The sequence below is a fragment of the Streptomyces sp. G-G2 genome (assembly GCF_030063135.1).
In the GTDB taxonomy this organism is placed as follows: domain Bacteria; phylum Actinomycetota; class Actinomycetes; order Streptomycetales; family Streptomycetaceae; genus Streptomyces.
Genome location: NZ_JASISO010000004.1, coordinates 115344 through 230686 on the forward strand (window position 1 = coordinate 115344; position 115343 = coordinate 230686).

The 115343-nt window shown below is 72.5% G+C and carries 92 protein-coding genes and 1 pseudogene (2 of these 93 cut by a window edge); 58 read left to right on the forward strand and 35 right to left on the reverse strand.

Translation table 11 applies throughout. From position 1 onward, the window contains the following. From scpA to QMF80_RS04910, 4 genes are all read right to left on the reverse strand, one after another. Nucleotides 1-1275, reverse strand: the 5' portion of a protein-coding gene (scpA, locus tag QMF80_RS04900) for a methylmalonyl-CoA mutase (protein WP_283449790.1). It extends 924 nt beyond the left edge of the window; only the first 1275 of its 2199 coding nucleotides appear in the window; the start codon lies at nt 1273-1275; its stop codon lies off the left edge, out of view. After that, nucleotides 1272-3146, reverse strand: coding sequence for a methylmalonyl-CoA mutase subunit beta (locus QMF80_RS04905; protein ID WP_283449792.1), 1875 nt, complete (start codon nt 3144-3146; stop codon nt 1272-1274). Before QMF80_RS04905 ends, scpA begins: the two co-directional genes overlap by 4 nt. A gap of 95 nt (nt 3147-3241) precedes the next feature. After that, a complete protein-coding gene (locus QMF80_RS37995; RefSeq protein WP_349372176.1) occupies nt 3242-3439 on the reverse strand; it encodes a hypothetical protein in 198 nt (65 codons plus the stop codon). Next, entirely contained in the window at nt 3390-4457 is a 1068-nt protein-coding gene (locus tag QMF80_RS04910) for an ROK family protein (RefSeq protein WP_349372177.1), read from the reverse strand. The genes QMF80_RS37995 and QMF80_RS04910 overlap by 50 nt, the downstream gene beginning before the upstream one ends. A 757-nt stretch (nt 4458-5214) precedes the next feature. Here QMF80_RS04910 and QMF80_RS04915 point away from each other — a divergent pair. Then, nucleotides 5215-5652: a TauD/TfdA dioxygenase family protein gene (locus tag QMF80_RS04915; RefSeq protein WP_283449794.1), complete on the forward strand. Its 438-nt coding sequence runs from the start codon at nt 5215-5217 to the stop codon at nt 5650-5652. Nucleotides 5653-5828: 176 nt separating this feature from the next. Here the strand turns inward: QMF80_RS04915 and QMF80_RS04920 are convergent, their stop codons facing one another. The 3 genes from QMF80_RS04920 to QMF80_RS04930 all read right to left on the reverse strand — a co-directional run bounded on the left by QMF80_RS04920 (nt 5829) and on the right by QMF80_RS04930 (nt 7768). After that, nucleotides 5829-6257 carry a zinc-binding dehydrogenase gene (locus QMF80_RS04920; RefSeq protein WP_349372182.1) on the reverse strand — a complete coding sequence of 143 codons (429 nt, stop codon included), beginning with the start codon at nt 6255-6257 and terminating at the stop codon, nt 5829-5831. A 63-nt stretch (nt 6258-6320) separates the two neighbouring features. Next, nucleotides 6321-7091 carry a DUF2470 domain-containing protein gene (locus QMF80_RS04925; RefSeq protein WP_283449796.1) on the reverse strand — a complete coding sequence of 257 codons (771 nt, stop codon included), beginning with the start codon at nt 7089-7091 and terminating at the stop codon, nt 6321-6323. Between the two features lie 41 nt (nt 7092-7132). After that, nucleotides 7133-7768: a TetR/AcrR family transcriptional regulator gene (locus QMF80_RS04930; RefSeq protein ID WP_283449797.1), complete on the reverse strand. Its 636-nt coding sequence runs from the start codon at nt 7766-7768 to the stop codon at nt 7133-7135. Nucleotides 7769-7866: 98 nt separating this feature from the next. Here QMF80_RS04930 and QMF80_RS04935 point away from each other — a divergent pair, with 98 nt between their 5' ends. The 4 genes from QMF80_RS04935 (at nt 7867) to QMF80_RS04950 (ending at nt 10660) form a co-directional block, all read left to right on the forward strand. Then, a complete protein-coding gene (locus QMF80_RS04935; RefSeq protein WP_283449799.1) occupies nt 7867-8259 on the forward strand; it encodes a cell division protein SepF in 393 nt (130 codons plus the stop codon). Between the two features lie 66 nt (nt 8260-8325). After that, a complete protein-coding gene (locus QMF80_RS04940) occupies nt 8326-9624 on the forward strand; it encodes an AAA family ATPase (RefSeq protein WP_283449800.1) in 1299 nt (432 codons plus the stop codon). Next, nucleotides 9621-10052 (forward strand): nucleotide pyrophosphohydrolase, encoded by a 432-nt coding sequence (locus QMF80_RS04945; protein WP_283449802.1) that lies wholly within the window; start codon nt 9621-9623, stop codon nt 10050-10052. The genes QMF80_RS04940 and QMF80_RS04945 overlap by 4 nt, the downstream gene beginning before the upstream one ends. 122 nt (nt 10053-10174) lie before the next feature. Next, nucleotides 10175-10660 (forward strand): DUF6099 family protein, encoded by a 486-nt coding sequence (locus QMF80_RS04950; protein ID WP_283449804.1) that lies wholly within the window; start codon nt 10175-10177, stop codon nt 10658-10660. A gap of 95 nt (nt 10661-10755) precedes the next feature. On the opposite strand, the gene QMF80_RS04955 is transcribed toward QMF80_RS04950, so the two are convergent. Continuing rightward, nucleotides 10756-10896 carry a hypothetical protein gene (locus QMF80_RS04955; RefSeq protein ID WP_283450061.1) on the reverse strand — a complete coding sequence of 47 codons (141 nt, stop codon included), beginning with the start codon at nt 10894-10896 and terminating at the stop codon, nt 10756-10758. 325 nt (nt 10897-11221) lie between these two features. Here QMF80_RS04955 and QMF80_RS04960 point away from each other — a divergent pair, with 325 nt between their 5' ends. The 7 genes from QMF80_RS04960 (at nt 11222) to argF (ending at nt 20303) form a co-directional block, all read left to right on the forward strand. Continuing rightward, nucleotides 11222-12145 (forward strand): LLM class F420-dependent oxidoreductase, encoded by a 924-nt coding sequence (locus QMF80_RS04960; RefSeq protein WP_283449806.1) that lies wholly within the window; start codon nt 11222-11224, stop codon nt 12143-12145. A 10-nt stretch (nt 12146-12155) separates the two neighbouring features. Next, entirely contained in the window at nt 12156-13025 is an 870-nt protein-coding gene (gene mmuM, locus QMF80_RS04965) for a homocysteine S-methyltransferase (RefSeq protein WP_283449808.1), read from the forward strand. Nucleotides 13026-13068: 43 nt separating this feature from the next. Continuing rightward, entirely contained in the window at nt 13069-14613 is a 1545-nt protein-coding gene (locus QMF80_RS04970) for a 3' terminal RNA ribose 2'-O-methyltransferase Hen1 (protein ID WP_283449810.1), read from the forward strand. Continuing rightward, nucleotides 14610-17228, forward strand: coding sequence for a polynucleotide kinase-phosphatase (locus tag QMF80_RS04975; RefSeq protein ID WP_283449812.1), 2619 nt, complete (start codon nt 14610-14612; stop codon nt 17226-17228). The genes QMF80_RS04970 and QMF80_RS04975 overlap by 4 nt, the downstream gene beginning before the upstream one ends. Before the next feature lie 150 nt (nt 17229-17378). Then, complete coding sequence (locus tag QMF80_RS04980; RefSeq protein ID WP_283449813.1) at nt 17379-17876, forward strand: hypothetical protein; 498 nt, start codon at nt 17379-17381, stop codon at nt 17874-17876. 46 nt (nt 17877-17922) lie between these two features. Continuing rightward, nucleotides 17923-19149: an arginine deiminase gene (locus tag QMF80_RS04985; RefSeq protein ID WP_283449814.1), complete on the forward strand. Its 1227-nt coding sequence runs from the start codon at nt 17923-17925 to the stop codon at nt 19147-19149. 149 nt (nt 19150-19298) lie between these two features. Continuing rightward, the gene (argF, locus tag QMF80_RS04990) at nt 19299-20303 is read left to right on the forward strand and encodes an ornithine carbamoyltransferase (protein ID WP_283449816.1); all 1005 of its coding nucleotides are present in this window, start codon (nt 19299-19301) and stop codon (nt 20301-20303) included. Between the two features lie 45 nt (nt 20304-20348). Here the strand turns inward: argF and QMF80_RS04995 are convergent, their stop codons facing one another. Next, entirely contained in the window at nt 20349-20792 is a 444-nt protein-coding gene (locus tag QMF80_RS04995) for an ATP-binding protein (RefSeq protein WP_283450034.1), read from the reverse strand. Between the two features lie 350 nt (nt 20793-21142). Here QMF80_RS04995 and QMF80_RS05000 point away from each other — a divergent pair, with 350 nt between their 5' ends. The 4 genes from QMF80_RS05000 to QMF80_RS38240 are packed head-to-tail and all read left to right on the forward strand — an operon-like array spanning nt 21143 to nt 24609. Continuing rightward, nucleotides 21143-21970: an enoyl-CoA hydratase family protein gene (locus tag QMF80_RS05000; protein WP_283449817.1), complete on the forward strand. Its 828-nt coding sequence runs from the start codon at nt 21143-21145 to the stop codon at nt 21968-21970. 4 nt (nt 21971-21974) lie between these two features. Then, nucleotides 21975-24218 carry a bifunctional salicylyl-CoA 5-hydroxylase/oxidoreductase gene (locus tag QMF80_RS05005; protein ID WP_349372178.1) on the forward strand — a complete coding sequence of 748 codons (2244 nt, stop codon included), beginning with the start codon at nt 21975-21977 and terminating at the stop codon, nt 24216-24218. A 17-nt stretch (nt 24219-24235) separates the two neighbouring features. Then, entirely contained in the window at nt 24236-24514 is a 279-nt protein-coding gene (locus tag QMF80_RS38235; RefSeq protein WP_502962770.1) for a hypothetical protein, read from the forward strand. Next, nucleotides 24448-24609, forward strand: coding sequence for a YdeI/OmpD-associated family protein (locus tag QMF80_RS38240; protein WP_502962776.1), 162 nt, complete (start codon nt 24448-24450; stop codon nt 24607-24609). The genes QMF80_RS38235 and QMF80_RS38240 overlap by 67 nt, the downstream gene beginning before the upstream one ends. Nucleotides 24610-24703: 94 nt before the next feature. Here QMF80_RS38240 and QMF80_RS05015 read toward each other — a convergent pair whose 3' ends face one another. From QMF80_RS05015 to QMF80_RS05025, 3 genes are read right to left on the reverse strand one after another with little or no spacing between them, the layout of a single operon-like run. Then, nucleotides 24704-25549: a GNAT family N-acetyltransferase gene (locus tag QMF80_RS05015; RefSeq protein WP_283449823.1), complete on the reverse strand. Its 846-nt coding sequence runs from the start codon at nt 25547-25549 to the stop codon at nt 24704-24706. Beyond that, the gene (locus QMF80_RS05020) at nt 25546-26436 is read right to left on the reverse strand and encodes a PaaX family transcriptional regulator (RefSeq protein WP_283449825.1); all 891 of its coding nucleotides are present in this window, start codon (nt 26434-26436) and stop codon (nt 25546-25548) included. Before QMF80_RS05020 ends, QMF80_RS05015 begins: the two co-directional genes overlap by 4 nt. 4 nt (nt 26437-26440) lie before the next feature. Further along, nucleotides 26441-28039, reverse strand: a complete 1599-nt coding sequence (locus QMF80_RS05025) for an AMP-binding protein (protein ID WP_283450036.1) — start codon at nt 28037-28039, stop codon at nt 26441-26443. Nucleotides 28040-28224: 185 nt separating this feature from the next. Here QMF80_RS05025 and QMF80_RS05030 point away from each other — a divergent pair, with 185 nt between their 5' ends. The 3 genes from QMF80_RS05030 to QMF80_RS05040 all read left to right on the forward strand — a co-directional run bounded on the left by QMF80_RS05030 (nt 28225) and on the right by QMF80_RS05040 (nt 30365). After that, the gene (locus QMF80_RS05030) at nt 28225-29382 is read left to right on the forward strand and encodes an acyl-CoA dehydrogenase family protein (protein ID WP_283449827.1); all 1158 of its coding nucleotides are present in this window, start codon (nt 28225-28227) and stop codon (nt 29380-29382) included. Beyond that, a complete protein-coding gene (locus QMF80_RS05035; protein ID WP_283449828.1) occupies nt 29379-29792 on the forward strand; it encodes a RidA family protein in 414 nt (137 codons plus the stop codon). Before QMF80_RS05030 ends, QMF80_RS05035 begins: the two co-directional genes overlap by 4 nt. A gap of 150 nt (nt 29793-29942) precedes the next feature. Further along, nucleotides 29943-30365 (forward strand): hypothetical protein, encoded by a 423-nt coding sequence (locus tag QMF80_RS05040; protein WP_283449830.1) that lies wholly within the window; start codon nt 29943-29945, stop codon nt 30363-30365. A gap of 39 nt (nt 30366-30404) precedes the next feature. Here QMF80_RS05040 and QMF80_RS05045 read toward each other — a convergent pair whose 3' ends face one another. Then, nucleotides 30405-31775, reverse strand: a complete 1371-nt coding sequence (locus QMF80_RS05045) for an aminopeptidase P family protein (protein ID WP_283449832.1) — start codon at nt 31773-31775, stop codon at nt 30405-30407. A 171-nt stretch (nt 31776-31946) separates the two neighbouring features. Here QMF80_RS05045 and QMF80_RS05050 point away from each other — a divergent pair, with 171 nt between their 5' ends. The 9 genes from QMF80_RS05050 to QMF80_RS05090 all read left to right on the forward strand — a co-directional run bounded on the left by QMF80_RS05050 (nt 31947) and on the right by QMF80_RS05090 (nt 42336). Then, a complete protein-coding gene (locus QMF80_RS05050; RefSeq protein WP_283449834.1) occupies nt 31947-34367 on the forward strand; it encodes a collagenase in 2421 nt (806 codons plus the stop codon). A 157-nt stretch (nt 34368-34524) separates the two neighbouring features. Beyond that, nucleotides 34525-35658, forward strand: a complete 1134-nt coding sequence (locus QMF80_RS05055; protein WP_283450038.1) for an NAD(P)/FAD-dependent oxidoreductase — start codon at nt 34525-34527, stop codon at nt 35656-35658. Continuing rightward, nucleotides 35655-36011: a (2Fe-2S)-binding protein gene (locus QMF80_RS05060; protein ID WP_283449835.1), complete on the forward strand. Its 357-nt coding sequence runs from the start codon at nt 35655-35657 to the stop codon at nt 36009-36011. The genes QMF80_RS05055 and QMF80_RS05060 overlap by 4 nt, the downstream gene beginning before the upstream one ends. Then, on the forward strand, nt 35992-37485 hold the full coding sequence (locus QMF80_RS05065; RefSeq protein ID WP_502962771.1) for an FAD/NAD(P)-dependent oxidoreductase: 1494 nt from the start codon (nt 35992-35994) through the stop codon (nt 37483-37485). The genes QMF80_RS05060 and QMF80_RS05065 overlap by 20 nt, the downstream gene beginning before the upstream one ends. A gap of 108 nt (nt 37486-37593) precedes the next feature. Then, the gene (locus tag QMF80_RS05070; RefSeq protein ID WP_283449837.1) at nt 37594-38505 is read left to right on the forward strand and encodes a dihydrodipicolinate synthase family protein; all 912 of its coding nucleotides are present in this window, start codon (nt 37594-37596) and stop codon (nt 38503-38505) included. 49 nt (nt 38506-38554) lie between these two features. Beyond that, nucleotides 38555-39559 (forward strand): proline racemase family protein, encoded by a 1005-nt coding sequence (locus QMF80_RS05075; RefSeq protein ID WP_283449840.1) that lies wholly within the window; start codon nt 38555-38557, stop codon nt 39557-39559. Next, nucleotides 39556-40593, forward strand: a complete 1038-nt coding sequence (locus tag QMF80_RS05080) for a proline racemase family protein (RefSeq protein ID WP_283449842.1) — start codon at nt 39556-39558, stop codon at nt 40591-40593. Before QMF80_RS05075 ends, QMF80_RS05080 begins: the two co-directional genes overlap by 4 nt. A 59-nt stretch (nt 40594-40652) precedes the next feature. Beyond that, nucleotides 40653-41576: an ornithine cyclodeaminase family protein gene (locus QMF80_RS05085; RefSeq protein WP_283450041.1), complete on the forward strand. Its 924-nt coding sequence runs from the start codon at nt 40653-40655 to the stop codon at nt 41574-41576. 43 nt (nt 41577-41619) lie between these two features. Beyond that, the gene (locus QMF80_RS05090) at nt 41620-42336 is read left to right on the forward strand and encodes a GntR family transcriptional regulator (RefSeq protein ID WP_283449844.1); all 717 of its coding nucleotides are present in this window, start codon (nt 41620-41622) and stop codon (nt 42334-42336) included. Between the two features lie 117 nt (nt 42337-42453). On the opposite strand, the gene QMF80_RS05095 is transcribed toward QMF80_RS05090, so the two are convergent. Beyond that, the gene (locus tag QMF80_RS05095; RefSeq protein ID WP_502962772.1) at nt 42454-44223 is read right to left on the reverse strand and encodes an FAD-dependent monooxygenase; all 1770 of its coding nucleotides are present in this window, start codon (nt 44221-44223) and stop codon (nt 42454-42456) included. 209 nt (nt 44224-44432) lie between these two features. Here QMF80_RS05095 and QMF80_RS05100 point away from each other — a divergent pair, with 209 nt between their 5' ends. The 5 genes from QMF80_RS05100 to QMF80_RS05120 are packed head-to-tail and all read left to right on the forward strand — an operon-like array spanning nt 44433 to nt 50164. Then, the gene (locus QMF80_RS05100; RefSeq protein ID WP_283449847.1) at nt 44433-46175 is read left to right on the forward strand and encodes an ABC transporter substrate-binding protein; all 1743 of its coding nucleotides are present in this window, start codon (nt 44433-44435) and stop codon (nt 46173-46175) included. Nucleotides 46176-46177: 2 nt separating this feature from the next. After that, the gene (locus tag QMF80_RS05105) at nt 46178-47173 is read left to right on the forward strand and encodes an ABC transporter permease (protein WP_283449849.1); all 996 of its coding nucleotides are present in this window, start codon (nt 46178-46180) and stop codon (nt 47171-47173) included. Further along, nucleotides 47170-48156: an ABC transporter permease gene (locus tag QMF80_RS05110; RefSeq protein WP_283449851.1), complete on the forward strand. Its 987-nt coding sequence runs from the start codon at nt 47170-47172 to the stop codon at nt 48154-48156. Before QMF80_RS05105 ends, QMF80_RS05110 begins: the two co-directional genes overlap by 4 nt. Continuing rightward, entirely contained in the window at nt 48156-49184 is a 1029-nt protein-coding gene (locus QMF80_RS05115) for an ABC transporter ATP-binding protein (RefSeq protein ID WP_283449853.1), read from the forward strand. The genes QMF80_RS05110 and QMF80_RS05115 overlap by 1 nt, the downstream gene beginning before the upstream one ends. Continuing rightward, the gene (locus tag QMF80_RS05120; protein ID WP_283449855.1) at nt 49181-50164 is read left to right on the forward strand and encodes an ABC transporter ATP-binding protein; all 984 of its coding nucleotides are present in this window, start codon (nt 49181-49183) and stop codon (nt 50162-50164) included. Before QMF80_RS05115 ends, QMF80_RS05120 begins: the two co-directional genes overlap by 4 nt. Nucleotides 50165-50233: 69 nt before the next feature. On the opposite strand, the gene QMF80_RS05125 is transcribed toward QMF80_RS05120, so the two are convergent. Continuing rightward, on the reverse strand, nt 50234-52300 hold the full coding sequence (locus QMF80_RS05125; protein ID WP_283449857.1) for a S9 family peptidase: 2067 nt from the start codon (nt 52298-52300) through the stop codon (nt 50234-50236). A gap of 82 nt (nt 52301-52382) precedes the next feature. Between QMF80_RS05125 and QMF80_RS05130 the strand changes: the two genes are divergently transcribed. Next, nucleotides 52383-53930: an MFS transporter gene (locus tag QMF80_RS05130; protein WP_283449859.1), complete on the forward strand. Its 1548-nt coding sequence runs from the start codon at nt 52383-52385 to the stop codon at nt 53928-53930. Between the two features lie 9 nt (nt 53931-53939). On the opposite strand, the gene QMF80_RS05135 is transcribed toward QMF80_RS05130, so the two are convergent. Further along, nucleotides 53940-55376, reverse strand: coding sequence for a cytochrome P450 (locus QMF80_RS05135; protein ID WP_283449860.1), 1437 nt, complete (start codon nt 55374-55376; stop codon nt 53940-53942). A gap of 109 nt (nt 55377-55485) precedes the next feature. Further along, nucleotides 55486-55998 carry an excalibur calcium-binding domain-containing protein gene (locus QMF80_RS05140; RefSeq protein ID WP_283449862.1) on the reverse strand — a complete coding sequence of 171 codons (513 nt, stop codon included), beginning with the start codon at nt 55996-55998 and terminating at the stop codon, nt 55486-55488. 842 nt (nt 55999-56840) lie between these two features. Between QMF80_RS05140 and QMF80_RS05145 the strand changes: the two genes are divergently transcribed. The 3 genes from QMF80_RS05145 (at nt 56841) to QMF80_RS05155 (ending at nt 59667) form a co-directional block, all read left to right on the forward strand. Then, nucleotides 56841-57065, forward strand: coding sequence for a hypothetical protein (locus QMF80_RS05145; RefSeq protein WP_283449864.1), 225 nt, complete (start codon nt 56841-56843; stop codon nt 57063-57065). Nucleotides 57066-57247: 182 nt separating this feature from the next. After that, nucleotides 57248-57604, forward strand: a complete 357-nt coding sequence (locus QMF80_RS05150) for a hypothetical protein (RefSeq protein ID WP_283449866.1) — start codon at nt 57248-57250, stop codon at nt 57602-57604. After that, nucleotides 57601-59667 (forward strand): DUF4011 domain-containing protein, encoded by a 2067-nt coding sequence (locus QMF80_RS05155; protein WP_283449868.1) that lies wholly within the window; start codon nt 57601-57603, stop codon nt 59665-59667. Before QMF80_RS05150 ends, QMF80_RS05155 begins: the two co-directional genes overlap by 4 nt. Here the strand turns inward: QMF80_RS05155 and QMF80_RS05160 are convergent. The 5 genes from QMF80_RS05160 to QMF80_RS05180 form a co-directional block, all read right to left on the reverse strand. Beyond that, complete coding sequence (locus QMF80_RS05160; protein WP_283450042.1) at nt 59579-60247, reverse strand: nucleotidyl transferase AbiEii/AbiGii toxin family protein; 669 nt, start codon at nt 60245-60247, stop codon at nt 59579-59581. The genes QMF80_RS05155 and QMF80_RS05160 overlap by 89 nt on opposite strands. A 5-nt stretch (nt 60248-60252) precedes the next feature. After that, the gene (locus tag QMF80_RS05165; protein WP_283449869.1) at nt 60253-60645 is read right to left on the reverse strand and encodes a hypothetical protein; all 393 of its coding nucleotides are present in this window, start codon (nt 60643-60645) and stop codon (nt 60253-60255) included. A gap of 255 nt (nt 60646-60900) precedes the next feature. Then, on the reverse strand, nt 60901-62430 hold the full coding sequence (locus tag QMF80_RS05170) for a helix-turn-helix domain-containing protein (protein ID WP_283449871.1): 1530 nt from the start codon (nt 62428-62430) through the stop codon (nt 60901-60903). A 57-nt stretch (nt 62431-62487) separates the two neighbouring features. Continuing rightward, a complete protein-coding gene (locus QMF80_RS05175; RefSeq protein ID WP_349372180.1) occupies nt 62488-62838 on the reverse strand; it encodes a MarR family winged helix-turn-helix transcriptional regulator in 351 nt (116 codons plus the stop codon). 310 nt (nt 62839-63148) lie between these two features. Next, nucleotides 63149-65080, reverse strand: coding sequence for an amidohydrolase (locus QMF80_RS05180; protein ID WP_283449873.1), 1932 nt, complete (start codon nt 65078-65080; stop codon nt 63149-63151). A gap of 86 nt (nt 65081-65166) precedes the next feature. Here QMF80_RS05180 and QMF80_RS05185 point away from each other — a divergent pair, with 86 nt between their 5' ends. The 5 genes from QMF80_RS05185 to QMF80_RS05205 all read left to right on the forward strand — a co-directional run bounded on the left by QMF80_RS05185 (nt 65167) and on the right by QMF80_RS05205 (nt 72819). Continuing rightward, complete coding sequence (locus QMF80_RS05185) at nt 65167-66228, forward strand: LacI family DNA-binding transcriptional regulator (protein WP_502962773.1); 1062 nt, start codon at nt 65167-65169, stop codon at nt 66226-66228. Nucleotides 66229-66382: 154 nt separating this feature from the next. Further along, a complete protein-coding gene (acnA, locus tag QMF80_RS05190; RefSeq protein WP_283449877.1) occupies nt 66383-69097 on the forward strand; it encodes an aconitate hydratase AcnA in 2715 nt (904 codons plus the stop codon). 309 nt (nt 69098-69406) lie between these two features. After that, nucleotides 69407-70858, forward strand: coding sequence for an N-acetylglucosamine/diacetylchitobiose ABC transporter substrate-binding protein (gene ngcE, locus QMF80_RS05195; protein ID WP_283450044.1), 1452 nt, complete (start codon nt 69407-69409; stop codon nt 70856-70858). 77 nt (nt 70859-70935) lie between these two features. Beyond that, nucleotides 70936-71880, forward strand: a complete 945-nt coding sequence (locus QMF80_RS05200; protein ID WP_283449879.1) for a carbohydrate ABC transporter permease — start codon at nt 70936-70938, stop codon at nt 71878-71880. Between the two features lie 12 nt (nt 71881-71892). Continuing rightward, nucleotides 71893-72819: a carbohydrate ABC transporter permease gene (locus tag QMF80_RS05205; protein WP_283449881.1), complete on the forward strand. Its 927-nt coding sequence runs from the start codon at nt 71893-71895 to the stop codon at nt 72817-72819. A 69-nt stretch (nt 72820-72888) separates the two neighbouring features. On the opposite strand, the gene QMF80_RS05210 is transcribed toward QMF80_RS05205, so the two are convergent. Both QMF80_RS05210 and mgtA read right to left on the reverse strand, forming a co-directional pair. Further along, complete coding sequence (locus QMF80_RS05210) at nt 72889-73542, reverse strand: MgtC/SapB family protein (protein ID WP_283449883.1); 654 nt, start codon at nt 73540-73542, stop codon at nt 72889-72891. A 29-nt stretch (nt 73543-73571) separates the two neighbouring features. Beyond that, complete coding sequence (gene mgtA, locus QMF80_RS05215; protein ID WP_283449885.1) at nt 73572-76292, reverse strand: magnesium-translocating P-type ATPase; 2721 nt, start codon at nt 76290-76292, stop codon at nt 73572-73574. 560 nt (nt 76293-76852) lie between these two features. Here mgtA and QMF80_RS05220 point away from each other — a divergent pair. From QMF80_RS05220 to QMF80_RS05245, 6 genes are all read left to right on the forward strand, one after another. After that, nucleotides 76853-78055, forward strand: a complete 1203-nt coding sequence (locus QMF80_RS05220) for an ROK family transcriptional regulator (protein WP_283449886.1) — start codon at nt 76853-76855, stop codon at nt 78053-78055. A 118-nt stretch (nt 78056-78173) separates the two neighbouring features. Then, nucleotides 78174-79283: a sugar ABC transporter substrate-binding protein gene (locus QMF80_RS05225; protein ID WP_283449887.1), complete on the forward strand. Its 1110-nt coding sequence runs from the start codon at nt 78174-78176 to the stop codon at nt 79281-79283. Between the two features lie 158 nt (nt 79284-79441). Beyond that, nucleotides 79442-80230 carry an ATP-binding cassette domain-containing protein gene (locus QMF80_RS05230; protein WP_283449889.1) on the forward strand — a complete coding sequence of 263 codons (789 nt, stop codon included), beginning with the start codon at nt 79442-79444 and terminating at the stop codon, nt 80228-80230. A gap of 26 nt (nt 80231-80256) precedes the next feature. Continuing rightward, the gene (locus QMF80_RS05235; RefSeq protein ID WP_502962777.1) at nt 80257-81546 is read left to right on the forward strand and encodes a sugar ABC transporter permease; all 1290 of its coding nucleotides are present in this window, start codon (nt 80257-80259) and stop codon (nt 81544-81546) included. Between the two features lie 269 nt (nt 81547-81815). After that, nucleotides 81816-83732, forward strand: a complete 1917-nt coding sequence (gene dxs / locus QMF80_RS05240; RefSeq protein WP_283449891.1) for a 1-deoxy-D-xylulose-5-phosphate synthase — start codon at nt 81816-81818, stop codon at nt 83730-83732. A gap of 92 nt (nt 83733-83824) precedes the next feature. Then, nucleotides 83825-85321 carry an amino acid permease gene (locus QMF80_RS05245; RefSeq protein ID WP_502962774.1) on the forward strand — a complete coding sequence of 499 codons (1497 nt, stop codon included), beginning with the start codon at nt 83825-83827 and terminating at the stop codon, nt 85319-85321. Between the two features lie 36 nt (nt 85322-85357). Here the strand turns inward: QMF80_RS05245 and QMF80_RS05250 are convergent, their stop codons facing one another. Further along, nucleotides 85358-86467, reverse strand: a complete 1110-nt coding sequence (locus tag QMF80_RS05250; protein ID WP_283449895.1) for an LCP family protein — start codon at nt 86465-86467, stop codon at nt 85358-85360. Between the two features lie 282 nt (nt 86468-86749). Here QMF80_RS05250 and QMF80_RS05255 point away from each other — a divergent pair, with 282 nt between their 5' ends. The 7 genes from QMF80_RS05255 to QMF80_RS05285 all read left to right on the forward strand — a co-directional run bounded on the left by QMF80_RS05255 (nt 86750) and on the right by QMF80_RS05285 (nt 98665). Next, complete coding sequence (locus QMF80_RS05255) at nt 86750-88369, forward strand: hypothetical protein (RefSeq protein WP_283449897.1); 1620 nt, start codon at nt 86750-86752, stop codon at nt 88367-88369. Nucleotides 88370-88496: 127 nt separating this feature from the next. Then, nucleotides 88497-90092 carry a stealth family protein gene (locus QMF80_RS05260; RefSeq protein ID WP_283449899.1) on the forward strand — a complete coding sequence of 532 codons (1596 nt, stop codon included), beginning with the start codon at nt 88497-88499 and terminating at the stop codon, nt 90090-90092. A gap of 15 nt (nt 90093-90107) precedes the next feature. Then, entirely contained in the window at nt 90108-91841 is a 1734-nt protein-coding gene (locus tag QMF80_RS05265; protein ID WP_283449901.1) for a sugar phosphotransferase, read from the forward strand. Further along, complete coding sequence (locus QMF80_RS05270) at nt 91838-93613, forward strand: stealth family protein (RefSeq protein WP_283449903.1); 1776 nt, start codon at nt 91838-91840, stop codon at nt 93611-93613. The genes QMF80_RS05265 and QMF80_RS05270 overlap by 4 nt, the downstream gene beginning before the upstream one ends. Then, nucleotides 93610-95715, forward strand: a complete 2106-nt coding sequence (locus QMF80_RS05275; protein ID WP_283449904.1) for a glycosyltransferase family 4 protein — start codon at nt 93610-93612, stop codon at nt 95713-95715. The genes QMF80_RS05270 and QMF80_RS05275 overlap by 4 nt, the downstream gene beginning before the upstream one ends. Continuing rightward, nucleotides 95712-97679, forward strand: coding sequence for a PIG-L family deacetylase (locus QMF80_RS05280; RefSeq protein ID WP_283449906.1), 1968 nt, complete (start codon nt 95712-95714; stop codon nt 97677-97679). The genes QMF80_RS05275 and QMF80_RS05280 overlap by 4 nt, the downstream gene beginning before the upstream one ends. Continuing rightward, the gene (locus QMF80_RS05285) at nt 97676-98665 is read left to right on the forward strand and encodes an endonuclease/exonuclease/phosphatase family protein (RefSeq protein ID WP_283449908.1); all 990 of its coding nucleotides are present in this window, start codon (nt 97676-97678) and stop codon (nt 98663-98665) included. Before QMF80_RS05280 ends, QMF80_RS05285 begins: the two co-directional genes overlap by 4 nt. A 68-nt stretch (nt 98666-98733) precedes the next feature. On the opposite strand, the gene QMF80_RS05290 is transcribed toward QMF80_RS05285, so the two are convergent. The 5 genes from QMF80_RS05290 to QMF80_RS05310 form a co-directional block, all read right to left on the reverse strand. Beyond that, nucleotides 98734-100866 carry a 3-hydroxyacyl-CoA dehydrogenase NAD-binding domain-containing protein gene (locus QMF80_RS05290; RefSeq protein ID WP_283449910.1) on the reverse strand — a complete coding sequence of 711 codons (2133 nt, stop codon included), beginning with the start codon at nt 100864-100866 and terminating at the stop codon, nt 98734-98736. Continuing rightward, nucleotides 100863-102083: a thiolase family protein gene (locus tag QMF80_RS05295; RefSeq protein WP_283449912.1), complete on the reverse strand. Its 1221-nt coding sequence runs from the start codon at nt 102081-102083 to the stop codon at nt 100863-100865. The genes QMF80_RS05290 and QMF80_RS05295 overlap by 4 nt, the downstream gene beginning before the upstream one ends. Nucleotides 102084-102399: 316 nt before the next feature. Next, on the reverse strand, nt 102400-103680 hold the full coding sequence (locus QMF80_RS05300) for a ribonuclease D (RefSeq protein WP_283449914.1): 1281 nt from the start codon (nt 103678-103680) through the stop codon (nt 102400-102402). 122 nt (nt 103681-103802) lie between these two features. Continuing rightward, nucleotides 103803-104465 (reverse strand): response regulator transcription factor, encoded by a 663-nt coding sequence (locus tag QMF80_RS05305; protein ID WP_283449916.1) that lies wholly within the window; start codon nt 104463-104465, stop codon nt 103803-103805. 287 nt (nt 104466-104752) lie between these two features. After that, nucleotides 104753-105403 (reverse strand): DUF3000 domain-containing protein, encoded by a 651-nt coding sequence (locus QMF80_RS05310; RefSeq protein ID WP_283449918.1) that lies wholly within the window; start codon nt 105401-105403, stop codon nt 104753-104755. Nucleotides 105404-105494: 91 nt separating this feature from the next. Here QMF80_RS05310 and hemE point away from each other — a divergent pair, with 91 nt between their 5' ends. Further along, the gene (hemE, locus tag QMF80_RS05315; protein ID WP_283449944.1) at nt 105495-106559 is read left to right on the forward strand and encodes a uroporphyrinogen decarboxylase; all 1065 of its coding nucleotides are present in this window, start codon (nt 105495-105497) and stop codon (nt 106557-106559) included. A gap of 76 nt (nt 106560-106635) precedes the next feature. Here hemE and QMF80_RS05320 read toward each other — a convergent pair whose 3' ends face one another. Continuing rightward, nucleotides 106636-108021: an FAD-dependent oxidoreductase gene (locus tag QMF80_RS05320; protein WP_283449946.1), complete on the reverse strand. Its 1386-nt coding sequence runs from the start codon at nt 108019-108021 to the stop codon at nt 106636-106638. A 108-nt stretch (nt 108022-108129) separates the two neighbouring features. Between QMF80_RS05320 and hemG the strand changes: the two genes are divergently transcribed. Beyond that, on the forward strand, nt 108130-109632 hold the full coding sequence (gene hemG, locus QMF80_RS05325; protein WP_283449948.1) for a protoporphyrinogen oxidase: 1503 nt from the start codon (nt 108130-108132) through the stop codon (nt 109630-109632). A 23-nt stretch (nt 109633-109655) separates the two neighbouring features. Further along, entirely contained in the window at nt 109656-110369 is a 714-nt protein-coding gene (gene hemQ / locus QMF80_RS05330; protein ID WP_283449950.1) for a hydrogen peroxide-dependent heme synthase, read from the forward strand. Nucleotides 110370-110482: 113 nt separating this feature from the next. Here hemQ and QMF80_RS05335 read toward each other — a convergent pair whose 3' ends face one another. The 4 genes and pseudogenes from QMF80_RS05335 to QMF80_RS05350 form a co-directional block, all read right to left on the reverse strand. Beyond that, the gene (locus QMF80_RS05335) at nt 110483-112180 is read right to left on the reverse strand and encodes an alpha/beta fold hydrolase (RefSeq protein WP_283449952.1); all 1698 of its coding nucleotides are present in this window, start codon (nt 112178-112180) and stop codon (nt 110483-110485) included. A gap of 81 nt (nt 112181-112261) precedes the next feature. Then, a pseudogene (locus QMF80_RS05340) lies at nt 112262-113046 on the reverse strand (TIGR04222 domain-containing membrane protein). Nucleotides 113047-113130: 84 nt separating this feature from the next. Next, nucleotides 113131-114210, reverse strand: a complete 1080-nt coding sequence (locus QMF80_RS05345; protein WP_283449954.1) for a TIGR04222 domain-containing membrane protein — start codon at nt 114208-114210, stop codon at nt 113131-113133. Beyond that, nucleotides 114207-115343: the 3' portion of an MbnB/TglH/ChrH family RiPP precursor modification enzyme gene (locus tag QMF80_RS05350; RefSeq protein ID WP_283450048.1), read on the reverse strand. It continues 312 nt past the right edge of the window; only the last 1137 of its 1449 coding nucleotides appear in the window; its start codon lies off the right edge, out of view; the stop codon is at nt 114207-114209. Before QMF80_RS05350 ends, QMF80_RS05345 begins: the two co-directional genes overlap by 4 nt.

Here is a 115343-nt window from a genome sequence, read left to right on the forward strand (position 1 = left end):
GTGCTGCCACGCCCGGCGCGCCAGGTCGTAGGTCAGCTTCTCGACGTACGCGCTGCCGCCCCACGGGTCGATCACCCGGCAGGTCCCCGACTCCTGCTGGAGCAGCAGCTGGGTGTTGCGCGCGATGCGGGCCGAGAAGTCGGTCGGCAGCGCGAGCGCCTCGTCGAGGGCGTTGGTGTGCAGCGACTGGGTGTGCCCCTGGGTCGCCGCCATCGCCTCCACGCAGGTACGCGTCACGTTGTTGAAGACGTCCTGCGCCGTCAGCGACCAGCCCGAGGTCTGCGAATGGGTGCGCAGCGAAAGGGACTTGGCGTTCTTCGGGTCGAACTGCTTGACCAGGCGCGCCCACAGCAGCCGGGCGGCCCGCAGCTTGGCGACCTCCATGAAGAAGTTCATGCCGATCGCCCAGAAGAAGGACAGCCGCGGCGCGAAGGCGTCCACGTCCATCCCGGCGCCCAGCCCGGCCCGCAGGTACTCCACCCCGTCGGCCAGGGTGTACGCCAGCTCCAGGTCGGCGGTCGCCCCCGCCTCCTGGATGTGGTAGCCGGAGATCGAGATCGAGTTGTACCGCGGCATCTTCTGCGAGGTGAAGGAGAAGATGTCGGAGATGATCCGCATCGACGGCTTCGGCGGATAGATATAGGTGTTGCGGACCATGAACTCTTTGAGGATGTCGTTCTGGATGGTCCCCGCGAGCTTGTCGGGGGAGACCCCCTGCTCCTCCGCCGCCACGATGTACAGCGCCAGCACGGGCAGCACCGCGCCGTTCATCGTCATCGACACCGACATCTTGTCCAGCGGGATCCCGTCGAACAGCTGGCGCATGTCGTAGATCGAGTCGATCGCCACGCCCGCCATGCCGACGTCGCCCGTCACCCGGGGGTGGTCGCTGTCGTAACCGCGGTGCGTCGGCAGGTCGAAGGCCACCGACAGGCCCTTCTGGCCGGCCGCCAGATTGCGCCGGTAGAAGGCGTTCGACTCCTCGGCCGTGGAGAACCCCGCGTACTGCCGGATCGTCCAGGGCTGGTTCACGTACATCGTCGGGTAGGGGCCGCGCAGGTACGGGGCCACGCCCGGGTACGTCGCCAGGAAGTCCAGACCCTCCAGGTCCCGCCCGGTGTACAGCGGCTTGACGCCGATGCCCTCCGGGGTCTCCCACAGCAGGTCGTCGGTGGCGGAGCCGGTGGACTCCTTCACCGCCGCCCGCCACTGCTCCTCGGACCCGGCGGGAGCGGTCCCGCCGAGCGCCAGCTCGGAGAAATCGGGGATGCTCACGAGGTCACTCCCATCCGGTCGAGTACGGAGGACAGCACGGCGACCGCGTCGCAGCCGGCGAAGACGTACTCGTCCACGGCGCCCTCGCAGGTGCCCGGGCGGCCCGCGAGGAACACGGTCCGGGCGCCCGCGGCGCGCAGCTCGGCCGCCACCGCCCCGGCCCGCTCCTCGTACAGCGTGTCACTGGAGCACAGCACGGCCATGCCGTCCGCGCCGCTCGCCGTGTAGGCGGCGGCCGCCGACGACTCGTCCACGGACACCGGATCGTGGACCGCCTCGATGCCGCCCGCCTGGAACAGGTTGGCCGCGAAGGAGGCCCGCGCGGTGTGCGCCGCGGCCGGACCCAGCGCCGCCAGGAAGATCCGCGGCCGGGTCCCGGTCGCCGCGAGGTGCGCGTCGGAGCGGGCGCGCAGCGCCTCGAAGGCCTCGTCGCGCCGGACCCGGGGCAGGCCGCCGGCGGGCGCGGCGGGCGCGCTCTCGCGGACCACCGGCTTCTCGGACAGCAGCGGGAACTCGCTGACCCCGGTGATCGGTTCGCGGCGCGTGGCCAGCCTCTCGGACCGCGCGGACCAGGTGGCGGCCAGCCGCTCGGCGACCAGGCCGGAGCGCAGGGCGGCGGCCTGGCCGCCCGCCTTCTCGATGACCTGGAAGAACTCCCAGGCCGCCTGGGCGAGTTCCTCGGTGAGCCGCTCCACGTACCAGGAGCCGCCCGCCGGGTCGATCACCCGGGCGAGGTGCGATTCCTCCAGCAGGATGGTGGAGGTGTTGCGGGCGATCCGGCGCGCGAAGGCGTCCGGCAGTCCGAGGTCGTGGTCGAAGGGGAGCACGGTGACCGCGTCCGCCCCGCCCACCCCGGCGCCCAGGCAGGCCACCGTGGTGCGCAGCATGTTCACCCACGGGTCGCGCCGGGTCATCATCACCGGCGAGGTCACCGCGTGCTGGCGCTGGGCGCCCGCTCCGGGCACCCCGCAGGCCTCGGCGACCCTGGCCCACAGGCGGCGCGCGGCGCGCAGCTTGGCGATGCCGAGGAACTGGTCGGCGGTGGCGGCGTAACGGAACTCCAGCTGCCCGAAGGCCGCTTCGGCGCTGAGGCCCGCCCCGGTCAGTGCCCGCAGGTAGGCCACGCCGGTGGCCAGGGACAGCCCCAGCTCCTGCCCGGCCGAGCCGCCCGCCTCGTGGTAGGGCAGGGCGTCCACGGTCAGGGCGCGCAGCCCGGGCCAGTCCGCCGAGGCCTCCCGGGCCAGTTCCACCGCGCCGGCGACGTCCACCGCCTCACCGGTACGGGCCTCGTGGCCCAGGGGATCGGCGCCGAGGGTGCCGCGCGCCTCCAGCGGGGACACCCCGCGCTCGGCGTAGAGCCGCAGCAACTCCCGCGCCGCGGCGCCGAATTCGGCGCCGGCGTCCAGGGTGATCGGGGCGAGGTCCAGATAGACCCCGTCCAGCGCGCGGGCCAGTCCCGACACCGGTACGCCGCCCCGGCCGACGGTCAGCCACAGCGAGGTGACCCCGTTCTCCAGGTCGGCGAGCACGGCCTCGTTGAGGAGCGCCGGGTCGGTGTGGGTGAGCCGCTGGCGTACGTCCCAACCGGCGGCGGCGGTCCCCTCGGCCCGGCCCCCGCGCAGGAAGGGCGCGAACCCGGGCAGGCCGATGGCATCGGCGTCCGCGGAGCCCCCGGAAGCGGGCGCGGTGTAGAGCGGGCGCGTACTGAGCCCGTCCTCGAGCGTGGTGGACAACGCGTTCTCAGCTGCCTCGCCGGATACTTCCTTGCCCGACTTGCGCAGCACGCCCTCTACCAGGCGCTGCCACTGCTCATGCGTCGCGTCAGGGAATTCGGCGGCCAGGGAAAGCCCGTCATCAGGCAGGACCGTCATGGCTCGAATGCTAGGGGGGCCGCTCAATCGAGACCATAACCACCGTGTGTGATCTCCCCCTCTCGGAACCGGGCCGGACCGCTCCCCGGCGACGCTCAGGACAGACCGGCGGGATCCCGGAACAGCGGGCCGAGCAGCACCGTCGCCGCGGCCTGGGGGAGTACGGCGGGACCCGCGTGCGGGGCCACGAGCCGCCCGGGCCCCGCGCAGCCCGGGGACAGCTCCGCCGCCGCGTCGCGGATTTCATCCAGATAGCCCTCGTGCAGGACGCTCGCCAGCTCGGTGATCACCATGACGGCCGGGTTGAACACGTCGAAGAGCAGCGCGGCCGCCCTCCCGACCGCCCGGGCCCGCTCCCGCAGCAGCCGGTCCGCGCGCGGATCGCCGGTGGCGGCCGCGTCCACCAGCAGCGGCACGGACGGCTCCGGCACGATCCCCCGGCGCACGGCCTCGGCGCCGAGCGCCGTGTCGGAGGCGGCGGCCTTGCAGGCAGCCGGTCCGGCCGCACGGGCAGCGCACGGCCGACCCCGGTACCGGGAGGTGGGCCACGTCCCCGGCCGCCGCCCCCGGGCCCTGGTGGACGGCGCCCACGATGGCGAAGGCCGCGTCCACGACATTGCCGATGAAGAGGTGCACCAGGCTGCGCCGGGCCCCGGGGTGGCCGAAGAGGATCTCGGCGTGGCCGACGGCCCGCGCGTGGTTGTCCACCCGGACCGGCACCCCCAGCGCCTCGTGCAGCGCGGCCCCGAGCGCCACGTCCCGCCAGCCGAGCGCCTCGTGCCGTACGACGAGCCCCGCGTCCGGGCGGACCCAGCCGCCCAGCGCCGCGCCCACCCCGAGCAGCGGCCGCCCGGCGGTGGAGTCGGCCAGGAACCGGCTCAGCTCGGCGGCGATCCGGGCGGTGAGCCGGTCCGGGGCCAGGCCCTCCTCGTGCGGCCAGGTGCGTCGGGCCAGCACCCGGCCGCGCAGGTCGACCAGCCCGAGGATGGAGGCCCGTACCCCGATCTGCAGGGCCCCGGCCACCGGCCCGCCCGCGGCCCCGGTGTGCAGGTCCAGCGGGATGCGCGGGCGGCCCGCGGCGGTGGTGGGCCCGGCCGGGGGAGCGGGGACCTCGCGCAGCAGCCCGCGCCGCAGCAGCCCGGTGGTCTGCCGGGACACGGCGGCCGGGCTCAGCCCGCACAGACCGGAGACGGCGCTGCGCGCGACCGGCCCGTGGTCGAGGACGGTCCGGAGCACGGCCGCCGCGTTGGCGGCCGCCCGGCTGTCGCCCGCCCTGCGCGGCGCGGTCGGCGCGGGCGGCACGGGGGGCACGCGGTCTCCTCGGGGGCGGGGGTGTGCCACCGATCATGCCGGAGGCGCGCGCCGCCGGGTGCGGGCGCCCGGGAACGGGGGAGCCGCGGTGCGTACGAGGGGGAGCAGCGGTGCGTGCGAGGGGGAGCTGTGGCGCGTAGGCGTGGCGGCCACGTTGCGGGGCTATGAAAATCCAGCAGGGTCGATCATGCGCCACGGGTCGGCCCCAAGGCCGTCCGGTGACCGGGGAAAGTACAGGTCAGACCGTGCGCGCTGGGCGGCGTACCGAGGGCGTGATGGCTGGTTTCGGGTGCTGCGCCGGGGGGTTGACCGGCGGCGGGGGCGCTGACAGGCTCCGAGCCATGACCGCGACTGTTCGATTCCGTCCGCGGCTCCACACCCCCGGCGCGTGTACCGCGCCGGGCGGGTGTCCGGCCCGCTGTCCGGCCCCTTCCCGGGGCTGACCACCCCCTCCGCGTCCGCGTTCCGCGGTGCCCGTGCGTTGCCCGCACCGGCCCGCGCACCGCGCCCGTCGTGGTCCGTACGGCCCGGCGCCCCGCTCGTCCGTCCCCCGTACCCCCGTGCCCCCGTGCCCGTACGGCGTCCCCCCGGCTCCGCGCCGGGCCGGCGCCGTACCCCTCCCGCAGCCGCGTCGCTTCCGTGCGCCTTCCGCGCCGGCCGGATCCAGCGCCGCGCCTCCTCGCCCGTCCGTTCGCCCGTCCCGCCCCGCTCGACGCCTCTATTTCTTCCGCTGCGGAAAGAATCCCAGGAGACTCCCATGGCCACCGCCACCCGCACCGACATCACGGTCACCAGGATCGGCGGCCGGATCGGCGGCCGGATCGGCGCCGAGATCGGCGCCGTCCGCCTCGGCGGCGACCTCTCCGCCGAGACCGTCGCCCAGATCCGCGCCGCGCTCCTCACCCACAAGGTGGTCTTCTTCCGCGGCCAGGACCACCTCGACGAAGCCGCCCACGAGGCCTTCGCCCAGCTGCTCGGCACCCCCGTCGCCCATCCCACCGTCCCCTCGGCGGACGGCTTCAACATCATGGCCCCGGTCCTGCCCACCGGACTGGCCGACTTCGTCGACCACGTCGTCCCGATCCTCCAGCGCCGCGGCCTCTTCCGCACCGAGTACACCGGCCGCACCCTGCGCGAGCACTACGGCCTGCCGCGCCCGGTCAGCCGCTACGCCGCCGCCCGGGAGAGCGTGTGACCGGAGCAACGGGAGTGACCGAAGCGACGGGAGCGACGGGAGTGACCGAGGCGACGGGAGTGATCAAAGCGACGGGAGCGGTCTAGGGGGCCATGGCGTGTCTTCTCACACAGGCCCCGGGTCCCGCCCGGGTGGTGTCCGCCGGACGCCACCCGGGCGCAGTCGCGTGCTCCGGCTCAGACGGTCAGGACGATCTCGCCGCGGGTGCGGCCCGTCGCGCTGAGCTCCCAGGCCTTCGCCGCTTCGGCGAGCGGGAGGGCGTGCTCCACGTTCACGACGAGCTTCCCGCTGTCCGCCAGTTCGGCCAGCGCGGTCAGGTCGGCGGTGTCGGGACGCGCCCCCAGCTGGTGCGCGCCCTTGGCCGCGGCCTCGTAGTCCGCGATGGAGACCACCCGGTCGTGCTGCTTGACCAGGCCCTGGAGCAGTTCGACCGCCCCGTCCCCGTAGAAGTCGAGCCCGGCGTCGATGCCTTCGGGCGCCAGCTCGCGGATCCGCTCGGCCAGTCCTTCGCCGTACGGCACCGGTTCGGCGCCCAGCGAGCGCGGGTAGTCGTGGTGGTGCGCCCCGGCGGTGCCGATGACCCGCGCCCCGACCGCGACCGCGATCTGCTCATCCCAACTGCCCCCGGACGAAGGCTGTTCCGGGCCGGGCGGGGCAGATCAAGCCATTCAGGCGGGCAGGCTGTTGCGGTGGGAGAGCCTGCGCGCGGTGCTGAGCAGGGCCTGGATCTGGGCCCCGGACTGCTCCACGTCGTCCAGTGGCGAGGGGAAGGGCAGGCGTACGTCGCGGTGCGCGCCGCGCTCTTCGAGGCGCAGGGTGATGCCGTACCGGTCCATGGCGAGCGGTAGCGCGCGCACCACCCCGGCGGTGGGCAGCGGGTGGACCAGGCGCAGGAGCAGGGTGACCAGTTCCGTGTGCTCGTCCAGGAGGTGGGTGAGCATGCCCGCCTCGTACGGGGCGAGCGGGTCGGGGGAGGCCTCGTCGAGCTCCCGGAGGCCGATGTACGAGCGTCCCTCGTCCGTTTCCAGGACCGCCCGGCCGAATTCCACACAGGTGCTCGCGCCGTCGGCGCCGTCGGCGTAGGGGGTGAGCAGCCGGCCGAGCACGGTGACCCGGGCCCGTACCCGGTCGCGCACCGGGGTCGGCGCGACGTCGGTGAACTCCAGCCGGATCGCGGGGCGGCCGTCGTCCAGCGGGGACCGGCCGTCCAGGGGGTAGCCGGCGGCGGGATCGGCCGGGTGGAGGTGCAGCCGGCCCAGTACGTCGGCGCCGTCCAGGTGGCGGACCTCGGTGCGCACCCCGTCGGCGACCACCGTCATGGAGTGGGCGGCGGCCAGGATCGACCGGACCCGCTCGGCGTCACCGGGCCGGGCGTGCGGCGCGGACGGCGCGGGGGTGTCGGACGCGGCTGGATTCGCGGGGTCTCCGGACATGCGCATGCGGGTGCTCTCCATCGCCGAGGTGGTTAGGTATGCCTAACCTAATGTATCTCGGTGTCGCTGAGTACCCGGCGCGCCAGCCGGTCCAGGGTGCGCGCGATGCGCTCGGGTCCGAGCCCCAGCGTGTGCCGCTGGTGCTGGTACACCTCGGGCGCCAGCGGGCTGAGCAGGATGTCCACACTGCTCTCCGGGTCCTCCATCCCCGCGTCCGCGAGCAGGGTCCGTACGTGCGCGCGCCAGTGGCTGTACGCGGCTCCGGTGAACCGGGCCGGGCCGTGCTCGGCGCCCAGTGCGAGCGGAAGGTGACGCTCCAGGAGATCGACGGCGGCGGCGTAGAAGGCGGACAGCCGCTCCGCCGCGGGCGCGCCCGGCCCGAGCGGCGGGGGGCCGTAGGCCAGCTTTCCCCGCAGGATGCGCTCGTGTTCGTCCAACAGGGCGACGGCGATCGACCGCGGATCGGGGAAGCGCCGGTAGAGCGTGGCGCGGCCGACCCCGGCCGCTTTGGCGATCCGGTCCATCGTCACCGCACGCGGATCGTGCTCGGCGAACAGCTGCTCGGCCGCGGCCAGTATCTGCTCGTGGTTGCGTAACGCGTCGGCGCGCCTGCCGAGCTGGGGCGCGGAGCCCGTCCCGACCGGTAGCTCACAGACCGCGGGGGCCTCGTCGCGATGCGTCATGGCGGCGACCTTACGTGCTTCGTGTCGCTGTTGGGCTGAACGGGTGAAACGCGAGAGGATGGGGAGATGCACAAGAAGCGTCTGGCCAAGGCGGCCTGGTGAGCAGGTACGACGTCACCGATGAACAGTGGGAGGGTCTCGCGCAGGTGGTACCCCTGCGCAGCCGCAACGAGTGGCCGTCCAGAGTGGACCACCGCACCATCCCCACGGCCCCCGGAGCCGCGGCGGCGCAGCGCCGGTTCGTGGTGATCCGGGTGCAGATCTTCGCGGACGCGCGAGAGGTGGCCGAGTACCTCATCGCCCAGATTCCGGTGCTGCTCGACCTCACGGGCGCCGACAGCGAAGTGGCCAAGCGGATCCTGGACTTCAGCAGCGGTGTGGTCTTCGGTCTGGGCAGCGGCATGCACCGGGTCGACCGCAACGTCTTCCTGCTGGCACCGGTGGGCACCGAGGTGGAGGGGATCGCGGCGGCGGCCGTCCCCCGATCGTAGGAAGGTCGGCCTGAGGTAACGGTTCAGCGGAGCCGGGGGTGCCCGGGTGGCCCGTAGCGTCCGGGCATGGACGCCACGTTGGACACCGCCCGCAGCGGCCCCGCCGCCGCTTTACCCCTGCCTGCCCAGATGTCGCGCGCCGGACACGGGGCCGCGGCCGGGACCCGCGCCGCAGCCCCGGCGGGAGCCCGCTCGGCCGCAGCCGCAGCCGCAGTCGCAGCCGTGGCGGCCGGGGCCGCCCGGCACGCCCGGCCCGTCGTCACCGAACTGCGGCTCTCCGCCTTCGCCTCGCACCGCGGGGCGGTCTTCCCGATGACCACCGCGGTGACCCTCTTCGCGGGGCCCAGCGGCAGCGGCAAGTCGCACGCCCTGGGCGCGTACGAGGCACTGGCCCGGCTCGGTTCCGGTGCCACCCTCGACGAGGTCTTCCCGGATCCCGTGGGCCTCGTACCGGAAGGGGCGCTCCCCGATCCGGAGCGGCGCCGCGGATTCCGGATCGGCTGCACGGTCGACGGGCCCGTCGGCCCGGTCCGCCTCGACCTCGCCGTGCAGGCCGAACCCGCCCTGCGGGTCGTCGGTGAGCGGCTCACCGCGGGGGACCAGATCCTCCTCAGCACCGCGCTGCGCGACCCCGGGCGGCGCTCGGTCCAGGCCGCCTGGCTGACCGGCGGTTCCACGGGCGTCACGCGGGCCCCCTTCCCCGACGACCGGCTCGGCACGGCGCTGCTGCCGCTGCGGGTCGCGGGCAGCACGGAGGGGCAGCGCAGGGTGCTCGCCGCCGCCGAACAGGTCGTGGTCGCGCTGCGTTCGGTGTTCCCCTGCGACCCCGAACCCGCCGCGATGCGCGGCCCCGTACCGCCCGGCCCGGGCCGGTTGCTCGGCGACTGCGGCAACCTGGCCGACGTACTGCGCCGGACCCGCCAGGAATGCGGCACCCGGCACGCGCTGCTGGTCGCGGCGGCGCGGGCCGGGTGCGCGGGCCCGGTCGAGGGGTTCGGGGAGCGTACGGAGGCCGACGGGCGGGTGCTGGCCGCCCTGGACCGGGGCGGCCGTCCGGCCACCGAACTGGGCAGGCTCGGCGCGGGGGAACTGCGCTTCCTCGCCCTGGCGCTGGTCCTGCTGACCGGCCCCGGCGTACTGGCCATGGACCCGGCCGCCGAACTGCTGCCCGCGCAGCAGGCGCTGACCGTCCTCGCCGACGGTTTCGACCGGGGCCTGGACCGCCGCCAGCGCGCCGAACTCATGCGGCTGGCACTGCTCGCGTGCGGCCGGGGCCACATCCGGCTGGTGGCGGCGGTCGGCGAGGAGGGCGCCGCGGCCGCCCGGGAGCTGCCGGGGGTGTCGGTGGTAGACCTGACCCCATGAACGAGACCCCGTCCCGTCCCTCGGAGCCGACCGCGCGGCCGACCGCCGAACCGACCGCCGAACCGGACCCGGCGACGGACGCGCGGCTGGCGCTGCTCCAGCGGCGGCTGGCCGCGTTCGCGGCGGCGCGCGACTGGCAGCCCTTCCACACACCGAAGAACCTCGCGGTGGCGCTCAGCGTGGAGGCGTCCGAACTGGTCGAGATCTTCCAGTGGCTGACGCCGGAACAGTCGGCGCGCGTCATGGAAGAGCCGAAGACCGCACACCGTGTGACCGATGAGGTCGCCGATGTACTGGCGTACCTGCTGCAGTTCTGTGAGGTTCTCGGGGTGGATGTGCTCGATGCGCTGGCCGCGAAGATCGACCGGAACGAACTCCGCTTCCCCGTGAAGTCCGGTTCGGACGCAGAATGTCACTCTTCGGAGTGATGGCGCTGTCCACAACCATGTTTGTGTCCACAGATTTCCGAATACCCCTGGCTTTACTGGCCCGTTGCCCTCACGCTGGGTAGTGGTGAAGAACAGAGTGTCGTGCGGACGGGGGACGGCATATGGATGCGGTACGGCTCATCGCGGCCGGCCGACACGCTCTGGCGCAGAGCGGGGCGGCGATGGACATCGTGGGCGAGGCCTGGCAGGCCCAGGCGCTCGCGCAGGGGATGGGCGGCTGGCTGGCGGTCACGGGGCCGCCGGAGCTGAGGGCGGAGGCACGGGGACTGGGGGAGGCGGGGACCAGAGGCTGCGGGGTGATCGACCGGGCCGCGGTGCGCGGCGAGGGCCGGATGCCCGACTATCCGCCACGGGCGGCCCAGCTGACCGAAGTGGCGGACGTCCGCCAGGGGTTACTGGGGTTGCAGGCGCTGCTGGGTGACGTGGGCATAGCCCTGGTCGGCGTGGCCTGTGCCACGGACGACGAAGGTCTGTACTGGCAGTGCATGGAGTCGATCGACGCGGCGGACGAGACGAGCGACCGGGTGCGGGCGATCCTGCGCCGGATGACGGTGCGCGAGCGGGGTTCCGCCTCTGGCGTCGTCTGAGCCGGGCAAGGTCCCGCCGGACAGGGGCGGCGGGACCGGCGTGATGGGTGGCGCCGAGGGGGACCCGCGCGGCGGGCCCTGTTCAGCGGCCCCGTTCAGCGGGCCCCGAAAAGGTGTTCGCTCCCGGGGGCGCGGCCTGGAGTCGTGGTGGCGCCGGTGGAGCGGCCCGCGGAGGACTGGAGGTCGGCGTCGAGGTCGCAGAGGTCGGCGTTCAGCGCCGCCATCAGCTCTTCCATCTGCTGCAGAAGACCCTTCGGCGCGCCGCCGCTCCGAGGCGGAACCGCGGGTTCCCGGCACGTCCGGCGCTCTGGCGACTGTCCGGTATGTCCGGGGTGCTCGGGCGCGGACTCGTGGGACATGGCGGCCTCCTCGGCCCTGGCCCCTCCGCGACGGAAGGGGGCGGTGCGCACGTCGGCGACGGCCGCCGACACGCGGGCCGGGCGGTCCGGCTCCGTCCGAGCAAACGATCCCCCTCCGCGCTGGTCACTGGCGGGGGCGGGGCGCGGGCGTCCGGTGGCGGCGGATTCACCCGGCCGGAGTGGGGAGGGCAGGATGGGAGGCATGGATCTCCGTATTTTCACCGAGCCGCAGCAGGGTGCGAACTACGACACCCTCCTGAAGGTCGCCAAGGCCACCGAGGAACTCCGGTTCAGCGCGTTCTTCCGCTCCGACCACTACCTGAGCATGGGATCGGGCGACGGGCTGCCCGGGCCCACCGACGCGTGGATCACCCTCGCCGGGCTCGCCCGGGAAACCAAGCGCATCCGGCTGGGCACCCTGATGACGGCGGGCACCTTCCGGTTCCCCGGCGTCCTCGCCATCCAGGTGGCGCAGGTGGACCAGATGTCCGGCGGCCGGGTCGAACTCGGCCTGGGCGCCGCCTGGTTCGAGGAGGAACACAAGGCGTACGGCATCCCGTTCCCGGCGGAGCGGGGAGCGCGCCTGGAGGAGCAGCTCGCGATCGTCACCGGCCTGTGGAACACGAAGCCGGGCCAGACCTTCGACCACCGGGGCGAGTACTACCAGCTGGAGAACTCGCCCGCGCTGCCGAAGCCGCTCCAGGACCGGGTGCCCGTCCTGATCGGCGGCCAGGGCGCCAAGCGGACCCCGCGGCTGGCGGCGACGTACGCGGACGAGTTCAACATGGCCTTCGCGTCGGTCGCCGACACCGAGGCGCAGTTCGGCCGGGTCCGGGCGGCGGCCGTGACGGCGGGACGCTCGCCCGACGACCTCGTCTACTCCAACGCCCTGGTCGCGTGCGTGGGCCGCGACGACGCCGAGGTGGCCCGCCGGGCCGCCGTCATCGGCCGCGACGTGGACGAGCTGAAGGCCAACGGCCTGGCGGGCACCCCCGCCGAGGTGGTGGAGCGGATCGCCGCCTTCGAGGCCGTCGGCAGCTCGCGGATCTACCTCCAGATGCTCGACCTCGACGACCTGGACCACCTGGAGCTGATCTCCTCCCAGGTGCTGCCCCAGCTCGGATGACGGCGACGCGATGACCCGCGCGACCGCCGCTCTGGCCGAGGTCCTGGCCCGGCGCACGGTGATCCTGGACGGCGGGCTGGGCGACCAGCTCGCCGCCCAGGGCTGCGACCTGTCCGGCGGACTGTGGTCGGGCCGCGTGCTGGCCGAGGATCCGGCGGGGATCGAGGCCGCCCACACGGCGTTCGCGCGGGCCGGGGCGCAGGTGCTGATCACCGCGAGCTACCAGGTGGGGTACGAGGCCTTCGCCCGCCACGGGTACGACCGGGCGCGGACCACCGCCCTGTTGCGCGATTGCGTCGCCCTCGCCGACCGGGCGGCGCGGGCGGTGGACCACGAGGTGTGGGTGGCCGCGTCCGTCGGGCCGTACGGCGCGACGCTGGCGGACCGCTCCGAGTACCGCGGCCGTTACGGACTCGGCGTGCGGGAGCTGGCCGCCTTCCACCGGCCCCGGATCGAGGCCCTGCTGGGCGCGGGGGCCGACGTACTGGCCCTGGAGACGATCCCGGACACGGACGAGGCGGAGGCACTGCTGTCGGTGCTGGCCGGTACGGGGGCCCGGGCCTGGCTCTCGTACACGGTGGCGGCGGGCCGCACCCGGGCCGGGCAGCCGCTCGCCGAGGCCTTCGCGCTGGCCGCCGCGGCGCCGGAGGTGATCGCCGTGGGCGTCAACTGCTGCGCGGCCAAGGACGTCCTGCCCGCCCTGGAGGCGGCGGCCGCGGCGACGGCGAAACCGCTGCTGGCCTACCCGAACGACAGCTCGGGCACCGCCGACTGGCCCCTCCCGGCCTGGCGCCGCGCGGGAGCCCGCCTGATCGGGGGCTGCTGCGGCGTGGGCCCGCCCCGGATCGCCGCCCTTCGGGCCGGGCTTCGGGGCCCCTAAAACGCGTTGTCCGGGGTCGGACCGTCTGCCCATACTCAAGCGCATGTTCATGACGATCTCGACCACCGGCACCGCCGAGAAACCAGCCACTGACCTGGGCTTCCTGCTGCACAAGCACCCTCAGAGGGCCCAGGCGTTCAGCACCTCCCACGGCACCGCGCACGTCCTCTACCCCGAGGCCACGCCCGAGCGCTGCACCGCGGCGCTGCTGCTGGAGGTGGACCCCGTCGCCCTGGTGCGCCGCGGTCAGGGCCGGGGTCGGGGCGGGGCGCCCGACGCCGCGCTCGCGCAGTACGTCAACGACCGTCCGTACGCCGCCTCCTCGCTCTTCGCCGTAGCCCTCGGCACCGTCTTCCGCAGCGCCCTCAACGCGCGCTGCGCCGCCCGCCCGGAACTGCCGGACCGGCCGCGACCGCTGCGGATCGAGGTTCCGGTGCTGCCCGCGCGCGGCGGACCGGAGCTCGTGCGCGGGCTGTTCGGCCCCCTCGGCTGGAGCGCGGTCGAGGTGACGCCCGTACCGCTCGACACCCGTTTCCCGGAGTGGGGCGACTCCCGGTACGTACGCCTCGTGCTCGAAGGGGAGCTGCGGCTCGCCGACGCCCTGCGCCACCTCTACGTCCTGCTGCCGGTCCTCGACGGCTCCAAGCACTACTGGGTGGCTCCGGACGAGGTCGACAAGCTGCTGCGGGCCGGGGACGGCTGGCTCGCCGCCCACCCCGAGCACGGCCTGATCACCAGCCGCTACCTCGCGCGCTCGAAGCGGCTCACCCAGGACGCGATGGAGCGTCTGGAGCTGGTCCGTCTCGCCGAGTCCGACGGCAGCGAGGTCGAGGAGATCGACAACGCGACCACGGACGACGCGGACACCACCGGCGCCGACGGGGCGGACGGAGCCGACGGGCGTCGCGTGCCCCTCGCCCGGCAGCGGCGCGAGGCGGTCCTCGGGGCCCTGCGTGCCGCGGGCGCCCACCGGGTCCTCGATCTGGGCTGCGGGCAGGGCCAGTTGCTCCACGACCTCCTCAAGGACGTGTCCTTCACCGAGATCGTCGGCGTGGACGTGTCCGTGCGGGCGCTGACCACCGCGTCCCGCAGGCTGCGGCTGGAGCAGCTGGGCGAGCGGCAGAGCGGGCGCGTCCGCCTGCTCCAGGGTTCCCTGGCCTACACCGACAAGCGCCTGGCCGGCTACGACGCGGCGGTGCTCAGCGAGGTCATCGAGCACCTGGACCTGCCGCGGCTGCCCGCGCTGGAGTACGCCGTCTTCGGCGCGGCCCGGCCCCGGACGGTCCTGGTCACCACCCCCAACGTCGAATACAACGTCCGCTGGGAGACGCTGCCCGCCGGAGAGGTCCGGCACAGCGACCACCGCTTCGAGTGGACTCGAGCGGAGTTCCGCGACTGGGCCCGCCGGACCGCCGAACGCCACGGGTACCGGGTCGAGTTCGCCCCGGTCGGTCCCCAGGATCCCGAGGTGGGCCCGCCCACCCAGATGGCCGTGTTCACCCTCGCCGACCCGAGCACCGGTCCCACCACCGGTCCCACCACCGGTTCCCACCTCGATTCCGTTCCGAAGGAGGACGCCGCCGCATGAGCGACACCGACACCGGCACCGCCACCAGTACCGACACCGCCACGCACGCCGACAGCCGCACCGCCCCGCGCGTCCTGCCCGTCACCGACCTCGCCCTCGTCGTCCTGATCGGCGCCACCGGATCGGGCAAGTCCACCTTCGCCCGACGGCACTTCAAGCCCACCGAGGTGCTCTCTTCCGACTACTGCCGGGGCCTGGTCGCCGACGACGAGAACGACCAGAGCGCCAGCAAGGAGGCCTTCGATGTCCTGCACTACATCGCGGGCAAGCGCCTCGCCGCCGGGCGGCTGACCGTGGTCGACGCGACCAGCGTCCAGCAGGAGGCCCGCAGCCAGCTGGTCCGGCTGGCCCGCGAGCACGACGTGCTGCCCATCGCCATCGTGCTCGACCTGCCCGAGGAGGTGTGCGCCGCGCGCAACGCCGAGCGCCCCGACCGGGCCGGACTGCCCCGCCAGGTCATCCAGCGCCACCGCCGCGACCTGCGGCGTTCGATGCGCGGGCTGGAACGCGAGGGCTTCCGCAAGGTGCACGTCCTGCGCTCCGTCGACGAGGTCGAGGCCGCCGAAGTCGTCCTGGAGAAGCGGTTCAACGACCTCACCCACCTCACCGGCCCCTTCGACATCATCGGTGACGTCCACGGCTGCGCCTCCGAGCTGGAGACCCTGCTCGCCGAGCTCGGTTACGACGACGGGATCCACCCCGACGGCCGCACCGCCGTCTTCGTCGGCGACCTCGTCGACCGCGGCCCGGACAGCCCGGGCGTGCTGCGCCGCGTCATGGGCATGGTCGCGGGCGGACACGCGCTCTGCGTGCCGGGGAACCACGAGAACAAGCTCGGCCGCTACCTCAAGGGGTCCGCGGTCCAGCTCACCCACGGGCTCGCCGAGACGGTCGAGCAGCTCGCCGGGGAGGACGAGGAGTTCGTCAAGGAGGTCCGGCAGTTCATCGCGGGCCTGGTCAGCCACTACGTCCTCGACGGCGGCAAGCTGGTGGTCTGCCACGCCGGGCTGCCCGAGAAATACCACGGCCGTACCTCCGGCCGGGTCCGTTCGCACGCCCTGTACGGCGAGACGACCGGCGAGACCGACGAGTTCGGGCTGCCCGTGCGCTACCCGTGGGCCGAGGACTACCGCGGCAAGGCCGCCGTGGTCTACGGCCACACCCCGGTCCCGGACACCACCTGGATCAACAACACCATCTGCCTCGACACCGGGGCGGTCTTCGGCGGCCGGATGACCGCGCTGCGCTGGCCCGAGCGCGAGCTGGTCGACGTACCGGCCGAGAAGGTCTGGTACGAGCCCACGCGTCCCCTCGCGGCCGAGGCGCCGGGCGGCCACGACGGCCGCCCGCTGGACCTGGCCGACGTACAGGGGCGCCGGGTGGTGGAGACCCGGCACCTGGGCCGGGTCACCGTGCGCGAGGAGAACGCGGCGGCCGCCCTGGAGGTGATGAGCCGGTTCGCGGTGGACCCGCGGCTGGTCCCGTACCTCCCGCCGACCATGGCGCCCACCGCGGCCGCCGCCGACGGGACCCACCTGGAGCACCCCGCCGAGGCCTTCGCCCAGTACCGCAAGGACGGCGTCGGCCGGGTCGTGTGCGAGGAGAAGCACATGGGCTCCCGGGCCACGGTGCTGCTCTGCCGGGACGGGGAGACGGCGCGGGCGCGCTTCGGGGCCGGCGACGGGGTCACCGGATCCGTGTACACGCGTACCGGACGGTCCTTCTTCACCGATCCCGCCGTCACCGAGGACGTGCTCGACCGGCTCCGCTCGGCGGTGACCGGCGCGGGCCTGTGGGAGGAGCTGGCCACCGACTGGCTGCTGCTCGACGGCGAACTGCTGCCCTGGTCGCTGAAGTCCGCCGGACTGCTGCGCCACCAGTACGCCGCCGTGGGCGCCGCGTCCGGGGCGGTCTTCCCGGACGCCCTGGCCGCCCTGGACGCGGCCGCGGCCCGGGGCGTGGACGTGGCCGAACTGGCGGACCGCCAGCGCCGCCGCGCCGCCGACGCCACCGCCTTCACCGAGGCGTACCGGCGCTACTGCTGGCCCACCGAGGGGCTGGACGGGGTGCGGCTCGCGCCCTTCCAGCTGCTCGCGGTGGCCGGGCGCTCCCTCGCGGCCGTACCCCACGACGAGCAGCTCGGCTGGCTGGACCGGTTCGTCGAGGCCGACGGGCGGCGGGCGCGGGAGAGCGGCGGCGGTCCGCTGCTGCGCCGTACCGAGCGGATCCTGGTGGACACCGGGGACGAGGAGTCCGTACGGGCGGGCACCGACTGGTGGCTGCGGCTGACCGGGGAGGGCGGCGAGGGCATGGTCGTCAAACCCCTCCAGGCGTACGTGCGAACCAGCCGCGAGCGGCTGGTCCAGCCGGGGCTGAAGGTGCGCGGGCGCGAGTACCTGCGGATCGTCTACGGTCCCGAGTACATGCGCCCGGAGAACCTGGAACGGCTGCGCTCCCGCTTCCTCGGGCACAAGCGCTCGCTGGCCCTGCGGGAGTACGCGCTCGGGCTGGAGGCGCTGGACCGGCTGGCGGACGGGGAGCCGCTGTGGCGGGTGCACGAGGCGGTCTTCGCGGTGCTCGCGCTGGAATCGGAACCGGTCGATCCACGCCTGTGACCGGTCGCGGCCGCGTGAACCTACGTGCTCCCGGTTAGGTCGTATGGGGGAACTTTGCCGTGGAACTCCCTGGAAACACCGGGCGGGATCGTTCTTCCAGGGCAGCGGAAATGTCCGCGACCCTGGAAGGACGGAACGTCAGATATGAAGATGACCGCGCGCGGAAGCATTGCGGCCCTCATGACCTGCATGGCCGTGGCGGGTGCGGCGACCCCGGCCATGGCGAGTTCGGTGCCGGTGGGAGTCCCCCTCGGCGCCGTCGAGACCTCGCTCGGGGTGCCCACCCCCGAGGTGGCCACCGGGGTCCCCGTGCCGGTCGTGGGTGCGCCGGACGTGCCCCGTCACCACACCGGGGACCTGCTCCCCACCCCGCTCGTCCCGGTCATCCCGATCGGTACCGAGCTGGGCCGCACCGGGGTCACCTCCCCGGTGCCGAACCTGCTCGGCAGGCCGGAGACGGACGGTGAGGGCTCGCTGGACTCGCCCGCCACCACCCTGCTCGCCCGCAGTGCCGGGGTCGTCGTCGGCGCCCCCATCGGGATGCCCGACGGCAGCAACTACGGGCTGCCGAACCTGGTGGCCCCCAAGCTGGGTGTGATCGCCCCGGAACTGACGGGTGCTCCTTCGGCGCTGCTCGGCCTGCGCTGAGCCAACGGCACGTCGAAACGCCGCTCGGTCTGCGAACGTGTACGCCATGGGATTCCATGTCGACTCCGAGACCGGGCGGCTTCGCCGCGTCATCCTCCACCGGCCCGATCTGGAACTGAAGAGGCTGACGCCCGGCAACAAGGACGCGTTGCTCTTCGACGACGTGCTGTGGGTGCGCCGGGCCCGCCAGGAGCACGACGGTTTCGCCGACGTGCTGCGCGACAGGGGGGTGGAGGTGCACCTGTTCGGTGATCTGCTGGGGGAGTCGATGGACATCCCGGAGGCGCGGCGGCTCGTACTGGACCGGGTCTTCGACGAGAAGGAGTACGGTCCCCTCGCCACCGACCACCTGCGGTCCGCCTTCGACGGGCTGCCCTCCGCCGAGCTGGTGGAGGCGCTGGTCGGCGGGATGACGAAGCGGGAGTTCCTGGAGCGGCACAGCGAGCCGGTCTCGGTGCCCTTCCACGCGATGGAGCTGGACGACTTCCTGCTCGGGCCGCTGCCGAACCACCTGTTCACCCGCGACACCTCGGCCTGGATCTATGACGGGGTGTCCATCAACGCGATGCGCTGGCCCGCCCGGCAGCGCGAGACGGTGCACTTCGAGGCGATCTACAAGCACCACCCCCTCTTCACCGGGTCGGGCGCCTTCCACTACTGGACCCAGGGCCAGGCCGACTACCCCTCGACCATCGAGGGCGGGGACGTCCTGGTCATCGGCAACGGCGCGGTGCTCATCGGAATAAGCGAACGGACCACCGGGCAAGCGGTGGAGATGCTGGCGCGCGGTCTGTTCGCCGCCGGTTCGGCCACGCGCATCGTGGCGCTCGACATGCCCAAGCGGCGGGCGTTCATGCACCTCGACACGGTGATGACGATGGTCGACGGGGACACCTTCACCCAGTACGCGGGTCTGGGCATGCTCCGCTCCTACACGATCGAACCGGGCAACGGGGAGCAGGAGCTGAAGGTCACCGACCATCCGCCGGAGCACATGCACCGGGCGATCGCGGCGGCGCTGGGGCTCGATTCGATCCGGGTGCTGACGGCGACGCAGGACGTGCACTCGGCGCAGCGGGAGCAGTGGGACGACGGCTGCAACGTCCTGGCGGTGGAGCCGGGGGTGGTGGTCGCCTACGAGCGGAACGTCACCACCAACACCCACCTGCGCAAGGAGGGCATCGAGGTGATCGAGATCCCGGGCAGCGAACTGGGCCGGGGCCGGGGCGGCCCGCGCTGCATGAGCTGCCCGGTCGAACGCGACGCCGTGTGACGGGGCCGGCGGGCGACGCGGTGTGACGACGGCGCGGTGTGACGGGAAGGCGGGTGAGGGAGGATCTGTGTGATCGAGCAGACTGTATATCAATGCAGAGGATCGTATAGACTTCCATTCCCCTGTCACCGTGACTCTGGAGTGTCCCCATGGCCACCGATCTCGTCGGCCGCAGTTTCCTCAAGGAGCTCGACTTCACCGCCGCCGAGTTCCGCGGCCTGGTCGAGCTGGCCGCGGAACTCAAGGCGGCCAAGCGGGCGGGCGTCGAAGTGCGCAGGCTCCAGGGCCGCAACATCGCGCTGATCTTCGAGAAGACCTCCACGCGGACCCGGTGCGCGTTCGAGGTGGCCGCCGCCGACCAGGGCGCCCACACGACGTACCTCGACCCCTCCGGCTCGCAGATGGGCCACAAGGAGTCGGTCAAGGACACCGCGCGGGTGCTGGGCCGGATGTTCGACGGCATCGAGTACCGGGGCGACAGCCAGGACGCGGTCGAGGAGCTGGCCGCCCATGCCGGGGTCCCCGTCTTCAACGGACTCACCGACGACTGGCACCCCACCCAGATGCTCGCCGACGTGCTCACGATGACCGAGCACTGCCCGGCCAAGCCCCTGGAGCAGCTCTCCTTCGCCTACCTCGGCGACGCCCGCTTCAACATGGGCAACTCCTACCTGATCACCGGCGCGCTGCTCGGCATGGACGTACGGATCGTCGCGCCGCGCGCGTACTGGCCCGCCGGGCCGGTGGTGGCCGCGGCCGAGGAGCTGGCGGCCGCGAGCGGGGCCCGGATCACCCTGACCGACCAGGTCGCCGAGGGCGTGGCCCAGGCGGACTTCGTCATCACCGACATCTGGGTGTCGATGGGGGAGCCCAAGGAGGTCTGGGACGAGCGGATCGCGGCGCTCTCCCCGTACGCCGTCACCATGGACGTCCTGCGCGCCACCGGCAACCCGGACGTCAAGTTCATGCACTGCCTGCCCGCCTTCCACGACCTGGGCACCAAGGTGGCCCGGGAGATCCACGAGCGGCACGGGCTGGAGTCGCTGGAGGTGACGGACGAGGTCTTCGAGTCCGCGCACTCCGTGGTCTTCGACGAGGCGGAGAACCGGCTGCACACCATCAAGGCGGTCCTCGTCGCGACGCTCGCGACGTAGCGGCGGCGGCCCGGCGCGGGGCGGGGCGCCGCGGGGACGCAGTCCTCATCCCGCGCCGGCGGACGGCCGCGCGGGCAGGGTGAACCACACCGCCTTGCCGTGCGGGGTCGGCCGGGCTCCGCAGGAGGAACTGAGGGCGCGGATCAGCAGCAGCCCGCGGCCGTGCTCCTGCCAGGGGTCCGGCATCCGCGGGCACAGCTCGGCCGGCGGCCGGGGATCCCGGTCGTGCACCTCGACCTGGCAGCCGTTCGCGAGCAGTTCCACGACCAGCTCGATGGGGGCGTCGCCGGGGGTGTGCTCGACGGCGTTGGCGACCAGCTCCGCCGTGAGCAGCTCGGCGGTGTCGCTGTCGGCCGGTGCCTCGATCTCGGCGAGGGCCGTCCGGATCAGGGCGCGCGCGATCGGCACGGCCGCGGCGGTGTGCGGGAGGGCGATCCGCCACGCGGAGGCGTCAGTCAAGGGGGGACCGTCCGTTCCGTCGGTGGACATCGGCTGGGACATGGGACGAGGCGTCGGCGGGGGCTTCCGCGAGGGCTTCGGCGGCGACTTCGGCCGGGACGTGCGAGGGGACGGGCGGGCGGATGCCCGAAGGGAGGCCGATGCGGAGGCCGGCCGCGAGATCCAGCCCGCGCGGGCCCGGCCGGGGGAGATCCCGCTGTCCACGATACGAAGCCGAACCGCGCTCGTGCAGGGCACCCCGACGCAACCGTCAGGGGCCACAGGTGGGCTACCGGCGGGACCTTCGGCGTGTGTGCGCGCCGCCCGCCTCGCCAGGACCGCCGTTCGTGTCATGTCGCGCTTCCCTGACGACAGTCACATTCCAGTGATACGTTCGTCACGTGAGCCCCTTCTCCGGTTCCGCAGCCCCCACCGAACGGTGGCGCCACTTCAGGCTGACCCGCCAGGACGGCGTGGCCACCGTCACCCTCGACCGTCCCGACAAGCTGAACGCGCTGACCTTCGGCGCCTACGCCGACCTGCGCGACCTGCTCGCCGAACTCTCCCGCGAACGGTCCGTGCGCGCCCTCGTCCTCGGCGGCGAGGGGCGCGGATTCTGCTCCGGTGGTGACGTCGACGAGATCATCGGCGCCACCCTCGCCATGGACACCGCGCAGCTCCTCGACTTCAACCGGATGACCGGACAGGTCGTCCGGGCCATCCGGGAGTGCCCCTTCCCCGTCATCGCCGCCGTACACGGCGTGGCCGCCGGGGCCGGGGCGGTCATCGCCCTCGCCGCGGACTTCCGGATCGCCGACCCCACCGCCCGCTTCGCCTTCCTCTTCACCCGGGTCGGCCTCTCCGGCGGGGACATGGGGGCGGCGTACCTGCTGCCCCGGGTCGTCGGCCTCGGCCACGCCACCCGGCTGCTGATGCTCGGCGAGCCCGTCCGGGCCGCCGAGGCCGAACGCATCGGTCTGCTCAGCGAACTCACCGACGAGGGCAAGGCCCACGAGCGCGCCGTCGAACTCGCCGAACGCCTCGCGGCCGGCCCCGCCCTGGCCCTCGCCCAGACCAAGGCACTGCTCACGGCCGAGTTGGACATGCCGCTCGCCGCCTCCGTGGAACTGGACGCGAACACGCAGGCCCTGCTGATGAACGGCGAGGACTACGCCGAATTCCATGCCGCCTTCACCGAGAAGCGGCCACCCCAGTGGAGGGGAAGGTAGCGCCATGAGGGCAGCCGTCGTCGGCGGGGGACCGGGGGGACTGTACGCCGCCGCCCTGCTGGCGCGGCAGGGCCACGAGGTCGAGGTGTGGGAGGCCAACGCCGCCGACGACACCTTCGGTTTCGGCGTGGTCCTCTCCGACGAGACCCTCGGCGGGATCGAACGCGCCGACACCGAGGTCTACGCCGCCCTGTCCGCCGAGTTCGTCCGCTGGGACGACATCGACATCGTCCATCGCGGCCGGGCGCTGACCTCCGGCGGACACGGGTTCGCCGCCCTCGGCCGCCGCAGGCTCCTGGAGATCCTGCACGCGCGCTGCGCCGAACTGGGCGTCCGGCTCCACTTCCGCACCCGGGCGCCCGCGGCCCGGGTGCTGGCCGCGACATACGACCTGGTGGTCGCGGCCGACGGGGTGCACAGCCCCACCCGGGAGGCCGGGGCCGAGGTCTTCCGCCCGCGCCTGGACACCGGCCGCAGCCGGTACATCTGGCTCGCCGCCGACTTCGCCTTCGAGGCCTTCCGCTTCGAGATCGCCGAAACCGAGCACGGGGTCGTGCAGCTGCACGGCTACCCCTACTCCGCCGACTCCTCCACGGTCATCGTCGAGATGCGCGAGGAAGTGTGGCGGGCCGCCGGGCTCGACCTGTGCGACGAGGCCGAATCGGCCTCCCGCTGCGCCAAGACCTTCAGCGAGGCGCTGCGCGGACGCTCCCTGCGCGGCAACCGCTCCCACTGGACCGCGTTCCGCACGGTCGTCAACGCGCGCTGGTCGGACGGCAACACCGCGCTCCTCGGGGACGCCGCCCACACCGCCCACTTCTCCATCGGCTCGGGCACCAAACTCGCCGTCGAGGACGCCCTCGCGCTCGCCGAGGCCTTCCGCGAGCACCCGGACCCGGCCGGGGTCCCCGCCGCCCTCGCCGCGTACGAGGCCGCGCGCCGCCCCGCCGTGGCCAGCACGCAGCGCGCGGCGGCGGCCAGCATGCGCTGGTTCGAGGAAATCGCGGGCCACGTCGACCAGCCGCCCCGGCAGTTCGCCTTCAACCTGCTCACCCGCAGCCGCCGGGTCACCCACGACAACCTGCGGTTGCGCGACGCGCGCTTCACCCGCGCCGTCGAGCGCGACTTCGGCTGCCCGGACGAGGCGACCCCGCCGATGTTCACCCCGTACCGGCTGCGCGGACTGACCCTGCGCAACCGCGTGGTCGTCTCCCCGATGGACATGTACTCCGCCGAGGACGGCGTCCCCGGCGACCTCCACCTCGTCCACCTCGGCGCGCGCGCCCTCGGCGGAGCGGGACTGGTCATGACCGAGATGGTGTGCGTCAGCCCCGAGGGGCGGATCACCCCCGGCTGCGCGGGCCTGTACACCGACGAACAGGCCGCCGCCTGGACCCGGATCGCGGACTTCGTGCACACCTCGGCGCCCGGCACCGCGCTCGGTGTCCAGCTCGGCCACTCGGGCCGCAAGGGATCCACCCGCCGCATGTGGGAGGGCATGGACGAGCCCCTCGGCAGCGGGAACTGGCCGCTCGTCGCCGCCTCCCCGCTCCCGTACCGCCCGGGGGTCTCGCAGATCCCGCACGCACTGGGCGCCGACGAATTCACCGGCATCCGGAGCCTGTTCACGGCCGCCGCGGTCCGCGCCGTCGCCTGCGGCTTCGACCTCCTCGAACTGCACTGCGCCCACGGCTACCTGCTGTCCGGGTTCCTCTCACCGCTGACCAACCACCGCACCGACGCCTACGGAGGATCGACCGCCGCCCGGCTGCGCTTCCCGCTGGAGGTCTTCGACGCGGTCCGCGAGGTCTGGCCCGCCGACCGGCCCATGACCGTCCGGATCTCCGCCACCGACTGGGCGCCCGGCGGCACTTCGGGCGAGGAGGCGGTGGAGATCGCCGCCGCCTTCGCCGCCCACGGCGCCGACGCCATCGACGTCTCCACGGGCCAGGTCGTCGCCGACGAGGAACCCGAGTACGGCCGCTCCTACCAGACCCCCTACGCCGACCGGATCCGCGGCGCCCTGGGCGTCCCGGTCATCGCGGTCGGGGCCATCTCCTCCTGGGACGACGTCAACTCCCTGCTGCTCGCGGGCCGCGCCGACCTGTGCGCCGTGGGCCGCCCGCACCTCTACGACCCCCACTGGACCCTGCACGCGGCGGCCGACCAGGGCTACGCGGGACCGGCCGCGCCCTGGCCCGCCCCCTACCGCGCGGGCAGCCGCACACCGCCGACCGGGCGCGGCTGAGCCGTACGCTTCGCCGCATGGATGAGCTGGACGGAGTGGAGATCGTCGCCCGGCGCCCCCGCAGCCTGTGGTCGCAGGTCAATGTCGACAAGGTCGCGGCGCTGACCGCGGCGGGCCGGATGCGGGCGGCGGCCCTCGCGGAGGTGCGCAAGGCCCGGAGGACGGCCGCTGGGCCGCCGCCTACGCCTCGCGGAGCACGGCGACCGTCCCGCCCGCCCTCGCGGCGGCCCTGTCGGAGCGCCCCACGGCCGCGGCGGCCTTCGAGTCCCTGGCCAGGTCGGAGCGCTACCAGCTGATCCTCCCCCTGCTCCAGGCCCTCACACCCCGCGCCCGCCACACCCGCCTCGAAGCGATCCTCACCCGCCTCGCACCGGAAGCGGACCGGCCGTAGGCCGTCTCTTTGGGAACCCGCCGGTCGAGCCCGCGCCGCCAGATCCGACAGATCCGACAGATCCGACAGGTCCGCCAGGTCCGCCAGGGACGGCCTACGCCCCGGCGCGGGCGGTGATCACCGAGCGGTCCCAGAGGGGGGCGTAGCCGAGCCTGGGGTAGAGGCGGTTGCTGGTGGGATTCGCGAGGTCGGTGAAGAGCAGCACCTCCGCCGCGCCCGCCGCGCGGGCGGCCAGGGTGGCGGCGTGGGTCGCGCCCGCCGCGTAGCCGTGGCCGCGCTCCCCGGGCGGGGTGTACACGGGGCCGACGCGGGCGGTGGACGCCTGGGGGCGGGAGAAGCTCGCCAGCGAGACGGGCGTCCCGGCCGCGTCCCGCCACAGGAGGATCCCGCCGTACGAGATCCGGTCGCGCGCCCAGGCTTCGGCGGCGGCGGGGGTGCCCGCCTCCGCGGCGAAGGCGGCGAGCCACTCCAGCAACAGCGGAACGTCCTCCTCCGCGGCGGGCCGGGAGGAACCTGCGGGGGCGGGCGCGGGGGCGACGGGCGCGTCCAGCCGGAACAGCCGCTCCTGATGGGCCTCCACCGGGCGGCCCCAGGCCGCCGCCAGCACCTCGGCGTCCTCGCTGCGCGCGTTGAACCCGCTCACCTCGGCGAGCAGCGGCTCGGTGTGCAGTACGGCCGCCAGCGCGTCCAGTGCCTCGGCGGGCAGCGCCCCGACCAGGAGGGGGTTCGGCGGGGTGCACACCAGGACCGCCGAGACCGCGCCGTCCGCGCCCGCCCATCCGGCGAAGTACGGGGGGCACGGGCCGAAGGCGTTCGGGCCGCGCCTGCGCAGGCTGTCGACGGTGGTCAGCAGCAGGGTGTTGGCCAGCGGGTCGGCGGTCAGCGCGGGGCCCGCCGCGTCCAGGAACGCCGCCAGGTCTTCAGTGAAAGTCCAGGTCATGGGCCATTGTGTCCGTCCGGGCCGGGCCCGGGCACCTCAATTTCCGGGCGCGGCGGGGGAAGCGGCCGGGCGAAGGCCGCGCCCCGCTCCCACAGCAGGGTGTGCAGCGCGCCGAACACCGCCGCCGCTCGCTCGCCCGGCCAGTCGGCGGGCAGCAGTCCGGGGGGCAGCCCCGGGTCGGCGTACGGCAGCCGCCGCCAGGAGTCCAGCGCGAGGAGGTAGTCGCGGTAGGCCTGCTCCGGGGTCGGGTCGGGGCCCGACTGCCAGCCGCGGAGCACCGGTTCGTGCTGGTCGAGGAACTCCTCGTGCTGCTTGGCCAGGGCCGCCAGGTCCCACCAGCGCGCCATCGTCTCCGCCGTGGCGGCGAAGCCGAGGTGCGCGCCGCGGAAGAGGTCGACGTACGGGGTGAGCTGGAGCCGTTCCAGGGTGTGCCGGGTCTCGTCGTACAGATGGGCCGGGGCGATCCAGACCCCCGGCGCGGCGGTGCCGAAGCCGAGGCGGGCGAGCCGGGAGCGCAGCAGGTGGCGCTTGTGGCGTTCCTCCTCGGGCACGGAGAAGACGGCGAGCAGCCACTCCCCGGCCGTCGGGGCGGGCGGCACGGCGGAAGGGGACGCGGGCGCGGCGTAGATCCGGTGGTCGCCGTCCGCCAGCAGCTGCCGGGCCTCCTCCGAGAGGCCGTACGCCGCCGCGCCGTCCGCTCCCCGCGCCGGGAGGAGGAACCCGCGCCGCTTGAGCCGGGACACCGAGGAGCGGACCGCCGGGGCGTCCACCCCGGCCGCGCCCAGGAGGCGGACCAGGGCGGACACCGGGACGGGTCCGTCGAAGGAGCGCCCGTAGGCGCCGTAGAACGTGACGATCAAGGATCGTGGGGTGTGCTGCTCGGCCACGGGGTCACTCTAGATCGCGCAGCCGGTAGCGCTGGAGTTTCCCGGTCGCGGTCCGGGGGAGCGCGGGCAGGAAGACGAAGGAGCGCGGGCACTTGTGCGGGGCCAGCTCCGCCCGCAGGAAGGCCCGCAGGTCCTCCTCGGTGGGCGCGGCGCCCTCCCGGGCCACGGTGTAGGCGACCACGATCTGCCCGCGTCGCTCGTCCGGGCGGCCGATCACCGCGGCCTCCACCACGTCCGGGTGGCGCAGGAGCGCGTCCTCGACCTCGGGGCCCGCGATGTTGTAACCCGCCGAGATGATCATGTCATCGGCGCGGGCCACGTAACGGAAGTAGCCGTCCCGGTCCCGGACGTAGGTGTCACCGGTGACGTTCCAGCCGTCCCGTACATACTCCGCCTGACGCGGATCGGCCAGGTAACGGCAGCCCACCGGACCGCGCACCGCCAGCAGCCCCGGTTCCTCGTCGGCCACCTCGCGGCCCTCGTGGTCGACCACCCGGGCCTGCCAGCCCGGGACCACCCGGCCGGTCGTACCGGGGCGGATGTCCGCGTCGGCCGCCGAGATGAAGATGTGCAGCAGTTCGGTGGCGCCGATGCCGTTGATGATGCGCAGGCCCGTGCGCTCGTACCAGTCCTGCCAGGTGGCGGCGGGCAGGTTCTCGCCCGCCGAGACGCAGCGCCGCAGCGCCGAGAGGTCGTGGCCCGCCGCCTCGTCCAGCATCGAGCGGTAGGCGGTGGGCGCGGTGAACAGCACCGTGACCCGGTGCTCGGCCAGGGCGGGCAGCAGTACGCGCGGCCCCGCCTGTTCGAGCAGCAGCGCCGAGGCCCCGGCCCGCAGCGGGAACACCACCAGGCCGCCCAGGCCGAAGGTGAAGCCGAGCGGCGGACTGCCCGCGAACACGTCGTCGGGGCGCGGGCGCAGGATCTGCCGGGAGAAGGTGTCGGCGACGGCCAGCAGGTCCCGGTGGAAGTGCATGCAGCCTTTGGGGCGCCCGGTGGTGCCCGAGGTGAAGGCGATCAGCGCCACGTCGTCGGCGGAGGTGTCGACGGCGCGGTAGGGGGCGGCGGGGCCGCGCTCCGCCAGCCGCAGCAGGTCCCCCGGGTCCTCGCCGCCGTACGGGGTGATGCGCAGGCCGGGGACCTCGGCGGCGGCCAGGTCGGCCACCACGCTCGTGTGGCACAGGGCGTGCCCGACCCGGGCCATCTCGCACACCGTGGCGAGTTCCCGGCTCCGCTGCTGGGCCAGCACGGTGACGGCCACCCCGCCCGCCTTCATGACCGCCAGCCAGCAGGCCGCGAGCCAGGGACCGGTGGGCCCGCGCAGCAGCACCCGGTTGCCCGGGACCACGCCGAGGTCGGCGGTGAGCACATGGGCGAGGCGGTCCACGCGCTCCAGCAGGTCGCCGTACGACCAGACCTCACCGGAGCCGGTACGGAAGGCGGGGCGGTCCGCGCCGAACCGGGCGACGGTGGTGTCCAGCAGCTCCGCCCCGCAGTTGAGCCGGTCCGGGTAGGCCAGCTCCGGCAGCTGGAACAGGAGCTCCGGCCACTCGTGGGCGGGCGGCAGATGATCGCGGGCGAAGGTGTCGGCGTGGGCGGAAGGCATGAGCTTCAAGGCGGGTGCGCCCCCTCGCGACGGGCCGGGATGGTGGTGGTGCCTGCCGTGCGGTCGCGTGACGAGCGTATCGTGATGGTGACGACAGTCAACCTCGCGCGATAAGACTGGTACGCGACACGACGGGTACGTAGGGCAGGACTCACTTGGCTCCCGCGGAGAACTGAGGCATTCGGATGGCCGGATTCGCGCTCGACCCCGAACAAGAGCAATGGTGCGAGCAACTGCGCGCGCTGGCCGCGGAGCGGCTGCGGCCACTCGCCGAAAAGGGTGAACCGGGGTGCGTCAACCGGCCGCTGCTGGCCGCCCTCGGCGAACAGGGGCTGCTGGAGCGGGTTTTCGGCGCGGGCGCGCTGGAGCTGTGCCTGCTGCGGGAATCCCTCGCCTACGGCTGCACCGAGGCCGAGACCGCGCTCGCCCTCCAGGGGCTCGGGGCGCACCCCGTCCTGAGCGCCGGGAGCGCGGCGCAGCGCGAGCGCTGGCTGCCCGGCGTACGCGAGGGGCGCACGGTCGCCGCCTTCGCGCTCAGCGAGCCGGGCGCGGGCTCGGACGCGGCTGCGCTGGCCCTGGCGGCGGACCGGGACGGCCGGGGGGGCGGCGGGGCCGGCTGGCGGCTCACGGGGGAGAAACGCTGGATCTCCAACGCCCCCGAAGCCGACTTCTACACCGTCTTCGCCCGGACGGGCGAGGGGCCGGGGGCCAAGGGTGTGAGCGCCTTCCTGGTCCCGGCGGACCGGCCCGGGCTCACCGGAGAGGCCCTCGACATGCTCTCCCCGCACCCCATCGGGTCCCTCGCCTTCGACGGGGTGCCGGTCGGCCCCGCGGACCTGCTGGGCGAGCCGGGCCGGGGCTTTCGCGTCGCCATGGACACCCTGAACCGCTTCCGGCCCAGCGTCGGCGCCTTCGCCGTCGGCATGGCCCGGGCGGCTCTGGACGCGACCCTCGCGCACACCGCGCGGCGGCAGGCCTTCGGCGGGGTGCTCGGCGACCTCCAGGCGGTGGCCCACCGGGTCGCCGAGATGGCCACCCGCACGGAGGCCGCCCGGCTGCTGGTCTACGCGGCGGCCGGGGCGTACGACCGGGACAGCGGCGCGCCCGAGGTGCCCCGGCGCGCGGCGATGGCGAAACTGCTGGCCACGGAGACGGCGCAGTACGTCGTCGACCACGCGGTCCAGCTGCACGGCGCGGTGGCCCTCCAGCGTGGCCACCTGCTGGAGCACCTGTACCGGGAGGTACGGGCACCGAGGATCTACGAGGGAGCGAGCGAGGTGCAGCGCACGATCATCGCGAAGTCGTTGTACGGGCAGACGGGGGCGGGGGCGGCCGGACGATGAGCATCGAGCGGATCAACCCGGCCGGGCTCTCACCGGCCACGGGATTCTCCCACGCGGTGGTCGCCACCGGGTCCCGCCTGGTCCTGCTGGCGGGCCAGACCGCCCTCGACCCGACGGGCACGGTGGTGGGGGAGACCCTGCCGGAACAGTTCGAGCGGGCGCTCGCCAACCTCCTCTCCGCCCTGGCGGCGGCGGGCGGCAACCCGGCGGAGCTGGCCCGGGTGACGGTGTACGCCGTGGACGTGGCGGCGTACCGCGCCTGCGCCCCGGAACTGGGCCGGATCTGGCACCGCCTGGCGGGCCGCGACTACCCCGCGATGGCGGTCATCGGCACGACCCGGCTGTGGGACGAACAGGCGCTGGTCGAACTGGACGGCATCGCGGTGCTCGGATCCGCTGACCAGGGCTGATGGGCAGAGGATGAGGGGCCGCCGGTCCGCGATCTTTTGACGGCGGGCCGGGAGGGGAGGAGGGTGGATATCGGGCCGTGTGCACCTTTTTGCGGCACTTGGCCCACTTGCTCCGCTCGCTCCATCGTCGAACTTCGGAGGTGCATGGACATGCGCCGTGCGATCGCTACGGCCGTAGTCGCCGGGGCCGCCGGAATCATGCTGGGCCTGGCGCCCATGGGCAGCGCCGTGGCCGCGGGCCTCCCCGCGACCCTCCCGCAGACGGGCTGGTGTGCCGGTGACTGGCACGGCCAGGACTGGTACACCTGCTGCGACCCCTCGCGCGGGGACGCCCGGCCCTCCTGGTGCTGGGACAGCAGCAACTGGAACCACGATTCCAACTGGGACCACAACTGGAACCACGGTTCCAGCTGGGACGACAACAGCTGGAACCACGACAACAACAGCTGGAACCACGACGACAGCTGGAACCACGACAGCAACTGGAACGACGGCAACTGGAACAGCAGCCACGACAGCAGCTGGAGCAGCAGCCACGACAGCAGTTGGAACAGCGACCACCACTGGCGCTGACCGGCGCGAGGCCCGACCGGCACTCCGGCAACGCCGCGGTCACCCGCCCAGCAGGGTGCCCATCCACTCCTCGATGCCCGCCACCGTGCGCGGCAGGGCGCCCGACATCAGGCGTGCCCCCTGGGCCGTGATCACCAGATCGTCCTCGATCCGGACCCCGATCCCCCGCAGCTCCGCGGGGAGGGTCTCGTCGTCCGGCTGGAGGTAGAGACCCGGCTCCACCGTCAGGACCTGGCCTTCCTCGAGCACGCCGTCCAAGTAGGTCTCGGCCCGCGCCTTCGCGCAGTCGTGGACGTCCAGGCCCAGCATGTGGCCGCTGCTGCACAGGGTGTAGCGCCGGTGCAGGTCCCCCTCCGCGTTCTTCAGGACGCCCCAGTCCGCCAGGCCCTCGGCGATCACCCGCATCCCGGCCCGGTGGAAGTCGCGGAAGCTCGCCCCGGGGCGCAGCGCGGCGATGCCCGCCTCCTGGGCGGCCAGTACCAGTTCGTACACCTGCCGCTGGACCGGTGAGAAGCGCCCGGACAGCGGCAGCGTGCGGGTGATGTCGGCGGTGTAGAGGGTGTCGGTCTCCACCCCCGCGTCCAGGAGCAGGAGTTCGTCCCGGCGCAGCTGCCCGTCGTTGCGGATCCAGTGCAGGACGCAGGCGTGCGCGCCGGAGGCCGCGATGGTCTCGTACCCGGTGCCGTTGCCCTCGGCGCGGGCGCGCAGGCCGAAGACCCCCTCGATCCAGCGTTCGCCGCGCGGGTGGGCGAGGGCGCGCGGCAACGCCCGTACGACGTCCTCGAATCCGGCGGTCGTGTGGTCGACGGCGAGCTGGAGCTGGGCGACCTCCCACGCGTCCTTGACCAGGCGCAGCTCGGAGAGCGCGGTGGCGAGCGCCTGGTCGTGCGCGGCGTCGCGGCCCTCGGGCGCCCCCAGGTCCGCCAGGTGCGCGCAGCGGAGGCCGGTGAGCCGCTCGGCCTCGGTCAGGTCGGGGCGGCGCCCGACCCAGAACTCGCCGTAGCGGCGGTCCCGGTAGAACTCCTCGCTGCCGTCTGCGCGCGCGGAGCGCGGCCGCAGGTACAGGACGGCCTCGTGCCCGTGCGGCCCGGCCGGTTCCATCACCAGGACGTGCCCCGCCTGGTCCTCGCCGGCGAGCCCGGTCAGCCAGGCGTACGCGCTGTGCGGGCGGAAGCGGTGGTCGCAGTCGTTGGTGCGGACCGTCAGTTCGCCCGCCGCGATGATCAGCCGCTCGCCCGGGAACCGGGCCGAGAGCCGTGCGCGGCGGGCCGGGGTGACGGCGTGGGCGGCGACGCGGGAGTCGGCCGGCAGGGGCGAGGCGGACCAGTCTCCGGACATGAAGGCGGACAACTCGACCGATACGGGCAGATCATGGCTGCCCGTATTGAGCGGGTAGGGGCGAATGGTCACGAAGACTCCCTGAGGTGACGTGAACTGATGGGCGCACAGGGCTTGTCAGTGCAATTTCACATTACTATGTTACAGCTCACACGACGGCACGTTAATCCCCGTCAAATGCCGTGTGAAGCAGGGCAGTTGCACGCGAACCCCCACCTCCCTTTTCGCCACCAGGAGTTCTCGGTGTCCCAGCACAGAGCTGTGCGTACGTCCCTCCTCGCCGCCGCCGTCACGGTGACCCTCCTCGCCGCCGCGGGCCAGGCCGTGACCCAGGCGGCCGAGACCGGACCGTCCCCGGTCCCCTCGACGTTCGCCCCGGCCGCGGCCGCGGCCGCGCCCGCCGCCCCGGCCGCGGCCCCCGGTCAGAACCCGTTCGACGAGGTCGACCGACTCGCCACCGCCCCGGCGCCCACCCCCGCCCCGGCTCCCGCCCCCGGTACGGGCCAGGGCGCCGCCCAGTCCGCCGGGAAGATCGCCGGTCCCGCCCCGGCCACCGCCCCGAGCGCCACCCGGCTCGCCGACCGGGGGGCGGAGAAGGCCGGCGGTCAGGGCGCGGCGAACCGGCTGCTCGCCGCAGGCGTCCCCTGCACCCTCGACGGCATCACCGGCCTCAGCCCCGAGCGCCTCGCCGACTTCCTCGCCGACCCGGACGTCACCGCCGACGGCTGCCTGCGCGGGCTCATCTGGACCTGGGACGCGCGTCTCGCCCCGGTGATGTCGGATGCCCACGTCCAGGCCGTCTCGCGCCGGATATCCAGCCTGGCCGCCGCCCACGACGGCCGTAACTCCTCGCACCTGGAGGAGATGTTCACGTACCTGCACGCCGTCGCCTACCACGACTACTCGCGCACCGAGATCGACATCACCGACGCCCCGACGGTCGACGCGATGCGCCGCGCGATCGCCGACTTCGGCGGCGCCGCCCGCACCTTCGACGTCAGCGCCTCCAACGCCCGCACCCTGCGCGAGGCCCTCTACGCGGCCAGCGCCCCGGGCCTGCGCCAGCACCAGCTGGGCCTGATCAAGAACGTCCTGCCCACCCTGGACGCGGCCCATCCGCAGACCAACCAGGACGCCTCCTGGGCCGGCGCGGTGCTCGCCGCGCTGTCCGTCAACTACCTGGGTGTGTACCCGGGCAACAACGACGCGGCCTTCCACACCGCGGTCGCCGCCGACCCGGCCTACCGGGCCGCCTTCAAGGCCTACGCCTCCTACGGCCACCTCAAGGGCACCGGCAACGCGTGGGCGGCGCGCGACGCGCTCGGCGAGTACGGCCGGTTCGGCCAGGTCGAGGGGCTGCAGCAGCCGATCGCGGCGGACCTCGGGGCCCTGCTCGGCCCGGTCAAGGCGACCTTCGGCAACGGCAGCGAGCAGTGGGCCAAGCTGGTGTCCTGGCTCAACGTCTACGACGCGTGCAAGCCGTACGGGGTGTGCAAGGACGACATCGAGAAGCAGCTCTTCCCCTACACCTACTCCTACGACAACGGCGGCATCAAGGTCCGCACCGCCCTCGACCGGGCCACCGTCGACCAGCTCTACTACGCGAGCAAGCAGGTCAAGACCCAGTTCCACCGGGTGCTCGGCACCGACCAGCCGCTCGCCGGGGACCCCAACACCACGCTGAACATCGTGCTGTACGCCTCCCGCGCCGACTACGAGAACTACCACCCCATCCTCACCGGCATGGGCACCAACAACGGCGGCGTCTACATCGAGAACGGCGCCACCTTCTACACCTACCAGCGCCGGGTGCCGCAGGACTCCTCCCTCACTCTGGAGGAGCTGTTCCGCCACGAGTACACCCACTACCTCAACGGCCGTTTCGCGGTACCGGGGTTCTTCGGCCAGGGCCCCTGGTACGAGGGGGACCGGACGACCGCGATGGACGAGGGCACCGCGGAGTTCTTCGACGGCGCGACCCGCGACAACGGCATCGCGGTGCGAAAGTCCCTGGTCAAGGGCATCATGAGCGACACCTCGGGCGGGGGCCCGCGGATGAGCGTGGAGCAGCTGCTGAACGCCACCTACGACGGCGACGGCTTCCGCTTCTACAACTACGCGGGCACCTTCTTCGAGTTCCTGTGGACCGAGAAGCCCTCGCTGCTGCGCGAGATGTACGCCGACCTGCGCGCGAACGATGTCGCCGCCTACGACGCCTGGCGCCACCGCATGGGGGCGGACACCTACCTCCAGCGCGACTACGACCGCTTCCTCGACGCGCAGATCGCCAAGGTGAACGGCCTGTACGTGCCGAACACCGTCTTCACCCCCAACGACCAGCTGCGCGACTCCGCGCTCGCGTCGGTGAAGTCGGCCTTCGCCACCGCCACCTACAACACCCCGGACTGCGTGGAGAACGGGGACCCGGGCAAGCGCCGGTTCACCTGCACCGGGCGGATCACCGCGACCCTGAAGAACTGGCGCAGCGACGACCAGAACTTCAAGGACATGTCCGAGACGGTCGACTACTTCATTCTCGACCGGGCGGGGTCGGTCTCCAACAACCTGGCCGACATGAACTGTTCCTTCGGCGCGCTGGAGATCTGGTCGAACAAGGTAGCCGGTACCTCGCCGTACACCTGCGAGGGCCCGCTGCGCAGCTGATCCGGTCCGGGCCGGTCCTTGCCCGACGGGGGGACGGGCCGGCCCGGATCACACCCTGGATGACCACTAAAGAATGTGACATATTACTGCCGTGCCCAAGAGACCACCCACGGACGCACCCCCGGCCACCGCCCGGGCCACGCGCCGGCCCGCACACCTGGACGCCGTCATCATCGGCGCCGGAGTCGTCGGAGCCGCCTGCGCGTACTACGCCACCCGAGCCGGACTCTCCGTAGCCGTCGTCGACCGGGGCCCCGTCGCGGGCGGCACGACCGGCGCCGGAGAAGGCAACCTGCTCGTCTCCGACAAGGGGCCGGGCCCCGAACTCGACCTCGCGCTGCTCTCCACCCGGCTGTGGCGCGAGCTGGCCGCCACCCTCGCGGAACAGACCGAGTACGAGGCCAAGGGCGGCCTGGTCGTCGCCCCCGACGAAGCCACCCTCAAGGCCCTGCGGGTCTTCGCCGACGGCCAGCGCGCCGCCGGGGTGACGGCCGCCGAGGTTGCGGGGGCGGACCTCCACACCCTGGAGCCGCACCTCGCCCCAGGCCTCGCGGGCGGCTTCCACTACCCCCAGGACGCCCAGGTCCAGCCAGCCCAGGCGGCGGCCCGGCTGCTCGCCGCCTCCGGCGCCCGGGTCCACCTCGGCGAGGAGGTCACCGCCGTGGTCCTGGACGGCGCGGGCGCGGTACGGGGCGTACGCACCCCGCGCCGCGTACTGCACGCCCCGGCCGTGGTGAACGCGGCGGGCACCTGGGGCGGCGCCGTCGCCGCGCTCGCGGGCACCACCCTGCCCGTCCTGCCCCGCCGGGGCTTCGTCCTGGTCACCGAACCGCTGCCGCGCGTCGTGCGCCACAAGGTGTACGCCGCCGACTACATCGCCGACGTGGCCAGCGGCTCCGCCGCCCTCCAGTCCTCCGCCGTGGTCGAGGGCACCCCGGCCGGACCGGTGCTCATCGGGGCCACCCGGGAGCGCGTCGGCTTCGACCGCGCCCTGTCGACCGAGGCCCTGCGCCGCCTCGCCGCACAGGCGGTCGCCCTCTTCCCGGTCCTCGCGGATGTCCGGGTGCTGCGCGCCTACCACGGCTTCCGCCCCTACCTGCCGGACCACCTCCCGGCGATCGGCCCCGACCCCCGGGTTCCCGGACTGCTGCACGCCGTCGGGCACGAGGGCGCGGGCATCGGCCTCGCGCCCGGCACCGGGCTGATGATCGCCGCCGCCCTCGCGGGGCGTGAACTCCCGCTGGATCCCGGCCCCTTCCGCCCCGACCGCTTCCCGGAGGACGTCCGATGACCGGCTCGCCCCGCCCGCGCCGCATCCCCGGCATCCGCCGCCCCGGTGGGCCGCGCGACCTCGTCGGCGGCGCGCCCGAGGCCGTGCACACCGTGGAGTTCGACGGCCGTACGCTCCCCGCGCAGGCCGGACAGAGCATCGCCGCCGTCCTGTGGGCCGCGGGCATCCTCGCCTGGCGCACCACCCGCGAAGGGGGCGCCCCGCGCGGCGCGTTCTGCGGGATCGGCAGCTGCTACGACTGCCTCGTCACCGTCAACGGCCGCCCCAACCAGCGCGCCTGCCTGGTCCCGGTCCGCCCCGGCGACACCGTCACCACCCAGGAGGGAACCGGCCGTGCCGACCTCGCCGTCTGAACCCGCCCGCCCCGGCAGCGCCGCGAGCGCCCGCAGTGCCGAGGGCCCCGCCGGGCAGGTCGCCCTCGCCGTGGTCGGGGCGGGTCCGGCCGGGCTCGCCGCCGCCGTCACCGCCGCCGACCTCGGCCTGCGGGTCACCCTCGTCGACGCGGGGGAGCGGCCCGGCGGCCAGTACTACCGCCACCCCGCCCCCGCCCTCGGCGCCGCCCGCCCCGAGGCCCTGCACCACGGCTGGGCCGCCTTCCGCGGCCTCGAACGGCGCCTGCGCGCCCACGAGTCGGCGGGCCGGATCACCTGGCTGCCCGCGCACCACGTCTGGGCGGTGGTCCCGGATCCCGGCGCCGCGGCGGCCGGGTGGCTGCTGCACGCCGTCGCGGGACTCCGCGGGGAGGACGAGCGCCCCGCGACCCTGCGGGCCCGCGCCCTGCTGCTGGCCACCGGAGCCCACGAGCGTCACCTGCCCTTCCCCGGCTGGACCCTGCCCGGGGTCGTGGGGGCCGGGGGAGCGCAGGCCATGCTCAAGGGCGGCCTGGTGCTGCCCGGCCGCCGGATCGTGGTCGCGGGCAGCGGCCCGCTGCTGCTCGCCGTCGCCGGATCCCTGGCCGCCGCCGGGGCCCGGGTGCCCGTGGTGGCGGAGGCCGCCTCCTACACGGCCTATGCGAGCCGGGTGCCCGACCTGCTGCGCAACCCCGGCAAGCTCGCCGAAGGCGCGCTGTACGGGGGGTTGTTGGCCCGGCACCGGGTGCGGCTGCTGACCCGGCACGCCGTCGTCGAGGCGCTGGGCGCCGACCGGGTGGAGGCCGTGGTGGTCGCCCGGCTCGACCGGGAGTGGCGGCCCGTGCCCGGCAGCGGACGCCGGATCCCCTGCGACGCGCTCGCCGTCGGCCACGGCCTGGTGCCCCAGCTGGAGCTGGCCACGGGCCTCGGCTGCGCCACGGTCCGGGCGGCGGACGGCGCCGTCGCGCTCGACCTCGACGGGGACCAGCGCACCTCGGTTCCCGGTGTCTGGTCGGCGGGCGAGACCGGCGGCGTCGGCGGAGCCGAACTCGCGCTGGCCGAGGGTGAATTGGCGGCGCACTCGATCGCGGGCAGGCCCGCCCCGGCCGGGGCTGCGCGCCGCCGGGACCGGTTGCGGGGCTTCGCCGACGCGATGGGCGCGGCCCACCGCCCGGGCCCCGGGTGGACCGGATGGCTGCGGGAGGACACCGATGTCTGCCGCTGCGAGGAGGTTCCGGCCGGGCGGATCCGGGAGGCGGTCACCGACCTCGGCGCGCGGGACGCCCGTACCGTCAAACTGCTCACCCGGGCCGGGATGGGCTGGTGCCAGGGCCGGATGTGCGGCGCGGCCGTGGCCGCGCTGGCGGGCGGCGAAGTGAGCGCCGACCGGCGGCCGTTGTCCTGCCCGGTGCCGCTGGGGCAGCTCGCCGCGCTGGCCGCCGTGCCGCCCGTCGGCGAAGCCCCCGCGGACCGCTGACCGGGGGGACCACCGACCGGGCACGGGTGGCCGACCGGGGGGCCGCGCCTCTTGTGGCCGCCCTGCCAGAACTAGTAAAATGTCACACATCACATAAGGAGCCTTGCCATGAACCACGCGCACACCCCGCCCCGATCGCAGCCCTGGCACGGAATCATGGTCGCCACCGCGCTGCCGCTGCGCGAGGACCACTCCGTCGACTACGACGCCTACGCCGACCACGTGGCCTGGCTCATCGCCAACGGCTGCGACGGGGTCGTCCCCAACGGCTCGCTCGGCGAGTACCAGACGCTCACCGACGAGGAGCGGGCGCGCGTCGTGCGCACCGCCGTCGAGGCGGCGGGCGACGGCGACCGCGTGATGCCCGGCGTCGCCGCCTACGGCAGCGCCGAGGCCCGCCGGTGGGCCGACCAGGCCGCCGAGGCGGGCGCGGGCTCCGTCCTGCTGCTCCCGCCGAACGCCTACCGCGCCGACCACGACGCCGTACGCGCCCACTACGCCGAGGTCGCCAAGGCCGGGGTCCCCGTCGTCGCGTACAACAACCCGATCGACACCAAGGTGGACCTCACCCCGCCGCTGCTCGCCCGGCTGCACTCCGACGCCAGCATCGTCGCGGTCAAGGAGTTCACCGGGGACGTCCGCCGTGCCTACGAGATCGCCGAACTCGCCCCGGGCCTGGATCTGTTGATCGGATCGGACGACGTGCTGCTCGAACTGGCCCTGGCCGGAGCCGTCGGCTGGATCGCCGGGTACCCCAACGCCCTGCCGAACTCCTGCGCGGCCCTCTACCGGGCCGCCGTCGCAGGGGACCTGGACACCGCGCTGCCCCTCTACCGGTCCCTGCACCCCCTGCTGCGCTGGGACTCCAAGACCGAATTCGTCCAGGCCATCAAGCTCTCCATGGACCTGGCCGGCCGCCCCGGCGGAGCCACCCGGCCGCCGCGCTTCCCGCTGACCGGCGACACCGAGGCCGCCGTCCGCGCCGCCACCGAGAAGGCCCTCGCCGAAGGCCTCAACTAGGCCGTCCGCTGCCGCACGGTCCGTTCAGCCGAGATCCCAGGGGGACTCCATGCGTACCCGTCACGTCTACCACGCCGTGGACTCGCACACCGAAGGCATGCCCACCCGGGTGATCACCGGCGGAGTCGGGGTGATCCCCGGCGCCACCATGGCCGACAAACGGCTCCACTTCATCGCGCACATGGACCACATCCGCACCCTGCTGATGAACGAACCGCGCGGGCACGCCGCCATGAGCGGCGCGATCCTCCAGCCGCCGACCCGCCCCGACGCCGACTTCGGCGTCCTCTACATCGAGGTGTCCGGCCTGCTGCCGATGTGCGGGCACGGCACTATCGGGGTGGCCACGGTCCTGGTCGAGACCGGCATGGTGCCCGTCGTCGAACCGGTCACCACCGTCCGGCTCGACACCCCGGCGGGCCTGGTCAGCGTGGACGTCCAGGTCGCGGACGGGGTCGCCGAGCACGTTACTTTCACCAACGTGCCCTCCTTCTGCGTCGGCCTCGACCTCAAGGCCGAGGTCCCCGGATACGGCGTCGTCACCTACGACCTCGCCTACGGCGGCAACTTCTACGCCTTCGTCGAGCTCGACTCCCTGGGGCTGCCCTTCGACCGGGCCCGGGGCGACGACCTGCTCACCGCCGGACTCGCGATCATGGGCGCCGTCAACGCGGGCGAGAACCGGCCCGTCCACCCCGAGGACCCCGCCATCAGCGGGCTCAAGCACGTCTACCTCACCGCCCCCGGCTCCGACGCCGAACGCTCCCGGCACGCCATGGCCATCCACCCCGGCTGGTTCGACCGCTCGCCCTGCGGTACGGGCACCTCCGGGCGGATGGCCCAGCTGCACGCCCGTCACCTCCTGCCGATCGGCCGGGACTTCGTCAACGAGTCCTTCATCGGAACCGAGTTCACCGGCAGGCTCGTCGCCGAGACCACCGTCGGCGGCCTGCCCGCCGTCGTCCCCACCGTCACGGGCCGCGCCTGGATCACCGGCACGGCCCAGTACTTCCTCGACCCCCGCGACCCCTTCCCCACGGGGTTCCAGCTGTGAGCGCCGCGCACCCGCCCGTCCGCACCACCGATTACCACACGGCCGGTGAACCCTTCCGGATCGTCGCCGGGGGGCTCCCGCCGGTCCCCGGCGACACGGTCGCCGAGCGCTGCGCCACCGCCATCGGCCCCGGCGGTTCCGGCACGGCGCCGCGCCGGGGCGCGCTGGACGACGTACGCCGCCTGCTCGTCCAGGAGCCGCGCGGGCACTCCGGGATGTACGGAGGGTTCGTGGTGCCCCCCGACGACGACGGCGCCCACTTCGGGGTGCTGTTCTGGCACAAGGACGGCTACTCCACCGCCTGCGGGCACGGCACGATGGCACTCGGGGTCTGGGCGGTGGACACCGGCCTCGTCACCGCCCCGCACGACGGTGACGCCCAGGTGCGCATCGACGTACCGTCCGGGCGGGTCACCGCCACCGTGCACCGCGCGGAGGGCCGCACCACCGGGGTCACCTTCCGCAACGTCCCGGCCCGGGTCACTGCCCGCAAGGTGCCCGTGGCCACCACCTTCGGGCTCGCCGAGGTGGACCTCGCGCACGCCGGGGCCTGCTACGCCTCGGTCGCCGCACGGGACCTCGGCCTGGACGTGAGCCGGGCCGCGCTGCCCGAGCTGGTGCGGGCCGGGAAGGAGATCCGGGCGGCGCTGGCCACCCACCCCGGCACCTGGCACCCGGGGAGTCCGCTGCTGTCGGGGGTGTACGGAGTGATCCTGTACGAGGAGCTGCCCGACACCCCCTTCGGACCGCACCAGCGCAACGTCACCGTGTTCGGGGACGGCCAGATCGACCGCTCGCCCTGCGGTTCGGGCACCTCCGCCCGCCTCGCCCTGCTCGCCGGGGACGGCCGGCTCGGCCCGGGCGAGGACCTGCTCCACGAATCGGTCACCGGCACCCTCTTCACCGGCCGGGCCGTGCTGCCGGCGGGCCCGGACGGGCTGGTCACCGAGGTCCACGGCGCCGCCCACCGCACGGGGGAACACACCTTCACGGTGGACCCGCACGACGTGCTCGGCACCGGATTCGCCCTGTGAACGGCCCGGGTCCCGCGGACGGCCGCCTCGACGCGCCGCTGCGGCTGGACGCCGCGTCGATGGCCGGGCTGCTCACCCCGGTCGGGGCCGCCGACGCCCTGGCCGACGCCCTGCGCGGCGGGCTCGACCCCGAGGCCTGCCCGCCGCGCACCGGGCTGGCCGTCCCCGGCGGCGAACTCCTCCTGATGCCCGCCGCGTCCGGCGCGTACGCCGGGGTGAAGATCGCGGGGGTGGCCCCCGGCAACCCGGCGCGCGGGCTTCCCCGGATCACCGGGTGCTACCTGCTGCTGGACGGCCCCACCCTGAGCCCGCTGGCCCTGCTCGACGGCGCGGCGCTCACCGCCCTGCGCACCCCGGCGGTCTCCGCCCTCGCGCTGCGCCACCTGGCCCCGGCCGGGCCCCCCCTGCGGCTGGTGCTGTTCGGGTCGGGTCCGCAGGCGTACGGGCACCTCGAAGCGCTGCTCGCGGTACGGGAGCTGGCCGGGGCGGTGGTCGTGACGCGCACACCCGAGGGTGCGCAGAAGCTGGCCCGGTACGCCCGCACCCTCGGGGTCCCGGCCCGGACCGGCGGCCCCGGTGACGTGGCGGGGGCCGACCTGGTCGTGTGCTGCACCACCTCCCGCGAACCCCTCTTCGACGGGCGGCTCGTGGCCCCCGGGGCCACCGTCATCGCGGTCGGCTCGCACGAGCCGGACGCCCGGGAGACGGACACGGCCCTGGTCCGGCGGTCTGTCGTGTACGTCGAGTCCCGCGCGGCCGCGCTGCGGGAGGCCGGGGACCTGCTGGTGCCGGAGGCGGAAGGGGCCGTGGGGCCCGGTCATATCAACGGCACCCTCGCTGACCTGGTCACGGGCCGGATGGGCGGCGGGGGAGCGGCGGGTTGTCCACAGCTCTTCAAGAGTGTCGGGATGGCCTGGGAGGATCTTGTCGTGGCGCAGGCGCTGTATACGGCAGCGCTGGCGGGAGGCCACAGCGAAACGTGACATTGTACGCTGTGCCTCTGCGATTCTCGGAGGAACGACAGCTATGGGTGACCTGAAGCAGCACAGTCTCATCAAGGCGCAGGAGCGGCTCCGCGACCAGGTCGGACACGCCCTCCGGGCCGCCCTGATAGCGGGTGAACTCCGTCCCGGGAACGTCTACTCGGCCCCGGGCCTGGCCGCCGAACTGGGGGTCTCCGCCACCCCCGTGCGCGAGGCGATGCTGGACCTGGCCCGCGAAGGCCTGGTGGAGCCCGTACGCAACAAGGGCTTCCGGATCACCGAGGTCAGCGAGCGGGACCTGGACCAGTACACCGAACTGCGCACCATGATCGAGGTGCCGACCATCGGCCGGATCACCGAGATCGCCACCGCCGAACAGCTGGAAGCGCTGCGGCCGGTCGCCCAGGAGATCGTCACCAGCGCCCGCGAGCACAACCTGATCGGCTACCTGGAGGCGGACCGCCGCTTCCACCTGTCCCTGCTGGCCCTCGCGGGCAACGACCGGCTGGTCGAGACCGTCGGCGACCTGCGCAAGCGCTCCCGGCTGTACGGGCTGACCGGCCTCGACGAGGCGGGCAAGCTGGTCTCCTCCGCCGAGGAACACGTCGAGCTGCTCGATCTGATGATCGCCGGGGACGCGGCGGCGGCCCAGGCGTGCATGACGCGCCACCTGGGCCACGTCCGCTCCCTGTGGGCCCAGGGCCGCGACGAACCGGTGGGCCGCACCCCGGGCGGCCTCGGCTCGGGCGTCCAGGCCTAGTGCCGCGTCAGGCAATGTTTGCCCGTTGAGGAGCGTCGCGACGGGGCGAACGTTGCCTGACGCGGCACTAGGTCGTCCCGTCTCCCTGGGGCGTGTCGTCCGCCCAGGGCCGTCGCCTCACGGCTCCGGTACGGACAGGGCCGTCAGGTAGCCGGACACGGCCGCCGCCGTGTCGGCGAGCGGGAAGCGGCTGCCGAGGTAGCCGTCCGGCCGGACGATGAAACCGGTCGGGCCGTCGGCGCCGTAGAGGCGCGCGAACTCCCCGGCGCCGTCCCGGTAGCAGGGCACGTCGGGAACACCGGGCGCGCCGTCGGTTCCCGGTTCGCCCGGTGTGCTGTCGCGGGCCAGTACCGCGATGGCCTCCAGGGCGGGCCCGCCCGCGGAGCCCCCGGCGAACAGGGGCGCCCCCGCCTCCCGGACCGCCCCCGCGGCCCCGGCCAGGGCCGTCGCGTCCGCCCCGTACAGCAGCACCACGTGCCCGGTGCGCCCGCGCAGGACGTCCAGCAGGCGCAGCGGGTAGGCGGTCAGGGGCAGGCGAAGGCCCGCGCAGTCGGGGGCCCGGTCGCCGGGCCGCGGCGCGCCGTGAGGTCCGTACGGGCTCCCGGCGAGCGGTCCGTCCCGGTAGTCGAGCAGGAGCTGCGCCTCGCGAAGCAGCCGGGTCCGCGGGTCGTCCGGGTCGCTGTCCCTGCCCTGCCGGGCGTGCCGCACGGTCCGGCCGACGACCTCCTCGCCGACGGGGCGGCGCTCGGCGTCGTAACTGGCGAGCAGGGCGGGCCCGGCCGCCTCCCGCAGGACGAGGGCCAGTTTCCAGGCCAGGTTGCAGGCGTCCTGGACGCCGGTGTTCATGCCCTGGGCGCCGGTGGGCGGGTGGATGTGGGCGGCGTCCCCCGCGACGAAGACCCGCCCGCCGCGATACCGGTCGACGATCCGGTGGCTGATGCGGAACACGGACGACCAGCGCATCCGGGAGAGGGTGGCGGGCCGCGGGGCCAGGCGGTCCACGACGGCCTGGATGTGGGCCAGCGTCGGGACGCGGCCGCCCTCCAGGCCACCCTCCAGCCCGTGCTCCACGCCGTCGCCCGCACCCGGACCCGCCGCCGTCGCCGCTGCCCGCGTGGAGAGTTCGGGCGGCACCAGCATCGACATGCGGTAGCGCCCGGTGCCGGGGAGCGGGATGCAGACGAGCAGGTCGTCGGTGGAGCCGTCGTCGGCGAGGCGGATGGACCGCAGGCCGTACCCGTGCGGCAGGTCCCAGTCGGCCTCGACGTCGGCCAGCATGTACTCCTCCGGAAACGCCCCGCCCTCGAACGCGAGGCCCAGGCCCTTGCGCACGGCGCTGTGCGCTCCGTCGCAGCCGATCAGATAGCGGACCCGCAGCTCCTCCTCGGCCCCGGAGGCGCTCCGCAGCCGGGTGCTGACCCCGTCCTCGTCCTGGGTGAACGAGAGCAGTTCGGTGCCGCGTTCGATGGCGGCGCCCAGCGAGGCGAGGTGTTCTTCGAGGAGGCGCTCGGTCTCGTTCTGCGGCAACGCCGCGAACCCGTACGGGATGTCGGGCGGCAGCTCCAGCTCGATCCGGGCCTGCTCCCGGCCGTCGACGTAGATCAGTTGACCACACAGCGGGACGGCGGCCTCCACCACGGCGCGCGCCAGGCCGGTCCGGTCCCAGATCTCCAGTGTGCGCGGCTGGATGCCGACCGCCTTCGCGTACGGCAGGCGCGCGGGAAGCCGGTCGACGAGTCGGCAGCCCACGCCGAGCCGGGTCAGCTCGACGGCCGCGCTCAGTCCGACCGGGCCCGCGCCCACGATCAGTACGTCTGGTGTCGTGCGGGTGTGCGCCACCCTGCCTCCCAGCGCCTGGCCCCGGAACGGAGCGATCCCCTTCCTCATGGTCGCCCGGCCGCGTGAGCGGGGCGAGCCGGGCCGGACCGCGGGGCGAGCCGGATCGCGACGCGAGGTGAGGCGGACCCCGAACGCCCGGCGCGCCCCCGCTTTTGGACACGGCTGGATAACGGCGACGCAGACCCCTTGTCAGTACAATTTCACATTACTATGTTACCGGTCACATCGCAGAGTGCTGTTCCTTCCCTGGAGTGACCATGACCAAGCGCCATCAACTCGCCCTCGCCACCGCCCTGGTGGCGGCTCTCGCGCTCGGCGCCTCGGGCTGCTCCGACCCCGCCGCCAAGAAGGGCGAGGCGGGCGGGGCCAACCCGGCCGCCGCCAACGACGGCAAGGCGATCGGCGGCGCCCCGGTCAAGGGCGGCACCCTCACGGTCCTCTCCAACCAGGACTTCGCCCACCTGGACCCGGCCCGCAACTGGGTCATGCCGACCATGGACTTCGGTACCCGGCTCCTCTACCGCACCCTGGTCACCTTCAAGGCCGAGCCGGGCAAGGCGGGCAGTGAGCTCGTCCCCGACCTCGCCACCGACCTCGGCACCCCCACCAACGGCGGCCGCACCTGGACCTTCACCCTCAAAGAGGGCCTGAAGTACGAGGACGGCTCGCCCATCAAGGCCGCCGACATCAAGTACAACGTCGAGCGCTCCTTCGCCCCGGACCTCACCGGCGGCCCCGACTACGCCGCCCAGTACCTGGCCGGTACGGAGGGCTACAAGGGCCCCCTCCAGGGCAAGCACCTGGACTCGGTCAAGGCCCCCGACGACCGCACGATCGTCTTCGAACTGAAGAGACCCGTCGCCGAGTTCTCCGCCACCGCGACGCTGCCCACCTTCGCGCCCGTCCCGCAGTCCCAGGAGAAGGGCACCCAGTACGACGCCCGCCCCTTCTCCTCGGGCCCGTACAAGATCGAGTCCTACGACCGGGACAAGAAGCTCGTCCTGGTCCGCAACGAGCACTGGGATCCCAAGACGGACAGCGTCCGCAAGGCCTACCCCGACAAGTTCGTGGTCGTCATGGGCCTCAAGGGCGGCCAGATCGACGACCGGATCATCGCGGGCGAGGGCGTCGACGCCTCCAGTGTGGAATGGTCCAACATGCGGCCCGAGAGCGCCCCCAAGGTGCTGCCCAAGCCGGACGTCAAGCAGCGGCTGCTCGCCGAGTCCCAGGGCTGCACCGAGATGCTCTCGCTCAACAACTCCCGCGCCCCCTTCGACGACCCCAAGGTCCGCGAGGCCATGCAGTACGCGGTCGACAAGGAGGCCGTGATCACGGCGGGCGGCGGTCCGGCCCTCAACGAGGTCGCCACCGCCTACCTGCCGCCCGCGCTCTCCGGCGGCAAGCAGGCCGACACCCTGAAGATCCCCCCGGCGGGCGACCCGGCCAAGGCCAAGGACATCCTCAAGGGCGCGGGCAAGGAGACCCTGAAGGTCACCCTCGCCGTCTCCACCGGTGACAAGGGCAAGGCCGAAGCCGTCCAGCAGGGCCTGGCCCGCGCGGGCGTCGAGGTGGTCATCGACACCGTCGACCCGGGCGCCTACTACGACGTCATCGGTGACCTGTCCACCGCCCCCGACATGACGCTGAGCGGCTGGTGCCCGGACTACCCCTCCGGCTCCACCTGGATCCCCTTCGTCTTCGACGGACGCACCATCAAGCCCAAGGGCAACCAGGGCAACAACAGCCAGTTCCGCGACGAGGCGACCATGAAGCGGATCGACGAGATCAACGCCATGCCCGACGCCGCCACCGCCAACCGGGCCTGGATCGACCTCGACGCGGCCATCATGGCCAAGTCCCCGGCCGTACCGGTGTTCCTGGAGCGCAAGCCGCTGCTCGTCGGCCCCAACATCGCGGGCGCCTTCGGCCACCCGGTCTGGGTCGGCCAGATCGACTACGCGACCGTCGGGCTCAAGGACCCGGCGAAGAGCCAGGGCTGAGCATGACCGACACCGCCCCCGCCCCCGACACGGCCGGCCCCGGCCCCGGTACGGCCGCGACCGGCCCGGACCCGGTGGCGGCGGCGGTACGGGTCCCCCCGGGCAGCAGCCCCTGGCAGCTCGCCCGGCGGGAACTCCGCCGCCGCCCCGCCGTCCGCGTCAGCCTCGCCGTCGTCGCCCTCTTCGTGCTGATGGCCGTCACCGCCCCCTGGCTGGGCGCGCTCGGCGGCTGGTCCCCGGACACCTACGACAAGAGCGCCGTCGACGCCTACCTCGGCGGCCTCCCGCTCGGTTCCCTCGGCGGGATCAGCCCCCGGCACTGGCTCGGCGTCGAACCCGTCACCGGCCGCGACCTGTTCGCCCGCGTGGTCCACGGCGCCCAGGTCTCCCTCCTCATCGCCTTCGCCGCCACCGCGATCGTCGTCCTCACGGGCACCGCCGCGGGGATCGCCGCCGGATACTTCGGCGGCCGCACCGACGCCGTCCTGTCCCGGCTGATGGACCTGACCATGTCCTTCCCCTCCCTGATCTTCATGATCGCGGTCCTGTCGGTCGCCAAGGACGTCAACCGGATCCTCCTGATGACCGCCGTCATCGGCCTCTTCGGCTGGCCCGGCATCGCCCGCGTGGTCCGCGGCCAGACCCTCTCCCTCAAACACCGCGAGTACGTCGACGCGGCCCGGGTCGGCGGCGCCAGTTCCTGGCGGATCCTGACCCGCGACATCCTCCCCGGGGTCGCCGGCCCCGTCATCGCCTACACCACCCTGCTCATCCCCGGCATGATCAGCACCGAGGCCGCCCTGAGCTACCTGGGCGTCGGCGTCCGCCCGCCCACCCCGTCCTGGGGCCAGATGATCGCCGAGAGCGTCGCCTTCTACGAGACCGATCCCATGTACTTCGTCATCCCCAGCCTCTTCCTCTTCCTGGCCGTGCTCGCCTTCACCCTGCTCGGCGACGCGCTGCGCGACATCCTCGACCCCCGGGGCGGCCGCACGTGATCCTCTACCTCCTGCGCCGCCTGCTCGCCCTGGCCGGGGTGCTGCTCGCCATCGCCGCCGTCACCTTCCTCATCTTCTACGTCCTGCCCTCCGACCCGGCCGCGGCCGCCTGCGGCAAGAGCTGCAGCGAGGAACGCGTCGCCGTGGTCCGCGCGTACCTCGGTCTCGACCAGCCCCTGTGGCACCAGTTCTACGACTTCCTCAGCGGCATCTTCACCGGGCGCACCCTGGGCACCGGCCAGTACGCCGTGCGGTGCGACTTCCCGTGCCTGGGCTACTCGTACGAGAACTCCCTGCCCGTCTGGGACCTGCTCATGGACCGGCTCCCGGTCTCCGCCTCCCTCGCCGTCGGCGCCGCCGCGCTGTGGCTGCTGCTCGGCCTGGGCGCCGGGGTCACCGCCGCCCTGCGCAAGGACACCGCCACCGACAAGGTGCTGATGGTCGGCGCCGTCGCGGCCGCCTCGCTGCCGGTCTACTTCACCTCCGTGATGCTGATCTACGGGGTGATCCGCGTCGCCGGCCTGCTGCCCTACCCCACCTACCAGGCCTTCACCGACGACCCGCTCGGCTGGGCCACCAACCTGCTGCTGCCCTGGACCGCGCTCGCGCTGCTCTACGCCGCCATGTACGCCCGCCAGAGCCGCGGTTCGATGATCGAGGCCATGGCCGAGCCGTACATCCGTACCGCCCGTGCCAAGGGAATGCCCGAGCGCACCGTCGTCGTCAAACACGGCCTGCGCTCCGCGATGACCCCGATCCTCACCCTCTTCGGCATGGACCTCGGCGGACTCCTCGCCGGAGCCGTCATCACCGAGTCCATCTTCGGACTCCCCGGCATCGGACGCCTCTTCTACGGCGCCCTGGTCAGCTCCGACCAGCCCGTGGTCCTCGGGGTCACCCTGCTCGCCGCCTTCTTCATCGTCGTCGCCAACCTGGCCGTCGACCTCCTGTACGCCGTCATCGACCCGAGGGTGAGGTACTGATGGCCGCTCTCCTTGAAGTGCGCGACCTGCGCGTCACGTTCAGCACCCCGCGCGGCACCGTACGGGCCGTGGACTCGCTCGGCTTCACCGTCGAGGCGGGCCGCACCCTCGGCATCGTCGGCGAATCCGGCTCCGGCAAGTCCGTCACCTCCCTGGCCGTCATGGGACTGCACCGCGGCGCCGCGATCGAGGGCTCCATCGCCCTGGACGGCCGCGAACTCACCGGTCTTCCCGAGAAGGAACTCTCCCGGCTGCGCGGCCGCAGAATGGCCATGATCTTCCAGGACCCGCTCTCCAGCCTGCACCCCTACTACACCGTCGGCGAGCAGATCGCCGAGCACGTCCGGGTGCACTTCAAGGCGGGCCGGGCCGCCGCCCGCAAACGCGCCGTGGACATGCTCGGCGAGGTCGGCATCCCCGAACCGGCCCGCCGCGCGGGGGAGTACCCGCACCAGTACTCCGGCGGCATGCGCCAGCGCGCGATGATCGCCATGGCCCTCGCCTGCGAACCCGACCTGCTGATCGCGGACGAGCCCACCACCGCCCTCGACGTCACCGTCCAGGCCCAGATCCTCGAACTGATCGCCCGGCTCCAGCAGGACCGCGGCCTGGGCGTGCTCATGATCACCCACGACCTGGGAGTGGTCGCCCGGGTCGCCCACGAGGTCCTCGTCATGTACGGCGGTCGGGCCGCCGAACAGGCCCCGGTCGACGAGTTGTTCGCCGACCCCGCCCACCCCTACACCCGGGGCCTGCTCGACTCGCTGCCCCGGCTCGACGACGCCGACGACCAGCCGCTGCGCGCCATCCCCGGCGCACCGCCCTCACTGAGCGAACCCGCCCCCGGCTGCGCCTTCGCCCCGCGCTGCGCCCGCTCGGCCGCGGGCACCGACGCGCAGCGGCTTCGCTGTACGACGCTCCGCCCCGCCCTCGACCCGTACCCGGGCCCCGCGCGCCGGGTGGCCTGCCACTTCGCGGGCCCGGACCCGGCTCCCGCCACCCCCGCCGCCCAGGAGGTCTCCCGATGAGCGGTGAGCCGGCCCCGCCGCTGCTGTCCGTACGCGACCTGACCATGACCTTTCCCGGGAGGCGCACCGCCACCGGCCGCCGGGGCGCGCCCGTCCGGGCGGTGGACGGGGTCTCCTTCGAGCTGGCCGCCGGGGAAACCCTGGGCCTGGTCGGCGAGTCGGGCTGCGGGAAGTCGACCACCGGCCGGATGCTGGTCCGTCTGCTGGAGCCCACTTCGGGGCGCATCGCCTTCGAGGGCCGGGAGATCGGCAGGCTCTCCCAGGGCGCCCTGCGACCGCTGCGCCGCCACCTCCAGATGGTCTTCCAGGACCCGCACTCCTCCCTCAACCCCCGCCAGACCGTGGCCCGGATCATCTCCGACCCCCTCCTCGTGCAGGGCTGGAGCGCGGCCGACGCCCGCCGTCGGGCCGCCGAACTGATGGAGCTGACGGGGCTGATCCCCGAGCACATCGACCGCTACCCGCACGAGTTCTCCGGCGGCCAGGCCCAGCGCGTCGGCATCGCCCGTTCCCTCGCGACCAGCCCCCGCCTGATCATCGCCGACGAGCCGGTCTCCGCGCTCGACGTCTCCGTGCAGGCGCAGATCGTCAACCTGATGGAACGGCTGCGCCGCGAACTGGGCCTGGCCTACGTGTTCATCGCGCACGACCTGTCGGTGGTCAAACGGGTCAGCGACCGGGTCGCGGTCATGTACCTCGGCCGGATCGTGGAGATCGGCGACAAGCGCGAGCTGTACGCCGACCCCCAGCACCCCTACACCCGGGCCCTGTTGTCGGCGGTACCGCTGCCGGATCCGGCGGCCGAGCGGCGGCGGGAACGGATCGTGCTGCTCGGCGATCCGCCCAGCCCGGCCGCGCCGCCGCCCGGCTGCTCCTTCCACCCGCGCTGCCCCAAGGCGGTGGAGGTCTGCCGCACCGAGCGGCCGGTGCTCCGGCCCGTCGCGGGCCGCGAGGTGGCCTGTCACTTCCCGGGGAACTGACGGGACCCGGGGAAGAGGGCGGGGCCCCGCAGCCGGATCGCCGGCCGCGGGGCCCCGTGCCGCGTCGGCTCAGCGCAGTCCCAACGCCTCCTGGAAGAAGGCGAGTTCCTGGGCCATGACCTTCTCCCGCACCCCGCCCACCGCCATGTGGGTCACCCCGGGCAGCGCCAGCAGACGGTGCGGGCGTCCGGCGTCGGTCAGCGCCCGCGAGAGCCGCAGCGAGTGCGAGGGGTGCACATTGTCGTCGGCCAGCCCGTGGATCAGCAGCAGCGGCCGGGTCAGTGCCGGGGCGTCCCCGATCAGGCTGTCCCGCTCGTACACATCCGGCTCCTCGCCGGGCAGCCCCAGGTAGCGCTCGGTGTACGCCGTGTCGTAGTGCCGGAAGTCGGTCGGCGCGGCCCCCGCCGAGGCCGCGTGGAAGACCTCGGGGTGGCGCAGCACGCCCATCGCGGCCAGATAGCCGCCGTACGACCAGCCGCGCACCCCGACCCGGTCCATGTCGAGGTCCGGGTGCCGTTCGCCGAGCGCGCGCAGCGCCGCCACCTGGTCCGCCATCGTCACCTCCGAGAAGCCCCGGTACATCGCGTGGGTGAAGGCGGGGGAGACGTACGGCGTGCCCCGGTTGTCCGCCGTGACCACCGCGAAGCCCTGGTCGGCCCACCACTGACGGGCCTGCCAGCGCCGGGGCTCCACGCGGACGTCCTGGAAGCCCGGGCCGCCGTAGGTGTCCAGCAGGACCGGGAGCCGCCGCCCCGGGACGTGCCCGCGGGGCAGCACCAGGGCCGTGGGGATCCCGTGCTCGGTGACCCGCTCGAACAGCGGCTCCACCCGGTACGGCAGCGGCTCGGAGAGGTCGGCGGGGCTCGACTCCCGCCCGTCCGCGGTCCGTACGGTCCGCCGCACCCCGTCGTGGTCGGCCGAGGTCAGCAGCAGCGCTCCGGCGGACGCCAGGACGGTGTGCGTCCCGGGCCCGTCCGCGAGCGGGGTCAGCTCCCCGGTGACGGTGTCGAGGAGCAGCACCTGCTGTTCGGCGGGGTCGCGCAGCCCCGCCTCGATGAGCAGGCGCCCCGCGTGGAATCCCGCCACGCTCCGCACCTGTACGCCGTCCCCCGTGACCAGGACCCCGTCCACGGCCAGGGCCCGCGCGGCCTGGCCCGGGGTGTCGGCGGCGGTCAGCATCCGCCCGTCGGGCAGCCGCGCGGGGGTGCCGGGCAGCGGGTCCACCCACTGGGGATGCGTGGTGCGCGACAGCTCCCGGGTCCGCCCCGTGGCCGGGTCGGCGGACAGGAGCAGCGCCGTGCGCTGGAGCCGGTCCTGGACGGTCAGCAGGATCTCCCCGGCCGACTCCCAGCCCGCCTCGCAGACGTACGGATAGGTGTCCGCGTCCCAGTCGAGCCGGACCCCCGGCCCGCCGTCGGGGCCGAGCACCCACAGCTGGACGTCGGCGTTGGGCCCGCCCGCCTCCGGGTAGGCGAAGTCCTCGGCCGGGCGCTCCGGGTGTTCCGGATCGGCGAACCACCGGCGCTGGAGGGCCCCTTCGGCGACCCGGGCGGCGAGCAGTGCCGCTCCGTCGGGCGACCACCAGTGGCCGCGGGGCCGGTCCAGTTCCTCGGCGGCGGCGAACTCGGCCACGCCCCAGCGCGCTCCGTCGGCGGGGCTGACCCGCCCGCCCGGGGCGACGTACAGGGCGTCGGCGCTGACGTAGGCGGTGCGCGAGCCGTCGGGGGCGGGGCGCGGGTCGAAGGCGGCCGAGGCGGCCGGGATCTCCTTGGGCGTCCCGGCGCCGTCGGCCGAGACCCCGTAGAGCCGCCCGTACAGGGAGAAGACGGCGCGGCGGCCGTCGCCGGAGAGGGCGTACGAGCCGATCCCGGCGGCGTACAGCCGGATCCGCTCGCGCAGTCGCCTTTCGGCGACGGGGAGTTCGCCGGGGCCGTCTGGCAACAGCTCGCGCGGGTCGGCGAGCCGGGTCTCGGCGCCGGTCGCGGTGTCGAGCACCCAGAGGCTGTCGAAGGCGTCGGTGGGGCCGGTGGAGCGCAGGAACCAGAGCAGCCCGCCGTCGTCCCCGAAGGAGAACGCGCGGGGCGCGCCGTGGGTGAACCGGTGGGTGTCCGCGGAGAGGCGGAGGAAGTCATCCATAGTTAAAGTGTGACATGTGAAATACCACATGTTCTAGACCGTTCGAGTGGTGGCCGCGGGGGAGCGGGTTTAGCGTCGAACGGTGGACCCGAACACATCGCCGAGCATCAACGGGACCGATGGCAAGGTCCGAGGGGGCGGGAGCGGGCTCGCACTGCTCGTCATCGCCTCCTGCCAACTCATGGTCGTTCTCGACATCACCATCGTGAACATCGCGCTGCCGCACATCCAGACCGCCCTCGGGTTCTCCACCGAGAGCCTCTCCTGGGTCGTCAGCGCCTACACGCTCACCTTCGGCGGACTGCTGCTCCTCGGCGGCCGCACCGGTGACATCCTCGGCAGGCGGCGCGTCTTCATCTTCGGCGTCCTGCTCTTCGGCCTGGCCTCGCTGCTCGGCGGATTCTCCCAGAACGCGGGCCAGTTGCTCGCGGCCCGCGCCCTCCAGGGCGTCGGCGGCGCGATCGCGTCCCCCACCGCCCTCGCCCTGATCACCACCACCTTCCGTGAAGGACCCGAACGCAACCGCGCCTTCGGTGTGTTCGCGGGCGTCTCCGCGGGCGGCGGCGCCATCGGCCTGCTGGCGGGCGGCGCACTCGTCGAATGGCTCAACTGGCGCTGGGTGCTCTTCGTGAACGTCCCCATCGCCCTGCTGATCGCGCTCGCCACCCCGAGGGTGATCCGGGAGTCCGAACGCCACCCCGGACACTTCGACTTCGTCGGTGCCTTGACCGCGACCTTGGGCATGGTGTCCCTGGTCTACGGATTCATCCGGGCCTCGCAGGAGGGCTGGAGCAACACCCTCACCCTGGTGTCCTTCGCCGCGGCCGTCATCCTGCTCACCGCGTTCATCCTGGTCGAGCGCCGCTCCCCACAGCCGATCACCCCGCTCCACATGTTCGCCGACCGCAACCGCGCGGGCACGTACGGGATCATGCTCTTCCTCGCCTGCGCCATGTTCGGGATGTTCTTCTTCCTGACCCTCTTCGTGCAGAACGTGCTCGGGTTCAGTCCCATCCGCGCGGGGCTCGCCTTCCTGCCCGTGAGCGCCGTGATCGCGGTCGGCGCGGGCGTCACCTCCCAACTGCTGCCGAAGTTCGGCCCCAAACCGTTCATGGTGGGGGGCGCCCTGTGCGCGGCGGCCGGCCTCGGCTGGCTGACGCTCACCGATGTGCACTCCACCTACCTGGGCAGCATCCTGGGCCCGATGCTCCTGTTCAGCCTCGGCATGGGCATGCAGTTCGTGTCGCTGACGCTGATGGCCCTCTCCAACGTCCCCGACCGCGAGTCGGGAGCCGCGTCCGGGCTCCTCAACTCCATGCAGCAGGTGGGCGGTTCACTGGGCCTGTCCATCCTGGTGACCCTCTTCGGCACGGCGAGCCACAACGAGGCGGCCAAACAGGTCCCGTCCTTCCTCGCCAACGCGACCCCCGAGCAGAAGGCCGCCTTCCGGCAGACGGGCCAGCTGCCCGGGCCGTACGGCGCCCAGGTACTCACCTCCGGCGTCACTTCGGCCTTCGTCGTGGCGGCCCTCTTCGCCCTGGTGGCGGCCGTCATCGCGCTGGTCGTCGTCCAGGTGAGGCCCTCCGACCTCGAACGGCTGAAGGGCACGCACACCCCGGCCGCCGTCTGAGCCGCTCTCCTACAGCGCGGCTCCGCGCAGCGGACGGATCCGGCAGCGGGCCGGGCCGGTGACCCGCAGGGTGATCCCCGCACTCACCGGAACCTCCTCGTCCACGGCCTCGAACCCGTACGCCCGCAGGGTCATCGCCAGTGCGATCACCGACTCCAGCATCGAGAAGTGCTGGCCGATGCAGGCGCGCGGCCCGCCGCCGAAGGGGAACCAGGCGTACCGCGGCCGGGCCGCCTCCGCCTCCGGGGTGAACCGGTCCGGGTCGAAGCGCTCGGGGTCGGGCCAGTAGTCCGGGTGCCGGTGCGTGACCCACGGCGCCAGGATCACGGTCGCGCCCGCCGGGACGGTGTGCCCGCCTACCTCGGACGCGGCGACGGCCTGGCGCCCGATGACCGGCGCCGCCGGGTAGAGCCGCATCGCCTCCTTGAGGACCTGCGTGAGGTACGGCAGCCGCTCCAGGTCCGCGGCCCCGGGCGTACGGTCGCCCAGCACCCGGGATATCTCCTCGCGCGCCCGGGCCTGCGCCTCGGGATGCCGGGACAGCAGGTGCAGGGCGAAGGCCAGCGAGGTGGCGGTGGTCTCGTGCCCGGCCAGCAGGAAGATGAGCACCTGGTCGCGCAGTTCGCCCGCGTCGAAGGCGCCGTCGTCCGTGCTGCGGGCCGCGGCCAGCAGGGTCAGCAGGTCCTCGCCCTTACGGGCCTCCGCGCCCGGGGCCGTGTCCGCCGGTCGGGCTCCCGCCCCGCGGCGCTCGGCGATGATCCGGTCGCAGACCCCGTACAGCTCGTCCAGCGCGGCGGCCGCCCGCCGGTTGGCCGGGGTCGGCCAGCTCCGCGGGAGGGTGGCGGGCGAGTACCCGCGCCGGAGCACGTACTCCGTGATGACCGGAAAACACCGGTCGACGACCTCGACCGTGGCCTCGACATCGGCGCCGAACAGGATCCGGGCGACCGCGCGCAGGGCCAGCCGCGTCATCTCGGTGGACACGTCCACCACGGAGCCGGGCGCCGAGCGCCAGCCCTCCAGGGTCTGCGCGGTCTCGGCGGCCACCGCGGCGGCGTACCCGTCGACCCGGCGCTTGGTGAACAGCGGCTGCACCAGCCGCCGTTGGCGCACGTAGTCCTCGTCCTGGCTGGTCAGCAGGCCGTTACCGAAGGAATCCCGCACCTCTTGGTAGAAGGGGTTGTCCTTGCGGAAGTTAGCCGACTCCGAGGCCAGCACCTGCTGCGCCCCCTCCGGGGAGAAGACGCAGTGCAGCTCGGCCCGCAGCCCGGGCGGCCCGGCGCTGATCCGCACCACGTCCCCGTGCCGCCGCTGGGCCCGCAGATAGGTGCCCAGTGAGTCCGACGTGAGGTCGAAGAGCGATCCGAGCAGCGGAACCCCCGCCAACCGCGGGGTCCCCGCCTTCGACGCGCCTGTGTTCTTCGATGCCGCTGCTTCCACTGACATGGCCGCCCCCCTCGACACGTACCGGACGGCCGATTCTGCCGGGCTCCCGCCCCGGCCGGGCGGGTCCGGCCCCGGACCCGCCCGGAACCGGCCAGTCCGTGGGCCGGGGTCACGTGTCGCAGGCGATCCCGTCGTTGTCCCGGTCGAGGGCGCTGCGGTAACCGGGCTGACCGCGATGGATGGGCGCCGCCCCGGCGGCCCGGGCCTCGGTGCAGTTCTTGTAGTAGGCGGCCGACCCGCCGCCCGTGGTGCCGCCGCTCCCGCTCCCGCTGGCGCCACCGTCCCCGCCGGTGCTCCCGGCGTCGGTGGGCACGCTGGCCTTCGGCTTGGGCACCGGCTTGGGCGTCGCACTGGCGACGGGCACGGGCGCCTTCGAGGGCTTCAGCGTGGCCCCCGCCCGGTCCGGGCACGGCGTACCGGGGGCGACCAGCGACAGCTCCACGGCCGTGCCGGCCGCCACCCCGGCCCCCGCCGCGGGGGTCTGGAAGCAGACCGCCCACTGCGCGTGGTCCTGGGCGAGGGACACGTCGGCGTAGGCGCTGCGCGCCTCGACGGGCCGGGTGACCAGTGCCTTGACGGCGGTCTCGGCCTCGGTGAACTTCTTCCCGATGACCGAAGGCATCACCGGAGCCGCCGCCACGGACGGGCTCGGCGACGACGGCGCCCCCGTCGTCGCCGCGACGGGTCTGTTGTCGGCCGCCTTCGGGGCCGGATCCTCACACCCGGCCCCGACGAGCAGAACCGCACTCACGACGACGGCAGCCGCTATGCCACGGTGAACGAACACGATGGACCCCCCACAGGTCAGAACGGAACAAAGCCCGCAGCCTACGCGCGCCCACCCGCCCCGCGTGGGGTACTTGGCCCAACCGGTTCAGGACAGCAACCGGCCGGGCGCGGTACGCCGATTCGGCCTAGATGTCCCGGAAAAGACTCGGCAGCTCTGCCACCTGCACAGATCGACAGCAGGGGGCCTCTGAGCAGGGAAGATGATATTTCCCTTCTTTCACTGTCGTGCCGCTTGATGCAGCCGAAAGTCCCAGGAAAGTCCCACACGGATGCGATGCCGCTTAGCGGAGGCCGCAGCGGCCGTGCTGGACGCCGCCGCGCAGGACGGACTGTCCGCCGGCTGCGCCCGGCGCGACCGGCCGCAGGAGGTCTCGCCGGTCTGGAGCGGCCCGTCGTCCCCCTGGGTACCGGTGAGATCCACGAGTCGCGCACTGCTGGGGCTCATCGCCGCGGCACAGGAGGAACGCACACTGATGACGTACTCCGCGCGCCGCTACGAACCGCTCGTGCAGGTGCTCCGGGACGCCGCGGCACGGGGAGTGGGCATCCACATCGTTGTTGAGACCCTCCAAGGCGCGGGCAGCGCACTGTCCGGCACGGAACGGGCGTCCGCCTTCAGCGGCGTGAGCGGTGCGCGGATCTGGCACTGGCCGGTCGACAACAGGTCGGAGCCCGGTGCCAAGACCCACGCCAAGCTGGCGGGTTGCCGACCGGCGCACCCTGCTGACGACCAGCGCCAACTTCACCCAGGCGGGAGTCGACCGCAACATCGAGGCCGGGATTCTGATCGGGGGCGGTCCGGCACCGCTGCGCGCAGTGGAACACGTGCGGGAACTCCAGCGCACCGGAGTCATCCGGCAGCTCTGGATAGATGCACCCTGCGGGATGACTCACGTCTGACGTCATGAATCTGTGGCGTCCGGGCAATGCAGCCCTGCCCGAATCTGGACGTCATCACCAGGAATTCTCTCGGCGGCGGCCCAAGATCCGGCTCCACGGGATGCTGCCGTGACGGGTCGGTGTGCTCCAGCTATTTCTTCACGCGTTCCATGCCCTGTCATGAGCGAACGGAGCCGCACTGCATGACCCTCCAACACCCCATGGCGCGGGCCGACCGTGTGCGACTCGAGAAGCTGTTGGGGTCCTGGCGGGACTCCCTCATCGACTTGAGCTTCCGCAACCGACTCCTCAACTATCAGCGTCGGTCCTCGTCCGTGGGCATGGACCTCGTAGAACCCGGTCTGCTCACCACTCTGGAGGGGCTCACCCGCGGCTGCGGCTTCGCCCCTGTCGAGGAGGAACGGACCAAGGCCGAGAGCAGTGCGCTCAGCGGCAGCGGGGTAACGATGGCTAAGGCTGCTGCGGTGGCTGCCACGGGAGCCCGCCCCATCGACACCCCCGCTTCCCGTGCGGGATCGGCACCGGCCGCCCGGTCGTGAACCTTACGACCTCCAAGGTCACCCAGGCAGATCAGGACCGGCACCTGCGTCGCCTCGCGACGGTTGCGCGTGAGAAGTACAACGACTACGGCCTGTGGGTCCTGCATCTGGGCGTGGGCTTCCTCGACTGGAAGCCGGCCCCGTCCGCGGAGAAGGGTTTCAGCTCACCCCTCGTCATGGTGCCCGTGATACTCGAACGGCGCCGTGGAGACTCCTATGTGCTCAAGTCCAACGTGGATGAGGAGCCGGTTCTCAACCCCGCACTCGGCATTGAGTGGCCCCGCCCGGACCAACTGGAGCAGAGCGACATCCCGGAGCTGATCGCGGGCGTCCGACGTGCGGTGAAAGGAATCCAGGGCTGGCAGGTGACCAGCCGAATCGTTCTGGACACCTTCAACTCCAGCAAGGAGGTGATGTACCGCGACCTGCTGGACAACGCGGACCGGGTTCTGAGCAGCACCTTGGTGCGGGCCGTCGGCCTCGGCGCCGACTCCGGCATCTCACCACGGACCTTCGCGTTCGAGGCCGCGGACATCGACCGCATCGACGCGATACAGCCGCCTGAGCAAGCGCCCCTGGTACTTGATGCCGACTCTTCCCAGCGGCAGTGCGTCGCCGCAGCGGTTGAGGGCCGCAGCTTCGTGATGAACGGGCCGCCCGGCACGGGCAAGAGCCAGACCATCACCAACATGATCGCGGGCCTCTTGGAAAAGGGCCGCACCGTGTTGTTCGTCAGCGAAAGGGCCGCTGCCCTGGACGTGGTCCGAAACCGCCTCGGTGATGTCGGCCTCGACGACTACGTGCTCGCGCTGCACAGCAACAGCGCGGGACGAAAGCAGGTGGCTCAGGAGCTCGGCCGGGCATTGGGAGCCCCGCGCCACACCTTGCCGGGCGGGGGTCGGGGAGACCTCGCACAGGCCCGAGAGCTGCGCGAGGAACTCTCCGGGTACGCCGCGGCGATGAATGAGCTCCGGCCAGGGCTTGGCATGTCCCTTCACGACGCCTTGGGGCGCATCACCCTGCTGGACGGCGCTCACCCGCTGCCCGCAGACGGCTCCTTCGATGCGGCTGCCCTCACCGCTGAGAGCCTGGAGCAGGCGATCGCGGGTGCACGCCGAGTCAGCCGATCCTGGCGTCCGGCGCTGGAAGGTACTGAGTTCTCCTGGTACGGCCTGAAGGACGGCGGAAATCCGCTGAGCGCACTGGACCTCGCATCAGAAGCCCTTGGCAGGCTCGGCACGACCCTGCGCCCGCACGCAGAGCTTCTCGCGGAACTCGGTTGGGAGGGGATGAGGGCTGCCTCCCGCCTGGCATCGCTGCTGCGCACCGCAGGAGCGCGGCCGGCGATGCCGAAGCACTGGCTCACCGCGGATGAGGAGGGGCTGACCGCGGCGGTGAAGGGCCTTCTGGTCCGCTTGGGTGATGCCAACGAGGCCGAGTTGCCGGCCAGGCAGGCCTTCGGTGATGCCTGGGATCGACTTCCTGCGGATGTGGAGCCAGAACCCGGGCCCGAGGAAGCAGCCCTCGCCGTTCTGGTTCCTCCGGCCGTGGACGTCGAATCGCTCACCGCCGACAGCGCCCGTATGCTCGCCGACCGGCTTTTGGCGGATGCCGCGGCCCTGGACCAAGCGGCGCAGTCGCTGGCCGCTGTGGCTCAGGTATACGGTCTGCCCGCTCCCACATCCTGTGACGACGGCCTTCGCCTGGGCAGGGTCGCCGCACTTTCCGGAGTGCCGACGGAGGCCAAGCCGTTGCCCGGTTGGCTCACTGCCGATGGTCTGGCTCAGGCCCGCACAGCCGCTCAGGCACTGCGTGAGGCGGTGGACGGTGTGCGCGCCGCCCGGGGGAAGGCCGAGGGCGTCTTCACCGACCGGGTGCTGCAAAGCGGCTTAGCTGGGCCGCAGCCTGCCCGCCAGCTGACCTGCCCAGCCCGCTTGATGTGGGACAGGCCCGCTACCGACTGCTTCTACCTGCTCAGTCCGTGTCCGGATCGTCGGACTCTGCGAGGAGGCGGGTCGCGAGGTCGTCGGCCCACTCCACGGCCCAGGTGCGGAGAGCGGTGATGGTGGCGTCATCGAGCCCATAGGCGGCGAAGGCTTCGTCGTCGGTCCACTCGGCGCCGGTGAGGTTCGCCTGCAGGTCCTCGTGCTCGAAGCGGCCACGGGCATGGCGGCGCCCGAACTCCTCGAGATCGGCATTGGTCCAGCGCTGGGAGGCCGCGAAAACGTCGATCAGATCGCGGGGTGCTCCACGGTCGGCAAGCGCACGGACCTTCGTTCCGATCACGTCCTCCTCCGCGAGGACGGGCCCGTACGTGCTCTGGGCGACCGGCCGCCAGAAGATCTCCTTGAGGATGTCGACTTCGCACTCCTGCCCGGTGGCCGGGTCGGTCACGGTGAAGCGGGCGGACAGCGGGGCGGTCTCCAGCGCGTGAACCGTCCAGCCGAGGGCTGCCAGGCCGGTGCGGAGCGCGGCCGCGATGTCGGCCATCGGCGCCGGGTTCTCTGTGGCGACATCAAGGTCCTGGCTGGGGCGGTTCACGAGGCGGTGAGCCCGCACGGCGTACCCGCCGGTGAGGACCAGGGGATACGGGGAACCGAGGGCGATCACATCCGCCAGGAGCCGTGCGTGCAGCTCCGGCATGTCCGTCACGCGGCCGTCCGCGTGCGGGCGGAGAGCTGGGGGAAGGCGTCTTCCCATACGGCTCGTACGCTGCGGCCGACGAGTGTGCGCAGCACCGGCCACAGCTGGAGGAGCAGATCCTGATTGAGGTAGCGGCGCAGGTCGTCGCGCAGCCCCTCGTGCAGGACGGTGCGGTACAGGCCCATGCGCTGGCGAGGCTTGTCCATGTCGTATGAGGTCATCCCGGACCAGGCCATATGGAACGGCAGCTCCACGACCCCTCCGGTCGGGCCGTGCAACTCGTCCAGCGACTCAGGCAGCCGGAGTCGGAACTTCTCCCGGTACAGCATGAGGTCCTCGGCGTCCGCGCGAGACAGGTCCCTCGGCTTGGGTGCGGGGTGTTGTGGGCTGGAGGGCATGACTCCATTATGGCGGCCGGAGAGGTGGCGCGGGTCATGAAGCGCGGGTTCTCGCTCCGGGGATAGGCGCACTTCCTGCCCCATGCGGGATCCGAGAGTAGCCGTCATCGACACGGTCCTTACACCATCTGGAGGCCGCCAGTCGTCCGGTCCCAGCGCAAAGTCCCAGAAAAGTCCCAGAGGCGCCGTCACACCCCACCGTACCCGCATTCATGCAGGTCAGGAGGGGTATGGTGGCGACTTTCCTCAAGCCGGTCAGATGTCCCGGAAGATCTCGATCTGGGCACCGACGGAGTTGAGGCGCTCGGCCAGTTCCTCGTAGCCGCGGTTGATGACGTAGACGTTGCGCAGCACCGAGGTGCCCTCCGCCGCCATCATCGCGAGCAGGACGACCACCGCCGGGCGCAGGGCCGGGGGGCACATCATTTCGGCGGCGCGCCAGCGGGTGGGGCCCTCGACCAGGACGCGGTGCGGGTCTAGGAGCTGGAGGCGGCCACCGAGGCGGTTGAGGTCGGTCAGGTAGATGGCCCGGTTGTCGTACACCCAGTCGTGGATGAGGGTCTGGCCCTGGGCCACGGCCGCGATGGCGGCGAAGAACGGGACGTTGTCGATGTTCAGCCCGGGGAAGGGCATGGGGTGGATCTTGTCGATCGGCGCTTCGAGCTTCGAAGGGCGCACCGTCAGGTCCACCAGGCGGGTCCGGCCGTTGTCGGCCGTGTACTCCGGCGAGCGGTCGTGGTCGAGGCCCATCTCCTCCAGGACCGCGAGTTCGATCTCCATGAACTCGATCGGGACCCGGCGGATGGTCAGCTCCGACTCCGTGACGACCGCGGCGGCGAGCAGGCTCATCGCCTCGACCGGGTCCTCGGAGGGGGAGTAGTCCACGTCCACGTCGATGTTCGGTACGCCGTGCACGGTCAGCGTGGTCGTGCCGACGCCCTCGACCTCGACGCCCAGCGCCTCCAGGAAGAAGCACAGGTCCTGGACCATGTAGTTGGAGGACGCGTTGCGGATGACGGTGACGCCGTTGTGGCGGGCGGCCGCGAGCAGGGCGTTCTCGGTGACCGTGTCCCCGCGCTCGGTCAGCACGATCGGGCGGTCGGGGGAGACCCCGGCCTCGACCTGGGCGTGGTAGATGCCCTCGGTCGCGGTGATGTCCAGGCCGAAGCGGCGCAGGGCGATCATGTGCGGCTCGATGGTGCGGGTGCCGAGGTCGCAGCCGCCCGCGTAGGGCAGCCGGAAGTGGTCCATCCGGTGCAGCAGCGGGCCGAGGAACATGATGATGCTCCGGGTCCGGCGGGCCGCGTCGGCGTCCATCGCGTCCATGTCGAGCTTGGCGGGCGGGATCAGCTCCAGGTCCACGCCGCCGTTGATCCAGCGGGTGCGTACGCCGATGGAGCTGAGTACCTCCAGAAGGCGGTACACCTCCTCGATGCGGGCGACCCGGCGCAGGACCGTACGGCCCTTGTTGAGCAGTGACGCGCAGAGCAGCGCGACGCAGGCGTTCTTGCTGGTCTTGACGTCGATGGCGCCGGAGAGGCGGCGGCCGCCGACGACCCGCAGGTGCATCGGACCGGAGTAACCCAGCGACACGATCTCGCTGTCGAGCGCTTCACCGATTCGGGCGATCATCTCAAGGCTGATGTTTTGGTTGCCGCGCTCGATGCGGTTCACCGCGCTCTGGCTGGTGCCGAGCGCATCGGCGAGCTGACTCTGTGTCCAGCCACGGTGCTGCCGGGCGTCACGGATGAGCTTGCCGATGCGTACGAGGTAGTCGTCTGCCATGGCTGCACCGTATCTCACATATGAGATGGAGATCGCGTTGGGTGTGGCAGACGGGTGTCACCCACCGTCAGGCACGGGCCGGGAGCCGCCATGCGGCCCGCCCGTGTGGTGGGTGACGAGGCGTCCGAGGAGCCGGGTCAGCTGGTCGCGTTCCGCGGGGGTCAGGGGGGACAGGAGTTCCTCCTGGGCCGCGTCGAGGAGTTGCCCCAGGTGTCGGGAGTGGCGGCGGCCCTGGGGGGTGAGGGTGATGACGTTGCGCCGCCGGTCGGTGGGGTCGTGGGTGCGTTCGACCAGGTGGCGGCCGGCGAGTTCGTTGATGACGGCGACCAGGTCGCTGCGGTGGATGCCGGTGCGGGCGCTGAGTTCGGCCTGGCTGGCCGGTGCGGACTCGTCGTGACGCCCCCGCACAGGGGGCCCAGGGTGAACCGCCGCCCGGCCCAACCCTGTTCCGCCGACGCGAAGTCCGCCCCGGGGTCCCGTGCCGGGTGAGTGCTCCCCGAACACCGCCCCGGCGGGGCGCACCTCGCCCCCGGGTCGGGGATGGGGGTCCGTCCCGCGGGTCCCGGGCCGGGCGAGCGCTGCCCGGGCGGGGCGAGAGGCGCCCGGCCAGGTGTCCCGCCCGGGCGACCCGGGCCGGGCGCAACCCCTCCGGGCAGCCCCCGAGCCGGTCCCCCCCCGAGCCGGTCCCCCCGAGCCGGGCCCCCGCCAGACGCCCCCGTCACCCGTTCGTGCAGCCGCAGGCGGTGTGGCGGGGGGTGTGGGCGGACGCGGGGGACTTCGGGCGGGGGAGGGGGGTGCGGGTCAGGCGGGACATGGTCGCGCGGCCCGTCGGGGTGGTCGCGTCGTGGACCACGCGGCCGCCGACCAGGGTGAGGCGGACCTGCGTACCGCTGATGTCCGGCACCGGGCAGCGCGTCACGTCCCGGTCCAGCAGCACCAGGTCCGCCGCCCGGCCCCGCTCGACCGTGCCCGTCAGCTCGTCCTGGCGCAGCTGCCAGGCCGTGCCCGCGGTGTGCATCCGCAGGGCCGAGGTCCGGCTCAGCCCCTCCAGCTCCCGGTACAGCTCGCCCTCGCCGAAGGCCCCCTGGCGGTCGATGGCCGTGCGCAGCTGGTTCCACACCTGGAGCTCGTCCACCGGCCAGTCCGAACCGCCGGTCAGCCGCGCCCCGGCCTTCTCCAGGCTGCGCGCCGGGTAGAGCCAGCGGTGGCGCCGCGCGCCGATGTACGGGAGCAGCGCCTCCATGGTCCAGGTGTCCTTCGAGGCCCACTGCAACTGCATGCAGGCCGCCACGCCCAGCTGGGCGAACCGCTTGAGGTCGGCCGGGTCCACGATCTGGAGGTGCGCGACGGTGTTGCGCGCGTCCCGCTGCCCGGTGGCCCGCCGCGCGTAGGCGTACCCGTCGAGGGCCGTCCGTACCGCCCTGTCGCCCAGCCCGTGCGCGTGCAGCTGCCAGCCCGCCCGGTTGAAGGCCGCGGTCAGGCGCCCGTAGTCGCCGGCGTCGACGTACAGCTCGCCCCGGTTGTCCGTCGGCCTGCCAGCCCCGTCGAGGTACGGCTCCAGCAGCGCCGCCGTCTGCGCCGGGTACTCGATCACCCCGTCCAGGAACACCTTGATCATCCCGAACCGGAGCCCCGGCACCCCCTCGAACTCCCGCCGCAGCCCCCGCGCGTACGCGAGCGAGCCCGCCGCGTCCTTGGCCTGCTCCGCGTCCAGCCGGATCGCCGGGGTGATGCGCTGCGGGAGCAGCCCCGCACCGGCCAGCGCCTGGTAGAGGATCAGCTCGTGCCGCCCCACCAGCGCGTCCATCATCGTCGTCACTCCCGAGGCGGCCGCCAGCTCCAGCACCTTCGCGCAGGCCGCGACCACGTCCGCCTGCGAGGGCTGCGGAACACGGCGCCGCACCAGGTCCTGGGCGTCGTCCTTGAGCACCCCGCTGGGCTGCCCGTCCGGCCCCTTCACGATCTTCCCGCCGACCGGGTCGGGCGTGGCCGCGGTGATCCCCGCGATGTCCAGCGCCCGCCGGTTCGCCCACATGTTGTGCCCGTCGCCGCCGACCAGGACCACCGGGCGCCGGGTCGCCAGCGCGTCCAGCATCGTGTGGTGGGCCAGGGTCCCCGACGGCAGCAGGCCCACCGGGTTCCAGTCCTCCACCACCAGCCAGCCGTCCGGTTCGGCGCCCGCGCCCCCGGTGTCGGCCAAGAAGCCGTTGAGGATCTCCAGGAGCTGCGCCACGGTGGTTTCCGCGCTCGCCAGCGAGGGCCGCATCGACCGCTCGCCCGCGTTCAGGGGATGGGTGTGCCCGTCGTGGATCCCGCTCATCACGGTGTTGCCCCGGGCGTCGACCACTTCGGTGTCCCGGCCCGCCAGCCGCCGCAGGGCCGCTCCGGTCCCGGTGGCCAGGATCTTTCCGTCCCGGCCGACCGCCACCGCGTCCACCGCCGCGCCGCCGGAGGTCCCGGTGAACACCCGGGCGTTGTGGATCACCAGCGCGGCCGGGCCGCGCCCGGCGGGGGAGGACCCGGCCGAGGCCGTACCGGCGCCCGCGCCCAGCAGGCCCGTCGCGCCCACGGCCCCGGCCGCCGCGAGCACGCCCCGCCGGGACACCCGGGAAGGGGCGGGAGGGATGGAGGGGGAAGGGGAAAGGGGCATGGCCACTCCTGACACGTCGAGGTGACCAGGACACTGTTTGGTTAAGCCCGTAACCGGAACCCGCCCGCGGCGACGGAATCCGTACGATGACCCGCGTGCCCACCCGCGCGCCCGGTCCGTCCGGGGGACCCACCCTTGCCGACATCGCCCGCGCCGCGGAGGTGTCCACGGCGACGGTCTCGCACGCCCTGAACGGCACCGGCAGGCTCGGCGCCGGCACCCGGCGCCGGGTCCGCGAGCTGGCCGCCGCCCTGGGGTACGCGGCCCCCGGCAACGGCGCCCGCAGCGGCCCGCGCACCCGTACCCGGACCCGCGCCCTCGGGCTGGCCGTGACCACCTTCGAGGGCTTCGCCTGGAACTTCGTCGAGGTCGCCTACTACTCCCGCTGGCTGACGGCCGCCACCGCCGCCGCCCACGCCCGCGGATACGCCCTGACCACGCTGCCCGCCGAGCGCGGCGCCGAGCCGCTCTGGCACACCCTCGCCGTCGACGGGATGCTGCTGCTCGACAGCCCGGCGGGCGACCCGGTGCTACGGGCCCTGCGCGCCCGGGGGCTCCCGGTGGTCTTCGACGGCCGTCCCGACGACCCGCGCCCCGGCGACGTCTGGGTCGACAACGACCACACCGCCACCACCCGCGAGGTGCTGGACCACCTGGCCGAGGCCGGGGCCCGGCGGATCGCCCTGCACTGCGGCTACGGCCGGGACTTCTACTCCGGCGCCGTCACCGCGGCGTACGGGCAGTGGTGCGCGGAGCGCGGCCGCGCACCCCTGCTGATCCCCTTCGACCCGGCCGACACCGACGGCCGGGCCTTCGACGCCGCGTTCGCGGGCCCGCCGGGGCTGCGGCCCGACGCCGTCCACGCGGTCTACGATCCGGGCGGCCGCCAGGTGCTGGCCGCCGCCGCGCGCCACGGACTCCGCATACCTGACGCACTGCTCCTGGTCTGCGCGAGCGAGGATCCGGCCTATGCCGAGGGTGAACCCGCCGTGACCACGGTCACGCTGGACCCCGGGCGGAGCGCCGAATCGGCGGTGTCCGCGCTGGTCAGCCTGGTCGAGTCGGGGCAAGCGGAATCGCCCGGCCAGTTGACCGTTCCGGCAGGCCTGCGGGTGCGTGCTTCGTCCCGGCGCCCGGACATGTACTAGAGTTATCTCGACATCGAGATAACTGCCGAAGGCGCGCCGCAGCCCCCCGTAAGGGTAAGGGTTACCTAACTTAGTCTCACCTTAGCGGAATGGCCACAGTGCCACGCGGCAGGATGCGGTAGAACGCGCGAATTCATGCATGAAGGAGACTGTCGTGTCGGCGAACAGCTTCGACGCCCGCAGCACGCTGCAGGTGGGCGACGAGTCGTACGAAATCTTCAAGCTGGACAAGGTGGAGGGCTCCGCCCGCCTGCCTTACAGCCTGAAGGTGCTGCTGGAGAACCTGCTCCGCACGGAGGACGGCGCGAACATCACCGCCGCCCACATCCGGGCGCTCGGCGACTGGGACTCGCAGGCCCAGCCGAGTGAGGAGATCCAGTTCACGCCGGCCCGCGTGATCATGCAGGACTTCACCGGTGTGCCGTGTGTCGTGGACCTCGCCACCATGCGCGAGGCCGTGAAGGAGCTGGGCGGCGACGCCTCCAAGATCAACCCGCTGGCCCCGGCCGAGCTGGTCATCGACCACTCGGTCATCGCCGACAAGTTCGGCACGGCCAACGCCTTCCAGCAGAACGTGGAGCTGGAGTACGGCCGCAACAAGGAGCGCTACCAGTTCCTGCGCTGGGGCCAGACCGCCTTCGACGAGTTCAAGGTCGTCCCCCCGGGCACCGGCATCGTCCACCAGGTCAACATCGAGCACCTGGCCCGCACGGTCATGGTCCGCGGCGGCCAGGCGTACCCCGACACCCTCGTCGGCACCGACTCGCACACCACCATGGTCAACGGCCTGGGCGTGCTGGGCTGGGGCGTCGGCGGCATCGAGGCCGAGGCCGCGATGCTCGGCCAGCCGGTCTCCATGCTGATCCCGCGCGTCGTCGGCTTCAAGCTGACGGGTGAGCTGCCCGCCGGTACGACCGCCACCGACCTGGTGCTCACGATCACCGAGATGCTGCGCAAGCACGGCGTCGTCGGCAAGTTCGTCGAGTTCTACGGCCAGGGCGTCGCCGCGACCTCGCTCGCGAACCGCGCCACCATCGGCAACATGTCGCCGGAGTTCGGTTCCACCGCCGCGATCTTCCCGATCGACGACGAGACCCTGAAGTACCTGCGCCTGACGGGCCGCGACGCCCAGCAGGTCGCGCTCGTCGAGGCGTACGCCAAGGCGCAGGGTCTGTGGCTGGACCCGGCCGCCGAGCCCGACTTCTCCGAGAAGCTGGAGCTCGACCTCTCCACGGTCGTCCCCTCCATCGCCGGCCCGAAGCGTCCGCAGGACCGCATCGTCCTCGCGAACGCCGCCCAGCAGTTCGCCGTCGACGTACGCAACTACGTCAGCGACGACGAGGAGGCGGGCAAGGAGTCCTTCCCCGCGTCCGACTCCCCGGCCACCGCCAACGGCGTGCCCACCAAGCCGACCCTGGTCACGCTGGCCGACGGCACCTCCTTCGAGATCGACCACGGCGCCGTCACCGTCGCCGCGATCACCTCGTGCACCAACACCTCGAACCCCTACGTCATGGTCGCCGCGGCGCTCGTGGCCAAGAAGGCGGCCGAGAAGGGCCTGACCCGCAAGCCGTGGGTCAAGACCACCCTCGCCCCGGGTTCGAAGGTCGTCACCGACTACTTCGACAAGGCGGGTCTGACCCCGTACCTCGACAAGCTGGGCTTCAACCTCGTCGGGTACGGCTGCACCACCTGCATCGGAAACTCCGGTCCGCTGGACGAGGAGATCTCGAAGGCGATCAACGACGCCGACCTCGCGGTCACCTCGGTCCTCTCGGGCAACCGCAACTTCGAGGGCCGGATCAACCCCGACGTCAAGATGAACTACCTGGCGTCGCCGCCGCTGGTCGTCGCGTACGCCATCGCGGGCTCCATGAAGGTGGACATCGCCAAGGACGCCCTCGGCACGGACCTCGACGGCAAGCCGGTCTTCCTCGCGGACATCTGGCCGTCGGAGGCCGAGGTCAACGACGTCGTCGCGAACTCCATCGGCGAGGACATGTTCAACAAGTCCTACCAGGACGTCTTCGCGGGCGACGCGCAGTGGCAGGCGCTGGAGATCCCGACCGGCAACACCTTCGAGTGGGACCCGCAGTCCACCTACGTCCGCAAGCCCCCTTACTTCGAGGGCATGACGATGGAGACCACCCCGGTCTCCGACATCGTCGGCGGCCGTGTGCTGGCCAAGCTGGGCGACTCGGTCACCACCGACCACATCTCCCCGGCCGGTGCGATCAAGGCCGACACCCCGGCGGGCAAGTACCTCACCGAGCACGGTGTCGAGCGCCGCGACTTCAACTCGTACGGTTCCCGCCGCGGCAACCACGAGGTCATGATCCGCGGTACCTTCGCCAACATCCGCCTCCGCAACCAGATCGCGGCGGGCACCGAGGGCGGCTTCACCCGCGACTTCACCGTCGACGGCGCGCCGGTCGCGTTCATCTACGACGCCTCGCAGAACTACCAGGCCGCCGGCATCCCGCTGGTCATCCTGGCGGGCAAGGAGTACGGCTCGGGCTCGTCCCGCGACTGGGCCGCCAAGGGCACCGCGCTGCTCGGCGTCAAGGCCGTCATCGCCGAGTCCTACGAGCGCATCCACCGCTCCAACCTCATCGGCATGGGCGTCCTGCCGCTCCAGTACCCGGAGGGCGTCACGGCGGCCTCCCTGGGGCTGACCGGCGAGGAGACCTTCTCCTTCACCGGTGTGGAGGAGCTGAACAACGGCACCACCCCGCGCACCGTCAAGGTCACCACCGACACCGGTGTCGACTTCGACGCGGTCGTCCGGATCGACACCCCGGGCGAGGCGGACTACTACCGCAACGGCGGCATCATGCAGTACGTGCTGCGGAACCTCATCCGCAACTAAGCACATCGGCACCAAAGGGCCGTACCCCCGTTAGAGGGGGTACGGCCCTTTTCGTTGTCCCGGACACCCTCCGGCGGGCGGGGCCAGGTGACGGTGAGGTCTCAACTCGGAAAAACCCAAGGTCTTCTCTGTGCATGATCTTGCTCACCCGAGCGGAAGTGGACTATACCTGTGCCCGTCCGGACTATCGCGTCACTCGCGGCGCCGGACCGGGGGACGGGCGGGGACCTGCGGTGATGTCCGCATGCACGGCAACTGCCGTGACTTCCGGCCCTCCTTCACACTTCTGACGAAGGCGAGGACATGAGCATGGGATCCATCTCCGCCCAGGGCGAGCAGAACAACGGTGAGGGCCTCGGCCGCCGCGACCTGATCCGGCGCTCGGCCGCGCTCGGCCTGATCGCCGTGCCGACGATGAGCTTCCTGTCCGCCTGCGCCTCCGGCGGCGGCGACACCCCTTCCGGCACCGCCTCGAAGGGGACCGCGACCAAGGACAACCCCTTCGCCGTGGCCAAGGGCAGCAAGATGGATGTCGTCGTCTTCAAGGGCGGCTTCGGCGACGACTACGCGAAGGCATGGGAAGCGGCCTTCGACAAGAAGTGGGGCACCACCAGCACCCACCTCGGCACCCAGGAGATCACCGCCAAGCTCCAGCCCCGCTTCAACGGCGGCAACCCGCCGGACGTCGTCGACGACTCCGGCGCCCAGCAGATCAAGGTCGACGTGCTGGCCAAGGGCGGCCAGCTCACCGACCTGACCCAGGTGCTGGACGCCCCCTCGCTCGACGACCCGACCAAGAAGGTCCGGGACATGCTCCTTCCCGGCACCGTCGAGCAGGGCACGCAGGAGGGCAAGTTCGTCGCCCTCTACTACGTCTACACGGTGTTCGGCCTCTGGTACTCCGGCAAGCTCTTCAAGGAGAAGGGCTGGGCCGAGCCCAAGACCTGGGACCAGTTCCTCGACGTCTGCGGCAAGGCCAAGGCGGCGGGCATCGGCGGCCTCGCCCACCAGGGCAAGTTCCCGTACTACATCAATGTCGTCATCATGGACCTCATCGCCAAGAAGGGCGGCATCGAAGCCGTCAAGGCGATCGACAACCTCGACCCCAAGGCCTTCGCGGACAACCCGGCCGCCCTCGCCGCCGTCGAAGCCGTCTACGAGGTCGTCGAGAAGGACCTCCTGATGCCGGGCACCAACGGTCTGACCCACACGGAGTCGCAGACCGCCTGGAACCAGTACAAGGCCGCCTTCATCCCCTCCGGCTCCTGGCTGGAGAACGAGCAGCTCAAGCAGACCCCGGACGACTTCGACATGAAGTTCCTGCCGGTGCCGGTCCTGGCCGACAGCAAGATGCCCTTCGAGGCCATCCGCGCCGGTGCGGGCGAGCCCTTCATCGTCCCGGAGAAGGCCGCCAACAAGGCCGGGGGCCTGGAGTTCCTCCGCTCGATGCTCTCGCGCGAATGGTCGACCCTCTTCGCCCAGCAGGCCAACTCCCTGACCGTGGTCAAGGACGGCGTGGACCCCAACGTCAAGCTGCGCCCGGGCACCGAGTCGGCCGTGACCGCCCTGAAGGCCGCGAGCACCAACACCTTCGCCTACCTGTACCCGGACTGGTACAGCGAGATGGACAACGAGATCCAGGCCGCGTCCAATGAGCTGATGGCCAAGCGAATTCAGCCGAAGGAATGGATCAAGCGGGCCCAGGCTGCGGTAGACAAGGCGGCCAAGGACCCCAACGCCAAGAACAACCACCGCAGCTGACGCCATCGCCTCCGGCCGGCACCCCGGCCGGGGGCACCACCCGGCGGGAGCCGGGCGAACCATCAGGGACGGACACCATGAGCCACGTAGCCCGGGGCAAGGGACAGGTCGGCTTCATCGCCGGATTCCTGCTCCTGCCGCTCGCGCTGTATCTGACCTTTGTCATCTGGCCGTACATTCAGACGTTCGGCTATTCCTTCACCAACTGGTCGGGACAGTCGCCGACGTTCGACTTCGTCGGCCTGGACAACTATTCGACCCTGATGAAGGACGAGGTCTTCCGGGGCGCCCTGCTGCACAACCTGTTCCTCCTGGTGTTCGTCCCGACCATCACCATCCTGCTGGCCCTCTTCTTCGCCTTCATGGTGAACGTCGGAGGGCGCAGCGGCGCCGGCGGTGTGCGGGGCGTCCGGGGCGCGGCCTTCTACAAGATCGTCTACTTCTTCCCGCAGGTCCTCTCCCTCGCGATCCTCGCCGTGCTCTTCGGCGCCGTCTACCGCAGCGACGAGGGCGGCCTGCTCAACGGCATGCTGACCAAGCTGCACATCATCGACCGGCTGCACCCCATCGAATGGCTCAACGAGCCCGACCTGGTGCTGTGGTGCATGCTCGCCGTGGTCGTCTGGCACGGGGTCGGCTTCTACCTGGTGCTCTTCTCGGCCGCGATGCAGACCGTCCCCAAGGACATCTACGAGGCCGCGCTGCTCGATGGCGCGGGGCGCGCCCAGACCTTCATCAAGGTGACGCTGCCCCTGCTGTGGGACGCTGTGCAGACCTCCGCGGTCTATCTCGGCATCGCCGCGATGGACATGTTCGTCCTCGTGTCGACCATGACGTCGGGCCAGTTCGGCGGCGGCCCCGACCACCACGGCGAGGTCATGGCGACGGTCCTGATGCGCAACTTCCTGTACTTCGGCAAGAGCGGCTACGCCTGCGCCATGGGCGTCGTCATGCTCATCCTCACCCTGATCCTTTCCCTCATCACGCTGCGCGCCACCCGCCGCGAGCGCATCGAGTTCTGAGCGGGAGACACGATGACCACAGTGACCAAGGCACCCGACGAGGCCTCCGCCGAGCGGACCGACCGCAAGAAGCCGGCCAGAGCCGGCGGCGGCGGCCGCTCCGAGGGCGCGGTGCTCAACGTCTTCTCGCACGGCTTCCTCGCCGTCTGGGCCATATTGATCGTCCTGCCCCTGATCTGGCTGGCGCTCGGTTCCTTCAAGACCGACAGCCAGATCGGCGGCTCGGCCCTGGGCTGGCCCTCCAACTGGCACTTCGACGCCTTCAGCCGCGCCTGGGACAAGGGCATCGGCGACTACTTCGGCAACACCCTCATCGTGATGGTGTTCTCGGTCCCGCTGACCATGCTGCTGGGCTCGATGGCGGCGTACGTGCTGGCCCGGTACCCCTTCAAGGGCAACCGGATCATCTACTACTTCTTCGTCAGCGGGGCGATGTTCCCCGTGTTCCTGGCGCTCGTACCGCTGTTCTTCATGGTCAAGCGGCTCGACATGCTCAACAGCTTCCAGGGCCTGATCCTGGTGTACATCGCCTACTCGATGCCGTTCACCGTGTTCTTCATGCACTCGTTCTTCCGCACGCTGCCGACGGCGGTGTACGAGGCGGCGGTGATCGACGGGGCGTCCGACACCCGGATCTTCTTCCAGGTGATGCTGCCGATGGCCAAGCCCGGCCTGATCTCCGTCGGGATATTCAATGTCCTGGGCCAGTGGAACCAGTACATCCTGCCCGCCGTGCTGATGCAGCCCCAGAGCGGATCGGACCCCGAGCGCTACATGCTCACCCAGGGCCTGATCCAGCTCCAGTACCAGATGGGCTACGAGACGGACCTGCCGGTGCTCTTCGCCGGTGTCACCATCGCGATGATCCCGATGCTGGTGGTCTACCTCTCCTTCCAGCGCCAGATCCAGGCCGGACTGACCTCCGCCACCCTCAAGTAGCCGAGGCCGAGGGATCCGGCACCACCGACCAGCTGACCGCCGAGACCGAGGGATCGAGCGAGAGGTTGCTCACCGCTTCCTCCAGCGCCCGGCCCCGGCCCCCTCGGCGGTCAGCAGCGCCGACACCGTCACCAGGCCCTCCTTCGGGCCGTCCTGGCTGCGGATCGAGCGCAGCTGGTAGCCGGGCCGGCCCAGCGCGTCGACCAGCCGGTGGCGGATGTGGGCCTCCTCCGCCTCCAGGCACACCGCCTCGAAGTGGAGGTCGGTGGCCACCTCGGCCCCGCCCCGCGGTTCACGGTCCAGACGCCGGCCCAGCGGGCGCAGCAGGAGGTTGGCCCCCACCACGCCCGCCGTGCCGAAGGCCGCGAGGACGAACATCCCGGTCCCGGCCAGGCAGCCCACGGCCGCCGAACACCACAGGGTGGCCGCCGTGTTCAGGCCTCGAACGCTCAGCCCGTCGCGCATGATCACACCGGCGCCCAGGAAGCCGATCCCGGACACGATCTGCGCCGCGACCCGCGAGCCGTCGTACTGGACCTGGGACACCTCGCTCATGAACCCGTACTGCGAGAGCAGCACGAACAGCGCCGCGCCCCCGGCCACCAGGGCGTTCGTCCGCAGCCCCGCCATCCGGGCCCGCCACTGCCGCTCCAGGCCGATCGCCGCCCCGAACCCGAGCGCGGCGGCCAGGTGCCCGGCCATCTCCCATTCGGTCGGCATCATCGGCCTCTCCCTCCTTCTGGTGCGGGCCCTTAGAGCCAGGTGTTGAACTTCTTGATGTACACGGTCTTCAACAGTTGCGTGAGCGTGCAGTACGCGAGCAGTACGCCGATCAGCCACGGGAAGTAGCTCGCGGGCAGCGGTACGAAGCCCAGCGTCGCGGCCAGCGGCGAGAAGGGCAGGAACAGCCCGGTCAGCACCGCGAGGACGGTCATCACCATCACCGGCCAGGACGCCCGCGACTGGATGAAGGGGATCTTGCGGGTCCGGATCATGTGGACGATCAGCGTCTGCGAGAGCAGGCCCTCGATGAACCAGCCGGACTGGAACAGCGCCTGGTGCGCCTCGGAGTTGGCACTGAAGACGTTCCACATGATGGCGAACATCGCGATGTCGAAGATCGAGCTGATCGGGCCGATGCAGACCATGAACCGGCCGATGCCCTTGGCGTCCCAGTTCCGGGGCTTGCGCAGGTACTCCTCGTCCATCCGGTCCCACGGCGTGGCCAGCTGGGCGATGTCGTAGACCAGGTTCTGCATCAGCAGCATGATCGCGAGCATCGGCTGGAAGGGGATGAAGGCGCTCGCCACCAGGACCGAGAAGACGTTGCCGAAGTTCGACGAGGCCGTCATCTTGATGTACTTGATGGTGTTGCCGAAGGTGGTCCGGCCCTGGAGCACGCCCTGCTCCAGGACGGTCAGGTCCTTCTCCAGCAGGATGATGTCCGCCGACTCCTTCGCGATGTCGACGGCGGTGTCGACCGAGATGCCGACGTCCGCGTCGCGCAGCGCGGCGGCGTCGTTGATGCCGTCCCCGAGGAACCCGACGGTGTGGCCCTCGGCCTGCAGGGCCCGCACGATACGGGCCTTCTGGACCGGGTTGACCTTGGCGAAGACCGTCGTACGGGCGGCCAGCGAGCGCAGTTCGGCGTCATCCAGCAGGTCCAGCTCGGTGCCCGAGACCACGTGGCCCACGTCGATGCCGACGTCGGCGCAGACCCGGGCCGCGACCAGTTCGTTGTCACCGGTGACGACCTTGACCGCGACGCCCTTGTCGGCCAGGCCCTGCAGGGCCCGGGCCGCGTCGGCCTTCGGCGGGTCGAGGAAGGCGAGGAAGCCGACCAGGGTCAGCCGGTCCTCGTCGGCGACGGTGTAGGTGTCGCGGGGCGTGGCGATCGCACGGGTGGCGACGGCCAGGACGCGCAGCCCCTGGCGGTTGTTGTCCTCGGCGATGCGGGCGGCGGTCCGGCGCAGCGGGTCGGTCAGTTCCACCCTCCGCCCGCGGTCCGTCATGTGGGTGCACCGGGCGAGGACTTCCTCGACGGCGCCCTTGGTGATCATGACGTGCTCGGACCGGCCGACCGGCCCGACCAGGGTGTTGCGGTTGAGGACCACGGACATCCGGCGCCGGGCGAAGTCGAAGGGGATCTCGTCGACCATCGAGAATCGAGCGTCGACGACAACCTCCTCGGCCCCGTCCACGCGGTCGATGACCGCCTGGTCCATCAGGTTCTTCAGGCCGGTCTGGAAGTGCGAGTTGAGGTAGCCGTGCTCCAGGACCTCGTTGTCGTCGTCGCCGTGCACGTCGAGGTAGCGGTCCAGGACGATCCGGTCCTCGGTGAGGGTGCCGGTCTTGTCCGTGCACAGCACGTCCATCGCGCCCAGGTTCTGGATCGCGTTGAGCCGCTTGACGACCACCTTGCGCTTGGCCATGGCCACCGCGCCGCGCGCCAGGTTCGCGGAGACGACCATCGGCAGCATCTCGGGGGTCAGGCCGACCGCCACGGCGATGCCGAAGAGCATCGCCTCGTTCCAGTCGCCCTTGGTGAGGCCGTTGATGACGAACACGACCGGGACCATGACCAGCATGAAGCGGATCAGCAGGTAGCTGACCTTGCGCACTCCGGTGTCGAAGTTGGTCTGGGGACGCTCACCGACCAGTGAACCGGCCATCGAGCCGAAGTAGGTGCCGGAGCCGGTGGCCACGACCACGCCGGTGGCGGTGCCCGAGGTGACCGATGTACCCATCAGGCACAGGTTGTCGGCCTCGACCGGGTCGGTGGCTCCGGGGCGGCCCGGGTCGTCCGCGCGGGTGTCGGCCTTGGCGACCGGCAGGGACTCGCCGGACAGCGAGGCCTGGCCGACCATCAGGTCCTTGGAGGTGATCAGCCGCAGGTCCGCGGGGATCAGGTCACCGGCGGCCAGCTTGACGATGTCACCGGGGACCACCTGGTCCATCGGGATCTCGAAGGTGGTGGGGCCGGAGCCGCCGCCCGCCCGGCGCAGTACCGCGCAGGTGGTGGTGACGAGCTTGTTGAGCGCGTCGGCCGCCCGGTCCGAACGGAACTCCTGCCAGAAGCGCAGCAGTCCGCTGATCCCGATCATCACCGAGAGGATGACGACCCCGGGGTCGGCGGGGTCCTGCCAGTACATGACGGCGGCGAGGAAGACGAGGACGCCGATGAAGGGGTTGGCATAGGCCTTCGCCAGCTGGAAGCACCAGCGGGGGGCCCGCTCGTGGGCGATGACGTTGGCGCCGTGGTGCTCCAGGCGCAGCGCGGCCTCGGTGTGGGTGAGGCCGTTGCGGGTGGCGTTCAGGTCCCGCAGGACCTGGCCGCCGGGGCGGGCGCTCTCGTCGGTGAGCCGTTCGCCGACGACGCGGGTCCGGCCCTCCAACTCGGCGGCCTTGCGTTCGCGGCGGGCCCGGCCCGGCGGAGCGAGCCTCGTGGGGGTGCGAGGGGTGAGCATGGTCATGACGACTACCTCCCTCCACGGCGTCCGGGCAGCGCGCAGCCGCACGGTCACGTGGAGTGATCATGGGTCGGCGCGGTGCGGCACGGAGCCGGAAAGGAGCGCCGACGGGCATGGATGACGCACGTCGGGCCCGGGGCCAGGACGTACGGAGGGCATGAGGAAGTGCACGGACATCCGCGGACCTACCGCGGCCGTGCGCACTCAGGGAGAAGAGTCAGCCGGTCAGCGGCTGATTAACCAACGAGAGCGCGGCAAGGACTTCGATCGGGACTCATCCCGAACACCTCCTTGCGTAGCGCTGTCATCGACGTGGCGCCCGGTCCGGCCGGAAAGGCCGCAGAGGATCGGCGCCTCTGCGAAGGTAACACGAAGCGCGGGGATGTTTCTCTCGTACTTATGACCGGTAGTGGCCGATTCGTGCTGCGTCAGCCTCTTGACGTCTGGATGTCCAAAGGCTCGACTTAGGGTTCACAAGTTGGAGAGACGCCGGGGTCTCGTCACGACGGTCCCCGGCCGGGGGGCGACGGCAGGCCGTCGCTTATGGCAGGAGTGGATGAGTCGTGCAGACTCCGGGATCGCAGTCGTCACTGCACCGTGCGAACCTCGAACGGGTCGTGCGGGCGGTGCGGCTGGCCGGCTCGCTGACCCAGGCGGAGATCGCCCGAACCACCGGCTTGTCGGCGGCCACGGTGTCCAACATCGTCCGTGAGCTGAAGGACGTCGGGACCGTCGAGGTCACTCCGACCTCGGCGGGCGGCAGGCGCGCGCGCAGCGTCTCCCTCAGCGGGGACGCGGGCATCGTCATCGGCGTCGACTTCGGCCATACGCACCTGCGCGTGGCGGTCGGCAACCTCGCCCACCAGGTCCTGGCCGAGGAGGCCGAGCCGCTGGACGTCGACGCGTCCTGGGTGGACGGCTTCGACCGGGCCGAAGCCCTGGTGGGCCGCCTGATCGACAGCGTGGAGGTGGCCCGGGACAAGGTCATCGGCGTCGGTCTCGGGGTCCCCGGCCCGATCGACGGCGAGTCCGGGAACCTCGGCTCGACCGCCATCCTGCCGGGCTGGGCCGGGATCAACCCGCGCCAGGAGCTGTCCCAGCGGCTGGGCGTGCCCGTGTACGTCGACAACGACGCCAATCTCGGCGCGCTGGGCGAGCTGGTGTGGGGCAGCGGCCGGGGGGTGAAGGACCTGGCGTACATCAAGGTCGCCAGCGGCGTCGGCGCCGGGCTCGTGATCAACGGGCAGATCTACCGGGGCCCGGGCGGCACCGCGGGCGAGATCGGGCACATCACGCTGGACGAGTCGGGACCGGTGTGCCGTTGCGGCAACCGGGGCTGTCTGGAGACCTTCGCCGCGGCCCGCTACGTCCTGCCCCTGCTCCAGAGCAGTCACGGGCCCGAACTCACCATGGAGCGCGTGGTGGAGCTGGCCCGCGGCGGCGATCCGGGCTGCCGCCGGGTGATCGCGGACGTGGGACGGCACGTGGGCAGCGCCGTGGCCAGCCTCTGCAATCTCTTGAACCCGAGCCGGGTGGTGCTCGGCGGCTCGCTGGCGGACGCGGGCGAGCTGGTCCTGGCCCCCATACGCGAGTCCGTGGGGCGGTACGCGATCCCGAGTGCGGCCCGCCAGTTGTCGGTGCTCACCGGGTCGTTGGGCGGGCGGGCCGAGGTGCTCGGCGCGCTGGCGCTCGTACTGAGCGAGATGGGCGATTCGACCCTGCTTGGCGGGTTTCAGGAACCCGTTCTGCTGTCTTCAGTTAGATAACGGATGGCACCGTTGTCATCTCGTTAAGGATTCACTCCTTGACGGCAAACTTGCGGCCGGGGTTGACTCACATCCACCTCGGCCGCAACGTTGCGGCCTCGTCAGGGAGGTTCAGGAAATGAACACGCGTATGCGCAGAGTCGCCGTAGCCGTCGCCGCGGGTGCCATGGCCGTTTCGCTCGCCGCTTGCGGCAGTGCGAAGGAGTCCGGGGACAAGAAGACGACCTCCACCGTCAAGGGCAACGCGATCAAGGTCGGTCTGCTCCTGCCGGAGAACCAGACCGCGCGCTACGAGAAGTTCGACAAGCCGCTGATCGAGAAGCAGATCGCGGACCTCACGGCCGGCAAGGGCGAAGTGGTCTACGCCAACGCCAAGCAGGACGCCACCACGCAGAACTCCCAGGTCGACACGATGATCACCAACAAGGTGAACGTGCTGATCATCGACGCCGTGGACTCCAAGGCCATCGCGGGCTCGGTCAAGAAGGCCAAGGACGCCGGCATCCCCGTCGTCGCCTACGACCGCCTCGCCGAGGGCCCGATCGACGCCTACACCTCCTTCGACAACGAAGAGGTCGGCAAGGTCCAGGGCAAGGCGCTCCTCGAAGCGCTGGGCGACAAGGCCAAGGACGGCCAGATCGTCATGATGAACGGTTCGGTCACCGACCCGAACGCCGCGCTGTTCAAGAAGGGCGCCCACTCCGTCCTCGACGGCAAGGTGACCGTCGCCAAGGAGTACGACACCGTCGAGTGGAAGCCGGAGAACGCCAACACCAACATGGCGGCCGCGCTCTCCGCGGTCGGCAAGGACAAGATCACCGGCGTCTACTCCGCCAACGACGGCATGGCGGGCGGCATCATCACCGCCCTCAAGGCGGCCGGTCTGAACCCCCTGCCCCCGGTCACCGGTCAGGACGCCGAACTCGCCGGTGTGCAGCGGATCGTGGCGGGCGAGCAGTTCATGAGCGTCTACAAGCCGTACGCCCCCGAGGCCGAGGCCGCCGCGAAGATGGCCGTCGCCCTGGCCAAGGGTGAGCGGATCGAGGTCGTCGCCACGTCCAAGGTCGACAGCCCCACCGCCAAGGGCGTTCCGTCCCTGCTGATCCCGGTCGTCTCGCTGACCAAGGCCAACATCAAGGACACGGTCATCCGCGACAACGTCTACTCGGCCGACGAGATCTGCACCGACAAGTACGCGGCCGCCTGCGCCACCCTCGGCCTGAAGTAAGGCCCCCGTCGGCCCCCCGGGCCGACCCCACGCCTGTCCGGCGCCCCTCCTCCATTCCCGCCATCGGCGGGGCGCCGTACAGAAACGACTTCCCCTATCCCTACCCCTGTGGTCCTGCTCTTTTGCACGACATCCCCGCCGGTCAGGCGGCGAAGGAGATGGTTCATGTGTCCGCTGCGCCCGTGCTGGCGTTGCGAGGGATCTCGAAGAGGTTCGGTGCCGTTCAGGCCCTGACCGACGTAGAACTCGAGATCCACTCAGGCGAGGTGGTCGCCCTCGTCGGCGACAACGGCGCCGGTAAGTCCACGCTGGTCAAGACCATCGCTGGCGTGCACCCCATCGATGACGGAGTCATCGAGTGGGAAGGGCGCCCGGTTTCGATCGCCAAGCCCCACGACGCCCAGAACCTGGGCATCGCGACGGTCTATCAGGACCTCGCGCTGTGCGACAACATCGATGTCGTCGGCAACCTCTTCCTGGGGCGCGAGATCAAGCGGCGCGGCATCCTGGACGAGGTGGAGATGGAGCGGCGCGCCCGCGAGCTCCTGACCACCCTGTCCATCCGGATCCCCAGTGTCCGTATCCCCATCGCCTCGCTCTCCGGCGGTCAGCGCCAGACCGTGGCGATCGCCCGCTCCATGCTGGGCGAGCCCAAGCTCGTCATCCTCGACGAGCCCACCGCCGCCCTCGGCGTCGAGCAGACCGCACAGGTGCTCGACCTGGTCGAGCGGCTGCGCGAGCGCGGTCACGCCGTCATCCTCATCAGCCACAACATGGCCGATGTGAAGGCCGTCGCCGACAAGGTGGCCGTCCTGCGGCTGGGCCGCAACAACGGCGTCTTCTCCGTGAAGGACACGTCGCAGGAAGAGATCATCTCCGCCATCACCGGGGCCACGGACAACGCCGTGACCCGCCGGGCGGCCCGCACCGGGGAGGCCCGCAAGTGAGCACCCAGAATCCCGCAGCCGGTCCGCTGGGCAAGGGCCCCACGGGCCGTGCCAAGCACGCGGGCCCCGCCGAGGCGGGAGCCGCCGCGGACGCCATCCCGGCCGTGGACCCCCGGCTGCTCGTGCGCGAGCAGGGTCTGGCCGGGTACATGAACGAGTTCGGCCGCAAGCTCAAGGCCGGTGACCTGGGCTCCGTACCCGTCGTCCTCGGTCTGATCATCATCTGGAGCATCTTCCAGAGCCTGAACTCGCACTTCCTCGGCCCCGAGAACCTCACCAACATCGCGATCACGATGACGGCCACCGGCATGATGGCGGTCGGCATCATCTTCGTCCTGCTGCTCGGCGAGATCGACCTCTCGGTCGGCTCGGTCAGCGGTGTCTCGGGCGCGATCGTCGCGGTCCTCGCCGTCACCCACGGCGTCAACGAATGGCTGGCCGTCCTCGCGGCGATAGCCGGAGGCGCCCTGATCGGCTCCCTCCACGGCTTCTTCTTCGCCAAGATCGGCGCCCCGGCCTTCGCCGTCACCCTGTCGGGCCTGCTCTTCTGGTCCGGCGCCATGCTGCAGATCCTCGGCAGCAACGGCACGGTCAACATCGACTCCGAGGGCGTGGTCGGGCAGCTGACCACCTACTTCTTCTCGGACGTGGCCATCGGCTACGGGCTCGCCGCCGTCGCCGTGGCGGGGTACTTCCTCGCCACGTTCTCCGACGCCCGGCGCCGCGAGGCCGCCGGAGTCCCCTCCCGGCCGCTCGGTGAGGTCCTGCTGCGCACCGGTCTCCTCGCGGTGTTCACCTTCGGCCCCGCCATCGTGTTCAACCAGTACAAGGGCCTGCCGCTCGCGGTGGTGCTCTTCCTGCTGGCCCTGGTCGGCACCGACTTCGTCCTGCGCCGCACCAGCTTCGGCCGCCAGGTCTTCGCGCTCGGCGGCAGTGTCGAGGCCTCCCGGCGCGCGGGCATCAACGTCAACCGCGTCCGGATCACGGTCTTCGCCATCGCGGGCACCTTCGCGGCGATCGGCGGCCTGTTCTGGGCCTCCAAGATCGCGGCGGCGAACCAGAGCGCCGGCGCGGGCGACCTCCTGATGAACGTCATCGCGGCGGCCGTCATCGGTGGCACCAGCCTCTTCGGCGGGCGCGGGCGGACCTGGAACGCCCTCCTCGGTGTCATGGTCATCACATCGATCCAGTACGGTCTGGCCCTGGAGGGGATCGCGACGCCGATCCAGTACATGATCACCGGCGCGGTGCTGCTGGCCACCGTGGTGATCGACTCCGTCACCCGCAAGACGCAGAAGACGGCGGGACGCGCCTAGTCCGGTCCCGCGCCGGGCCTGGTCAGGCCCGGTCCGTCCGGGACACGCCCGGGCCTCACCCGTCCGGGCGTACGCCGCCCACAGTGCCCGACGCCACCCCGTGTGGCGTCGGGCACCTGTGCGTACATCCACCCGTACGTGGCGTGTGAGGTCGTGACGGTGTGTACAGATATGACAAAGGCGCGGCGGCGCCGGGACCGCCCGGCGAACACCGCCGCGAACGGAACATTAGACTCGACAGACCAGCGAGCAACTGCAAGGAGGCACGGGTGCTGCTGACCCGCATCAAGGGACCGCGCGATCTGGACCGGCTCAGCCAGGAGGAGCTCAATCAGCTCGCGGCCGAGATCAGGTCCTTCCTCGTCGACGCCGTCTCCAAGACCGGCGGGCACCTCGGCCCCAACCTCGGCGTGGTCGAACTGACGATCGCCCTGCACCGGGTCTTCGACTCGCCGAAGGACAAGGTCCTCTTCGACACCGGCCACCAGGCCTACGTCCACAAGCTGCTCACCGGCCGCCAGGACTTCGGGAACCTGCGCTCCAAGGGCGGCCTCTCCGGCTACCCCTCGCGCGCCGAGTCCGACCACGACGTGATCGAGAACTCGCACGCCTCCACCGTGCTGGGCTGGGCCGACGGTCTGGCCAAGGCCAATGAGGTGCTCGGCCGCGAGGACCACCACGTCGCGGCCGTCATCGGCGACGGGGCCCTCACCGGCGGTATGGCCTGGGAGGCGCTGAACAACATCGCCGCCGCCAAGGACCGCCCCCTGGTGATCGTCGTCAACGACAATGAGCGCTCCTACGGGCCCACCATCGGCGGCCTCGCCAACCACCTGGCCACCCTGCGGACCACGGACGGCTACGAGCGCTTCCTGGCCCGCGGCAAGGACCTCCTGGAGCGCACCCCGGTCGTCGGGAGGCCGCTCTACGAGACCCTGCACGGCGCGAAGAAGGGCCTCAAGGACTTCATCGCACCGCAGGGCATGTTCGAGGACCTGGGCCTGAAGTACATCGGGCCCATCGACGGCCACGACATCGACGCCCTGGAGTCGGCGCTCCAGCGTGCCAAGCGCTTCAGCGGCCCGGTCATCGTGCACTGCCTCACCCAGAAGGGCCGGGGCTACGAGCCGGCCGAACAGGACGAGGCGGACCGCTTCCACGGCATCGGCCCGATCCACCCGGACACCGGCCTGCCGGTGAGCACCGCCGCCGCCAGCTGGACCTCCGTCTTCGCCGACGAGATGGTCAAGCTCGGCAAGGAGCGCAAGGACATCGTCGCGATCACCGCGGCCATGCTCCAGCCCGTGGGCCTCAAGCGCTTCGCGGACGCCTACCCGGACCGGATCTTCGACGTCGGCATCGCCGAGCAGCACGGCGCCACCTCGGCGGCGGGCCTGGCGACCGGCGGCGCCCACCCGGTCTTCGCGGTCTACGCGACCTTCCTCAACCGGGCCTTCGACCAGGTCCTGATGGACGTCGCCCTGCACAAGTGCGGGGTGACCTTCGTGCTGGACCGGGCCGGCGTCACCGGTGACGACGGCGCCTCGCACAACGGCATGTGGGACATGTCGATCATGCAGGTCGTCCCGGGTCTGCGGCTCGCCGCCCCGCGTGACGCCGAGCAGCTGCGCGCCCAGCTCCGCGAGGCCGTCGAGGTCAAGGACGCCCCGACGGTCGTGCGGTACTCCAAGGGCGTCGTGGGCCCGGCGGTCCCGGCCGTCGGCCGGATCGGGGGCATGGACGTGCTGCGCACCCCGGCCTCCGAGGTCACCCGTCCGGACGTACTGATCGTCGCGGTCGGGGCGCTCGCCCCGATGTGCCTGGACGTCGCCGACCTGCTGGACAAGCAGGGCATCTCCTCGACCGTCGTGGACCCGCGCTGGGTCAAGCCGGTGGACGAGGCCCTGGCCCCGCTCGCGGACGGCCACCGCGTCGTCGTCACCGTCGAGGACAACGGGCGCACCGGCGGGGTCGGCGCGGCCGTCTCGCAGGCACTGCGGGACGCGGGGGTCGACGTACCGCTGCGCGACTTCGGCATCCCGCAGCGCTTCCTCGACCACGCCACCCGCAAGGAGGTCATGGCCGAGATCGGGCTGACCGCGCCGGACATCGCCCGGCAGGTCACCGGGCTGGTGGCCAAGCTGGACGGACGCTACGAGAGCGAGCCGGCCGCCACGGTCGACTAGGGACCCGCGGTCGCGGTTGCACGTCACGGGCCGGGAGATCACCCTTGAGGGGTGGGCCTCCCGGCCCGTTCGCGTGCGTCCCCTTTTCGGAGGTGCGTTCGGTGAGTACGGATCTGAACAGTCCCTTCCGCACCAAGTCGGTGGAGCAGTCCATCCGCGACACGGAGGAACCCGAGCACGGACTGCGCAAGTCGCTCTCCGCCTGGGACCTGACCGTGTTCGGCGTCGGCGTGATCATCGGAACCGGCATCTTCGTCCTCACCGGCAAGGTCGCCAAGGAGAGCGCAGGTCCCGCCACCGCCCTCGCCTTCGTCGTCGCCGGAGTCGTCTGCGCGCTGGCCGCCCTCTGCTACGCCGAGTTCGCCTGCGCCGTTCCGGTCGCCGGATCGGCGTACACCTTCTCCTACGCCTCCCTGGGGGAGCTGCCCGCCTGGATCATCGGCTGGGACCTCGTGCTGGAGTTCGCGCTCGGCACCGCGGTCGTCGCGGTCGGCTGGTCGGGGTACGTCCGCTCGCTGCTGGACAACGCGGGGTGGCACCTGCCCGCGGCCCTCCAGGGGCCCGACGTGTCGGGCGGGCACTTCGACCTGCTCGCGTTCCTGCTGGTCCTGGTGCTGACCGCGATCCTGGTCCTCGGGATGAAGCTGTCCGCGCGGATCACGGCCGTGGTGGTCGCCATCAAGGTCACCGTGGTGCTGATCGTGATCATCGCGGGCCTGTTCTTCATCAAGTCCGCGAACTACCACCCCTTCATCCCCAAGGCCGAACCCCAGGCTTCCGGCTCGGGGCTGAATGCGCCGCTGATCCAGCTGATGTTCGGCTACCAGCCGACGAACTTCGGGGTGATGGGCATCTTCACGGCGGCCTCCGTCGTCTTCTTCGCCTTCATCGGCTTCGACGTGGTGGCCACCGCCGCCGAGGAGACCAAGCGTCCGCAGCGCGACATGCCCCGCGGCATCCTGGGCTCCCTGGTCATCTGCACGGTGCTCTACGTCGCGGTGTCCCTGGTGGTCACGGGCATGCAGAACTACCGTGAGCTGTCCGTCAGCGCCCCGCTCGCCGATGCCTTCAAGGCCGCCGGGCACCCGGTCTACGCGGGCATCATCAGCTTCGGCGCCGCGGTGGGCCTGACCACGGTGTGCATGATCCTGCTGCTCGGCCAGACCCGGGTGTTCTTCGCGATGAGCCGTGACGGGCTGCTGCCGCGTGGCTTCTCCAAGACCCACCCGAAGTACGGCACCCCCTACCGGCCGACCTTGCTGCTGGGCGGGATCATCGCGGTGGTCGCCGGCTTCACCAGCATCAACGAACTGGCCACCCTGGTGAACATCGGCACCCTCTTCGCCTTCGTCGTGGTGGCCCTCGGCGTGATCCTGCTCCGCCGCTCCCGCCCCGACCTGCACCGGTCCTTCCGCACCCCGCTGGTGCCGCTGGTGCCGATCCTGTCGATCCTCGCGTCGCTGTGGCTGATGCTGAACCTGCCGGCCGAGACCTGGCTGCGGTTCGGGATCTGGATGGTCGTCGGCTTCGGCGTGTACTTCCTGTACGGGCGCGGCCACAGCCGGCTCGGCCGGGGCGAGCTCGGCTGAGCGCCGGTACGCGCACGGCCCCCCGCCGCCGGTGGCTCAGCCGCCGGTGGCGGGGGACTTCTTCGCGGAGGCCGGGATCGTCTGGTCGTTGCGCAGGGCCTCCCAGAGCTGGGTGGCCTGGGGCTCGGCGACGACCACGCGGTTCCGGTCGACCTTGTCGTAGGCGACCGGCAGCATGATGGTCTCCATGGTGTTCGGGTCGACGCCCTTCATGCTCTGCGCGAAGTCGGCGAGCGCGGTCAGCGATCCGAGGTCCGAGTCGGTGGTCAGCGACTTGGTCCCGGCGTCCGCGAGCTTGTAGAGCCGGGCCGGGTTGCCGAGCGCGTCCTGCTTCTTGATCTCGGAGAGCATCGCCATCAAGAACTGCTGCTGGAGGCCTATCCGTCCGAGGTCGCTGCCGTCGCCGTAGCCGTAGCGGGTACGGACGAACTTCAGCGAGTCGGTGCCGTTCAACCGGTGCGTACCGGCGTCGAGCTTGAGCCCGCCCTTGGCTCCCGACATCGGCTTGTCCAGGGTGACGGTGACCCCGCCGAGGGCGTCGACCAGCCCCTTGAACCCGGCGAAGTCCACCTCAACGAAGTGGTCCACGCGGATCCCGGACATCTGCTCCACGGTCTTGACGACGCAGGCCGGACCGGCAGCGGAGTAGACGGAATTGAACATGACCCGCTTCGCGGGGTCCAGCGTCCTGCCGTCGTGGTCCTTGCATTCGGGCCGGTTGATCAGGGTGTCGCGGGGGATGCTCACCGCGGTGGCCCTGGCCCGGCCCTCGGGTATGTGCACGAGCATGGCGGTGTCGGAGCGGGCCCCGCTGACGTCGCCGTGGTCGAGCTCCCCGTTGGCCCCGGCGCGCGAATCGGACCCGAGCACGAGGACGTTCTGGGCGCCGGGCACCACCTTCGCGGGCCGGTTGTCCCCGATGGCCTTGTCGAGGTCGACGCTGTCGAGGTTCCCGTTGAGATGGCTGTAGGCCCACCAGCCGGCGCCGCCCGCGGCGAGGACCAGGACCGCGACCAGCACCAGCACGATCCGCAGGACCCGCCGCCCGCGCGGGCGGACGGGCCGGGCATCCGTCCCGTCAAGACCGTTCGGTCCGTCCGGTGATGGGGCCGACGTGCTGTCTGGTGACGCGGCGTTGGTCTTCATCTGCCCCAGTTCTCCGCTCGATTGTTCGATCGCGCACTATAGACCACCAGTGCCGCGGGCCGATGACGGCCAGTCGTTCATTATTCATTCAAATATTCGAGTGGCGTAAAGTGTGTGCAAGGATCACGGGCGCGAAGGAACGGGCGGGAGCGACGGGTGGGGGCGGGCGCCACTGTGAGGAACGAGCGATCGTCGAAGCGCGAGCGGCCGTCGCGGCGCCGACGCCGCGGGACCGCGGCCCCCGGGCCCGCCCCGCGGAACCCTTCCCACACGCTCCACGTGGTGGCCCACCCGGCCGACGCCCTCGCTGTGACCGGACCGGCCCTCTTCCGCGCGCTGGCTGACCCGGACCGGCCCGTGACGGTCGTCTGCCTGGCCCCCTCGTCCCCGCAGGCCCGCGACCACCTCCTCGACGTGCTCGGCCGCGGCGGCCCGTGGGAGCGGAGCACCGAACCGCTCGTTCCCTCCGCCGTGTTGCGCCTCTTCCGGCTCCGCACCAGGGCCGCCACCCTCGTCTGCTTCGTCGAACCGGAGCCCGGAGCGGCGCCGGCTCCCGGTGGCCCCCCGCTGTTCGACGAGCTCGCCGCCGCGCTGCTGCGCCGTTTCGTACCCACCGTGGTGTGCACCCTGGACCCCGACCCCGAACACATCGCGTGGAGCGCGGAGGCGGGCCCGGTGTACGCCGATCACCCTGACCACGCGGCGGTGGCCCAGGCCGTCCTGGAAGCGGTGCGCCCGGTCGGCCGCGATGCCGGGGCGGCCCCGGCCCGGGCCGCCGTCGCCGTCGAGTGCTTCCGGGCGGCCGACTCGTGCGGCCGGGCCGCCCCCACGGCCGTCGTCCGCTACCCCGGGCCCCGGATCGGGCTGAGCCGGGGTGCGGACGGGCGGCTGACCGCGTACGCAGCCCTCGGCGGAGCCGTGACGCGCTGGACCGAGCGCGCCCCCGGCGGCCCCGAATGGGTGCGCGAGGACCTCGACACCCCGCCGCTGCTGCCGGTGCTGTCCCTGGCCCGCGACCCGCGGGGCTGGGTTCACCTCTTCTCCCTGCGGCGCACCCCGTCCGGCCCGGACGGCGCCGGGGTCGAGGTGATGCACGCCGTGCAGTACCAGACCGGGCGCCCGGTCGGCGGCTGGCGTTCGCTGGGCAACCCCAACGGCGCGGCCACCGGCAAGGGCCGCGAGGCCGGGGTGCCGTGCGCGGTGGTCGACGCCGAGGGCTGTGTCCACGTGTACGTCCGCAACTTCGGGCGCGGGGTGAGCGCCCGCTCGCAGCGCGAGGACGGCTCCTGGACGCCCTGGCGCGACCTCCAGGGGTCCGAGGTCCAGGACGGGCTGGCCGCCGTGCTCGACCCCGGGGGGCGGCCCGAGCTGTTCGCCCCGTCCCGGGACGGGGTGCTGCACTGGCGGCAGCCGCCCGCGGGCGGGGAACTGCGCCGCGGCGGGCCGCCGTTGACGCTGCTGGTGGCCCCGGGCACCGGGCTGGCCGCGCTGGCCACCGGGCCCGGCCGGGTCACCGTCTACGGCTGCGACGAGCGGGACGGGGCGACGTACGCCTACCGGACCGACGGTACGGCGACCGCGCTGGGCGGCCCCGGCGCCGGTGTCGCCTCGGCGGCCGGAGCGAGCGCGCTGCGGGCGGACATCGACTCCTACGACTGCACCGTGCTGCTGCGCAGGACCCCCGAGGACGCCGTCGCCGTCGCGGCGTACCCGACCGAACTGGAACAGGCAGGACTGTGGTGGGAGCCGCTGGGCGCTCCCGGGCTGCGGGAACCGGCGGCCGCGGCCGACGGGTCGGGACGCCTCACGGTCGTCTCCCTCGGCGTCGACGGGCGGTTGTCGGTGGCGCGCCAGGAACCGGCCGTCGCGGGGCTGGCCTTCGGCGGGTGGGTGATCGTATAGCCCGCTCACCCTTCCTCGGGGTCCGGGCATATCGACAAATTGATTTACAATTTTCGTATCTTGCGGCAATGGGACCGGGAACTCGGCAACGTGAGAGACCGGTTACAAAGGCGCGGAGAGGTTCAGCATGCCTGGTAGTGCGATACAGGCCGGGGCGGGAGACAAGAGCCCGGTCGGTGCGACCGGCGTCCCCACCCTGACGGTGGGCGACGCGGGTGACCAGGCGTACGTCGATCCCCGCGCGACCCCGCTGGCCGCCCGCGAGGCCAACCGCGCCGCCGTCGCCTGGCTCCTCGACACCCTCGGCGTGCCGCACTTCGCCGTGCGCGGCAGGTCCGACCACGGTACCGTCATCGCCGTGGAGGAGTCCGACCGGGCCCGCGTGCTCGAAGGCCTGCGGCGCTCCCTGGCCGACTCCGCCGGGCACGTGACCGCGCTGGCCGCGGAACCCCTGCGCGCCCAGCGGCCCGTACCCGGGCACGACGCGGCGGTGTGGCACCGTGCCCGCACGGCCGCCGCCGTCCAGGTCAGCCGGTACCGCACCGATCCCGGCGGGCACCTGGTCCTCGGGCACGAGTACGGCTGCGCCGTGGAGTTCTGGACCCGCCAGGGCGACCGGCTGATCGCCCCGCGAGCCAACCGCGTCACCTGGTCCGTCGCCGCCGACGGTCCCGCGCTGCTCGGCGCCGGACGGCTGTTCAGCCGTTTCGTCCCCGTCCACACCACCCTCGGCACGGCGCCGGCCCTCCCGACCCGGTCCGAGTTCCTGGTCCCGCTCGTCGAGGACATCGACTTCCCCGTGGACGCCGTCTACACCTGGGTGGACGGCAACGACCCCGCCTGGGCGGCCCGCAAGGCCGCCGCGCGGGGCGAGGTCTATCACGCCGAATCGGCCAGCGACGCCCGTTTCCTCAGCCGCGACGAACTGCGCTACTCGCTGCGCTCGCTGCACCTGTTCGCCCCCTGGATCCGCAACGTCCACGTGGTCACCGACGACCAGGTGCCCGCCTGGATGCGGCAGGACCTGGCGGGCTTCCGGGTCGTCAGCCACCGCGAGATCTTCCGTGACCCGGCCGACCTGCCCACCTTCAACTCGCATGCGATCGAGAGCAGGCTGCACCACATCCCCGGCCTCTCCGAGCAGTTCCTGTACTTCAACGACGACATGTTCCTCGGCCGCCCGCTGACTCCCCACGCCTTCTTCAGTCCCGTGGGCACGGCCCGCTACTTCCCCTCCCAGAACCGCATCCCGCAGGGCCCGGTGACCGACGCCGACACCCCTGTCGACGCTGCCTGCAAGAACAACCGGGCGCTGCTGCTGGAACGCTTCGGCCGGGTCATCACCCAGCCGATGGAGCACATCCCCTACGCCCTGCGCCGCAGCGCGATGGCGGAGGCGGAGGCGGACTTCCCGCGGGAGTGGGCCCGTACCTCCGCCAGCCGGTTCCGCGCGATGACCGACCTCTCGCCCACCTCGTCGCTGGCGCTCTACTACGCGGCGCTCACCGGCCGGGCGCAGCCCGGGTCCATGGCCTTCACCTATCTCCAGCTGGCCGTACCGGACCTCGGGCGGCGCCTGGACCGCCTGCTGGACGGGCGCGACCAGGACTCCTTCTGCCTCAACGACGCCTTCTCCACTCCGGAGGACATGGCCGCGCAGCAGGAACTGCTCAGCGGATTCCTGAACGCCTACTTCCCGATCCCCAGCCCCTGCGAACTCTGAGAAGGAGCGTGCGAGATGCCAGATTCCGGATCGACCAGTTCCGCCTCTCAGGTCTACCAGAAGCTGGTGCCCCGGCCCGTGCGGACCGTGGCCATGAACACCGTGCCCGTCCCGGTGCGCCGGGGGCTCAAGAAGCGCCTGGACCAGTCGCTGGCCCAGCGCGAATCGAGGCTGCACCAGCGCGCCCTCAAGCGGCTGCGGACCACCGATTTCAGCAATCTGCCCGAGGGCCGGGCCGAGGCACCGGACGGCCGGGTCGGCCACGTCCACACCGGCCTCACGGCGGACCTCGCCCGGCGCACCGACCTCGCGCTGATCACCACCGTGCTCGACCGGGCGAAGATCCCCTGGTTCACCGTGCCCGCGCTCGACGACCGCCGGATGTGCCTGGCCGTCGCCCGCGAGCACAAGCCCGCCGTACGCCGCGTGCTGCGCGCCCTGTTGGAGCGGCAGACGGGGTACGTGGTCTCCGTCGCCCCCGGCAAGGACGACACCGCCCGCATTCCCGGCAGTTACGTCAAGGCCTGGAAGCACTTCGGCGCGGCCCGGGTGATCCGGATCACCTGGCTGCGCACCGATCCCACCGGCTTCCTCTGGCTGGGCGAGAACCAGGGGGTGGAGATCGAGTTCTGGACCACGGACACCGGTCCGGCCGCTCCCCGGATGGTCGGCCCCCGCCCCAACCGGGTGCAGCGGGTCGTCCCGGCCGGCGATCCGCACACGGTCGAGATCAGCCACGACCGGCTCACGGGGTACGCGGACCCCGACGCGGGAGCCGCGCCGACCCGCACCCGCGAAGGGTTCGACATTCGCCGGGTCGAAGAGGTCACCTTCCCCGTCGACGCCGTCGTGCTCTGGGCCCACGACGAGCCGTGGGCCGAGGAACTCCTGCGTGCCACCCTGCGGTCCCTGCACCAGTACGCCCCCTGGGCGGACCGGGTGCACGTACTGGCGCTCGCGCCCGTGCCGCTGTGGGTGCACGCCGACGACCGGCTGCGGATCGTGCCCGCCGGGCCGCGCGCCGAACAGAACCTCCACGCGGTGCCCGAACTCGCCGACAGGTTCCTGTACTTCCGGCCCGGCGCGCTGCTCGGGCGCCCCGTCCGGCCGTTCGACTACTTCACCGCGCTCGGCGGGACCCGGCCCCGGCGGGGACCGTGGTCGGCCCGCGAGGCCGCCGCGCCCTGGACCGGCTGGGCGTTCTCCTTCACCCAGCGCGCCGTGACCCACGGATACGCCCCGGGCCCCCAGCCGTACGCCCGCGAGATCCTCGAGGCGGTGGCCGCCGGATTCGGCGACCACCAGCCGCACAACGGGGGCCAGTACGCGCCGGAGCTGGAGGGCACCCACCCGCTGGACGGGGTCGTCCACCACGCCGCGCACTTCTCCGGCCACGCCGAGCCGTCCGGCGAGGCGACCATCGCCGTCCACGCGGCGGTACCGGGGGTCACCCGCTGGCTCGACCGGCTCCTCGTACGCCGCGACGCGCAGCAGATGCAGCTGTGCGGGCTGGGCTCGTCCGATGCGCTGGCCCACGGCGGTACCCGCGCCGTACTGGACTTCCTGCGCCGGTACTTCCCCGTGCCCAGTCCCTTCGAGCGGGCCCTGCCGGAGCCCGGATCAGCGTCGGGCCCGGAGTCCGCCGCCCTGTCCGGTACCGGTTGCGACCCCGAGTTCGAACCCGACACGGGGACCGGCTTCGTGCCCCCCGCGTGGACCCGGCGCGGGGAGGTGGGCAGTCCTTCATGACGGCGGCCAATCCCGAAGCGTCCCCGGCGGTCGCCCTCTACCGGGCCGTACTGCCCACCCGGCTGCGCCGCGGCCTGGCCCGGCGCGTCCCGATCGGGCTGCGCGCGGTGGTCAAGCGGCTGCTGCGCGGGTCCAGGTTCGGCGTCGGCCCGGCCCGCTCGCTGCGCGCCCGGCGGGCCCGCGGTCGCTGGCCGCACCTGTTCGCGGAGGGCGACCGGCTGGCGGTGCTGGTGGGCGCGGGCACCCGGATCGCGCTCGTCCGGCCGACGGCCTCGCCGCTCGGGCTGCGCGAGGCCAATCTCGAACTCGTCGTCACCGCCCTCGAACGGGCGGGCATCGACTACTTCGCCGTGCGCGGGGCCAGCGAGCTGCGGGCCTGTTTCGCCGTCCGGGAGGAGGACCGCTCCAAGGTGGCCGCGGCCCTGCTGGAGTGCCTGCGCCAGGCCCCCGTGTACGTCGCCCACGGCGCCGATGACAGTGACGAGCCGCAGGCCACCGGCCGGGCGGCCCTCGGCGATTCCCGGCGCGGCCTGCGGATCGCCGGGCTGGCCCCCGTCCTGCGGGTCGGGATGCTCTGGCGGGACCCGGGCGGCTCGCTCGGCCTCGGCCTCGAATTCGGCTGCGACCTGGAGTTCTGGCACGAGGAGGAAGGGCGGCTGGTCGCACCCCGGCCCAACCGGGTCACCCACAGCGTGGCGTACGACGCGCCCCGGATCCTGGTGCCCGTCAACCGGCTCACCGGCTTCGCCTCCCGCCACACCCGGCGCACCCGTCACGTCCGTACCCTTGAGGCCTTTGCCGCGGCGCTGCCCGAGGACGTCCGCTTCCCCATCGACGTCGTCTTCACCTGGGTCGACGGAAACGACCCCGACTGGCAGCGCCGCCGCCGTGAACAGGGCGGCGACGGCTATCACGTGGAGTCCGCCAACGCCGCCCGGTACATCAACCGCGACGAACTGCGCTACTCGCTGCGCTCACTGGAACAGAACGCCCCCTGGGCCCGCCGGATCTTCCTGGTCACCGACCGCCAGCGCCCGCACTGGCTGGACGCCGCCCACCCCCGGATCACGGTGGTCGACCACCGTGAGATATTCGACGACCCCGCAGCCCTGCCCACGTTCAACTCCCATGCCATCGAGAGCCGCCTGCACCACATCGAAGGCCTCGCGGAACACTTCCTGTACTTCAACGACGACATGTTCCTGGGGCGCCCCGTGACCCCCCAGGACTTCTTCCTGTCGAACGGGATGACCCGGGTCTTCCTGTCCCCCTCCCAGGTCCCGCAGCCCGCCGTCACCCTCGGCGACCGTCCCGTCGACGCGGCGGGCAAGAACAACCGGCGGATCATCGAGGAGTTCTTCGGCACCACCCTCGTGCAGAAGATGCGCCACGCCCCCTACCCGTTGCGCCGCAGCATCCTGTTCGAGATGGAGGAGAAGTTCGCCGTGCCGCACCGGGCCACCACCTTCAGCCGGTTCCGCAGCGCGACCGACATCTCCATCCCCTCCTCGCTCTACCACTACTACGCCTACCTGACGGGGCGCGCGGTCCCCTCGGACATCGCATTCGCCTACCTCGCACTGGACCGGCCCGAGATCGAGCGCCGTATGAACATCCTCCTGGCCCGCCGCGACCGCCAGGCCTTCTGCATCAACGACACCGTCTCCGACGGCCGGGACCAGGAGCGCCAGGCCAGGATGCTCCAGGACTTCCTGAGGGCCTACTTCCCGATACCCGGCCCCTTCGAGCGGAAGGACTCCGACGGTCGATGAAGATCTCCTTCCTGATCAACAACATCTACGGCATCGGCGGCACGAACCGGACGGTGATCAACCTCGCCGAGGCCCTGTCCGCGGACCACCGGGTCGAGATCGTCTCCGTGTTCCGGCGCACCGCGGCGGCCCCCAAGTTCACCATCTCCCCGCAGGTCACCGTCCGGGCCCTGGTGGACCTGCGGCCCGGCCGGACGGGCGCGGACCGGGGCCACCCGGGACTGGCGGAACCCACCCGGGTGGTGCCCCGCCAGGAGGAGTTCTACGAGCAGTACAGCGCCCTCTCCGACCAGCGGATCATCGACGAGCTGAGCGGGACCGGCGCCGACGTGGTCGTCGGCACCCGCCCCAGCCTGAACCTCTTCGTGGCCCGCTACACCCGGGACACCGCGCTGCGGGTGGCCCAGGAGCACATGACGCACCTGGCCATCCCGGCCACGGTCCGCGCGGAGATGGCCCGGTCCTACCCGCGCCTCGACCTCGTCACCACGGTGACGGAGGCCGACGCACGCTCCTTCAGGGAGCACGTCCCGCTGCCCGCACTGCCCGTGACGGCCGTGCCCAACAGCGTGCCGCGGCCCGCGGTCGCCCCCTCCGACGGCACCCGCAAGGTGATCGTCAGCGCGGGCCGCATGCACCACGTCAAGCGCTACGACCTGCTGATCCGCGCCTTCGCCCGGCTCGCCCCCCGGTTCCCGGACTGGCGGCTGCGCGTCTACGGCGACGGGGACGAGACAGCCGCGCTGCGCACGCTCGTCAACGACCTGGACCTGTCCGGCCGTATCCTGCTGATGGGCGGCTTCTCACCCATCGAGTCCGAATGGGTCAAGGGTTCCATCGCCGCCGTCACGTCGAGCGCCGAGTCCTTCGGGATGACCCTGGTGGAAGCCATGCGCTGCGGCCTGCCCGTGGTCTCCACCGACTGCCCCGTCGGACCCCGCGAGATCCTGCGCGACGGCGAGGACGGCCTCCTCGTCGCCGACGGAGACGTCGCCGCCATCGCCGCCGGGCTCGGCCGCCTGATGGCCGACGACGCGGAGCGCGCCCGGATGGCGGCTGCCGCGCTGCGCAACTCGCAGCGCTACGACCCCGCCGTGATCGCCGCCCGTTACACCGAGCTGTTCGAGGAAGCCGCCCGCCGCCGCGCCGAGGCCCGGACCGGCTACCGCGCGCCGACGGCCGCCCGGCTGGGGCGCCCGCCGGGCGACAGCGCGCCGCCCGAGTCCCTGAAGACCGCCGTGTGCCACGTCGGCGCGCCCGACGCCGGGTGGCTGAGCCTGTCCTGCGACGGTCCCGAGGGGCCCAGGAACCGGGGCGCGTTCCTGCTGCGCCACCGTCCGTCGAGCGGGTCCCGGCTGCCCGACCTGCTCCTCGACACGGAGCGCGAGACGCTGGCCACCGGAGCCGTGCGGCACACCGCCGTCGTGGCGCCCGCCGCCCTCGACCACCTCGGCGACGGCCGGTGGCGGGTCATGCTCACCGCGGGCAAGGGGGACCCCGTCCACCTCAAGGCGGGCATCCGCGACACCCGGGGGCTCATCGACGCCCGCGCCCGCCTCCTCGAAGCCCCCGGCCCCGGCCCGGTCCTGTGGAACCTGCCCTACGCGCAGCCGAACGGCAGGCTGATGCTGCGTACCGTGCAGCGCGAGGCCCACGCGGAAGCCCGCGAGGTCCGCGTCTGCGAGGACGGGATCACCGTCTCCGGGGTGCTCTGCGGAGCGCGCACCCTGGAGTACGGGGCCCGGTTCGTGCTCATCCGGCGCGGCCGTCACCGCAGCGAGCTGTCCCTGCCGGTGGAGGTGCTCGGCGAGCGCTCGTTCCGGATGGAACTGCCCCTGGTCCAGCTGGTGGAGGACCGGCTGGACCGCTGGGAGGACTGGGACTGGTGGCTCCAGCCGCAGCCCGGGACCAGGCGCCGGGTGCGCGTCTGCCACCTCTTCGAGGACTTCCCCGACGTCCGGGGCGCCTACCCGTACCCCGAAGTCCCCCTCCCCGCAGACGACGTGTCCCGTTTCGTCGTCGTGCATCCGTCCCGGCCGGTCCGAGTCCGGCCCTACTGCTCCGTCTCCGGAGCCATGGCTATGAACGTGGTGGACCGATGAACCGAAACCGATCGATCCTGCATATCGTCGCCCACCAGGACGACGACCTGTACTTCATGAACCCCGACCTCGTCCGCTCGCTCCAGGACGGCGACCCGGTCGCCACGGTCGTCCTGACCGCGGGGGAGGGCGACGGGATCAACGCCGACACCAACGACCCCGAACGGGCCTCCCTCCCCTCGGACTACGCGGGCTACAGCACGGCCCGCGGCTGCGGGCTGCGTTCGGCGTACGCGCGGATGGCCACCGGGGACCGTGACAGCCCCTGGCAGCGCGAGGTCACCGAGCTCGTCCCCGGCTTCGCCGTCGAGCGCTTCACCCTGCTCGCGCATCCGGCCGTACGGATGTACTTCTGCCAGCTGCACATGGGCATGCCCACGTCGTCCGGCGTCCGCACCCGGATGTTCGAGCTGTGGAACGGCGCCCACCCCACCCAGGCGACCGTGCCCGTCTGGGGCTCCGGGCTGACCGAAGTGCAGCAGATATCCCGCGAGATGGTCATCGCGGGTCTCACCGCGCTCCTCGCCGAGATCCGCCCCACCACCGTCCGCACGATGGACCCCGACCCGGAACACGACGGCGGCAAGAGCGAGTTCGTCACCTCCGACCACGTCGACCACTCCACCACGGCCGAGTTCGCCATCGCGGCCCTCACCCGCCACCGGGAGAGCGTGGAGCGCCCCCCGGCCGTCGAGTACTACCGCGCCTACGCCAACCGCTTCTGGGGCCCGAACCTGGACCGGATGGAACTGGCCGAGAAGGCCGACTACCTGGCCACCTACATAGGCCTGGACGCCACGCACTGCCCGCAGGGCACCTGCCACACGTGCGGGGACCGCCAGCTCGGCCCCAACCCGTACCGCAGCACGCACATGCGCAGCACCGCCTACCGCTACTCGCCCGCCACCGACTGGCTCCGGCTGGGCCCCGGCGGTCGGCTCAACGCCTTCACGGTGCTCGCGGGCCACCTGGTGTTCTTCACCGAAACCGGTCCGGCCACCGGCCAGTGGCAGGGCCCCTTCACGCTCGGCGACGGCTGGATCGCGCCCACGACGGCGCTCGCGGGAACCCCGGGCGGACCCGCCCACGTGGTGGCGCAGCGCCGCCGTACCGCCGAGGGCGGCGCGGTGGGCATCGATCTCGTGTACACGACGCAGCACCCGGACGGCAGTGGGTTCAGCGGCTGGCAGTCGCTGGAGTCCCCGGAATGGGTCCACGCCGACGGCCGCCGCCAGCGTGAACTCGGGATCCCGATGGCCGCGGTGGACGGCGCCGGCTTGCTGTACGTCTTCGCCCGCAACTTCGACCAGGGCGTCTCCATGCGGCGCCAGACCGCCCAGGGAGGCTGGGAGCCCTGGGTGAACCTCGGCGGCAGCTTCCTCCAGGACGCGGGCACCGCGATCACCACGGAGTTCGGCACCGTCGAGCTGTACGTGCCGGGGAAGAACTCCGTGGTCCGCTGGTTCCAGAAGGAGCCGGGCGCGCCCTTCACCCGGGACGACTCCCTCGTGACCGGCCCCGTGGCCAGTGGCGGGATCACCGCCGTGAACTCCGGCGGCGGACGCACCTGCCTGTACTTCCGCGAGGCGGGCACCCAGCAGGTGATGGCCTACCGCCAGCACGACACCGGCCGTTGGCCCGGCTCGGGCGCGGGCGTCGGCGGCACCGGCGGTACGGGCGCGGTCGCCGCGCTCTGGGCCCCGCAGCGCGGTGCCCGCGAGGCGCACCTGGCGCACCGCAGCTCGCGCGGCCGCCTCACCGTCTCCCTGCCGGACCGGGAGAAGGACGTGTCGGGCGCCCGCTGGCGGGAGAGCGGCGACATGTTCGTCCAGGCCCCGTCGCTGGCCTTCGACGCGGTCGGAGCCGTGGCCGTCGCCGTCATCGGGACCGACGGGCGGCTCCACGTCCGACGTCAGCTCGCCCCGGAGACGGGCAGCCCGCTGGGGCCCGCCGTGACCGCGTGACGAGGCGTCGTCTCGCGGCGGTGGGCCTCGCCCTGACGCTTGCGGCCGCCGCCCTGGGCTGGGCCCGTACCAGCGCCGACACCCCGCTCTGGGACGGCTCCCGGGAGGCGGACCCGGACGCGGGGGAGTCGGTGGTGGTCCTGCAGTGGAACATCTGCGGGGCGGCCCACCAGTGCGTCAACCACGGCGGCACGGGCAACGGCACCTCGATAGCCCGGCTGGTGAGCGAGGCGGCGCTGCGCCAGCCGGACCTGCTCGGCGTCAACGAGATCTGCCGCGGCCAGTTCCAGGCGCTGGAGGGCCTGTTCAAGGTGCGTGGCGTGCTCCTGCACGGCGCCTACCAGGAGATGCACGGCAACGTGCCCGCCTGCGGCGGCGACACCTCCTACGGCCTGGCCGTGTTCTCCCGGCAGGAGCTGACCGGCCCGCCGGTCTACCGCGCCTTCACCGACACGGACGGCGAGACCTACCAGGCCGAGGGCCGCTCGGAGCCCGTACGGCGCGGACTGCTGTGCGTACCCACCCGGGCGCGCGGGCAGCGGATGACCTTCTGCGGGGCCCACGCCGGGACCGCCGCCGGCCAGCTGCTGGAAGCCCACGCGTGGCTCGCCGGCCCGGCGGCCTTCCCGCCCGCGATCCCCGTGATCCTGGCGGGCGATCTGAACCAGCAGCCCAACGAGGTCTCACTGGCGGGCCTGTACGCGCACACGCGCGGCGAGAAGGAGCGGCGCGACCCCGACGGGCGCTTCCTGGAAGCGGACGAGCGCAACCGGCGCTGGTTCAGGATGGGCGGTACCGGGGGAGTGCGCTGCCAGGACCCGGAACCGGCACGGTGCCGCAACGGCGCACCGACCGCGGCGGACGGCCGGAAGATCGACTACATCTTCGCCACCGAGGCCCACTTCACGGCGCCCCGGGCGGTGACGGTCCAGGCCCCGGAGTCGGACCACGTCCTGTACGAGGGCATCTTCCAGTTCAGGAAGTAACGCGGACGGCGGCCGGTACGGGGAGTGACCCCGTACCGCCCGCCGTCCGTCGTGGAGCGCTGCCGCCGTTACGCCGGCACGCTCGCCAGGCCCGGGGCCAGGAACTTCTTGCCGTTCACGCGCTCCGAGACGCCCTCGCGGTCCAGGTACGGCGTGACGCCGCCCAGGTGGAAGGGCCAGCCCGCGCCGGTGATCAGGCAGAGGTCGATGTCCTGGGCCTCGGCCACGACACCCTCCTCCAGCATCAGGCCGATCTCCTGCGCCACCGCGTCCAGGACGCGGTCGCGGACCTGCTCCTCCGTCAGGACGCTGTCGCCCTGCACCAGGAGCGCGGCGACCTCGGGGTCCAGCTCCGGCCTGCCGGAATCGTAGACGTAGAAGCCGCGCTTGCCGGCCTTGACGACGGCGGCGAGGTTCGGCGAGACGGTGAACCGGTCCGGGAAGGCGCGGTTCAGGGTCTGCGACACGTGCAGACCGATGGCCGGGCCGACCAGTTCGAGCAGCACGAGCGGGGACATCGGCAGGCCGAGCGGCTCGATGGCCTTCTCGGCGGTGACCACCGGGGTGCCCTCGTCGATGACGTTCTGGATCTCGCCCATGAAGCGGGTCAGGATGCGGTTCACGACGAACGCCGGGGCGTCCTTCGTGAGGACCGCGGTCTTCTTCAGCTTCCGCGCGACACCGAAGGCCGTGGCCAGCGAGGCGTCGTCCGTCTGCTCACCGCGGACGATCTCCAGCAGCGGGAGGATCGCGACCGGGTTGAAGAAGTGGAAGCCGACCACGCGCTCCGGGTGCTCGAGCTTGGAAGCCATCTCCGACACCGACAGCGAGGAGGTGTTGGTGGCGAGGATCGCGTGCGCCGGGGCGACCGCCTCGACCTCCGCGAACACCTTCTGCTTGACCGACATCTCCTCGAACACGGCCTCGATGATGAAGTCCGCGTCCGCGAAGCCCTCGGCCTTGTCGAGCACACCGGTCACCAGGGCGGTCAGGCGGTTGGCCTTGTCCTGGTTGATGCGGCCCTTGCCGAGCAGCTTCTGGATCTCGGCCCGGACGTAGCCCACGCCCTTGTCCACGCGCTCCTGGTCGATGTCGGTGAGCACCACCGGCACCTCCAGGCGGCGCAGGAACAGCAGCGCCAGCTGCGAGGCCATCAGGCCCGCGCCGACGACGCCGACCTTGGTGACCGGACGCGCGAGGTTCTTGTCCGGGGCACCGGCCGGGCGCTTGGCGCGCTTCTGGACCAGGTTGAAGGCGTAGATGCCGGAGCGCAGTTCGCCGCCCATGATGAGGTCGGCCAGGGCCGCGTCCTCGGCGTCGAAGCCCTTCTGCAGGTCCCCGTCCTTGGCCGCCTCGATGATCTCCAGCGCCCGGTAGGCGGCCGGGGCCGCGCCGTGCACCTTGGAGTCGGCGATGGAGCGGCCGCGGGCGACCGCCGCGTCCCAGGCCTCGCCGCGGTCGATCTCGGGGCGTACGACCTCGGTGGTGCCGTTCAGGACGTGCGCCGTCCAGATCAGCGACTGCTCCAGGAAGTCCGCACCCTCGAACAGGGCGTCGGCGATGCCCAGTTCGAAGACCTGCTTGCCCTTGAGCTGACGGTTCTGGTTCATCGAGTTCTCGATGATCACCGAGACCGCGCGGTCCGCGCCGATCAGGTTCGGCAGCAGGGCGCAGCCGCCCCAGCCGGGGACCAGACCGAGGAAGACCTCGGGCAGCGAGAAGGCCGGGATGGCCTTGGAGACGGTGCGGTAGGTGCAGTGCAGACCGACCTCGACACCGCCGCCCATCGCCGCGCCGTTGTAGTACGTGAAGGTGGGAACGGCCAGCCCGGACAGCCGCTTGAAGACGTCGTGGCCGCCCTTGCCGATGGCGAGCGCCTCGTCGTGCTTCTTGAGCAGCTCGACGCCCTTGAGGTCGGCGCCGACCGCGAAGATGAACGGCTTGCCGGTCAGGCCCGCGCCCACGATGGAGCCCGCGAGGGCCTCCTGCTCGAGCTGGTCGATCGCCGCGTTCAGGTTGGCGAGGGACTGCGGGCCGAAGGTGGTCGGCTTGGTGTGGTCCAGGCCGTTGTCCAGCGTGACGAGCGCGAAGCGCCCGGCGCCGAAGGGCAGGTCGAGGTGGCGGACGTGCGCCTGCGTGACGACCTCGTCCGGGAACAGCTCGGCCGCGCCCTTCAGGAGCTCAGTGGTGGTGGTGCTCACTTGCTGCCTCCGTCGAAATGCGGGTTCTCCCAGATGGTCGTCGCGCCCATGCCGAAGCCGACACACATGGTGGTCAGGCCGTAGCGGACGTGCGGCTGCTCCTCGAACTGGCGGGCCAGCTGGGTGAGCAGGCGGACGCCGGAGGAGGCGAGCGGGTGACCGTAGGCGATCGCGCCGCCGTACTGGTTGACGCGCGCGTCGTCGTCCGCGATGCCGTAGTGCTCCAGGAAGGCCAGCACCTGCACGGCGAAGGCCTCGTTGATCTCGAAGAGACCGATGTCGGAGATCGACAGGCCACCCTGCGCGAGGGCCTTCTCGGTGGCCGGGATCGGGCCGTAGCCCATGACCTCCGGCTCCACGCCCGCGAAGGCGTAGGAGACCAGGCGCATCTTGACCGGGAGGTTGTTCTCGCGGGCGAAGTCCTCGGAGGCGAGGATCGAGGCCGTGGCGCCGTCGTTGAGACCGGCGGCGTTGCCCGCGGTGACGCGCCCGTGGGTACGGAACGGCGTCTTGAGGTTCGCCAGGTTCTCCAGGGTGGTGCCCGGGCGCATCGGCTCGTCGGCGGTGACCAGGCCCCAGCCCGTCTCACCGACGTCCGGGTTGGTGTTGCGCACCGAGACCGGCACCAGGTCCTGCTGGATCTTGCCGTCGGCGTACGCCTTGGCGGCCTTCTCCTGCGAACGCACGGCGTACTCGTCGGCGCGGAGCTTGGTGATCGTGGGGTAGCGGTCGTGCAGGTTCTCCGCCGTCATGCCCATGAAGAGGGCCGACTCGTCGACCAGCTTCTCGCTGACGAAGCGCGGGTTCGGGTCCACGCCCTCGCCCATCGGGTGGCGGCCCATGTGCTCGACGCCACCGGCGATGACCACGTCGTACGCGCCGAAGGCGATGGAACCGGCGGCGGTCGTCACGGCCGTGAGCGCACCGGCGCACATGCGGTCGATGGAGTAGCCGGGAACCGACTGCGGGAGGCCCGCGAGGATGCCGGCCGTGCGGCCCAGCGTCAGGCCCTGGTCGCCGATCTGGGTGGTCGCGGCGATGGCGACCTCGTCGATCTTCGCGGGGTCCAGGTCCGGGTTGCGGCGCAGCAGCTCCCGGATCGCCTTGACGACGAGGTCGTCGGCCCGGGTCTCGTGGTAGATGCCCTTCGGGCCCGCCTTGCCGAACGGGGTGCGGACGCCGTCGACGAAGACGACGTCCCTGACGGTACGAGGCACGATGGCTCTCCTCCAGGGTGCGGGGTGGCACTGCTGCGCGGGAGCGCGTCCAGGTTCCTGAGCGCGCGCTCACCTGACCCATGCTACTTGCGGGTAACCAATGTGCACACCCCCTCCCCCAGGAGCGGCGAAGGTCACACCCCGCCCACCTCTTCGCGGGGCCCCGGACGCGAAGGCGCGGCGGCGCACGCCGAGGCCGCCCGGGGCCGGGCCGGGCCGTGTTCCGTTCCTCGTCCGCCAGGATCCGGCCCGCCACCGGCGGACGACGAAGAACCCCCGGTCGCCAGGACCGGGGGCTCTGTACGCGCACACGGGATCAGGCGGTGACCGCGAGGGCCTCGACCAGCGCCGGGGTGACCTGCTCGATCTGCCAGGCGCGGGCCCCGTAGGAGGCCAGGGCCTCCGTCACGGAACCGGCCGAGACCTCGAAGGGGGGCTCCCAGCACAGCCGGCGGACGCTGTCCGGGGCGATCAGGTTCTCCTGGGGCAGGTTCAAGCCCTCCGCCAGCGCGGAGACGGCGGTACGGGCCGCCGCGAGCCGGGCCGCGGCGGCCGGGTCCTTGTCGGCCCAGGAGCGCGGCGGCGGGGGGCCGGCCGGGGTGGCGCCGGGCTGCGGCAGCTCGCTCTCGGGCAGGGCCTTGGCCCGGTCCACGGCCGCCATCCACTGCTCCACCTGACGCCTGCCGGCCCGCGGCCCGTATCCGGGCAGGGCGGACAGCGCGTGGACATTGAGCGGCAGGGCCAGGGCGGCCTCGACGATCGCCGCGTCCCCCAGAACCTTGCCCGGGGATACGTCACGTCGCTGGGCGATCCGGTCGCGGGCCTCCCACAGTTCGCGGACGACCGCCATCTGCCGGCGGCGCCGCACCTTGTGCATGCCGGAGGTGCGCCGCCAGGGGTCCTTGCGCGGCGGGGCCGGCGGGGCGGCGGCGATGGAGTCGAACTCCTGATGGGCCCAGTCCAGCTTGCCCTGCCGGTCCAGTTCCTCCTCCAGCGCGTCGCGCAGGTCCACCAGGAGCTCCACGTCCAGGGCGGCGTAGCGCAGCCACGGCTCCGGGAGCGGGCGGGTGGACCAGTCGACGGCGGAGTGCCCCTTCTCCAGCGCGTAGCCGAGCACGCCCTCGACCATCGCGCCGAGCCCGACCCGGGGGAACCCGGCGAGGCGTCCGGCCAGCTCGGTGTCGAACAGGGAGGTGGGAACCATGCCTATTTCACGCAGGCACGGCAGGTCCTGGGTGGCGGCGTGCAGGATCCACTCGGTGCCGGACAGCGCCTCGCCGAGCGAGGAGAGGTCGGGGCACCCCACGGGGTCGATCAGCGCGGATCCGGCCCCTTCGCGGCGCAGCTGCACCAGGTAGGCGCGCTGGCCGTAGCGGTATCCGGAGGCCCGCTCGGCGTCGACGGCCACCGGTCCGGTGCCCGCGGCGAAGGCCGCGACCACCCGGGCGAGGGCCTCTTCGTCGGCGACCACGGGAGGGATTCCCTCACGCGGTTCGAGCAGGGGGATGGGCAGCCCATCGGACGAAACCTCGTCGTCCGGGGGGCCGCCCCCGGTGGTGGTGCGCAGGTCTGCTGCGGTCTCTTGGGCGTCGGTCACCGGTCAAGGGTATCCATGGATGCGCCGCGCCCGTCGCCGGAACGTTCCGGCGACGGGCGCGAGGTGTGAACGCGGACGTTTCCCCGGGTACCCCGGGGGTTTCCCGGGGGCCTGGGGCGGGATCAGTGGATGATCCCGGTCCGCAGGGCGACGGCGACCATCCCGGCCCGGTCGCCGGTGCCCAGCTTGCGGGCGATCCGGGCGAGGTGGGACTTGACGGTCAGGGCGGACAGGCCCATCGAGACTCCGATGGCCTTGTTGGACTGGCCCTCCGCGACGAGGCGAAGGACCTCGACCTCGCGGCCGGACAGTTCGCGGTAGCCGCCCGGGTGGCTCGGGGCACCCGGGGGGCGGCGGTGCATCCGGGCGGCGGCCGCGCCGATGGGCGCGGAGCCGGGCCGGCTGGGGAGCCCGATGTTGGTACGGGTTCCGGTGACGACGTAGCCCTTGACTCCGCCCGCGAGGGCGTTGCGTACGGCGCCGATGTCGTCGGCGGCGGACAGGGCCAGGCCGTTGGGCCAGCCCGCGGCACGGGTCTCGGAGAGCAGGGTGAGACCGGAACCGTCGGGCAGATGTACGTCGGCCACGCAGATGTCGCGCGGGCTTCCGATGCGGGGTCGGGCCTCCGCGATGGACGAAGCCTCGATGACGTCACGTACCCCGAGAGCCCACAGGTGGCGGGTCACGGTGGAGCGGACGCGCGGGTCGGCCACGACAACCATGGCCGTCGGCTTGTTCGGGCGGTAGGCGACCAGGCTTGCGGGCTGCTCGAGAAGAACGGACACCAGGCCTCCTGAAGGGAGTGGCGGGAACGCGGCGGCCGGGGAAGGAGCCGGTGCGAACCGTGCGGATGGTCACTCACTCCTTCGGCACGTCACCCGCCCGGCTTTAGGGAATGATCACGATTTGGTGAGTAACAATTCGGGCAATTCGGACGCACGATCGATCACGGGGTGATCAGAAGACCGCAACGGTTGCCCCGTTCTGACAGCGCGTTACGGCTTCGCGAGGTCGCCGGAGCCGCCGCGCGGGACCCTGCGGGGCCGCGCGGCAGGGCCGTCCGGCCCCACGGTCACGGGTGGTGCGGTCCGCGTCGCTGTGGCAGGGAGACCACTCCGGTGTCCACCGGCCCGGCGGGCGGCAGCCCCGCGATCTGGCACAGCAGATCGCACCAGGCCGACAGGTGGGCCGCCGTGTCCGGCACCCCTCCCACGCCTTCGCGGGGCGTCCACGAGGCTCTGATCTCGATCTGGGTGGCCGGACGCCGCTCGGAGAGCCCGCCGAAGTAGTGCGACCCGGCCATCGTGACCGTGCCGCTCGCCTCTCCGTACGTCAGCCCGCGCGCGTCCAGCGCCCCGGTCAGCCAGGACCAGCACACCTCGGGGAGGAGCGGGTCGGCCGCCATCTCCGGCTCGAGTTCCGCCCGTACGAGCGTCACCAGCCGGAAGGTCCCGTGCCAGGCGTCGTGCCCGGACGGGTCGTGCAGCAGGATCAGCCTGCCGTCGGCCAGGTCGTCCTCGTCGTCGACGACGGCCGCTTCCAGCGCGTAGGCGTACGGCGCCAGCCGTTGGGGCGGCTTCGTCGGGTCGATCTCGATCCCGGAGCGCAGCCGCGCCTTCTTCAAGCCCTCGACCGCCCGCCGGAACGGAAGTGGGACGGAGCTGTCCTCCGCGCTGTCCATGCCGTCAGCGCCATCTGAAAATCGTCCCTGAGCCGCAGCCATGCGGGGAAGACTAGGTGGAATGGGCGCCCATCCGGCGCAGGGACACCCTCGCCGGGCCGGGCACTTCTTCATACGTGCGAGGATTTGGGTCGTGAGCGCCAACCTGAGCCCCACGGGCACGCCGAGTCAGACGTACGATTCCGCCTTCCTCAAGGCGTGCCGACGTGAGCCGGTACCGCACACGCCCGTGTGGTTCATGCGCCAGGCGGGGCGCTCGCTCCCCGAGTACCGCAAGCTCCGCGAGGGCACGCAGATGCTGGAATCCTGCATGCGGCCCGACCTGGTCACCGAGATCACCATGCAGCCGGTGCGCCGCCACGACGTCGACGCGGCGATCTTCTTCTCCGACATCGTGGTCCCGCTCAAGGCCATCGGCATCGACCTGGACATCAAGCCGGGCATCGGCCCGGTCGTGGCCCAGCCGATCCGCCGCCGCGAGGACCTCGCGCAGCTGCGCGACCTCACCCCCGAGGACGTCTGGTACGTCACCGAGGCGATCGGCATGCTCACGGGTGAACTCGGCGCCACGCCGTTGATCGGTTTCGCCGGTGCGCCCTTCACCCTCGCGAGCTACCTCGTCGAGGGCGGCCCCTCCAAGAACCACGAGCACACCAAGGCCCTGATGTACGGGGACCCGGAGCTGTGGGCCGACCTCCTCGACCGCCTCGCCGAGATCACCTCCGCCTTCCTCAAGGTGCAGATCGAGGCGGGCGTCTCGGCGGTCCAGCTCTTCGACTCCTGGGTCGGCGCGCTCGCCCCGGCGGACTACCGCCGCTCGGTGATGCCCGCCTCGGCCAAGGTCTTCTCCGCCGTCGAGTCGTACGGCGTCCCGCGCATCCACTTCGGTGTGGGCACGGGCGAGCTGCTGGGCCTGATGGGCGAGGCCGGTGCGGACGTCATGGGCGTGGACTGGCGCATCCCGATGGACGAGGCCGTCCGCCGGGTCGGCCCCGGCAAGGCGCTCCAGGGGAACCTGGACCCGGCCGTGCTCTTCTCCACCCCCGAGGCGGTCGAGATCAAGACCCGCGAGGTCCTGGACGCGGCGTCCGGCCTGGAGGGCCACATCTTCAACCTGGGTCACGGCGTCCTCCCGACGACCGACCCCGAGGCCCTGACCCGCCTGGTGGACTACGTCCACACCCAGACGCGGCGCTAGTGCCGCGGCGGAGTCGGCGCAGCCGAGCCGCCCCGTCGGCGCTCGAGGCGCGGGGTCCGGGGCGGAGCCCCGGGGGTCAGACTCCCGCCGCCCGGACCGCGGAGACGGCCTTGCGGGCCGCCACCAGCACCGGATCCCACACGGGAGAGAACGGCGGGGCGTACCCCAGGTCCAGTGAGACGACCTGCTCCACCGTCATCCCGGCGGTCAGCGCCACCGCCGCGACGTCCACCCGCTTCGCGGCCCCCGCCCCGCCCACGATCTGGACCCCCAGCAGCCGCCCGGTCCGCTGCTCGGCCAGCATCTTGACCGTCATCTCCGCGGCCCCCGGGTAGTACCCGGCCGTGTTCGTCGAGCGGATCGTCGAGGTCACGAACCGCAAGCCGGCCTCCCGCGCGTCCCGCTCCCGCAGCCCGGTCCGCGCGATCTCCAGGTCGCACACCTTGCTGATCGCCGTCCCCACCACCCCGGGGAAGGTCGCGTAGCCGCCGCCCACGCCCGAGCCGATGACCTGGCCGTGCTTGTTGGCGTGCGTGCCCAGCGGAATGTGCCGGGTGCGGCCCGCGACCAGGTCCAGCACCTCCACGCAGTCCCCGCCGGACCAGATGTTCTCGTGCCCCCGGACCCGCATCGACAGGTCCGTCAGCAGCCCGCCCGACTCCCCGAGCGGCAGCCCGGCCGCCCGGGCCAGCGCGGTGCGCGGCTCGACGCCGATGCCGAGGACCACCACGTCCGCCGGGTATTCGTCCCCCGCCGCCGTGGCCACCGCCCGGGCCCGGCCCTCGTCATCGGTGAGGATCTTCGTCACCTCGGCCCCCGACACCGTGGTGATCCCCATCGCGTTCATCGCCCGGTGCACCAGGCCGCCCATGTCCGGGTCCAGGGTGGCCATCGGCTGCGCGCCCCGGTGCAGGACGGTCACCTCGTACCCCCGCAGGACCAGGGCCTCCGCCATCTCCACGCCGATGTACCCCGCGCCGACGACCACCGCCCGGCGCACGTCCGTACGCTCCAGGGTGTCCATGAGGCGCTGTCCGTCGTCCAGGGACTGGACCCCGTGGACCCCCTGCGCGCCGATCCCGGGGAGCGGGGGGCGTACCGGGCGGGCGCCGGTCGCCAGCACCAGGCGGTCGTATCCCGTCCAGGATCGCGATCCGGTGTCCAGATCGCGGGCGCGCACCCGCTGCCCCGCCACGTCCAGCTCCAGCACCTCGGTCCGCGTCCGCAGGTCGATGCCGCGCGCCCGGTGCTCCTCGGGGGTCCGGGCGATCAGCTCGTCGCGCCCGGCGACCGCCCCGCCGATCCAGTACGGGATCCCGCACGCGGAGTACGACGTGAAGCGCGACCGCTCGAAGGCGACGATCTCCAGCTCCGCCGGGCCCTTGAGCCTGCGGGCCTGCGAGGCGGCGGACATGCCCGCCGCATCGCCGCCGACCACCACCAGTCGTTCCGTCGCCGCCATCGTCCGTACCGTCCCTCCGCTGTCGATCAGGTCGGGAAACACGCTACGGCCGAACGGACGTTCACGGGCCCGGTCGGCCCTCCTTGATCGGTCTGAGACGATGTGTCCATGCGGGAAGCGGACAGGGATACGGACATCCGTACGGACACGGGCACGGACACGGGCGCGCGCCGGGCCGGCCCCGGCACGACGCCGCACGCCGTCGTCATCGGCGCCGGCATCGCCGGACTCGCGGCGGCCCACCGGCTGCTCGCCACCGGCGCGCGGGTGACCGTGCTGGAGGCCGGCCCGCGGCTCGGCGGCAAGCTGTACGCCGGGGAACTCGCCGGACTGCCCGTCGACCTCGGCGCCGAATCCGTACTGGCCCGCCGTCCCGAGGCCGTGGACCTGGCCCGCGCCGTCGGCCTCGCCGACGCCCTCCAGGCCCCCGCCACCGCCACCGCCTCCCTGTGGACCCGGGGCGCGCTGCGCCCCATGCCGCGCGGGCACGTCATGGGGGTGCCCGGCGACCTGGACCTGCTGGCCGCCTCCGGGGTGCTCTCCGCCGAGGGCCTGGCCCGCGCCGGGGCCGAGGCGGACCTGGCGCCCACCGAGATCGGCGAGGACGTCGCGATCGGCGCGTACGTCGCCGCCCGGATGGGCCGCGAGGTCGTCGACCGGCTGGTCGAGCCGCTGCTCGGCGGGGTCTACGCCGGTGACCCGTACCGGATCTCGATGCGCGCCGCAGTCCCCGCGCTCTTCGACGTCGCCCGCACCCACACGTCCCTCGGCGAGGGCGTCCGGGAACTCCAGCGCCGGGCCGCCGCGCAGCCGCAGGGCGCCGGACCCGTCTTCGCGGGCATCGAGGGCGGCATCGGCCGCCTCCCGCTGGCCGTCGCCGACGCCTGCCGGGCCGCCGGGGCCCGGATCCTGACCGGGTCCCCGGTACGGGAACTGCGCCGCGGCCCCGACGGCTGGCAACTGCTCGTGGGCGACGGGGCCGTCGAGGTCATCGAGGCCGACGCGGTGGTCCTCGCCACCCCCGCGGGTCCCGCCGCCGGGCTGCTGGAGCGCCTCGCGCCCGCCGCCGCGACCGAGCTGCGCGGGATCGAGTACGCCTCGATGGCCCTGGTCACCCTGGCCTTCCGGCGCTCCGAACTGCCGCCGACGCTGACCGGCAGCGGGTTCCTGGTTCCCCCGGTGGACGGCCGCACGATCAAGGCGTCCACCTTCTCCAGCAACAAGTGGGCCTGGTCGGGCGCCGACCCCGGCCTGTTCCTGCTGCGCACCTCCGTCGGGCGCCACGGCGACGAGGCGGTCCTGGCACGGGACGACGCCGAACTGGTCGGCGTATCGCTGGCCGACCTCGGCGAAGCCGTCGGCCTGACGGCGCGTCCGGTGGCCTCGGCGGTGACCCGGTGGGACGGCGGACTGCCGCAGTACCCGGTCGGGCACATGGAACGGGTCGCCCGGATCCGGACGGCCGTCGCGGCCCTGCCCGGGCTCGCGGTGTGCGGCGCCCTCTACGACGGCGTGGGCATCCCGGCGTGCGTGGCGAGCGCCACCCGGGCCGCCGACGCGCTCGCTCCGGGCCTCACGGGCGCGTTCGGCACCCCAGGCACAGAGCACTGATCAGGACACGGGACAATAGGCACATGACTGCACCAGAGAAGATTCCCAACGCGGGGAAGAAGGCGAAGGACCTCAACGAGGTCATCCGCTACACCCTGTGGTCCGTCTTCAAGCTGAAGGACGTCCTGCCGGAGGACCGCGCCGGTTACGCCGACGAGGTCCAGGAGCTGTTCGACCAGCTGGGCGCCAAGGACATCACCGTCCGCGGCAGCTACGACGTCTCCGGCCTGCGCGCCGACGCGGACATCATGATCTGGTGGCACGCCGAGACCTCGGACGAGCTGCAGACCGCCTACAACCTGTTCCGCCGGACCAAGCTGGGCCGCGCGCTGGAGCCGGTGTGGTCGAACATGGCGCTGCACCGCCCCGCCGAGTTCAACAAGTCGCACATCCCGGCCTTCCTGGCCGACGAGAACCCGCGCGACTACGTCAGCGTGTACCCCTTCGTACGCAGCTACGACTGGTACCTGCTGCCCGACGAGGACCGTCGCCGCATGCTGAAGGACCACGGCATGATGGCCCGCGGCTACCCGGACGTGCGTGCCAACACCGTCGCCTCCTTCTCACTCGGCGACTACGAGTGGATGCTGGCCTTCGAGGCCGACGAGCTGTACCGCATCGTCGACCTCATGCGTCACCTGCGCGCCTCCGAGGCCCGTATGCACGTCCGTGAAGAGGTCCCCTTCTACACCGGACGCCGCAAGTCCGTCGCCGATCTGGTGGCCGGGCTCGCCTGATACCTCCCCTGGGGGGAAGGACCGGGGGACCGCCGCTTCGCAGAAGACGCGGCCGCCGGGGATCGGGAGGCCCTGCCCCCGAATCGACGCAGCCGGAGATCCCGCCCGGAAGTTCAGACGACTGGCGGCAGCGGCACCCTGCGGGTGCCCGCTGCCCGGTCGTCCAGCGACACCGGTGCGGGCTCCGGATGCGGCGCACACGTGACACGCCGTCCCGCTGTGTCACCTGTCAGCAGATACCGCTCCACATGCCGGTCCACGCACGCGTTGCGTCCGCCGACCACTCCGTGCGCACCGGCCCCCGTCTCCGTGACCAGCGCGGCCCGCGGCCCGAGCCGCCGGTGGAGCTCCAGCGCCCCCGGATAGGGGGTCGCCCCGTCCCGTTCGGCCGCCACCACCAGGGTCCCGGGCAGCGCGGCGGCCGACGCGCCCACCGCGCCCACCGCTCCCACGTCGACCGGGGCCTGCCGCTGGGCGGCGGCGGGCCAGGACGCGCAGGGCAGGTTCAGGAAGGCGTTGGGCCAGGTCTCGAAAGGCGCGGTCCGGGCCAGTTCGGTGTTGTCGCGGTCCCAGGTCGCCCAGTCGGCGGGCCAGGGCGCGTCGTTGCACAACACTGCCGTGTAGACGGCCTTCGCGTTCTCGTTCTCGGCCGCCGCCGCCGGATCGGGCCGCGCCTGCTCGGTCAGCGGGCCGGGGTCGCCGCGCAGGTAGGCGGCGAGCGCCGCGGCCCGGCGAGGCCAGACCTCGTCGTAGTACGCGGTCTTGAGGTACGCGGCCTGGAGTTCGCCCGTGCCGACGACCCCGCCCGCCGGACGGCGGGCCACCGCCGCCCGGACCTTCTCGTAACTCGCCCCGACCGCCCGCGGGGTGCGGCCCAGCCCGTAGACGTCGTGGTGGCGGGCCGCCCAGTCGCGGAAGTCCGCCCAGCGCCGCTCGAACGCGGGGGACTGGTCGAGGTTGTCGCGGTACCAGATCCGGCGCGGGTCCGGATCGACCGCCGAGTCGAAGACCACCCGGCGCACGTGCTCCGGGTAGAGCGTCGCGTAGACCGCGCCGAGGTAGGTGCCGTAGGAGGCGCCCAGGAAGTTCAGCCGTTCGTCGCCGAGCGCGGCGCGCAGCACGTACAGGTCCCGGACGTTGTCGAGGGTGCTGTAGTGCGCCAGCGCCGGGCCCGCCCGACGGGCGCAGCCGCGCGCGTACTCCTCGGCGGCGGCGAGCCGCTCCCGCTTGTACGCCGCGGAGGGCCGCTCCGGGACCTGGGTGGGGCCCTTGGCCCGGGCCGCCGGGTCCTCGCACGAGAGAGGGGCCGAGCGACCGACCCCGCGCGGGGCGTAGCCGACGAGGTCGTAGGCGCCGGCGACGCGCTCCCACTCGGGCAGTTCGGCGACGAGCGGGAAGTACATGCCGGAGGCGCCCGGCCCGCCCGGGTTGTAGACGAGGGAGCCCTGGTGGGCGGCCCGTCCGCCGGTGGCCGCGATCCGGCTGACGGTCAGTGAGATCTGCGGGCCGTCGGGGCGGGCGTAGTCGAGCGGTACGCGCAGCAGGGCGCAGCGCACCGGGTCCGCCAGCCCCTCGCTCGCGGGGCAGTCGCCGAAGTCGAGGCGGCGAACGGCCGCCCGGCGGGCGACGGCCTCGGCGCCGAGCCGCCGGGCGCGTGCGGTGGCGCTCTGGGCGGGCGCGGGACCGGCCACGGTCGTGGCCGTAGCGGGCCCCGTCGGGCCGTCGGCGGCGCGGGCCGCGGCGGGCGGGGCGCAGAGGGCGAGGGAGAGCACCGCCGCGGCGGCTCCGTAGGGTGCGAGCGTCGTCCGCATGGCGGGCCTTTCGTCTCATCGGATGACCCGATGGGACGGCAGGGCGGCCCACTTGTACAGGATCACCGCCGGGTGTCGCCCTCAATGCCCCCGTTGCCGCGCGAGCGCCGCCCGATTGCCGGATCCCATCGCGGCCCGCAGCCCCGGATCCCCCACGGCGCGGACCCCGCGCACCGCGATGGCGGCCAGCGGCTCGGCCCGTCCGCGCTCCCGGTCCAGCGCGATCAGCAGCTTCTGCCCGGCGGGAGAGGCCCACGAGGAGTACGGGTGGGACTCGAAGCGGGCGATGGCCAGGCACCCCAGGGTGAGGACGAGCGGCAGGGCGAACCAGCACAGCAGCAGGAGGCCGGAGGCGCTCGTGGTGGGCATGGTGAAGGCGCCCGCGGCCATCACGAGGATCAGCGCCGTGGCCCCCGTACGGCCTTCACCCCGTCCCCCATGCCGGACCGGGCGCCCTCGGGCAGCGCGAGGCCCGCCGCGCCCAGCCGGTCGGCGAGGGCCCGTACGGCCTCGTGGGCCGCGGCGGCGGCCCGCACGGACTCCACGGGGGACTGCCCGTCCGGCCCGAACGCGCCGAGCACGGACCGCTCCAGCGCGTCGCGGCCGACCGGGTCGACGACGGTCGCCCACCCGGTGTGTGCCAGCAGCAGCCGCCGCTGACGCTCCATGGAGAGCAGCGTCAGCTCGGCGACCCGCCGCGGGCCGCCCGCGAGATAGGCGGCCTCGTACAGGTTCAGCTCGTCGTGGTGGTGCGTGGTGGAGCCGTCGGTGGCGGACTCGTCGGTATCGGTCGCGGCACTCAGCAGGCGGGCGCACGACATCAGCGCCCCCGCCCAGGCCGTCAGCAGGAACAGCACCCAGAACATGGCCGAATTTCTACAAGATGTGGAAGCTCCTGGTCAGGGATATGCGGAGGTGTGAACACCTCGTGATGCGCTCGTGATCAACGGTCAGGAACTGCTGGAGCAGCTGGAGCCGGACGAACTGCTGCAACTCGACCCGCTCGAACTGCCGCAACTCGACCCGCTCGAGCAGCTCGACGAACTGCCGCAGCTCGACCCCGAGGAGGAGCAGGACGAGCTGGTCGACCCGCAGGAGGAACCGGTCGATCCGCAGGAGGAGCCCGAACCCGTCGCGGCGCAGCTCGAACCGGAGCTCCCGCCGCAGCCGCTCGCCCCGCCGCCGTCGCTCCCGGCGCACCAGACGACCGGCAGGACGTCGGCGGACGACCCCCCGGACCCGTGGGCGTCGTGGTGCGCGGGAGCGGAGCGGGCCGAGCTCATCCGGGCGGCGGGCAGCAACTGCGCCCGCAGGTACGGGTCCCGGACGCCCCCCAGCCCGAACAGCGCGGCCTGCACCGGGGCGTTCTGGTCCCGCGCGTGCTGGGCGCGGATCTCGATCAGCGCCCGGCGCCCGGCCGTGGTGATCCGGCCCAGGGCCCGGGAGGCGCCCACGGCACCCGCCACGATCCCGACCAGCAGGACGGGGAGCACTTTGAATACGAACGGGAGTTGGAAGGCGTAGGAGCTGGGGCTCGAATACTGCGCCACGGTGAGCGCGACGGCCACGGGGATCCCCAGTACGCAGGCGATCGCCTGGATCTTCCCCCAGCGCCGCCACAGCCGGCCGGTGCCGGGCAGCGCGATCAGCCCCCGGTCGGCCAGCGCGTCGCCGGTCTCCTGCACGGCCGGGTCGCGCATCGCGGCCGCGCGCAGGACGTGCAGGGCGCCGGAGGGGGCGGCCGAGTGCGCCTGGAGCACCGCGCGTTCGGCGGCGTCGCGGGCCCGTACCCCGGGCAGCGCGTGCACGATGCCGGGGCCGCCGATCACCAGCCGCCCGTCGCAGATCAGGGAGACGAGCGCGGCGTCGACGACCCGGCCCGGGCCGCCGGAGAGGAACGCGGCCTCGGAGAGGTCGTGCAGCCGGGGCACGTGACCGGGCGGCCGGGTCCGGAACCGCCGGATCCCGACGTGCAGGGCGATGGAGGAGCCGAGGACGGCGATCCACACGAGGGCCGCGAGGGCGTTCATCTCGCACCCCGGCCCGTGGCGGCGGGAGCGGTACGGGTGCCGTGCGCGCTGCCGTGGGCGGTGTCCCGCGCGGTGCCGTGCGCCGCGTCGTGCGGGGGGTGCGCGGGGTGCGGGTCCCGCGCGCGGCGGGCGGCGCGGGGCGTGCGGAGCCGCCGGGGCAGGGCGGCCCGCGCCCACCGGGTCAGCAGCCCCACGGGCCGCGTCCCGGCCCGGTCCTGCCACCACTCGGTCAGCCGGCGGCGCGCGGCCGGGTCCTCGGGCAGGTCCTGGATGAGGAGGTGCTCGACGAAATCGAGGGCGTCCCGCCGGTAGCCCGCGGTCATCGGCCGGGTCCGGGCGTAGCGCAGGAACGCCTCCCGGTAGGCCCCGGCCCCCAGGATCTCCGCGGGCTCGGGCGCGATCCTGCGCACCACCCCGGCGCGCTTGGCGGCGAGGGCGCGCGACTGCACCCGCAGCCGCTGTCCGTCGAACCCCTCGGGTACGGGCGTCCCCGCGACCAGCGCCGACAGCAGCGCGGCCTGGCTCAGCCCGACCCGGGTCCGCGCGGCCTCCAGCCGGTCCGGAAGCGCGGTGGGAGTGGGAGAGGGAGCGGAAGCGGGAGGGCGGGGCGCGGGGGAGCGCCGGGGGCGCTCGGCGCCGCTGCCGCGAACCACCGTGCGGACGGCGTCCAGTTCCCCCGCCAGTTCGGCCTCCGGCGGGAAGTCGTCGTCACGTTCCAGCAGCACCCCGGGCGGGTCCACCCGGGCCCGCAGCTCCGCCAGCAGGTCGAGGACGACCGGGGCCACCGGGTGGGAGTGCGTGTCGTGCCACACCCCGTCGCGCTCGACCCCGCCCGCGACGTGTACGTACGCCAGCGCCTCCAGCGGGATCGCGTCCAGCGCGGCCAGCGGGTCCTCGCCCCGGTTGACGCGGTTCGTGTGCAGGTTGGCCACGTCGATCAGCAGCCGTACGCCGGTCCGCTCGACCAGCTCCGCCAGGAACTGCCCCTCGGTCAGCTCCTCACCGGGCCAGGAGATCAGCGCGGCGATGTTCTCCAGGGCCAGCGGCACCGGCAGCGCGTCCTGGGCGATGCGCACGTTCTCGCACAGCACGTCCAGCGCGTCGCGGGTCCGGGGCACGGGCAGCAGGTGCCC

Coding starts and splice junctions, on each gene's coding strand:
- QMF80_RS04905 (WP_283449792.1), bottom strand. CDS start 3,146: ATGACGGTCCTGCCTGATGACGGGCTTTCCCTGGCCGCCGAATTCCCT.
- QMF80_RS37995 (WP_349372176.1), bottom strand. CDS start 3,439: ATGGTGATCACCGAGCTGGCGAGCGTCCTGCACGAGGGCTATCTGGAT.
- QMF80_RS04915 (WP_283449794.1), top strand. CDS start 5,215: ATGGCCACCGCCACCCGCACCGACATCACGGTCACCAGGATCGGCGGC.
- QMF80_RS04925 (WP_283449796.1), bottom strand. CDS start 7,091: ATGCGCATGTCCGGAGACCCCGCGAATCCAGCCGCGTCCGACACCCCC.
- QMF80_RS04930 (WP_283449797.1), bottom strand. CDS start 7,768: ATGACGCATCGCGACGAGGCCCCCGCGGTCTGTGAGCTACCGGTCGGG.
- QMF80_RS04940 (WP_283449800.1), top strand. CDS start 8,326: ATGGACGCCACGTTGGACACCGCCCGCAGCGGCCCCGCCGCCGCTTTA.
- QMF80_RS04945 (WP_283449802.1), top strand. CDS start 9,621: ATGAACGAGACCCCGTCCCGTCCCTCGGAGCCGACCGCGCGGCCGACC.
- QMF80_RS04950 (WP_283449804.1), top strand. CDS start 10,175: ATGGATGCGGTACGGCTCATCGCGGCCGGCCGACACGCTCTGGCGCAG.
- QMF80_RS04955 (WP_283450061.1), bottom strand. CDS start 10,896: ATGGAAGAGCTGATGGCGGCGCTGAACGCCGACCTCTGCGACCTCGAC.
- QMF80_RS04960 (WP_283449806.1), top strand. CDS start 11,222: ATGGATCTCCGTATTTTCACCGAGCCGCAGCAGGGTGCGAACTACGAC.
- mmuM (WP_283449808.1), top strand. CDS start 12,156: ATGACCCGCGCGACCGCCGCTCTGGCCGAGGTCCTGGCCCGGCGCACG.
- QMF80_RS04970 (WP_283449810.1), top strand. CDS start 13,069: ATGTTCATGACGATCTCGACCACCGGCACCGCCGAGAAACCAGCCACT.
- QMF80_RS04975 (WP_283449812.1), top strand. CDS start 14,610: ATGAGCGACACCGACACCGGCACCGCCACCAGTACCGACACCGCCACG.
- QMF80_RS04980 (WP_283449813.1), top strand. CDS start 17,379: ATGACCGCGCGCGGAAGCATTGCGGCCCTCATGACCTGCATGGCCGTG.
- QMF80_RS04985 (WP_283449814.1), top strand. CDS start 17,923: ATGGGATTCCATGTCGACTCCGAGACCGGGCGGCTTCGCCGCGTCATC.
- argF (WP_283449816.1), top strand. CDS start 19,299: ATGGCCACCGATCTCGTCGGCCGCAGTTTCCTCAAGGAGCTCGACTTC.
- QMF80_RS04995 (WP_283450034.1), bottom strand. CDS start 20,792: ATGTCCACCGACGGAACGGACGGTCCCCCCTTGACTGACGCCTCCGCG.
- QMF80_RS05005 (WP_349372178.1), top strand. CDS start 21,975: ATGAGGGCAGCCGTCGTCGGCGGGGGACCGGGGGGACTGTACGCCGCC.
- QMF80_RS38235 (WP_502962770.1), top strand. CDS start 24,236: ATGGATGAGCTGGACGGAGTGGAGATCGTCGCCCGGCGCCCCCGCAGC.
- QMF80_RS05015 (WP_283449823.1), bottom strand. CDS start 25,549: ATGACCTGGACTTTCACTGAAGACCTGGCGGCGTTCCTGGACGCGGCG.
- QMF80_RS05025 (WP_283450036.1), bottom strand. CDS start 28,039: ATGCCTTCCGCCCACGCCGACACCTTCGCCCGCGATCATCTGCCGCCC.
- QMF80_RS05030 (WP_283449827.1), top strand. CDS start 28,225: ATGGCCGGATTCGCGCTCGACCCCGAACAAGAGCAATGGTGCGAGCAA.
- QMF80_RS05035 (WP_283449828.1), top strand. CDS start 29,379: ATGAGCATCGAGCGGATCAACCCGGCCGGGCTCTCACCGGCCACGGGA.
- QMF80_RS05040 (WP_283449830.1), top strand. CDS start 29,943: ATGCGCCGTGCGATCGCTACGGCCGTAGTCGCCGGGGCCGCCGGAATC.
- QMF80_RS05060 (WP_283449835.1), top strand. CDS start 35,655: ATGACCGGCTCGCCCCGCCCGCGCCGCATCCCCGGCATCCGCCGCCCC.
- QMF80_RS05070 (WP_283449837.1), top strand. CDS start 37,594: ATGAACCACGCGCACACCCCGCCCCGATCGCAGCCCTGGCACGGAATC.
- QMF80_RS05075 (WP_283449840.1), top strand. CDS start 38,555: ATGCGTACCCGTCACGTCTACCACGCCGTGGACTCGCACACCGAAGGC.
- QMF80_RS05085 (WP_283450041.1), top strand. CDS start 40,653: ATGGCCGGGCTGCTCACCCCGGTCGGGGCCGCCGACGCCCTGGCCGAC.
- QMF80_RS05090 (WP_283449844.1), top strand. CDS start 41,620: ATGGGTGACCTGAAGCAGCACAGTCTCATCAAGGCGCAGGAGCGGCTC.
- QMF80_RS05095 (WP_502962772.1), bottom strand. CDS start 44,223: ATGAGGAAGGGGATCGCTCCGTTCCGGGGCCAGGCGCTGGGAGGCAGG.
- QMF80_RS05100 (WP_283449847.1), top strand. CDS start 44,433: ATGACCAAGCGCCATCAACTCGCCCTCGCCACCGCCCTGGTGGCGGCT.
- QMF80_RS05105 (WP_283449849.1), top strand. CDS start 46,178: ATGACCGACACCGCCCCCGCCCCCGACACGGCCGGCCCCGGCCCCGGT.
- QMF80_RS05115 (WP_283449853.1), top strand. CDS start 48,156: ATGGCCGCTCTCCTTGAAGTGCGCGACCTGCGCGTCACGTTCAGCACC.
- QMF80_RS05120 (WP_283449855.1), top strand. CDS start 49,181: ATGAGCGGTGAGCCGGCCCCGCCGCTGCTGTCCGTACGCGACCTGACC.
- QMF80_RS05125 (WP_283449857.1), bottom strand. CDS start 52,300: ATGGATGACTTCCTCCGCCTCTCCGCGGACACCCACCGGTTCACCCAC.
- QMF80_RS05135 (WP_283449860.1), bottom strand. CDS start 55,376: ATGTCAGTGGAAGCAGCGGCATCGAAGAACACAGGCGCGTCGAAGGCG.
- QMF80_RS05140 (WP_283449862.1), bottom strand. CDS start 55,998: ATGCCTTCGGTCATCGGGAAGAAGTTCACCGAGGCCGAGACCGCCGTC.
- QMF80_RS05150 (WP_283449866.1), top strand. CDS start 57,248: ATGACCCTCCAACACCCCATGGCGCGGGCCGACCGTGTGCGACTCGAG.
- QMF80_RS05160 (WP_283450042.1), bottom strand. CDS start 60,247: ATGCCGGAGCTGCACGCACGGCTCCTGGCGGATGTGATCGCCCTCGGT.
- QMF80_RS05165 (WP_283449869.1), bottom strand. CDS start 60,645: ATGCCCTCCAGCCCACAACACCCCGCACCCAAGCCGAGGGACCTGTCT.
- QMF80_RS05170 (WP_283449871.1), bottom strand. CDS start 62,430: ATGGCAGACGACTACCTCGTACGCATCGGCAAGCTCATCCGTGACGCC.
- QMF80_RS05180 (WP_283449873.1), bottom strand. CDS start 65,080: ATGCCCCTTTCCCCTTCCCCCTCCATCCCTCCCGCCCCTTCCCGGGTG.
- QMF80_RS05185 (WP_502962773.1), top strand. CDS start 65,167: ATGACCCGCGTGCCCACCCGCGCGCCCGGTCCGTCCGGGGGACCCACC.
- ngcE (WP_283450044.1), top strand. CDS start 69,407: ATGGGATCCATCTCCGCCCAGGGCGAGCAGAACAACGGTGAGGGCCTC.
- QMF80_RS05200 (WP_283449879.1), top strand. CDS start 70,936: ATGAGCCACGTAGCCCGGGGCAAGGGACAGGTCGGCTTCATCGCCGGA.
- QMF80_RS05205 (WP_283449881.1), top strand. CDS start 71,893: ATGACCACAGTGACCAAGGCACCCGACGAGGCCTCCGCCGAGCGGACC.
- QMF80_RS05210 (WP_283449883.1), bottom strand. CDS start 73,542: ATGATGCCGACCGAATGGGAGATGGCCGGGCACCTGGCCGCCGCGCTC.
- mgtA (WP_283449885.1), bottom strand. CDS start 76,292: ATGACCATGCTCACCCCTCGCACCCCCACGAGGCTCGCTCCGCCGGGC.
- QMF80_RS05225 (WP_283449887.1), top strand. CDS start 78,174: ATGAACACGCGTATGCGCAGAGTCGCCGTAGCCGTCGCCGCGGGTGCC.
- QMF80_RS05230 (WP_283449889.1), top strand. CDS start 79,442: ATGGTTCATGTGTCCGCTGCGCCCGTGCTGGCGTTGCGAGGGATCTCG.
- QMF80_RS05250 (WP_283449895.1), bottom strand. CDS start 86,467: ATGAAGACCAACGCCGCGTCACCAGACAGCACGTCGGCCCCATCACCG.
- QMF80_RS05260 (WP_283449899.1), top strand. CDS start 88,497: ATGCCTGGTAGTGCGATACAGGCCGGGGCGGGAGACAAGAGCCCGGTC.
- QMF80_RS05265 (WP_283449901.1), top strand. CDS start 90,108: ATGCCAGATTCCGGATCGACCAGTTCCGCCTCTCAGGTCTACCAGAAG.
- QMF80_RS05270 (WP_283449903.1), top strand. CDS start 91,838: ATGACGGCGGCCAATCCCGAAGCGTCCCCGGCGGTCGCCCTCTACCGG.
- QMF80_RS05275 (WP_283449904.1), top strand. CDS start 93,610: ATGAAGATCTCCTTCCTGATCAACAACATCTACGGCATCGGCGGCACG.
- QMF80_RS05280 (WP_283449906.1), top strand. CDS start 95,712: ATGAACCGAAACCGATCGATCCTGCATATCGTCGCCCACCAGGACGAC.
- QMF80_RS05310 (WP_283449918.1), bottom strand. CDS start 105,403: ATGGCTGCGGCTCAGGGACGATTTTCAGATGGCGCTGACGGCATGGAC.
- QMF80_RS05320 (WP_283449946.1), bottom strand. CDS start 108,021: ATGGCGGCGACGGAACGACTGGTGGTGGTCGGCGGCGATGCGGCGGGC.
- hemG (WP_283449948.1), top strand. CDS start 108,130: ATGCGGGAAGCGGACAGGGATACGGACATCCGTACGGACACGGGCACG.
- hemQ (WP_283449950.1), top strand. CDS start 109,656: ATGACTGCACCAGAGAAGATTCCCAACGCGGGGAAGAAGGCGAAGGAC.
- QMF80_RS05335 (WP_283449952.1), bottom strand. CDS start 112,180: ATGCGGACGACGCTCGCACCCTACGGAGCCGCCGCGGCGGTGCTCTCC.
- QMF80_RS05345 (WP_283449954.1), bottom strand. CDS start 114,210: ATGAACGCCCTCGCGGCCCTCGTGTGGATCGCCGTCCTCGGCTCCTCC.